This window comes from Rhizobium sp. CB3090, from assembly GCF_029714285.1.
Classification (GTDB): Bacteria; Pseudomonadota; Alphaproteobacteria; order Rhizobiales; family Rhizobiaceae; genus Rhizobium.
Genome location: NZ_CP121662.1, coordinates 2,965,961 through 3,079,790 on the forward strand (window position 1 = coordinate 2,965,961; position 113,830 = coordinate 3,079,790).

Sequence of the window (113,830 nt, forward strand, 5' to 3'; positions counted from 1 at the left end):
CTTTGATGAGACAAACGAAAACAAGATACCGAACATCATCGACCCGCAGCGCGCCCGCGAAATTCTCGATGCGATCCGCGAGCGGCTGAGCAACAACCCATCATTGTCGGAAGAGCGGCGTTATCTCGAGCGCCTGCTCAATTTGGGCCAATAAAGTCACCCGGGGTTCGCCGCTATCGGCGAAGCTCATTCCGATGATCTTGCCGTTCAAGCAGCGAGCGCACGAGCAACCGCCTTGCGGATGTCCGGCAGGGCGAAGGGCTTGGAAACCACATCGACGATCTTTTCCATGAGGTCGTCGGCGCGTTCGCGCTGCTCGGCATAGCCGGTCATCAAGAGTATCTTCATCCCAGGGCAAGTCGAGGCAGCCTGATGCGCCAGTTCGATGCCGTCCATCACCGGCATGCGGATATCGGAGAGCAGCAGGTCGTAAGCGCCCTGTCTCAATTTCTCCAGACCTTCAGCGCCATCGGCCGCCTCTTCGGTCTCGTGGCCGTCCAAGCGCAGGGCGCGGGCGACAAAGGTGCGAAGAGAATCTTCGTCTTCGGTGATCAAAATTTTTGCCATGGTCTATGCTCCGTGGTCCGTCATGTTCCGCGACCGAAATCACCAGAATTCCGTTTGCGATCGGTAAACGGCGACGGTGCGATACGGCTCCGTGGTTAATGAGTCGTCATCGCTGGAGCGTATTGGGACAGATTGCCGGAGGATGGGGTTGTCCCAAAACCGGCAGCCGTTTCTGACCCCGAAATCTCAGGCGTCCCCGGTTACTACGCCGACAAAAGGCAGTTCGCGGAAGGCGTAGGCAACGTCCATGCCGTAGCCGACTACGAAATAGTCGGGGCATTCGAAACCGACATAGTCGGCTTCCAGCTCTTCCTGGCGCTTGACGCTCTTGTCGAGCAGCACCGCGAGCGTGACGTGGCGGGCGCCGCGCTCGTAGAGCAATTCCTTGGCAAATCGCAGCGTACGACCGGATTCCAGAATGTCGTCGATCAGCAGCACATCGCGATCTCGGACATCGCTGTCGATGTCCTTGACAATCCGTACGCCCTGGGAAACCGTGCCTGCACCATAGCTGGAGAGCGTGATGAATTCGACTTCCGGCGCCAACCCCGTGTCATGCAGCGCACGCAGCAGATCGGCGGCAAAGATGAACGAGCCCTTGAGAATGGCGATGACGAGGAGGTCCTTCGTCGGTCCGCTGGCGATTTCCTTCGCCATGGCGCGATTGCGCTCGGCGATCTGCTCGGCGGTGAAAAGCGGCTCGATATTCTTCCCGCGTACGACAGGCATTGAATGGCATGCTCCATAGCTGTTGCGGCACTTGTCCGCCGATCAAGCTCTAGCCCGTAGCACAATCCGGAGGGCCGACACACCCCTACTGCATGAAGGAAAGGCGAACATCCGGCATTTTTCCGCCGGGATGCTGTAATCGCGTGGAAAATCCGCGGCTCTCATGTGGCCGGATGCGGTTGACCGGCGGGTTCACCACCACGCTCGTCAGCAATTGCCCGCCGGAGAAGATATCGGCGCGGACAGGGGGCACGGAGAGCGTCGCGCCGGTCTCGTTCTCGATGATGCCGTTGACGGTGAGCACCCGCATGCCGTTCTCGTCGCGCGGCGTCAGTGTCACATGGGAAAACTGCAACGGCTCAGAGGTGGCCTGTGCCGGTGTGCCCGATAACCCCGCGAAGCCGCCGGCAAGACCGAAGACCAGGATGGCCAGAGCAACGATGAGCGCCACGAAGCTGCGGCGTGAAGCCTGCTGCAGCCAGCCTTCGGCAAGGCGTAGGCCCGTCAATGCGTGAAACAAAGCGCCCTTGGGGGCCGGCCGCGGCGATTGCGTGGGGCGGGAAACCCTGTCGCTTACATTACCGCTCGCAACGGTCCTGATACGGCTGGGGATGACCGTCACGAACTCGGCGTCGACGACATCCGGCTTCGGCCCGAAGCGGCGTGCCAGTCCCGAACCCAATGCGCGTTCGGGCGGCAACAGGTCATAGATCAATCCCGCCTGCGGTTGGCGGTGGCGAAAAGTGCCCATGACGACCTCCTTTTCCGGTGATCCACATGGTTTCACGCCCACCTAAATTCTGGGCATTGAAACGAATCCTGCCCAGTCGTAAATTTTAATGGTTAATGCTTCGCAAAGATCGCCATGAATCGGGCGCCTTTCCAGCAAAATTTACCGGCTGTTAACGCCCTTGGTTAACAAGTCGCCTGATTGAACACTGCGGAAGAGTGGACTGCCCGTTGATTCATTTTGAGAACGTCGGTTTGCGTTATGGTATGGGTCCGGAAATCCTCCGCGACCTGACCTTCGACATTCCGAGAAAATCGTTCCAGTTCTTGACGGGACCTTCCGGCGCCGGCAAGACGACGTTGCTTCGGCTTCTCTTCATGTCGCTGCAGCCGACCCGCGGACTGATCCGCATGTTCGACCGCGAGATTTCCTCGATCCCGCGCAACGAACTGCCGCTCCTGCGCCGCCGTGTCGGCATCGTCTTCCAGGATTTCCGGCTGCTCGAACATCTGACCACCTATGAAAACGTCGCGCTGCCGCTCCGCGTACGTGGCAAGGAGGAAAGCTCCTATCGCACCGACGTGCTGGAACTGTTGAAATGGGTCGGCCTTGGCGAGCGCATCAATGTGTTGCCGCCGGTTCTCTCTGGCGGCGAGAAGCAGCGTGCCGCCATTGCCCGCGCCCTGATCGACCGCCCGGAGATCCTGCTCGCCGATGAGCCGACCGGCAATGTCGATCCACCCATGGCGCGGCGGTTGCTCAATCTCTTCCTCGAACTCAATCGCCTCGGCACGGCGGTCGTCATCGCCACGCACGATCTCACTCTCATGGATCAGATCGAGGCCCGGCGCATGATTCTATCGGGAGGGCATCTCGATATCTATGACTGAGCCCGACCGCCGCAGGAGAGCCTCGAATACCGGGGCTGCCAACAACCAGGAAAGACCCGTCGCATCTCCGCCGGAGAGAAGACGGCCGGAAATGCGCGTGCGTCCGACCGGACCGATCGTGCCGTCCTCCAATATCCAGGGCAATGCGCTGATCGTCGTCATCGCCATCATGGCTTTCCTTGCCTGCCTGACGCTCGGCGCCGTCAGCATGGTGCGCTCGACGGCGGCAAGCTGGGAAAGCCAGATTTCCCGCGAAATCACCATCCAGATCAAGCCGGACGACAATCTCGACATGGACAAGGCGCTCGCCAGCGCCCGCGATATCGCGCTCGGTTTCGTCGGCACCAAAAGCGGCCAGATCGTCGACGAGGCGGCGACGGCTCGCCTGCTCGAACCCTGGCTCGGCGCCGGCCTCGACCTCAAGGAGCTGCCGGTCCCGCGCCTGGTGATCATCACCATCGACGAAACGCATCCCCCCGATTTCGAGGCGATGCGCAACCTCCTCAAGGATCAGATTCCGCAGGCAACGCTGGATGATCACCGCACCTGGGTCGATCGGCTCGTTTCGATGGCGCATACTACCGTCCTCATCGGCACCGGCGTGCTGCTCCTGGTTTTCACCGCCATGGTGCTGACCGTGGTTTTTGCCACACGCGGCGCGCTATCGAGCAACCGCCATATCGTCGAGGTGCTGCACTTCGTCGGCGCCGAGGGCACCTTCGTCGCCACCGAATTCCAGAAGCATTTCCTGAAGATCAGCCTGAAGGGCTCGGCTGCCGGCAGCGCGCTCGCCGCCCTGTTCTTCGCCAGTGCCGGTTTTCTGCAAAGCCGCACGATCGCCACGCCGCAGACCGATCAGGCAACCGCTCTGTTCGGCACATTCTCGGTCGGCGCGCTCGGCTATCTCGGCATTTTCGCCACCATGATCATCATCGCCCTGCTCACCACGGTCACGGCGCGCTTCACCGTCATGCGCACCATTTATGAGATCGATTTGATCCGCTCCGACCCCGGGAGGACCGAAACTGTGCAGAATTGACGCTACGGCGATGATTTTTTACGATTTAACGACCCGTTCCTTGCCGCAATTTGCGCATAATGACGAATCATGAGCATGGACCTGACGACTCGCAAAACCGTGAGTTCGCAGACGTTGCGGGAGCAATCCCGCAGCGACAGGCCTGTGCGGCGCAGCCTCTTCCGTCGGTTTTTGCGCTGGGGCGGCTTCGGCTTCATCATCCTTGTCGCCATAGTTTTCGGCGGCTTCCTGCATTTCGCCGATTCGATCACCACGCTGAAGCCGCCACCCGAGCCGAAGGCGGATGCCATCGTCGTGCTGACCGGCGGCTATCAGCGCATAGGCCAAGCGGTGGAACTGCTGCGCACCGGCGCCGGTAACCGGCTGCTGATCTCCGGCGTCCATCCGACCACCACGCCGTCGCAAATCCGCAGGCTGACCCAAAGCCCCGTCAGTCTCTTCAACTGCTGCGTCGATGTCGGCTATGACGCCCTCGACACCATCGGCAATGCACGCGAGGCCGCGAAATGGATCCACGCCAGAGGCTACAAGAGCATATTGGTGGTGACCAACAACTATCATATGCCGCGCAGCCTGGCCGAGCTGAAATATGTCGATCCGGCCACGGATTTCATCCCATACCCGGTGGTCAATTCCGATCTCAAGACCACGAACTGGTTCACCGATCCCAATGCCTTGCGCACCATGCTCTCCGAATATGTTAAGGTTCTTCTCGCCGGCGCGCGCAATCTCACGGGCCTGGGACGCCCGGTCGGCCTGCGCTCGCGGGAAGCGGACGATGATCGGAGCTAAGATGGTCGGCAACACGCGACTGGCTTTTTATTGACAGCGTAATCGTGTAGGCAAAGCTTCGGATGCTGGCGAAAGCCGGCGTGTTGGGAAAGCCTTGATGATCACTTTGCGTTCGATCCTGTTCAATACGACCTTCTATGCCAACTTGATCATTCGCATGATCGTGCTTTCACCGATCTATTTCCTGATGCCGCGCAAGGCCGGCTATGCCATCCCCAAGGCCTGGGCGAAATCCAGCGTCTGGCTGATGGAGAAGATCGTCGGCACCACTTTCGAAATTGAGGGCCTGGAGAATATTCCAGCCGGCAGCTACATCTTCGCCCCCAAGCATCAATCCTTCTGGGATACTTTCGCGCTGCTGCCCTATCTCGACGATCCCGTCTACATTCTGAAGCGCGAGCTGATGTGGATTCCGCTGTTCGGCTGGTATGCGAAGAAACAGCGCATGATCCCGGTCGACCGCAGCGCCCGCGGCAAGGTGATGTTTGACGTGCTGAAACGCACGCGGGAAGAGCTGTCCACCGGCCGTCAGTTGATCATCTATCCCGAGGGTACCCGCCGTCCGCCGGGGGCCGAGCCGGTCTATAAGTACGGCATCGCCCGCATGTATCGCGATCTCGATATTCCTGTCGTCGCGGTCGCCATGCATCCCGGCCTGTTCTGGCCGCGCCGCACCTTCCGCAAATATCCCGGCCATTTCAAGGTGCGTATCCTGCCGCCGATCCCGCCCAGCCTTGATCCGGACGTCTTCTTTGCGCGATTGGTCGAGGAGACGGAAAAGGCAAGCGACGAATTGCTGGTCGAAACGATCGCCAACAACCCGCATCTGCCGGTCCCGCCCACGGCGGCAAAACGCCTGGATGAGATCGCCAAGGCGAAAATGGCGGCCGCGGTTTAAGCGGAACGCCTTCGGCTCGGCGGGAGAAGGTCGATCAGGATGCTTTCCGCTTCCGCTCGATCTCGCCCACCACCTGTTCCAGCCACTGGTCGCGAATGCCCATCTCGCGCAGATGTGTCAACGTATTGAAGACATAGGCATCGTTCGGTCCGGACTGTCCGACGGCGGAATCGACAATATGGGCAGCCTCTATGGCATCGAGCGTGCCGGCATATTGCTGATGGTTCCGGTCGACAATATAGGCGACGGCAGTCACCCTCCGGCCATCCGCAAGGCGAATAGGCAGCCTCTTTTCCAGATAGACGTTGGTGACCAACTCGCGCTCGCGTAGATAATTCAGTATCTCGTCCCACTCGGCGGCGGCTATGCTGAATGCCATGCCGCGGCAGGAGCCGCCATGGTCTAGGCCGAGCACCAGGCCGGGTTTTGCCTCCGTCCCGCGATGGACCCAGGAATGAACGCAGAGGGAGCGGCGATAGCCGAAAATCAAGGCCTCTGCTTTTTCAACATAGCTAAACCCCGGATTCCACATGAGTGATCCGTAGCCAAACACCCAAAATTCGTCCATATCCCACGCCAAATCACTGTGAACACATCGGTTCAACCATTGGAGAACAACATGGCAGCGTCAAGCCAGAGCGTAGCATCCGGCAGAGGCAAACGCATGTGGCTCATCGGGCTAGGTCTGATCGTGGTCCTCGCCGGGTTTTATACCGGCGGCTGGTTTTACGCGACCACGATCGTAAAAACGACGGTGTTGAAGGCGCTCGGCGAGCAGAACGCCGCCGGCATCTCGGGCGAATGCAGCGACATGGCCTCCAGCGGCTTTCCCTTCTCCATCGGCCTCTCCTGCGCCAAGGTGACCGTCGACGACCATGTGAAGGGTGTTTCCGCCTCCTTCGACAATCTCAATGCCTCGGCACCGGTCTATCAGCCGAACCATGTCGGCTGGAGCCTGAAATCGCCGGCGGAAATCCGCACGGCGCAGGGCCTGACAGTGTCGGCCGAATGGGCTAATCTGCAATCGAACCTCGTCGCCAAGGGGCGCGGTGTCTCGCAGAGCCAGACCGTCATCGATGGCCTGAAGGCCGGCATCGTCTCCTCATTCACCGGCCAGAGCGCTGACGTGACCGCTGCCCACACAGAAATGCACGCCCGCCAGAACGGCGACGACCTCGAGCTGGCAATCGACATCGAAAACGCCACGGCAGTTATCAAGGATTTTCCGCAGACGCTGCCGACGGCATCGACAAGCGCCGATATTACCCTGACCGGCAAGGCCGGGCTGCTCGACGGCAGTGACGGACACGGCCTTTACGGTGCGGCCGGCGTTCTGCGTCAGGTGGTGATCGATATCGGCGACGGCCGCGTGATGACGCTTACCGGCCCTTTCAATTTCGACGATCAGGGCTTTCTGTCCGGCCAGTTCAAACTGCAGATCAATCAGATCGGGCCATGGGGCGACAGCCTGAAAGCAACGATCCCGGCGGCCAAGAACATGATCGATACCGCCACCAAGCTCCTGAAATCGCTCGCAGCCGGCAGTGACAAGGTCTCTGTCGATCTCACCGCCGATCATGGACGCCTGTCCCTGAGCGGCTTCATCCCGCTCGGGAAGGTTCCGCCGATCTGACCTTTACCTTCGCCCGGAAGAAGGTGGACGCGAACGGTTGAGCGTAGCGAAGCCGCGAGTGGCCGGATGAAGGGGGACTCGCAGCGAAGCTGCGAATGCCTTGAGCGGCGAGCGAAAGGCAATCTGACAATGCAACGCCCTCTCAACCTGCGCTTACGCGCATCCTTCTCCCCGCCGGGGACTATTGCAAAATTGGTTGGATATGATTCCCTGTTGTTGAACGGGGACGATTAGCATGGCGATGAAACGGACTGGTCAGTTCAGTTTTGCGGATGCGTTGATGCCGGCGAGTGGTGGCAATCAGCGTCTGGATCGGTTATCGGGACTTGTAAAATGGTACCGGTTCGAGAAGGTGCTGCAGCGGCTGCGCAATGACGCGGCTGCGGGCCGCCCGGCCTATCCGCCGCTGATCATGTTCAAGGCGCTGCTTTTGCAGTCGCTGTACGGCCTATCGGACATGGAGCTGGAGGAAGCACTGTACGATCGGCTGTCGTTCCGCCGCTTTGTTGGCCTAAGCTTGGGAGAAGCTGTTCCCGATCACACGACTTTGTGCCGGTTCCGCAACCATCTGATCGAGGCGCGACTTCTGGAGGTGCTGTTTGCGGAACTCGACAGTCAATTGGACAAAGCCGGGTTGATTCTGCGGCGTGGCACGATGCTGGATGCGACCATCATCGAGACGGGAGCCGCTCGGCCGCCGAGGGAGCGCCTGCCCGGACAGCAGGTTGGCGAACCAGCAGGAGATGACGATGACGTGGACACGGCGCCGCTGGTGAAGCTGAGCGACCCGGATGCCCGTTTCACACGGCGCAAGGGCCGGCAGGGCTCGTCTTACGGCTACAAGGCCCATGTCGGTGTCGATGAGGGCTCGGGCCTGATCCGCCGGCTGATCACCACCCCGGCCAATGTCAACGACACGGTCTGCGCCGATGATCTGATCTGCGGTGACGAACAGGCGGTATTGGCCGATAGCGCCTATCATACCCATGCCCGCGAGAAGAAGCTGAAGGCCAGAGGCATCAAGGCGCGGCTGATGCGCCGGCCCAACAAACATCACCGCACACTGCCGCCGAAGCTGCAACGCTTGAATGATCTGATCGCCCGCCGGCGCGCTGCCGTCGAGACGACTTTTGCCACATGGAAGCGCCGCATGGGTCTTTCGGTCATTCGTTATCGGGGACTAATCAAGGCGCAAGCCCAGGTGCTGATGACGGCAATCGCCTTCAACATGCGTCGCTGGGTGACGCTCAGCGCCTGAGCCAGGGCTCGGACTCCGTCCGCCGCCCACTCAAACCCAAAACAGCCACCCAAAATCAGCCCGCTAACCAACATAGCGGACCCCAAAACACGACCCTATCCCTCAAGCCGTGTCCTTTCACTCTATTATGCAACGGTCCCCTCCGGGGAGAAGATATTGCATACTACTTCTTCCCATCCAGCGCGTGACGGCCAAAGTCCGGGGCGTCGACATCCTGGCCGGCCTCGACGATCGAGCGGCGAATGGCGCGGGTGCGGGTGAAGAGATCGAAGATCTTGTCCCCCTCGCCCCAGCGGATTGCCCGCTGCAGATAGGCGAGATCTTCCGAAAAACGCGCCAGCATTTCCAGAATGGCATCGCGATTGTGCAGGCAGACGTCACGCCACATGGTCGGGTCGGAAGCGGCGAGACGAGTGAAGTCGCGGAAGCCGGAGGCGGAATATTTGATGACTTCCGACTCCGTCACCGCCTCCAGATCATCAGCCGTGCCGACGATGTTATAGGCGATGAGATGCGGCAGATGCGAGACGATCGCCAGCACCTTGTCGTGGTGTGCGGCATCCATTTCATCGACGCGCGAGCCGAGCGTTTCCCAGAAACGGCGAAGCTTTTTGATGGCGGCCTCGTCCGTGCCGGGGACCGGTGTGAAGATACACCAGCGGCCTTCGAACAGCCCGGCAAATCCGGCGTCAGGCCCGGACTTCTCCGTGCCCGCAATAGGATGGCCGGGAATGAAGTGCACATTGCCCGGCATATGCGGTTGCATCTGCGCGATGACCGACGCCTTGGTCGAGCCGACATCGGTGACGATGGCGCCGGGCTTCAGATGCGCGGAGATTTCCGCGGCGACGCTTCCCGAGGCGCCGACCGGCACGGAGATGATGACGAGATCGGCATCCCGAACGGCTTCGGCTGACGACGGCGTATAGCGGTCGCCGAGATTAAGCTCCTCGGCACGCTTCAGCGTCTCGGCGCTGCGGGTCGAAATCACCACGTCCTTGGCGAGGCCGAGCCGCTTGATATCATGGGCGATCGACGAGCCGATCAGGCCGATGCCGATCAGCGCGATACGATCGAACTGGACGCTGCTCATGCCTTGCGTCCCATGAATTCGGTCAGCGCATCGATGACACCCAGATTGGCCTCTTCCGTGCCGATGCTCATGCGCAACGAATTGGGGAAGCCATAGGCGCGCACCGCGCGCAGGATATAGCCGCGGCTGGTCAGGAACGCGTCGGCATCGGCGGCGCGCTTGCCCTCGATGTCGGGGAAATGGACGAGCACGAAGTTGGCGACCGACGGCGTCACTTCGAGGCCGATCGATTCGAAGGCCTTCGTCACCTTCTCGATCCATAGCGTATTGTGCGCCACCGCCTTCTCGGTGAAGGCCTGGTCGCGGATGGCGGCCGCGCCTGCCGCAATGGCGGCCGCGTTCATGTTGAACGGGCCACGCACGCGGTTCAGCGCATCCACCACATCGACAGGCCCATACATCCAGCCGACGCGCAGCGCCGCAAGCCCGTAGATCTTCGAGAAGGTGCGGGTCATGACGACATTGGGATTCGACGAGACGAGCTCGAGGCCGGCCTCATAGTCGTTGCGGCGGACATATTCGGCATAGGCAGCGTCGAGCACGAGGACCACATGCTTCGGCAAACCCGCCTGCAGGCGGCGGATTTCGCTGACCGGAACATAGGTGCCTGTCGGATTGGCCGGATTGGCGATGAAGACGATCTTGGTCCGCTCGGTGACCGCGGCAAGGATCGCGTCGACATCGACGGTGCGATCCTTCTCCTTGACCGTGACCGGCGTCCCGCCCGCAGCCAAGATCTGAATCTTATAGATCAGGAAGCCGTGCTCGGTGATGATGCCCTCATCGCCGGGTCCGAGATAGACATGGCAGAGCAGGCCGAGTAGCTCATCGGAACCATTGCCGCAGAGGATATTGGCGGTGTTCAGGCCATGGATGTCGGCGATCGCCTGGCGCAATTCCGTGGCTTGCCCGTCCGGATAGCGTTCCAGGTGTTCACCGGCTGCGCGGAAGGCTTCGATGGCTTTGGGGCTTGCACCGAACGGCGTCTCGTTCGAGGAGAGCTTGAACACCCGCGCCACACCGGGCGCATGCTCCTTGCCCGGCACATAGGCGGCGATATCGAGAATGCCGGGGCGCGGGACAGGCTTGTTCATTTCCATGCTCATGGGATCGACCTTGGGAAGGGCCGGAAAATTCCGGCTTTAGACACCCCCGTGGCATTAATGCGGATTGACGAATTTGTCGAGTGTTCGCGGTTCACCGCTCCGACTATGCACCGCCGCGCGTCGTCGGGATGCCGCGCGGCGCCAGCACCGGCACAAAGACGCGGCGCGAGGCGCGGACGGCGACCGGCAGGCCCTGATAGAGCCGCTTCTGCGCCTCGACGATGATGACGCCGGAAAAAGCCGGCCAGAGGGTGCGTCCGATCCGCTCGAAAGCGCGTCTGAGACGCAGGACCGTGCGCAGTTTCGAGGGAGGAAAAAACAGCGCCTCGGCCGTCGCTCCCGGCGTGAAATTGGTCTCGCGCAGCAGGGAGGTGAGCTGCCCGCGCGAATAGGGCCGGCCGGAGCCGAAGGGCGTATGCTCCATGCGTGCCCACACACCCGTGCGGTTCGGCACGACGATGACCAGCCGCCCGCCGGGCGCCAGCACCCGCCAAAGCTCCTTCAGCGTCTCGCGCGGGCTCTCGGCGAATTCCAGCGAATGCACCATCAGCACCCGGTCGATGGAACTATCCGGCAGCGGCAATTCCTCATCGAAGATCAATGCTGTCGACGAAGCCGAATCCACCGGCCAGTTCACGGCGCCCTGCCCCGCCGGCATGAAGGCGAAAGTGCGCTCGGTATCGGTGCGGAAACGATCGAGATAGGGAACGGCATAGCCGAGGCCGACAAGACGCTCTTCCGGCAGCCGCGACCAGATCGAGGCAAGCGCCATTGCGATAGACTGCTCGGCCAAGCGCCCGAGCTCGGAATGATAGAATTGACGAAGATCGACGATATCGGCGTGCATCGTCGCAAATGTTATCAGCCGCCCGTTGGACTTCAAGGCCGAACCGCCTACATTCCGATTCAACCGCATCGATGAGGACTATTTCGACCATGAAACCCTTGGAATTAGAGGTATTTATCTGCCGCTCCGACAATTTCGGCGTGCTCGTCCATGATCCCGAAAGCGGTTATACGGCGTCGATCGACGCACCGGAAGCCGGACCGATTCTGGCGGCCGCCAAGCGTCGTGGCTGGACGATTACCCACATCCTTACCACCCATCATCACACCGATCATGTCGAAGGCAATCTGGCGCTGAAGGAGCAATTCGGCTGCGAGATCATCGGCCCGATCAACGAAGCCGTCGCCATTCCCGGCATCGACCGCGCCGTCGGCGACGGTGACACCTTCGAGTTCGGCGATCACACCGTCAATGTCATCGAGACACCGGGCCACACCGCCGGCCATGTCTGTTACCACTTCGAGGATGACAAACTGCTCTTTGCCGCCGACACGCTCTTTGCGCTCGGCTGCGGCCGGCTGTTCGAACGGCCGGCGACCGATATGTGGGCGTCCCTGCAGAAGCTTGCCGTATTGCCGGACGAAACGGCAATCTATTTCGGCCACGAATATACGCTGTCCAACGCCCGCTTTGCCGTGACCATAGATCCCGACAATGAAAGGCTGAAGGCGCGCGCCGCCGATATCGAAGCCATGAGGGCCGAAGGCAAATTCACCATTCCGACGACGCTCGCGCTGGAGAAGGAGACCAATCCCTTCCTGCGCGCCGCCGATCCGTCGATCCGGCGGCATCTGCTGATGGAAAGCCGCAGCAACGAGGAAGTCTTTGCTGAAATCCGCAAGCGCAAGGACAATTTCTGATGCGCCCGGAAGAGATCATCGAGGCACTTTCCATGCAGCCGCATCCGGAAGGCGGCTGGTATGTGCAGACATTCCGTGACGAGCATGGCGGCAGCCGCGGCCATTCGACCGCAATCTACTACCTCCTGCAGGCGGGCCAACGCTCGCATTGGCATCGGGTGCGCGATGCCGCGGAGGTCTGGCACTATTATGCAGGCGCGCCGCTCGCGCTACATCGCTCCGCCGACGGCAAGGCGAGCGAGACGATCGTCCTCGGCATCGATCTGGCAAAAGGCGAGCGTCCGCAGGCGATCATCCCCGCCGATTGGTGGCAGGCCGCCGAAAGCCTCGGAGACTTCACCCTCGTTGGCTGCACTGTTGCGCCGGGCTTCGAATTTTCCAGCTTCGAAATGGCGGCTCCGGATTGGAAGCCTTCGCCGGCCTGAACTTTTCCGTTTATCGATATGAAGCACGACTCAAGGTCGCTGCTTTGTGTTCAGGCACCTTGAAAAGGCGTCGCGCTGCGTCAGCTTTGCACGGAGAGAGAGAAAATTGATTGATGTGGTGGAGGTTATTTCGTGCGTGTGTTGTTTCCCATGTTTGTTCTGGCGGGCTGCATCATGAGCCTTCCCGCCGCTGCCCTTGACGCTCCTGCCGCGCCGCCGGCGGAACGCCCGCTGAAGGAATTCGTCACCTCGGTCGAGAAGGACGGATCGATCACCTTCCGCCTCTACGCCCCTTCGGCAAAAGCCGTGACCGTGGTTCTCGGTTGGCACGATCCGATCGCGCTGCAACGCGGCGATGACGGCTTATGGGCTGCCAAGACCGAGCCGTTGAAGCCCAACCTCTATGAATACTATTTCAACATCGACGGCTTTCGCAGCATCGATCCAGGCACGAATTCGCCCAAGCCGCAGCGACAAGTGAATACCAGCCTCATCCTGGTGCCTGGCAGCATCCTCGATACGCGCAACGTTCCGCACGGCGACCTGCGGCTGGTGACGCTGCATTCCAAGGCGCTCGATTCGGAGCGCCAGATGTACATCTACACGCCGCCCGGCTACGACAACCCGTCGAAGCCCTTTCCCGTGCTTTATCTCTATCACGGCTTCGGCGACACGGTCGCGTCCTGGATTGCGCAGGGCCGAGCACCGCAGATCCTCGACAATCTGCTGGCGGAAAAGAAGATCGAACCGATGATCGTGGTCATTCCGGACACGGAAACCGACGTGCCGAACGCAATTGCGGAGAATTTCCCCGCCGCCGAACGCCGCAAGGACTTCTATCCCGTCAATGCCGAAGCAGCGGATCGAGAGCTCATCGAGGATCTCATCCCCTATATGAAAGACCATTACCAGGTGCGCAGCGATGCCGATGGACGCGCGGTCGCTGGCCTGTCGCAGGGCGGATACCAGGCGCTCGTCTCCGGCCTTACGCATCTCGGCACCTTCGGCTGGGTCGCGACCTTCAGCGGCGTCAGCACGACCACCGTGCCGGACAAAGCGGTGGACGCCGCCTTGAACGATCCGGACAGGATCAACAAGACGCTACGCAACTTCACGGTGACGGTCGGAAGCAAGGATCAAGTCGTCGGCAAGGATGTCGCCGGCCTGAAGGCGACGCTCGAAGAGAAGAAAATCAGGCACGACTACCAAGAATATCCGGACCTCCAGCATGAAATGGATGTCTGGCGGCCATCGCTGATCGCATTCCTGGAGAAGGTCTTCAAGAAGTAGCAGACCGATGGCAGGCTCGGCCGCCGCGTGTATGTCTCGGCGGCCGAGAGCCTATTCCGCTGCCTCCGCCTGCGCCGCTCCGTCACCGTTGCGACGCAGGATCATCCTGTGTGCTGCCAGTACCGCCCCGCCGGTGACCAGAAGGCAGGCAAGTGCGATGTCCCAGCTTGGTTCGGCAAAGCCGAACAATGTCAGGATCAGGGTCGAGAGCAGCGGCGCGGCATAGCTGGCCGCGCCGAGAATCTGGATATCGCCGTTCTTGACGCCGTAATCCCAGGCATAGAAGGCAGCGCCCACCGGAAAGAGGCCGAGCCCAAGCACGGCGACCCACTGCGATGCCGCGTCCGGCCAGATCGTATCCTCCAGGCCAAGATGGCAGACGAAGGAAAGGGCCGATGTCGCCAGGCAAAAGATGGTGACGACATCGGTCGACACCGCCTCGAACCGGCGCGTGATCAGTGAGTAGCCGGACCAGGTGAAGGCGCAAAGAAATGCCGCGCCGTAGCCGATGGCATAAGCGCCCTCGAAGTGAAACCCGTTGCGGCCGACGATCAGCACTGTGCCGGCAAGCCCCATCAGCGCGCCGACGATATGGTACCAGCGCAGCCGTTCGCCCGGCAAAAGCGCCGAGCCGACGACGATCAGCAGCGGCCAAAGATAGGCGATCAAGCCCGCCTCGACGGCCGGCGCATGGCGCAGCGCGGTGAAATAGAGGAAATGATAGCCGAACAGCCCGGCAACGCCGGTGACCCAGACCTTGGCCGGCTGGCGCAGCAGCCGCAGACGCTCCGGCTTCAATGCAAGAACAAGGATACCGGGAATGCTGCCGATGGCGAAACAGACGGCGAGCAACTGAAACGGCGGCATCTTGCCCGATGCCACCGTCAGCAACGCCAGGAACGACCACATCACGATGGCCGCAAATCCCGTCAATGTCGCGCGAAACTTCAACTCCGCCCCCAGTCTGTCGCCGCGGGCGTCTGTTGAAGCCCGTTTAGCTGCCGTATTTCACCGCGGTGATCGTCACTGTCCCATATTGCGTCGGGATACGGACGTAGACAGGCGCATATACATTCATGGCATCCGCCTTGGCAAACCAGATCTCCATGCCGTCGCTCTTGGCGAGATAAAGGTAATCCTTGCGCGTTCCCTTGTAGCCGCTCTTCGGCGTGAAGCGCACACCGCAGGCGATTGTCTTGCCTTTGAAACCTTCCGTCGAAAACGGGTGCGATCCCTTCGGCGAGAGTTTCAGATCCATGCGCATCTCGCCGTCGAAGACAGGCAAGGTCTGATTGCAGAGATTGAGATTGGGGGTAATCGGAAAAATCATCCCGGAAATCGGGTCGAGCACCGAATGCAGATCTCCGTCGCTGAGCGGAATCCAGCTTTGCGGCCGTTTTGGCTCCGGCGTGATCGTATTCGAGGTCACGTTGCCGTTGGTATAGGCGACATCATAGGTGCGTTCCTTTTTGCCGCTCTTGTAATAGAGCGTGTAGTGCGTCGCCTGCAGCCTGTTGTCGCCGACGGTGCCGGACACATCGGTTTTCGCATCGATTGACGTGACAAGATCGGCAAGACCGGCCGACGTGATATCGCCCCGGATGGTAAACTGCTTGTTCTTGACCTCGGTCTTGAAATCCGCCCTCGCGATCGGGAAGCCGGCAAGCGCCACGCGATACTGCGTTTCATGCCGCAGTTCTTCGGCCAATGCCAGCGAGGGCATCGACGCCAGCAGGGCCGAAATGAAAAGCCACCTTCGAAAATGAACCATGACCAAAGCCTTCAACAAAGAGCAGGCAGCATATATAGGCGCTTTATGCACCCGCTGCGACAATGAGAAAACAGCAGCTTTTTGACGGAATTGCGGGAAAGCTCAAGGTTTGGCTTGACGTAGCCGGCCGCGCTGACTATAGAACCGCAACTTTCCAATTATGGCCTGTTGGATTGCGCGCCGGGCTTTGCCCGGGATGACTATCCGATGGCCTAGAAAAACAAAAGTAGGTGTTCCATGTCCCGCATGTGCGAATTGACCGGCAAGGCCGTCCTCGTGGGCAACAATGTCAGCCACGCCAACAACAAGACCAAGCGTCGGTTCCTGCCGAACCTCTGCCAGGTCACGCTGATTTCTGACGTTCTTGGCCAGCGTTATCGTCTGCGCGTTTCCGCTGCAGCACTCCGCTCGGTCGAGCATCGCGGCGGCCTCGACGCTTTCCTTATCAAGGCAAGCGAAAACGAGCTCAGCATGCGCGCCCGCCTGCTGCGTCGCCAGATCGTCAAGAAGACCGCTGAAGCTGCCGTAGCCGCTTAAGCGACACTTCTCGATATCATACGGGCTAAAAGGCTTGCACGGATAACCTCCGGACAGGCCTTTTTCCATGTCCGGTTTTCCTCCAACTGGTGGCATCACCCAGGATAAAAAAATGCTGAAATCACGCTACACGTTTATCTATGTTCTGCTGATGACGCTCGTCGTCGTCGCCTCCAATATCCTCGTGCAGTATCCGCTGCAGGCGACGCTCGCCGGCATCAATCTCGCGGATATCCTCACCTGGGGCGCGTTCACCTATCCCGTCGCCTTCCTGATCACCGACCTGACCAACCGCCAGTTCGGTCCGAAGGCTGCGCGCAAGGTGGTGTTCGCGGGTTTCGTCGTCGGCGTGACGCTCTCCTTCTTCACCGCACAGCCGCGTATCGCGATCGCCTCCGGTTCGGCCTATCTCGCCGGCCAGCTTCTCGATATCTCGGTGTTCAACCGCCTGCGCCGCATGGCCTGGTGGCGTGCGCCGCTGTTCGGGTCACTGATTGGCTCGATGCTGGACACAGCGATGTTCTTCTCCTTTGCCTTCGCGCCTTTCTTCGTCTTCTTCGGCCCCAACGATCCCTTCGCGATCGACTGGGCACCGATCCTCGGCGTTTTCTCGACCTCGGCACCGCGTTGGATTTCCTGGGCGATCGGCGATTTCTCGGTGAAGGTGACCGTCGGTCTCGTCATGTTGCTGCCCTATAGCGCGCTGATGAACGTGCTGAAGCCGATGCAGCAGCAGGTGCGCGCCTGACCGCAAGCACCTGAATTGTGAAGCGGCCGGGAGCGCCCGAAACTCCTCCCGGTTGTTTCATGCAGCCTCGCCCATCGACATTTCTCACCCTGTCTCAAGCCGTTTGCTGGCGGTGCCGCAGATAGGCGCGGACGAGATCGCCAAGTTCTATCCTCAAGACCTCCCACTCAAGTTCATCGCGATTCGCGGCGGCATGGACGACCCCTTCGATGGCGGCGGCAAGCATCCGTCCCGCCACCTCGTCACGAGCACGATTGCGCTTGCCCGAGCTCGCGGCGATCACGGCCCGATAGCGCTTCTGATATTCTCTCTCGAACTCTTCGTAAGCAGAACGCGGCGCCGCCGGCACTTCGTTCAGCAGAACGCGGTGCAGCGCCTGGTCGACCGAATGGGCCGCAATGACGCCATCGATCAATTGCGTCACACGCTCATCGAGCGTCGAGGTCTCGCTCCAGTCGCCCGACGCAGACCAGGCGGCGAGGATATCGTTGAGATGCCGCTGCAGGATCGCTTCGGCAAGCGCCAGCTTGTTCGGGAAATACTGATAAAGCGAACCAATGCTTACGCCCGCGGCTGCGGCGACCTCATTGGTGGTGAAATTCGCCCAGCCACGCTGCGCCAGAATGCGAGCTGCCGCCTCCACGATGGCAGCCACCGTGGCGCGCGATCGCTGTTGCCGCGGCGCCTTGCGCATGCTTCTGCGTTGCGGAGAAAGGCGAGTAGTCAAGCGAAGGGCTCCGTGTAAAATCTGAGCATACGCTCACATTTTGTCCATGAAAAGCGAGCGCATGTCTTAGACCAAAACGCCGCGCAATGGCGGACCTCATCGGGAGAAGTTGAAATGAGTGCGCAGACGCTTTTGACGTCGCTGTTCCAATACAAGGCCTGGGCCGACGAAGGGCTGTTCTCGGGCTTGAACGCCCTTAGTGCCAATATACCTGCGGACGAACGCCGCGTGGCCATCCTGATCCTCAATCATGCCCACATAGTTGACCGGATCTTCGCGTCCAACCTCCAGCGTCGCGAACACGCCTATACGAGAACCGGTGCTGATGAAGCGCCGGCTTTCGAGGAACTGTACAACGCCGTCAGGGAAACGGACCGCTGGTATGTCGACTATGTCGCGGAATTGAGCGCCGAGGACCTGACGGAATCGATAGCGTTCAAATTCTCGGATGGCGGATATGGGCGAATGTCGCGCCAGGAGATGCTGGGTCATGTCATCGCCCATGGCGGTTATCATCGCGGCGAAGTGGGCCAGATCATCACCCAACTAACCGGCTCATCGCCGCCCGACACCTTTACCGGCTATCTTCACACGATCGAGCCCGTACGTCGCGAGCCGGCTTGGGGATGATCAGGCCGGCACCGTCGTCGCTATGTCCTGAGGAGGCCCGGGCCGCTATTTCATGCTAACGGCCGTATCGTCCCTCAGCCGGAATTCCAGCATCAGGCTTCGCTGCAGAATCGAATGGTTGTCATCGGAGACCGTGATCAGGTGGATCGTACCGTCGGCGGCCCGGAAGGCGTCCAGCCCTTCCATATTGTCGATCTGCAGATTGGACCCTGCTTGGAAGATGACATCGCCGTCGACGACGGCGCCCGGCTTGATATCGTCACCGGCAATGCGGCGGATACGCACGCCGATGCCATGCGCGAGATCGAAGCGCCGCTCCAGCAGCAGCAGATCGCCGCCTGGCAGAAAAACGCCGTCGCTGGCGTCGAAATCGTCGGTATGGCGCACTGTAAAGCGGCCTTCCAAAGGTCCATCCAGGATCGCCGCCAGCATGTTGCCCTGATCGTCCAGACTGCGCTCCGCGACGATCACCACTGCTCCCGCCAGCGGGCTTGATTGCGGCGCGATCATCAGCGCTTCCAGGCTGCGATTGGCTCGTAACAGCCTCTTCGGGATCAGGATCGGGATGCTGCCATCCGGCGGCGATGTCTCGAAACCGGGATCGGGATAGGTATCGACGCGATGATTTTGCTCATAGCTGACGAGCACGTGGTTGCCCCGTAACACCAGCCCTTCCGCATCCATCGCGCCCTTGCCGGCATCCGTCGCACCGAAACGGTCGACCATCGGCATGATACGGGCATCGACGATACCCTTCAGCCTGCCTTCCTCATCGCGCTCGATGGTCCCCGTCAGCCAATGGCCCGTATCCAGGACCGAAACGAAATGCCGCTGGTCCGGACGGAAGCGGATGCCGGAGAGGGCGCCGAGGAGCGCGTTGCCGGAGCTGAGTTCGAGACCGCCGAGAAATTCGAGCGCACCGAATCGTGTCTGCTCGGAACCGGGCTTGAACGCCGAAATCGCAGTCGCGTGGATATCCGCAGAGCCACCTTCCGAAGTATCCACAGAGCCACAGCCGGCGAGCAGCATCACAAGCATGGTCGCGCGGCAAAGGCGTTTCATGGGCTCTTACGGGACCTTGCAACTGACGGAGGATCGATGGACGCATCGGCCGCGGGGGACCGATGCGCGTTTGACTATCGGCTATTCAGCTTGCGCGACGCATGCGCGGCAGGCTTGACTGATCCTCGAACAGCGATGCGAGCTGCTCGGTCATGGCGCCGGCCAACTCGTCGGCGTCGACGATCGTCACGGCGCGGCGATAGTAGCGCGTGACGTCGTGGCCAATGCCGATCGCCAGGAGTTCCACGGGAGAACGCGTCTCGATCTGCTCGATCACGGCGCGCAGGTGCCGCTCCAGATAATTGCCCGGATTGACCGACAGCGTTGAATCGTCAACCGGCGCGCCGTCCGAGATCATCATCAGGATGCGGCGCTGCTCACGGCGGCCGAGCAGGCGGTTATGCGCCCAGATCAGCGCCTCGCCATCGATATTTTCCTTGAGCAGGCCTTCGCGCATCATCAGGCCGAGATTGGTGCGCGCCCGCCGGTAGGGCTCGTCTGCCGATTTGTAGATGATGTGGCGGAGATCGTTGAGCCGGCCAGGCGTCTGCGGCTTGCCGCCGGCAAGCCATTTCTCGCGCGCCTGCCCGCCCTTCCAGGCCTTGGTGGTGAAGCCAAGGATTTCGACCTTGACGCCGCAGCGTTCCAGCGTGCGCGCCAGAATATCGGCGCAGGTGGCGGCGACGGTGATCGGCCGGCCGCGCATCGAGCCGGAATTGTCGATCAGCAGCGTCACCACCGTATCGCGGAACTGCGTGTCGCGCTCCATCTTGAAGGAGAGCGCCTGCATCGGATCGATGATCAGGCGCGTCAGCCGTGCCGGGTCGAGATATCCCTCTTCAAGGTCGAAATCCCAGGCGCGGTTCTGCTGCGCCATCAGCCGGCGCTGCAGCCGGTTGGCGAGCCGCCCCACGGCACCCTGCAGATGCGCAAGCTGCTTGTCGAGGAAGGCACGCAGGCGCTCGAGCTCGACCGTGTCGCAGAGTTCCTGCGCCGTGGTCGTCTCATCGAATTCCTCGGTGAAGACGTGGTAATCCACCTTTTCGTTGAAATCGGCAAAGGGCGTGTTCGGACGGCGAGTTTCGCCCGGCGTTTCCGAATCCTCTTCACCCTCTTCGCTCATGTCGTCGTCGGAGATTTCGGCGCCGTCCATCTCGCCATCGTCCATCTGCTCGTCGGAAGCTTCGCTGTCCTCGGCAGGCGCGGAGTCGGAGCCATCATCGCTCTCGACATCCTGATCATCTTGATCCTCGCCGCTCGGCTTGTCCTCCTCGGCAGATTCCTCATCGGAATCCGGCTCCATCTCCTCGTCACCGTATTCCTCGGCCATGTCCATGGCTGACAGCATATTGCGCACGACACGCGCGAAGCTCTGCTGATCGTTGATGGCAGAAAGCAGATGGTCGAGTTCGCCGCGGGTCTTGTCCTCGATGAAGGAACGCCAGAGGTCGAGCACCTTGCCGGCGCTTTCCGGCGGCTGCTGGCCGGTCAGCTTCTCGCGCACGATCATCGCCATCGCCTCGCCGAGCGGCGCGTCTTCCTGTCGCTCGATGCCGGTGAAATTCGCCTTGGCGTATTTTTCCGAATTCATCGAATTGAGGTTGGCGGCCATGCCGCTCATACGCAACGCGCCGATCGATTCCACGCGAGCCTGTTCGACCGCATCGAAGATCGAGCGAGCATCGGCGCCCTGCGGCGCCATGGTGGCATGCACGCGCGCATCGTGGCAGGCGAGCCGCAAGGCCATGGAATCGCCAAGGCCACGCGTCACCGCCAGCTCATGCGCCGTCGGCCGCTTCGAAAGCTCCGGCAGGCGAATACGCTCGCCCGTCATCCCGGGGCGCTCGTTGGCGAAGGCCACCTCAACCTCAGCATCGCCGGCGATCGAGCGCACGCAGCCGGTAATCGCCCGACGCAACGGCTCCATGTCCACCGGAGCGCCCGGCTTCCCTTTGGAATTGTCTCCGCGACCTGCCATGACTTGCTGGCTCTTCTTCTTAGGCTTCGAGCACGATGTTGGCGGCGCTTTCCTTCAGCTCGACGCCGAAAGCGCGCTGATACTGCTCGGCGACCAACGGCCGCTCCAGCTCATCGCACTTGTTGAGGAAGGTCACGCGGAAGGCAAAGGCGACATCGCCGAAGATTTCCGCATTTTCCGCCCAGGTGATGACCGTACGCGGGCTCATGACGGTCGACAGATCGCCATTCATAAAGGCTGCGCGAGTCAGATCGGCGACGCGCACCATCTTGGATACGATGTCTCGGCCCTTATCGTTGCGGAAGGATTTCACCTTCGCGAGCACGATGTCGACTTCGTTGTTGTGCGGCAGGTAATTCAGCGTCGTCACGATCGACCAGCGGTCCATCTGCGCCTGGTTGATCTGCTGCGTGCCATGATAGAGGCCGGTCGTATCGCCAAGGCCGATGGTGTTGGCGGTCGCGAACAGGCGGAAAGCCGGGTGAGGACGGATGACGCGGCTCTGGTCGAGCAGGGTCAGACGACCGGAGGATTCCAGCACGCGCTGAATGACGAACATCACGTCCGGGCGGCCGGCGTCGTATTCGTCGAAGACGAGGGCGACGTTGTGCTGGTAGGCCCAGGGCAGGATGCCGTCCTTGAATTCGGTGACCTGCAGCCCGTCCTTGACGACGATTGCGTCCTTGCCGACGAGGTCGATACGGCTGACATGGCTGTCGAGGTTGATACGCACGCACGGCCAGTTGAGGCGGGCTGCGACCTGCTCGATGTGGGAGGACTTGCCCGTGCCGTGATAACCCGAGATCATCACGCGGCGGTTATGGGCAAAGCCGGCGAGAATGGCGAGCGTCGTCTCGCGATCGAAGAGATAGTCGGTGTCGAGGTCGGGCACATAGGCATCGCCCTTGCTGTATGCCGGGACGCGGATATCGGAATCGATGCCAAAGACTTCACGGACCGAAACGGTCGTGTCAGGAAGCTCGGAAATATCAAGGTCAATCTTGCTCATCATGTCTCCAGGGCGGGTGACTGTCACCCAGCCATATCAATCTCAGCCGTTTTTGATCCGTGACGCCGCAGCTTGTTGTCCGCATCCGTCAGGTCGGAACAACGGCGATACTTCTCCGGGACTGAAGCGAAACCTCGGCGCGACGACATGATCGCTTGCGAGCATTCTTGAACAGAGTCCCGGACAAGAAACGCCGCGTCCGGAAAATTGGCCGAGGTGCAGCCAGCCAAAAGCACACCTTGCCGCAGTCGCCTGCGGCCTCAGCCGATTTGGACCATACCTGATTGAAAGCGGAGAGCAAGGACAGGAATTAACAAAAACCGTTTTGCTTCAACAATTGATAGGCCTGAATGACGGCGCGAAACCGTTCCTCCGACCCGCGGTCGCCGCCGTTCGCATCCGGATGGTGCTTTTTCACCAATTCCTTGTAACGGCTCTTGATCTCGGCGCCGGTGGCATTGGCGCCCAGCCCCATCGTGTCGAAGGCTTTCGCCTCGAGCGTCTTCAGCTTGCGCTCCTGCGGGAAGCGCGGGCCGCGTCCCTGCCCCTGTCCGTCCTTGACGAAACCGAAGGGATCGCGCACCCGAGCATAGGAACCGGAGCGGACGTCGGAATGTAGCGGGCTATTGCGCGCCGCCTTGTTGACGCCGACGGTCCAGGTCGGGCGATGACCGGTGATGGCTTCCTTCTGGTAGCGCGCGATCTCACCGTCCGAGAGGCCGGAGAAATAATTGTAGCCCTTGTTGTAATCTTTGACGTGCTCGAAGCAGAACAAAAAGAACTGCCCTTCCGCATTGCGCCCGACCGGCGCACGATGCGTACCCTTTTTGTCGCAGCCGTCCCACTGGCAGGTCGGCGGAGCCTGTTCGGCCTCCGGCTCGCGCTTGCGGCGGGTTCGAATACGATCGAAGTATTTTGAATCGAGTCTCATGGCGGCCTAATTATGGGGCCTCAGCCACCCCACAACAAGAATTGACAAATGGGAATGTTATAGGCTTTGTGGGAACCTTTTCGCGAACGAGGTGACGGCGGGAATATGGAAACGACGCTTCAATCCCGCATTGAGAAAAAGCTCAACGACGCCTTCGCGCCCGAGCGTCTCGCTGTCATCAACGAAAGCCACTTGCACGCCGGCCATCAGCCTGACATGACCGGAACGGGCGAGACCCATATAAGAATTCGAATCATCTCCGCCAAGTTCACCGGCATGCCGCGCCTTGCCCGCCACAGGGCTATAACCGAGCTTTTGAAGCCGGAACTGGATGCTGGGCTGCATGCGCTTGCCGTGGAACCCGCAGCACCTGGCGAAACGGTGCGGTGGTGACCGGCTACTCCGGCTTCCCCTCTTCCGTTTCCGCCGGCCTGATCCTGAGCTTGGTGATGCGGTTCTTTTCCCGCTTCATGACGATGAAACGCTTGCCGTAGAAGGTGAAGGCCTGGCGCTCTTCCGGAATGGTCATCGATTCGTGGATGACGAGGCCGGCGATCGTCGTGGCCTCTTCGTCGGGCAGATCCCAGTCGAGCGCGCGATTGAGATCGCGAATTGGCACGACGCCGTCGACAACGATCGAGCCGTCGGCCTCCTGCCGCACGCCTTGAATATCAAGATCATGCTCGTCGGCAATATCGCCGACGATCTCCTCCAGAATATCTTCCAGGGTGACGATGCCCTGCACTTCGCCATATTCGTCAACGACGACGGCAAAATGCTGCTTGCGGCGCAGGAAGGCATTGAGCTGGTCTTGGAGATTGGTGCTGTCAGGCACGAACCAGGGCTTTTGCGCTATTTTGACGATGTCCAGATTTTCAGGCTCGACATTGCGCTCCGCCAGCGCCCTCAAGAGATCCTTGGCGTGGACGACGCCGATGATGTTGTCGATCGTGCCGCGCCAGAGCGGCATGCGCGTATAGGGGCTGTCGAGAATGGCGCGCACCACCACCTCGGACGGATCGTCGGCGTTGATGGCGCGCATCGCCGTGCGGTGCACCATGATGTCGGAAAGCTCCAGCTCGCCGAGATCGAGCAGACCGCCCAGCCGGTCGCGGTCGACCTTGACCACCGAACCCTCGCGATGCAGCAGATCGACGGCGCCGCGCAGCTCGTCATAGGCCGACAGCATCGACACTTCCTTGGAGAGATTAATGCCGAAGATACCGAGAATCTGCCGGACGATGGTGTTGACGAAGCTCGACACCGGCCCGACCACAATGACGAAGAGACGTATTGCACCGGCAACATTCAGCGCGAAGCGGTCCGGTGTCGCAATGGCCCAACTCTTCGGCAGAACCTCAGCGAAAATGACGAGGATGACCGTCATGGCGGCTGTGGCGATCGCCACGCCGGAATTACCGAACAGGCCAAGGAACAGGCTGGTCGCAAGCGACGACGACAGGATGTTGGCGAGATTGTTGCCGATCAGCAGCGCGCCGATCAATCGGTCGCGACGCTCGATCAGCAGCCGCACGACGCCGGCGCGGGTGTCGCCATTGGCTTCCAATGTGTGGATGCGGCTGCGCGAAGCTGCCGTGAGCGCCGTCTCCGAGCCGGCGAAAATGGCCGAAATCAGCACGAGTGCGATGATCGAGATGATCTCGGGCCAATATTCCCACAGAACGGCCAACGTGCCTTGAGCGGTCATTGCGGATGTTTTTCCCTTAGGAAACTGAGAACTTCGGAGGCCGGGACGTCATCGGCGACGAAGGATTGCCCGATGCCACGGGTCAGGATGAAGGTGAGCTTACCGCTCTTGACCTTCTTGTCCTGAGCGATCGCGTCCATCAGCACCTCGGCCGGCGGCAGCTCACCCGGAATGTCGCTCATCCGCGTCGGCAGGCCGACCGCCTTCAGATGCGTCTCGACGCGCTTGGCATCATCAGGGCTCGCCAGATTGAGGCGTGAAGAAAATTCGTGCGCCAGCACCATGCCGATCGAAACGCCCTCGCCATGCACCAGCCGCCGGCCGTCATAGGCGGTCGCTGCCTCCAATGCATGGCCAAAGGTATGGCCGAGATTGAGCAGCGCCCGCGGACCGTTTTCGCGCTCGTCGGCGACGACAACGTCGGATTTCGCCTGGCAGCTCGCGGCAATCGCCTCAATACGGGCTGCACCGCCGGAAAACACCTCTTTCCAGTTGGCCTCCAGCCAGGCAAAGAAATCCGGCTTGTCGATCAGGCCGTATTTGGCAACCTCGGCATAGCCGGCGCGGAATTCGCGTTCGCTGAGCGTATTCAGCACATCGGTATCGGCAAGCACGAGATCGGGCTGGTGGAAGACGCCGACCAGGTTCTTGCCGTGATGGGTGTTGATGCCGGTCTTGCCGCCGACAGAAGAATCCACCTGCGACAGCAGCGACGTCGGCACCTGCACGAAACGGACGCCGCGGCGCACGATGCCGGCAGCAAAGCCGGCGAGATCGCCGATCACGCCGCCGCCAAGCGCGATCACGGCATCATTGCGCTCGACACGCGCCGTAAGCACGGCATCGCAGACGGCCATCAAATGCTCGAAGCTCTTGGTCTTCTCGCCGGCCGGCAGGACCAGCTTGGAAGGCTGAATACCAGCCTCCTGAAGGCTCGAAATCAGCGAATCGAGATAGAGCGGCGCGACATTTTCGTCCGTAATGACAGCGGCTCTGCGGCCCTTCAACCTTGCTGCGATTTCCTTGCCGGCGCGCGCGATCAGCCCGGGGCCGATCAGGATGTCATAGGCGCGCTCGCCGAGAGGCACGCGGACGAGACGCTCGGCCGATGTGATCGCATTCATCGTGTCTTGCTTTCTTCTTTCCCCTCGACGATGGCCATAAGGACTTCCTTGACCATGACATCCTTGCCCACATCGCGGGACAAAACCGTGAGATCGGCTTCCGCATAGATCGGATAGCGCGCATTCATCAGCTTTTCGAGGGTCTGCTTCGGATTCTCGGTTTTGAGCAGCGGTCGCGTATCGCGCTTGTTGACCCGCTCCCAGAGCACGTTGAGATCGGCTTTCAGCCAGACCGACAGGCCGCTGCGTTTGATGTGCCGGCGCGTGCGATCGTTGATGAAGGCGCCGCCGCCGGTGGAAACCACGCGAGGGCCGCCCTTGAGCAGCCGCTTGATCACCCGCGTTTCCAGCGCCCGGAACTCCTCTTCGCCATAGGCTTCGAATAGCTCGGTGATCGTCATGCGCGACACGCGCTCGATCTCGATATCGGTATCGACGAAGGGAATGCCGAGCTGATGCGCGACCAGCCGGCCGATCGAGGATTTTCCGGCCCCCATCAACCCGACGAGGACAAGATTGCGCGTACCCAATGCGGCGCGCGCTCTGTCTCTAAGGCTTTCTGCAAGGGTCAGCACTTCTTCGCTCATCGGCCCATTCACAATTTGTTTGCAAACGGTATCGTCAAATGCGCCGGTAGCGTCAAGACGCCGCAACATAAACATGCCTGCAATATCCTTCGGCTAACGCTTGTCGGGTATAATTACAATATATCGCCGGACCAATGATTGGGACGAGGAGAGTTTCTGAATGCCGACCCTGTTTCGCTTCCTTGTCATCTGCGCGGTCATCGCCGGATCGGTTTATGGAGCAATGTGGGCCTTGGTGCTGTTCGTCGACCCGCAGCCGCGCGATGTGACGATCCGCATACCATCCGAACGTGTCAATCCGCCGGCAACCGGCTCGGTGAAACAGTGAGCGCGGACATCGCCGTGAAGGATCTGAGCCGCGTTCATGTGGAAGCCTTCCTCGAAATGATGAGCGCCGAACGCGGCGCAGCGGTCAACACGCTGCAGTCCTACGAACGCGACCTCGACGATCTCCATTCCTTCCTGTCGGAGCGCAAGGTCCGCATGACGGAAGCGGCATCGAACGATCTCGGCGCCTATCTCTCCGGGCTCTCACGACAGGGCTTCAAGCCGTCGTCGCAGGCACGCAGGCTGTCGGCCATGCGCCAGTTCTATAAATTTCTCTATGCCGAGGGTCTGCGCACGGATGACCCTACCGGCATTCTCGACGCGCCGAAGAAGGGCCGCGCCCTACCGAAGACCATGGGTGTCGATGAGGTGACGCGCCTTCTCGCCCAGGCGGAACAGGAGGCGGCCGTCGAAGGACCCGATCAATTGCAGCATCTGCGCATGCTGGTTTTGCTGGAGCTGCTTTATGCCACCGGCATGCGCGTCAGTGAACTCGTTTCCCTGCCGGCCAAGGTGCTGGATCAGGAAGGGCGTTTCCTGATGATCCGCGGCAAAGGCAACAAGGAGCGGCTGGTGCCGCTGTCGCAGTCGGCCATCGCTGCGCTGAAGACCTATGGCCGCCGACAGGCGCTGGAGGCGGCAAACGCCAAGCAGCCCGCCCCGGAAAGCCCGTGGCTCTTTCCCGCAGCCTCCAAGCAGGGCTATCTGCCGCGGCAGGTCTTTGCGCGCGACCTGAAGGATCTAGCCATTCGCGCCGGGCTCACACCCTCAATGATTTCGCCGCATGTCATGCGCCACGCCTTCGCCAGCCACCTGCTTGCCAATGGTGCGGACCTGCGCGTGGTGCAGGAACTTCTCGGCCATTCCGACATTTCGACCACACAAATCTACACACATGTGCTGGAAGAACGGCTTCACCAGCTGGTGCAAACGCATCACCCCCTTGCCAAACAGGCCAAAAAACAGGATTAGGACCGGCACACAGGCTATACGTGCCGTCTCTCGTCACGGGCAAAAGGATCGGAAACGCATCTCATGCACAATTATCTCGACTTCGAAAAACCCATCTCGGATCTCGAAGGCAAGATTCACGAGCTGAAGAAACTGGCAAGCGAAGACGAGAGCATCGATACGTCCGATGAAGTCGGACGGCTCGAAATCCGCGTCCGCGAAGCCATGGCCGACATCTATTCCAAGCTCAATGCCTGGCAGAAGACGCAGGTTGCCCGCCATCCGCAGCGGCCGCATTTCGTCGACTATGCCGGAGCGCTGTTTACGGAATTCACACCGCTCGCCGGCGATCGCAAATTTTCCGAGGATGCCGCCATCCAGGCAGGCTTTGCCCGTTTCCGGGGTCAGCCCGTCGCCGTCATCGGCCAGGAAAAGGGCAACGACACCAAGACGCGCCTGAAGCACAATTTCGGCAGCGCCCGTCCCGAGGGTTACCGCAAGGCGATTCGCATCCTGGAAATGGCCGACCGCTTTCAACTGCCCGTCGTGACCCTGGTCGATACGGCGGGCGCCTACCCAGGCGTCGGCGCCGAAGAGCGCGGCCAGGCGGAAGCGATTGCCCGCTCCACGGAAATGTGCCTGGGCGTCAAGGTGCCGATCATCTCGGTGGTCATCGGCGAAGGCGGTTCTGGCGGCGCGATTGCGATCGCCACCGGCAACCGCGTCTATATGCTCGAACATTCGATCTACAGCGTGATTTCACCCGAAGGTGCCGCCTCGATCCTCTGGCGCGATTCAACCCGTGCCAAGGAAGCCGCCACCAACATGAAAATCACCGCCGAGGATCTGAAGGGGCTCGGTATCATCGACGGCATCATTCCCGAACCGCTCGGCGGCGCGCATCGCGACCCGCAGACGGTGATTAAGGCGACCGGCGATATGATTTCCAACGCGCTCGGCGAACTCTCCAGCCGTTCGGGCGAACAATTGCGCAGCGATCGTCGTCAGAAATTCCTCAATATGGGTCGCAATCTCTAACTTAAGTTCGAGATTCGTGATCTCCCAAGACGGGAATGGGGCCAAATCTTGGCCACATTCTTGTTATCGAAACCTTTATGGCAAAGAAAAGCTTGCGGGTGCGCCGCGAGCACGTCATAGGCTGGTAAGGAATTCTCAAGTATAAGCCGTCTATGATTCTGTTTCATGTTTCGATTTGAGGGCGCCGAAACAGATCGTGCGGCCGCTCTTCGTGTCTGTGGGCTAAGTCAGAATGCGCATCCGTCACCTTGCCTATGTTTCCCTGATGGCGCTGGCCCTCGCCGGCTGCAACGACACGCTCGAATCCGCGTCGATCGATCTGTCGACGGTGAAAAACAAGGTCGAGCAGCCGCTTCCGAGCCATATCCTCGCCGACATGTCGAAAAAGGGCATGGACCGCAATTCGCCGATCATGATCCGCATCTTCAAGGAAGAAGGCGTGATGGAGATCCTCAAGGCGAACCAGAACAATCGCTTCGAGGTGATCGCCGATTATAAGATCTGCGCCTGGTCCGGCCGTCTCGGCCCGAAGGTGAAGGAGGGCGACCGGCAAGCGCCGGAAGGCTTCTACATGCTGACGCCGGCCAATCTCAATCCGAACTCCAAATATTATCTCGCCATCAACACCGGTTTTCCGAACCGCTATGACGCGGCCAATGGCCGCACAGGCGCCAATCTGATGATCCACGGCGCCTGCTCGTCGTCGGGCTGCTATTCGATGACCGATCAGCAGGTGCTGGAAATTTATGCCTTCGCGCGCGACGCCTTCAAGGGCGGCCAGAAGGCGATCCAGCTCGAGGCCTATCCTTTCCGCATGACAGCGGAAAACATGGTCAAGCATCGCCTCAGCCCCAATATCGAATTCTGGAAAATGTTGAAGGTCGGCTACGACAATTTCGAAGTGACGAAGCGTCCGCCGGAAGTCGAGGTCTGCGAGAAGAAATACGTCTTCAACCAGCAGGCTACCGGCCCCTTCAATGCCAGCGGCAAATGCCCGGTCATGACCACGCCGCCCGCACTGCAGATAGCGCTTGCGACCTACGGCAAGCAGTATGACGCTGATTACAGTGCCGCTCTGAAGAAATTTGACGGCATGGCCTGGTACGACCCGACCGAAGCCGAACGCAAGGCTGTTGTCGCCAAGCAGCGCAAGGGCCATGATCTCGCCTATGCCCCGACTGGCACCGCGCTTGCGGCCGGCAAGATGATGAAGGTCGCCGATCTTGAATCGATGATGGCCAACCAGTCCGCGCAGCAGGTTGCCCGCGGCGGCACGGTAGCGAGTCCAACAACCAATCCGTCGACTGCAAGCATTCGCGTCGCGGCCGCAGCTCCCGAAGCGTCCGCGCAGCAGCAGGGCGGTCCCGTCGTAGCGACCAACATTCCGGCGAATGTGCCGATCCCGATGGCGAACCCGATGAACCCGGGCGTCAATCCGCTCGCTTATGCGCCCCAGCCCATGGAAACCGCACAGACCGAGCCGGCCAAAAAGCCGTCCTTCTGGAAGTTTTGGGCCAAGAGTGAATAGCCTGACCGACGAGGTTTACGATCTGCGCGGGCTGAAATGCCCCTATCCAGCGATCAAAACGGAAAAGCGCCTGCGCGGCATGCCGAGCGGCGCGACCTTGACGGTCGAAACGACCGATCCGCTTGCCGTCATCGACATTCCGCATCTCTGCAATGAAAAGGGGTATACGCTTCTCACCAGCGAGAAGACGGAAACGGGCCACCTGTTCGTCATCCGCAAGGGATGATCAGTTGCGGCCGATGGGCCATCCTCGTGGTTCGAGGGTCGCTTCGCTCCCACCTCACCATGAGGATGGGGCGAGTTCGTCTGCCCTTGGACACCTGACATCGTTCTCTCATCACGGGCAACAATGCACAAAGATCAGCCTCACCCTGGGGCCTGCAAGGCCCTCGAAGGGTGAGGCGGGTTGCCTGGTGTAGCCGGATTTCCGCTTCCTAAAACCGCATCCCCGGCACAGCCAACGGATTGTCCTCAAGCGCCGCCCTATCCGGCGTGTCGACGCGCGGCTTGCTCAGGAACGCGTCGAACAGGCCCTTTACGAAGTCTTCGGGCAGATCCTTGGTGATGATCACCATGCGCGTGCGCCGGTCGTCGGGATTGGGCCAGGCGGGCAGGCGCACCGGCGGATGGAAGATATTCTGCACGCCATGCAGCACGACCGGACGTTCCGGCCTGTCGGACATGGCAACGATCGCCTTCATCCGCAGCAGCTTTTCGCCATGCGCGGAGCGCAGGAGGTCGATGAACATTTCGAGCGCGATCGGATCGATCGGTTGGTTCTCGACGATCGAGAAGGAGCGGATCGACTCGCCGTGACGGTTCACGTCATGGGCGTGCTGATGCCGATGGCCGTGATGATGGTGGCCATGGCGGTGGTGGCCGTGTCCACCATGATGATGATTGTGATCGTGCCCATGTTCGTGATCATGGTCACCATCATCCGCCTCAAGCTCGTCGCGCAGCCAGCGGCCGACATCGGCGATCTTGGAGGCCGGATCGTAGAGGCCGTTGACGAGAATGGTGGCGCTGCCGGCCGCTTCGCTGTCGGCATTCATGATCTGCGCCCGCGGATTGAGCGCCCGCAGCCATCCCTCTATCATGCTGAGGGAGGCAGCACCTTCCAAACTGGTTTTGGAGATGATCAGCCGATCGGCGACCGCGACCTGCTTGCGCGCTTCTTCATGATTGTCGAGCGTCTGCAAACAGTTGACCGCATCGACGACGGTAATCACGCCATCCAGGTCGAAATTCGTGGCGATGATCGGATTGCCCATGATCGACTGCATGACTGGCGCCGGATCGGCAAGGCCGGTCGTTTCGATGACGACGCGCTTCAGCGGCCGGATGCGGCCCGTCTGCATGGCGTCCATCAGGTTCGCCAGCGTATCCACCAGCTCGCCGCGCACCGTGCAGCAGAGGCAGCCATCGGAGAGCTCGATGATGGAATCGCCGGAGCTTTCGACCAACAGATGGTCGATGCCGACATCGCCGAATTCGTTGATGATAACAGCCGCATCCCGCATCTCCGCGTCCTTGAGGATGCGATTCAGCAATGTCGATTTGCCGGCTCCGAGAAAGCCTGTCAGGATCGAAACCGGCACCCTCTCCTGCGGAACGCTCATGGTTCAGGTCCGATCAGTAAGTGGGACGCGGCATAGGAATGGGAATGCCGGTGACATCGCCCGTAGCGGCAATTTTGTCGCCCTTCACGGTCTTGTCGCCCTTCGCAGCCACATCGTCCTTGTCGCCCTTGCTTGCGGTGGCAACGTCCTGACCGCCGATCAGGCCGGCATAGACGAAATTCGGCTCGTGATCCATTTCATGGATGTAGGGCGACTGCACCTTGGTGCGGCCGGTGGGGTCACGGGTTTCGCTGCGGTGTTGTGCACCCTTAGCGCTGCAGATGTCGGCGGTAATGTCGGCAACCTCGTCCTGTCCCGGCCCATAGGGCTGCAGGCTCGCCAGCGTGTCCCGCCCGGAGAACTGGTTCTCGAAACCTTTTTCGAGGAAATTGGCGGAATCGTCGGCGCGTGCGGCAAGGCTGTCCGTTCCGAGAACGACGGAGACCAGCGTGCGTCCGTTGCGGGTCGCCGAGGCAATCTGGTTGAAGCCGGAAGCACAAATGAACCCGGTCTTCATGCCATCGGCGCCATCGAAGCGGCCGATGAGCATGTTGATGTTCGGCACCTGCTTGACGCCGTTGGTGAAGCCTTCCAGCGAGAAATAGCCCGCATATTGCGGGAACTCGCGGCGCAGCGCCACGCTGACAACCGCAAGATCGCGTGCCGTCGTGTACTGACCCTTGCCGGGCAGGCCGTTGGGATTGATGTAATGCGTGTCACGCATTCCGAGACGTGCAGCTTCCGCGTTCATGCGCGCGACGAAGCCCTGCTCGGAACCGCCGACCGTCTCGGCGATCGCCATGGCAAGGTCATTGGCGGATTTGACCAGCATCATCTTCAGCGCATTATCGAGCGTCAGCTTCTGGCCGGGCTTGAAATACATCTTCGCCGGCGGCTGCGAAGAGGAAAGCTTGGACATGACAACCGGCGTATCGAGCGTGACCTGGCCGGACTGAAGGGCGCGGAAAGTGACATAGACCGTCATCAGCTTGGTGAGCGAGGCCGGATACCACTTGCGGAAGGCTTCTTCATGGTCGAGCACGCGGCCGGTGCTGACATCGACGAGGATATGCGGATTGGCCTCGGCCACATGCGCGGTCGACAGAAAAAGCATGGATGCGGCGGCGGCCATGGGAACCAGCCGCAAAGCGGCATACAAACGATTCTGCTTCGTCGGCACGGTCAATCCTTCAGGGGTCCGGAATTTTCTCGAAAGCTCCCCCTATTTAACCTATATGGCTAAGAGAAGGCAAAGGCGATTGACGAGTTTATTGCCAACCGATCACAGCCTTGTGATCATACGCACGGCATGAAAAGGTGCGATGTGACATTGAGGGTTGTGCGTCGACTTAAATTGCTAAACCCGAATCCGATACTGAGCAGCAGGAAAAATCAGCATGCCGATTTTGAACAGAGCCGCCGAACTCCAGGACGAAGTGACGGAATGGCGCCGCTATATCCATACAAGGCCTGAACTGATGTATGCGGTGGAAAATACCGCCGCCTTCGTCGCCGAAAAGCTCAGGGCATTCGGCGTCGACGAGGTCGTCCCCGGCATCGGCCGCACCGGCGTCGTCGGCCTGATCCGCGGCAAGGGCGAAGGCCGCACCGTCGGCCTGCGCGCCGATATGGATGCCCTGCCGCTCACCGAAATCACCGGCAAGCCCTGGGCTTCCGAGACACCCGGCAAGATGCATGCCTGCGGCCATGACGGCCACACCGCCATGCTGCTGGGCGCTGCGAAATATCTGGCCGAAACTCGCAATTTCAACGGCAACATCGCCGTCATCTTCCAGCCGGCCGAAGAGGGTGGCGCCGGCGGCGATGCCATGGTCAAGGATGGCATGATGGAGCGCTTCCGCATCGAGGAAGTCTACGGCATGCACAATCTGCCGGGCCTGCCGGTCGGCCAGTTCGCCATCCGCAAGGGCGCGATCATGGCGGCAACCGACGAGTTCACCGTCACCATCAAGGGGCGCGGCGGCCACGCCGCTATGCCGCACACGACCATCGACCCGATCGCCATCGGCGCGCAAATCGTCACAAACCTGCAGCTCATCGCCTCGCGCAGCGCCAATCCTCTGAAATCGGTGGTGGTCTCCGTCACCAAGTTCAATGGCGGCAACGCCTATAATGTCATTCCCAACGATGCCAGCTTCGTCGGCACCGTGCGCACCCTCGACCCGGAGATCCGCGACCTCGCAGAACGCCGCTTCCGGCAGATAGTCAGCGGCATCGCCGCCAGCCATGACGCCGAGGCGGATATCCAGTTCCACCGCAACTATCCGGTCACCGTCAACCACGCCGACGAGACCGACCACGCGATCGCCGCCGCGCGCGACATCGCCGGCAGCGCCAACGTCATCGCCAACATCGATCCCATGATGGGCGGCGAGGATTTCTCCTACATGCTGAACGCCCGCCCCGGCGCCTTCATCTTCGTCGGCAACGGCGACACCGCCGGCCTGCACAACCCGGCCTACGACTTCAACGACGAAGCCATCGCCCACGGCATCTCCTATTGGGTCCGGCTCGCCGAACAGCGTCTGAACGCCTGAGGCGCCACCATCTCTCCGTGCGCCGACCATAGCGTACGGCCCGACAAAAGCAGATTGTCTCCGAGACGGGAAAAGGGCTTGGCTTCGGGCCCTTGCTTTTGTATGGATCAATCTCAGTGGTCCCGTAGCTCAGCAGGATAGAGCATCAGATTCCTAATCTGAGGGTCACGCGTTCGAATCGCGTCGGGATCACCAACATTTTCAAGCACTCAGCATCATTATCAGTACTTTTCGTGCGCCACAAACTTACAAGAATTATCAGCATATTCCGGCGTTTTCTAACGTTAGCGGGATTCCGTGGCGCACGGTTGGCGCATGAAATGCTCATAATCCGCAATTGCGATCAACTTGATGTCGGAAATACCTCAGATTAGTGTTTTCAAAGGGAGAGAACGGTGCAGCTAGATGATCCCCTGATTTTCATCAGCTATGCTTCAGAGGATAGGCCCAGGGTGACGCCTTTCGTGGACTATCTTACGCGAGCGGGACTCGACACGTGGCTGGATGTGCGACGCATTAAAGGCGGTGCGAATTGGGACATTGAAATTCGCCGCGCCTTAGACAAGTGCCAAATCATCGTCGTTTTCATTTCAAACAAGTCTGTAAGCAAACGAGGCTTCGTCCAACGGGAGATGAAGCTCGCCTTGGAAAAGGCGGAGGAAAAGTTGGTCGACGACATATACGTTGTGCCCGTCATCTTGGATAGTGACGCGCCATATCCAGATCAACTCAAGGGGATTCAATATATTAGCGCTGACGATGATGATTGCAATGATAAGCTTCTCGATGCAATCAGACACCAGCTTGACCGATTAGGTGCTTCTGTTCAACAGGCGCAGCAAGATGCTTCCCTAACCTGGACGTTTTCCAAATACAAAGAATCTCAAAACGGCATACCAGGTTATGAGATAGAATTTCGGGCGATAAAGTTCGAATCAGAAAAATATGAACATGTGCATGAAATTGGCGAGGTGATCAAAGGTGATCTCGTGAGATGCGCCATGGATTTCAGATCTACGATTATGAACCCAGTTCCAGAACATTTTAACTACGGCCAGGACCGATACTCTCGAACTAATACATTAGACGTTACTTGTAGCGAGCCTCGCATTGTTGGGCGAATGCTTTCCATATCATATATGTCTGATACGTACTATGCTGGCGCCGCCCACCCAAACCATCATTCCTCTTCCTATGTCTTTGTCCTTGATCCGCTGCATGTAATTCAACGCTTAGAGAGCCTGTTTAACAAAGAAGAAGATGCGTTAGTCGTAATCCGTGATGAAGCTCGACGACAGTTGCTCGCACCGCGCGAAGGAGAAGATCCCGCATACAGTCTTGATGAGGAATGGGTCCATCGTGGCACCGAAAGTTGGGACCATTTTCGGACGTTTGGCTTCAGTGAAGAGGGCCTTGAGCTCACGTTCGACCCGTACCAAGTTGCCGCTTACGCGTACGGCCATCAATTTGTTCGCATTGAATACAGACTTATCGATAATCTCTTGAAAAGGGAAATCCGTTCAACGTTGGACCGTCCGCAATACTTCTGACACACTTATCCTCTCGCTTGGTAAAGGAGAGGCCAAGAGTTCAAATCTCTCAAGCACCTCCCGAATAAAAGGTGAATGAACCTCAGCCAGATATAAAGGCGCTGATGCCTCAGATCACCCCACCAAAATCCGATTCCTCACCAGCCTCACCCCCGGCACAGCCTCGGCCACCGCGGTCGCCCGCTCAACCTCCTGCGGTGTTGCCGCCGTTCCGTCCAATCGGATTTCCTGGCCAACGGCGGTCACCGTGACGTCGGAGGCATCGAGGCCGCCGGCGACGGCGAGGGCGTTGGCGACGGTGGTTTCCAGCGCCGAGCGTTTGGCATTTTCGCTTTCTATTTCGGGCCTTGTGCCGTGAAACGTGGCTGCTTTGAAAACCATTGTCCCTTCTCCTCCGCCGCTGCCGGATGGGAAACGCGGTATCTGTGTATTGGTTCATCGGCAGCCCGAAAATTGCCACTAAAGCCAGAGATTTCAGCAGGAAAGGAGGTGGCGAGGGACTCGCCGGCAGAGCTGCGGACTTGCCGCCTCTCGCGATCCCCTGTAGAGCCATGGGCGATCACAGCAAGATGCGGATACTGGAATGACCACCGGGAGCAAGGCGCCGCGCCGCCTGACGATATTGGGTTCGACCGGCTCGATCGGACAAAACACGCTCGACGTCATCGCCCAATTGGGCGGACGCGAAGCCTTCGATATCGCCGCAATCACCGGGCATGACAATATCGATCTCCTGGCGAACCAGGCAAAAGCCTGCGGCGCCGCTCTCGCCGTCACCGCTAATGAGGACCGCTATCACGATCTCAAGGCGGCACTTGCCGGAACCGGCATTGCCGCGGCCGCAGGCCGGAACGCCCTCATCGAGGCCGCCTCGATTCCTTCCGATTGGGTGATGGCGGCGATCGTCGGCACGGCGGGGCTTGCGCCGACGCTGGAGGCCGCGCGCCGGGGCGCCGATATCGCGCTCGCCAACAAGGAATGCCTGGTTTCCGCCGGCGATCTTTTCGTCCGTGCCGTCAGCGAAGGCGGTGGGCGGCTGATTCCGGTGGACAGCGAACACAGCGCGATTTTCCAGGCGCTCGAGGATGACCAGCAGCATGCGGTCGAGCGGATCATTCTGACCGCCTCGGGCGGCCCCTTTCGCACATGGTCGCGCGAGCAGATGGCGAATGTCACGGCAGCGACGGCGCGTGCGCATCCGAACTGGTCGATGGGCCTGAAAATTTCCATCGGCAGCGCTTCGATGTTCAACAAGGCGCTGGAGATGATCGAGGCCAAACATCTGTTCAATGTCGGTCCGGATCAGATCGAGGTGATCGTCCATCCGCAATCCATCGTTCATTCGATGGTCGGCTATACCGATGGCTCGGTGCTGGCGCAGCTCGGCTGTCCGGACATGCGCACGGCCATCGGCTATGCGCTGAACTATCCGTCCCGACCGAAGCTGGATGTCGAGCGGCTGGATTTTGCCAAACTGGCTCGGCTGGATTTCGAAGCGCCGGACGAGGTCCGCTTTCCGGCACTGCGCCTTGCCCGCACTGCGCTGGAACGCGGCGGGCTGCAGGGCGCCGTCATGAATGCCGCCGAAGAGATTGCCTTCCAGGCCTTTGTCGACGAACGCATCGGCTTCCTCGAAATGGCCGATATCGCCGAAGCGGTCATGGACCAGATGATCGTTATCGGCAGCGCCGAAACGATGGATGCGGTCTTTGCCGCCGACGATGAGGCCCGCAGCCGCGCCAGCGCACTTGTCGCGCAAAAGGAAAAGGCGGCGTAACACGCCCGCGAGAAGGCGTGAAAGCCGGAAGCGGATGACTGCTCTCACAGGCAGATCAGTGAATTTTTTTGTTGGCGAGGGTCTTTCCATGGCACTGCATCTCGAAACTCCGCTGCTCGAATCCCCTTCCCTCAGCGCGGCGACAGGACGATCCATCTGGCTAAAGATGGATGCGCTTCAGCCGCCTGGCTCCTTCAAAATCCGCGGCATCGGGGCAGCGTGCGAGCATCACGCCAGAAGCGGAAAGCGCCGCTTTGTATCCTCCTCCGGAGGCAATGCCGGCATCGCAGTGGCCTATGCCGGACGCCGCCTCTCGATCCCGGTGTCGGTCTTCGTTCCGGAGACGACGACCGAATGGGCAATATCGCTGATCCGCCAGGAGGGCGCCGAGGTCTTCGTCCACGGCGCGTCCTGGCAAGAGGCAAACGAGCGCGCGCTTGAGGCGATTGACGCGGAAACCGCATTCATTCACCCGTTTGACGATCCGCTTGTGTGGACAGGTCATGCGACGATCATCGATGAAGTCGTGAGAGCAGCGGTCCCGTTCGACGCGGTCGTTCTTTCGGTCGGCGGCGGCGGGCTTCTGGCTGGCGTCGCGGAAGGGCTGACACGCAATGGACTTCAGGGAATTCCGATCATAGCTGCCGAAACCGAAGGCGCGGCATCGCTCGCGGCCTCGGTCAAGGCCGGTAAGCTCATCGAACTGCCCGCCATTACCAGCATCGCAACTTCGCTTGGCGCCCGAAAGATCTGCCAGCGCGCCTTCGAAATCGCTGAGACCCAGCCCGTCGATAGCGTTGTCGTGGATGATCGCGCTGCCGTCAACGCATGCATGCGCTTCCTCGACGACCATCGCGTGCTCGTGGAGCCTGCCTGCGGCGCAGCATTGGCGGTCGCATATTCCCATGCCGATCGATTGGCAGATTATGAGCGAATCCTGATCATCGCATGCGGCGGGGCGACGGCTTCGCTCGCGCAATTACAGGCCTGGCAAGCATAGTGATCGGCTGCTGTCGCCTTCCGATGAGCGACAGTTGCCATTCCTGGCAATGATGGTAGAGAGGAATTCCGGCCTCATTTTCAAAGGAATCAAGATGCCGGACTTCTCAACGCTCATTCTATTTGCCGCTGCGGCGCTGGTGCTGACCGCCACGCCCGGCCCCGACATGCTCCTCATCGCCTCGCGCAGCGTCAGCCAAGGCCGATCCGCCGGCTTCCTGACCTATGCGGGCATTGCGCTCGGCACCTATTGCCATGCCATGGCCGCAGCGCTTGGCCTGTCGCGGCTTTTCCTGACTGTGCCGATTGCCTATGAGATCGTGCGCTGGGCGGGCTGCGCCTATCTGCTCTATCTGGCCTTCAAGACTCTGCGTTCGCAAGGATCTGCCTTCGCGCCCTCGGCCGGACTCAAGCGTCTTTCGGGCCGGCGCATCTTCATCGAGGGTCTCGCGACCAATATCTTGAACCCGAAGATGGCCTTGTTCGTGCTCGCCCTGTTTCCGCAATTCGTCGATCCGAATGGTGGCTCGATGGTCATCCAGATGGCGCTACTCGCTACCATCCTGAATGGGATCGGCTTCCTGGTGAACGGTTCCGTCATAATGCTCGGCAGCCACATCCGAGGTCGCCTCTCGGCGATCAAGCGCATTCCGAAGCTGCCGCAATATCTCCTGGCGACGGTCTTTGCCGGCCTTGCATGCCGCCTGGCCTTGGGAAGCCGCGGCTGACCTCTGCAGTATAAAAAATCATTGCGGAAATGGGCTGCGCGCCGACATTTCCGCAATGAGAACCGCTTCAATTGTGCCAGAAGCCGTGCCTGTCAATCCCGGCACGGCATGCTGAGAAAGCCGCCTTTTACGCGACTGCCCTTGCCAGCGCGCAGCGCGACCAGAGCGCATGCAGCGCACCGACCAGATGCTCGATATCGGCTTCCGAATGCAGCGGCGTCGGTGTGATGCGCAGGCGCTCCGTCTTCTTCGGCACGGTCGGATAGTTGATCGGCTGGACGTAGACGCCCATATCGAGCAGCAGATCCGAGATCCACTTGCACTTGGCAGCATCGCCGACCAAAACCGGCACGACATGGCTCGGGTTCGGCATATGCGGAATGCCGGAGGCATCAAGCTGGGTGCGCAGCCTGCGGACCCGGTCCTGATGGCGAGCGCGTTCGAACTGGCTGACCTTCAGATGCCGGATCGAAGCGACGGCGCCCGCCGCCAAGGCCGGCGGCAGCGAGGTCGTGAAGATGAAACCGGAGGCGAACGAACGGATGAAATCGCAAAGTGCGGCCGAGGCGGCGATATAGCCGCCCATGACGCCGAACGCCTTGCCGAGCGTGCCCTCGATCACCGTCAGCCGGTCCATCAGCCCTTCGCGCTCAGCAATGCCGCCGCCGCGCGGACCATACATGCCGACGGCATGCACCTCGTCGAGATAGGTCATCGCACCATACTTATCGGCGAGATCGCAGATCTCCTTGACCGGCGCGATGTCGCCATCCATCGAATAGACGCTTTCGAAAGCGATCAGCTTCGGCGCCTTCGGATCGGCAGCCTTCAGCTTGGCTTCGAGATCATTGAGATCGTTATGTTTCCAGATGACCTTGTCGCACTTGGCGTAGCGGATGCCCTCGATCATCGATGCGTGGTTCAGCGCGTCGGAGAAGATGATCAGGCCGGGGATCTTGGCGCCGAGCGTGCCGAGCGTCGCCCAGTTGGAGATATAGCCGGAGGTGAAGATCAGCGCTGATTCCTTGCCGTGCAGATCGGCGAGCTCCTGCTCGAGCAGAACATGGTAGTGGCTGGTGCCGGAAATATTCCGGGTGCCTCCTGCACCCGCGCCACAGTGATCGATCGCCTCTTTCATGGCTTCGATCACCTTCGGATGCTGGCCCATGCCGAGATAGTCATTCGAGCACCAGACCGTTACATCTTTGGAGCCTTCAGGCGTATGCCAGGTTGCGCGCGGAAAGTTGCCGCGCTGACGCTCCAGATCGGCGAACACGCGGTACCGGCCTTCCTTGTGCAGGCCGTCCAGTTCACCTTTAAAAAATGCTTCGAAATCCATCATCTGCTCCAGAACCATGCGACCGTTTTTCATGTTTGCCGGTCTGCACGTCAACCCCTCCGCATCGCTTTCGCACTCGCTGCGGCAAATGGCCCTTAATTTTGAACAATTCCAGACAAGAATTATCAATCACCGAGAATTGACAATCAAGCCTATGTCCAGACGTACGAAGTCGGAAGAGCGGGCGGACCCGCCCTTCCGGCCTTTCTGTGAGCGATTTATGCCGCGGCCACCGCACGCTTGGCCATGACTTTGATCAAATTGGCGCGATATTCCGCCGTGGCATGCAGATCGGCCAGAAGCGTCGACGAATCGACGGTCGCGTTGGCGAGCGCATCCGGCGACCAGTTTGCCGTAAGCGCCTGCTCCATGCTCCCGTGACGGAACACGCCATCCGCGCCCGCGCCGGTGACTGCGACCCGCACGCCATCCGTTCCCTTGGCGACGAAGACGCCCGTCATGGCGTAGCGGGAAGCCGGATTGCGGAACTTGGCATAGCCGGCCTTTTCCGGCGCCTCGAAGGTTATGGCGGTAATCAGCTCACCCTCTTCCAACGCCGTCTCGAACAGACCGGTGAAGAAATCATCGGCTGCGATCTGACGCCTGTCGGTCACGATGGTAGCGCCCAGGCCCAGCATGGCCGAAGGATAATCCGCCGCCGGATCGTTATTGGCGATCGAGCCGCCGATCGTGCCCATATGGCGGACATGCGGATCGCCGATCATGCCGGCAAGATCGCAGAGCGCTGGACAGACGGCGCGGATCGCCGCCGAGGAGGCGACCTCCGCATGCGTCGTCGCAGCGCCGATCGTTACCCTGCGACCGTCGACGCGGATGCCTTTCAGCGCCGGGATATGCCTGAGATCGACGAGATCGCCCGGTGAAGCCAGACGCTGCTTCATGGTCGCGATCAGCGTCATGCCGCCGGCGACATATTTACCCTCCGTCGCGTCCGACAGAAGCTTGACGGCTTCGTCGACCGAGGAGGCGCGGTGATAGTTGGTTGCGTACATGGTTTTCTCCTCCCCTTATCTCAGGCCACGACCCGGGCCGCTTCCCACACCTTGAGCGGCGTGGCAGGCATGGTCAGGGCATTGTTGCCGATCGCATCGGTGATCGCGTTGATCAACGCCGGCGGAGAGCCGATGGCGCCCGCCTCGCCGCAACCCTTGACCCCCAGCGGATTGTTCGGGCAGGGCGTGTTTTGATGCGACAGATTGAAGGACGGCAGATCGTCGGCACGCGGCATGGCGTAGTCCATGAAGCTCGCCGTCAGCAGCTGGCCGCTGGCATCGTAATGCACGGCCTCGAGCAGCGCCTGTCCGACACCCTGCGCGATGCCGCCATGCACCTGGCCTTCGACGATCATCGGGTTGATGATGTTGCCGAAATCATCGGCAGCAACGAACTGGATAATCTCGGTCTTGCCGGTTTCCGGATCGACCTCGACCTCGCAGATGTAGCAGCCGGCGGGGAAGGTGAAGTTGGCCGGATCGTAGAAAGCGGTTTCCTTCAGCCCCGGCTCTATGCCGGCGGGGAGGTTATGCGCGGTATAGGCGGCCAGCGCCACCTGGAACCAGGGCAGCGACTTGTCGGTACCGGCGACTTTGACCTCGCCGTTTTCGATGACGATATCGCTCTCGTCGGCTTCCATCAGATGCGCAGCGATCTTCTTCGCCTTGGCTTCCACCTTATCGAGCGCCTTCACCACGGCGGACATGCCGACCGCGCCGGAGCGTGAGCCATAGGTGCCCATGCCCATCTGAACCTTGTCGGTGTCGCCGTGTACGATCGATACGCTGTCGATCGGCACGCCGAATCGGTCGGCGACGAGCTGTGCGAAGGTCGTCTCATGACCCTGGCCATGACTGTGCGAACCGGTGAGCACCTCGACGGTGCCAACAGCATTCACCCGCACTTCCGCCGATTCCCACAGCCCCACACCGGCGCCGAGCGAACCGACCGCCTGAGAGGGGGCAAGCCCGCAGGCCTCGATATAGCAGCTCATGCCGATGCCGCGCTTCATGCCGCGCGCCGCCGCCGCTGCTTTGCGAGCGGGGAAACCATTCCAATCAGCCTGCTGCATGGCGGCATCCAGCGATGCCTCGTAGTTGCCGGCGTCGTAATTCATGATGACCGGCGTCTGATGGGGGAAGGAGCGGACGAAGTTGGTTCGCCTGAGTTCCGCGGGTGAGACGCCGAGCTCGCGTGCCGCCGTTTCGACGGTGCGCTCCAGCAGGTAGGTCGCCTCCGGACGACCGGCACCGCGATAGGCGTCGACCGGCACCGTATTGGTATAGACGGTGCGAACATTGGCGTGGATCGCCGGGATCGCGTATTGGCCTGATAGCAGCGTCGCATAGAGATAGGTCGGCACGCACGACGAGAAGAGCGACATGTAAGCGCCGAGATTGGCGATGGTATCGACCTTCAACGCTGTGATGCGGTTCTGGTCATCGAAGGCCATCTTTACTTTGGAGACATGATCGCGACCATGCGCGTCGGTCAGGAATGCTTCGGTACGATCGGCTGTCCATTTGACCGGCACGCCGGTCTTCTTCGACGCCCAGAGACAGACGATTTCCTCTGGATAGATATAGATCTTGGAGCCAAAGCCGCCGCCGACATCAGGCGCGATGACGCGCAGCTTGTTTTCCGGCGCGACATTGTAGAAGGCGCTCATGACCAGCCGTGCCACATGCGGGTTCTGGCTGGTGGTGTAGCATGTATAGTGATCGTCACCGGCATCATAGATGCCGAGGGTCGCGCGCGGCTCCATGGCATTCGGCGATAGCCGGTTGTTGTGGATTTCGAGCTCGGTGACATGCGCCGCTTCGGCGATCGCCTTGTCGGTCGCGGCGGCATCGCCGAGTTCCCAGTCGAAGATCAAATTATCGGCCGCTTCCGCATGAATCTGCGGCGCGCCGGGCTTCAGCGCCTCGACCGCCTCGATAACGGCAGGAAGCTCTTCATAATCCACCACGACGGCTTCAGCCGCATCGCGGGCTTCGCCGAGCGAATCGGCCACCACGATCGCCACGGCATCGCCGACATAGCGCACGGTATCGACCGCCAGCGGCCGCCACGCGCCCATCTTCATCGGCGAGCCGTCCTTGGAGTGGATCATCCAGCCGCAGATGAGATTGCCGATGCCATCGGCCAGCAATTGCTTGCCGTCCAGCACGCCGATCACGCCCGGCATGGCCAATGCAGGCGAGGCGTCGATGCCGGTGATCTTCGCATGCGCATGCGGGCTGCGGACGAAATAGGCATACTTCATGCCCGGCGCCACCATATCGTCGGTATAGCGCCCCTTGCCCGTCAGAAATCGCTTGTCTTCCTTGCGCGCGACGCGCGCGCCAATGCCTTCAACGCCCATGATATCCTCCCATTGGGGTTCCGGGGTCGGCAAGCCGCCAAGATAACGGTCGTTGGCGTTCGCCAGACAATCTCGGTGAAATCTTATTCGGCCGCCTGCCTGGCGGCGTGCATCTCAGCATTGGCAGAAAGGACTGCCTTGACGATATTGTGGTAGCCGGTGCAGCGACAGATATTGCCGTCAAGCTCGGCGCGCACCGTCTCCTCGTCCAGCGTGCCGCCATGGCGATTGATCATGTCGACGGCCGTCATCACCATGCCGGGCGTGCAGAAGCCGCATTGCAAGCCGTGATGCTCCTTGAAGGCGGCCTGAACGGGATGCAGTTCACCATTGGCGGCCAGACCCTCGATGGTTGTAATATCCGAGCCGGAGGCCTGCACGGCCAGGATCGAACAGCTCTTGACCGATTTGCCGTCCATGTGGATCACGCAGGCGCCGCACTGGGTCGTATCGCAGCCGACATGGGTTCCTGTCAGGCCAAGCTTTTCCCTGATGAAATGGACGAGCAGCGTGCGATCCTCGCACTCGCCGCTGACCGTCCGGCCATTCACCGTCAAAGTCACTCTTGACATATTTTCCTCCTCGCCTCTCCTCCAGAGGCAACGGCCATCATTTGACTTTTTTGTAGTCCGATCAACCTCTACTTTAGAAAGACCGTGGTTTTTTCTTCCGCTCGGTCTCTTTTGTTTACCGAATGTAGACGCCGCGAGTTTAGCACCAAAAAAACCGCAAGTGCCCAATGGACAAACATATTTTGCACGATATTTCTTCTTAGCTGCAGGACTGCAAGGACAGCCCATCGTGGTGGAGCTGGAAAAATTGGGGACGGCGTTGGCCGGGGTACCGGCTTAACTAACGTTGGAGAGAGTAAATGAAGAAAGCCCTTATGCTCGCACTGGTCGGCTTGTCTATCGCAAGCTGCACCCCGACTGAACAAGGCGCCGGCATCGGCGCTGCCTCCGGCGCCATCATCGGCGGCGCCGTGACCGGTAACGTCCGCGGTGCAGCCGTCGGCGCCGCGATCGGCGGTGTTTCGGGCGCTGTCATCGGCAGCGTCGCCGAACAGCCCGGTCAGTGCTACTACCGTGACCGCTATGGCCGCCGCTACATCGACGACTGCCCGCGCGGTGGCTATCGTCGCAGCTACTACAATGGCGGCTACTGATCGTATAGCGATCGAGACACCGAAGTCCCGGGCCTGAGGTCCGGGACTTTTTGATTTCGGGCTCCTCGTCTCTTCTTGTTTGAGAGGTGTAAATCTGGCGTCGATCTGGTGGAAATGACACCAATTGCAACGCTGGATCGAAGCAATGAATAGGGAGAGAGACCGTCGTCAGCCCCGTAGAGCGCACTGAAATAGCCCTAAGTCCCGGATGAAAATCCGGGATTTTTTATTTCGCCAGCGGTCTTTTGCAGGTTTTTGAGTCTAAAAAGGTACACGCGAGACGCTTTTGCCTCTATGGTGGCCCGCGCGTTAACCCGGGGGAAACGCCAAACTGAGAAAGTTCTTATATAACCGTAAAGCGGCGCATGCATAAAAGAACTGGTCCGAGGAAGAGTATTGCGTATCGGCGAGCAGGCACCGTAATGGCGGTTGCGGCAACCATTGTGCTCGGCCCGCTTTATGCCGGAAACGCATTTGCCTTCAAACTGTTCGGCATGACGCTCTGGGGCGAGGACGATACTAAAGATGAGGTTTCCGATCCCGTTCATTACACCGTCGATTTCAAGACGGACAATCTCGACAAGGATCTCAAGGAGGCCCTGACCGAAAGTTCCATGCTGATTTCGGACAGGAAGAAGCCCGTTTCCGGCGACCTCGGCGTCGTCATCAAGGCGCGCGACGATCGCGACCGGCTGATCGCCACCCTCTATGAAAAAGCGCGCTATGGCGGCGTGGTCACCATCACCGTCAGCGGCACCAATATCGATGCGCTGCCGCCGAATCCCACCTTCGGCCGTGCGAAGCCGGTTGAGGTCAACATCAGCGTCGATCCGGGCCCCGTCTTCACGCTTGGCAAGATCAGCCTGCTCGGCGATGCGCGCGGCCTCGATCCCGCGAGTTATGGGCTTGTACCCGGCGGCGATGCCGGGTCGCTGACGATCCTGAAAGCCGGCGACAAGATCGTCGCCGACTTCAAGAACGAAGGCCATCCGCTCGCCAAACTCATCAAGCGCGATGTCGTCGCCGATCACGAGACAAACAGGGTCGATGTTGCGCTGAGCGTCGAAAGCGGCCCGGTGGCGCCCATCGGCAATGTCGGCGTCAGCGGCCAGAAATCGGTCGATCCGGATTTCATCAAGCGCTATGCCCGCATCAATGAGGGCAAACCCTATTCGCCGGACGAATTGAAGAAAGCTTCCGACCGCCTGCGCAAGCTCGGCGTCTTTTCCAGTGTCACCATCCGCGAGGCCGACAAGCTCGCGCCGGACGGCAGCATTCCCATGACCATCGAAGTGTCCGAGGGCAAGCAACGCTATTTCGGCGTCGGCGCGCAATATTCCACCATCGACGGTTTCGGCCTGCAGGGCTATTGGGGCCATCGCAATCTGACGGGCCGCGCCGATTCGCTGCGCATCGAGGGATCGGTCTCCCGTATCGGCGAAACGACCGATGTCGGCCAGCTCGACTATAGCGCCGGCATTACCTATGTCCGGCCCGCGACCTTCTACCCTTCCGCAACCTTCACCGCCGCCCTGAAGATGCAAAGCCTGCATCCGGATGCCTATGATGCCGACACCATTACCGCGAGCGGCAGCCTTGCCTACGAGCTGACCGACCGGGACACCATCTCCGGCGGCGGCGAAGTGAGCTATGAGCAAGACAGCACCGCTGCCTATGGCGATCAAAACTATCTGACGCTGGCGATCCCGCTCGAATATGTCAGGGACACGCGCGACAACAAGCTGGATCCGACCGAGGGCTATCGCGCCTCGATCAGCGCCAAGCCGAGCTATGAAGCAATGGGCGGCACGGTGTTCAGCTCCTTCGAGGGGTCGATTTCCGGTTACCAGGGCGTCGGCGCCAACGATGATGTCGTCTTCGCCGGCAAGCTTTCCCTTGGCTCGCTGATCGGTTCCAACGGTATCTCCGACATTCCGGCGACCCGGCGTTTCTATGCCGGCGGCGGCGGCTCGGTACGTGGCTACGCCTACCAGGAAATCACGCCCTATAATTCCAATGGCGATGCGCTCGGCGGCCGCTCCTATGCCACCGCCTCGATTGAAGCCCGCATCAAGATCACCGACAAGATCGGCATCGTACCCTTCGTCGACATGGGCAGCGTCACCGGCAGCACTTTTCCTGACTTTTCCGATGTTCGCATTGGCGCAGGCGTCGGTGTGCGCTACGCTACACCCTTCGGTCCCATCAGGCTCGACGTCGCCGTCCCGCTCAATAAATATGAGAATGGTACGGCATACGGCATCTATGCCGGCATCGGTCAAGCCTTCTGACACGCCGTACAGTTGCAGACGGTTCAGCACGCGGTTACAAAAATTGAGGTTACTGTCGCTCTCATGAGCATGTTGATTCGAATTCTCGGGACATTGGTGCGCCTCATCGTCTATGCGCTTGTGGTAATCCTCGTGCTTGCGATCGCCGCCGTGCTCATCGTCGGCTTTGTGCCGGCCGCAACCGGCTACGCCGTCGACCAGGTGGCAAAGCTCGTCTCTACGCCCGACCAGACCATTACGATTACTGCTCCGTCTGGCCTCTTGACTGGCAACCTTCGCGTCGGCTCGATCACAGTTACCGACACCAAGGGCACCTTCGCGAAGGTCCAGAATCTCGCCCTCGACTGGTCGCCGGTTTCGCTGCTGACCGGCACGTTCCATGCCGATCGCGTTGCCGCCGACACGGTCGATTTTCAGCGCTTGCCGGTTTCAACGGCAAAAGCGGCAGAGCCGCAGGCGGCGGCGACCGAAAACAAGGGCTTCTCACTGCCCATCGCCGTCGATATCAGCGCTATCGCATTGCCGAATCTTCGCATCGGGCAGGCCGTTGCCGGCCAGGATTTCGCCCTTGCCGCCAATGGCAGCGTCAAGGCAAACAGCAGCAGCGTCGACCTCGTCCTCGATGCCAATCGCCAGGATGTCCCCGATGCCAAGCTCTCCACCACCATTGCCTTTGCGCCGGCCGAAAACCGCCTGAACCTGAAGGCCGAAATCGCCGAACCGCGCGACGGCATGCTCGCCGGAATGCTGCATCTGCCGGGCGGGCCGGCGATCAACATCAATCTCTCCGGCGAAGGCCCGCTATCGAACTGGGCCGGCAAGCTGCAGGCCGCGCTCGATGGCAAACCGACGGTGTCGATCAATGGCCATCATGCCATTTCCGCCGATGGGCTTCACCGCATCGACGTCAAGGGCGGCGGCGACGTCGATTCATTGCTGCCGCCGACCTTCCGTCCCCTCTTCGCTGGCCAGACGACGATCGACCTTGCCGCCACCTTCGACGGCAAGGGCAAGATCGACATCCAGACCGGCAATCTCGCCACCGGCAGCGTCATCATCGCCGCCTCGGGCACGCTCGATCCCTCAGGCAATAACAGTCTCAACGCCAATCTGCTCGGCACATCGGGGCCGGTAGATTTCCGCTGGCCGATGGAAGACGGCGAGGCGCGGGCGATGATTTCGCGTGCCGATGTCGCGCTGACGGGCCAGGCGCAGTCGGTGAAGATCGACGCCAAGGCTTCGCTCGAAAGCGCCAGCACGCCGCAAGGCCGGATCGGCCAGGTGAACCTCAGTGCCAAGAGCGATGCTTTCAACCTGACCGACGGGTCCGGCCCGCTGCAGCTTCGCCTCGTGATCGGCCAGACCGCATTCATCAGCCCCGATCTCAACCGCCTGATCCGCGCGCCGGTCGCGCTGACGGCGCCCTTGCAGCTCTCACCTGACACGATCGGCTTCAACAACACGACGCTGGAAAGCGCCAGTATCGGCGGCACCGTCAACGGCAAATATACGCTGTCGTCGAAGTCGCTCACCGGCAATTTCAAGACGTTTGCGCTGCCTGCCGTGCTGCCGGAAGGTGTGTCGGACAAGTTCGAGGGGACCATCTCGCTCGAAGGCCAGGTTGCCGGCACAGTGCCGACGAAGATGAATCTTTCCAATCTGGCCCTGAAATCCAATGTCGGCGAGATCAGCGGCAGCGCCGCGCTCGATGGCCAGATGCTGACATCGGAGATCACCGGTAAACTGCTCGATCTCTCCAAGCTCGTTCCGAATGCCGAAGGACAGGCGGATATCGGCCTCAAGGCCAAGGGTCCGCTGACCGCACTCGGCATCGACGCAACGGTGAAGGCCGTCAACGTCAAGCTGGCAGGCCGCCTGCTGGATACGCTTGATATGGCGCTTACCGGAACCGCCGATCCGAATGCGCCACAGGCGAGCGTAGAGGCGAACGGCGCAATCGACGGCAAACCGATCAGCATTACGGCCAATGCGATCTCGCAGAACGGCCGCACCAGCATTCCGAAGCTTGCCGTCGAAGTCGGCGCCAACAAGCTGCAGGGCAAGCTGGATCTTTCGCCAAGTTTCGAACCGTCAGGCGCGTTGAACTTCGATCTGCCTGACCTTAGCCTGCTCGCGGCCCTGGCCGGGCAAAAGGCTGACGGCGATCTCAAGGGCTCGCTCGATCTCTCCAGCACCAATGGCAAGATCGGGCTGAAGGTCGACGCCAGCGGCAGCGGCATCCGCCGCGACGATCTCTCGATCGACAAGCCGGCCATCGCGCTGACCGTCGATGATCTCAAGGCCTTTTCCGCCAATGGTAGTATCCGCGCCGCCGCCATCGCCTCCGGCGCCAACCGTATTACCGATCTCGGGCTGACCTTCACCCAACAAGGCAGCCGCACCGTTTTCGATCTCAAATCGAACTACGACAACGCGCCGCTGACCGCCAATGGCAATGTCGAAACCGGCGGCGGCCAGACGGTTGTCAGCCTCGATAATTTTGCTGGCGCTCCGCGCACCATACCGGTGAAGCTGGCATCGCCGACCAAGATCGTCGTCAAGGACGGCACGGCAACGCTGGACGGCCTGGCGATCCGGACCGGCAGCGGCTCGGTGACGGTCAGCGGTACGGCCGGACAGATGCTGAATATTACCGCTGAGATCGCCAACCTGCCCGCCAGCCTTGCCAATGTCTTCGCGCCGACGCTTGCGGCCGAAGGCGCGATTTCCGGCAAGGTGACGGTGACCGGCAAGCCGGCCGCACCCGTCGTCGCCTTTCAGACCAATTGGTCGGGTGCGGCGACCAGCCAGACGAAATCGGCCGGCCTCGGCCCGCTCGGCATCAAGGCGAACGGGCAGTTCGCCAACAATATCGTCACTATCGACACAAACCTCACCGGCCAGAATGGCCTGGCGCTCAACGGCGGCGGCACCGTCGCCATCGCGGGCAACAAGGCCTTGGCGATGAAATTCTCCGGTACCCTGCCCTTCGACGCGGTGGCAGGCCAACTTGCCGCGCAGGGCCTCAGCATGACGGGCACGGCGAAGATCGATATTCAGATCGCCGGCACGACCGCAGCACCCGCCGTCACAGGCACGATCTCCACCGACGGCGCCAAGCTCGTCGATGTCCGCCGCAACCTCACCCTCAACGGCCTCGCCGTCACCGTCACACTGGACGGCAGACAGGCTGTGATCTCGCGGCTCAACGGCAATCTCGCCAGCGGCGGCAGCGTATCGGCAAGCGGCACGGTCGGCATTGCTCCGGACAGTGGCTTTCCGGCCGATATCCAGTTGAAATTCAACAATGCCACCTATGTCGACGGCACGTTAGTGACGGCGACCATCAACGGTACGCTCGGCATCAAGGGACCGCTGCTGACCGCTCCTGTGCTCAGCGGAAATCTGAAGCTCAGCAAGGCATCGATCACCGTGCCGGAAAAGCTGCCGGCCTCGCTTTCCGAGATCAATATCAAACACAAGAACGCACCGGCCGCCGTCAGCGCCCAGTTCAGGGATCAGAAGCCCCAGGGCCCTCGCGACAAATCCACCACTCTCGGCATCGACCTGCAGCTCGATGCGCCCTCGCAGATCTTTGTCCGCGGCCGCGGCATCGATGCGGAACTCGGCGGCAGCATCACCGTTCGCGGCACTGCGGCGGATCCGGTCGTCTCAGGTGGCTTCACCATGAGGCGCGGCCGCCTGACCATCCTCAGCCGTCGCCTGGATTTCACCAATTCCAGCAAGATTACCTTCGGTGGCGACCTGACGCCCGCCCTCGACATGGAGGCCACGTCGACCGTGAATTCCACCACCATCACCGTCGACGTCACGGGTCTGGCGACCGACCCGAAGATCAGCTTCTCCTCCTCGCCTGCCCTGCCGCAGGACGAGGTGCTGGCGCAACTGATCTTCGGCCAATCGATGTCGAAGCTTTCAGCCCTGCAGATCGCCCAGCTTGCCGATGCCGCAAGCCAGCTCGCCGGCGGCCGCTCCACATCTTTGTTCGAGGGCCTGCGCAGCCATCTCGGCGTCGACGATCTCGACGTCACCACCGACTCGAAGGGCCAAGCCCAGGTCGGCGCCGGCAAATATCTGAACAAGCGCACCTATATCGAATTGCAGCAGGGCGCCGCCAACAACACCAAGGCGATCATCAACCTCGATGTCGGACGCGGCGTCAAGCTGCGGGGTGCGGCCGGCTCGGACGGCGCGGGCGAAGCCGGGATCGTCTATGAGCATGAGTATTAATTAATAGCTTGAGGCAAAAGACCCCTCCCCAACCCTCCCCACAAGGGGGAGGGAGTTAACTCGTTGAGCGGCCTGACCAAAACAACACTGCCTCATCTTGTTGAGATTTCAGATCTTCTACTTTTGTGGGCACAGATCAGGCACGCAAAGGTTACGGTATATGGCCCCCTCCCCTTGTGGGGAGGTTTGGGGTGGGGTTTTCGCGAGGCTTGAAAGCCTCCCTTAAAACCCCATCTTGCTCGTCTTCAGCAAGATATTGGATTCCGTCGTGTTGATACCGTTGATCAAGCGAATCCGGCGCAGCGTTTCGTCGAAGGAGGCGAGATCGCGGTCTTCCAGTTCAGCGATGAAATCCCATTTGCCGTTGGTGCTGTGCAGCGCCCTCACCTGCGGCAGGCCGCGAAGCTGATCGGCGACCTTGTCCGCCAATTTGCCGAGCACCTCGATCATGACGATCGCGCGCACTCCTGCGGAGCGGGCTTCATGGCCGGTTCTGATCGTAAAGGCGGTGATGGTGCCGTTGTCGACTAGCCGTTCGATGCGCGCCGTCACCGTGGCGCGCGAGGCGCCGGTCGTTGCCGCCAAAGATGAGACGGAAGTGCGGGCGTTGTGGCGCAGCGCGCTCAGGAGGTCGCGATCTAGATCATCCATGGGCTTATCATTCTGCTAAATCATGCTGGTCAATCTGTCGAAGACTACTCGATTTTCGACAATTTTCCATCTTTTTGCTGTCATCTCCCTCATCGATAATCGAGATCGATAACCAACCTGAATCTGGGATAACGCATAAGCCTTTCCGAAAACCGCTTCGCACTTTTCGGGCTTATGCGCTGATTGGAGCGCTGCCGATGAACGTTGAATCCACATCCATCACGCTGATCGGCGTTCCGCTCGAGGAAGGCTCCGGCCGCCGCGGCGCTGGCATGGGACCGACTGCCCTGCGTATCGCCGGCATCGAGACGATGTTGACCGAACTCAACCATCGCGTCACCGACAGCGGCGACTTGCATCCGGCTCCCGCCGCCGATCTGCCGGACCATCCGAAAGCCCATAACCTGAAGGTCGTCGGCGCCTTCACCCGTGCTCTGGAGGCCAAGGTCTACGAAGTTGCCTCATCCGGCGGCTTTCCGCTGATCCTCGGTGGCGATCACAGCCTCTCTATGGGCAGCGTTTCCGGCATGGCCCGCCATGCCGCCGAGGTCGGCCGGCCGCTGTTCGTACTCTGGCTGGATGCGCATTCGGACTTCAACTCCCCGGCCACATCTCCGTCGGGCAATATTCACGGCATGCCGGTCGCCTTCTTCTGCGGCGAAGCCGAGATTGCCGATATCCTGCCGGCCTCCCGTCCGCTGGTCGATCCGAAGAGGGTGTTCCAAGTCGGCATACGCTCCGTCGATCCGCACGAGCGCCAGGAAATCCGCGAGCACGGCGTCAATGTCTTCGACATGCGCTCTCTCGATGAGCAGGGCGTGGCCGCGATCATGCGCCGGGTGCTCGACACGATCAGCGCCGCCAACGGCCTGCTGCATGTCAGCTTCGACGTCGATTTTCTAGATCCGGATATCGCGCCGGGTGTCGGGACGACTGTACCGGGCGGCGCGACCTTCCGAGAAGCCCATCTCATCATGGAAATGCTGTCCGACAGCGGTCTCGTCTCGTCGCTCGATCTGGTCGAGCTCAATCCCTTCCTCGACGATCGCGGCAAGAGCGCCCGCGTCATGGTGGAGATGGCAGCGAGCCTCTTCGGACGGAGGATTTTCGATCGCCCGACAAGGGCAGCATAGGTCTGGGGGGAAATTATCATGAGCGTATCGACCGATCTCATCGCCACCGAACAGCGCCTCGGCGCCCATAATTATAAGCCGCTGGACGTCGTGCTGACGCGCGGCGAAGGCGTCTATGTCTGGGATACCGACGGCAAGCGCTATCTCGACTGTCTCTCCGCCTATTCGGCGGTCAATCAGGGCCATTGCCACCCGAAAATCCGCGAGGCGATGATCGAGCAGGCCGGCAAGCTGACGCTGACCTCCCGCGCCTTCCGCAACGACCAGCTCGCCTATCTCTATGAAGAGCTGGCGGCGCTGACCGGCTCGCATAAGATCCTGCCGATGAACTCCGGCGCCGAAGCCGTCGAGACGGCCATCAAGGCCGTGCGCAAGTGGGGCTATGAGGTGAAGGGCGTTCCGGAGAACCAGGCGGAAATCATCGTCTGCTCCAACAATTTTCACGGCCGGACGCTGAGCATCATCAGCTTCTCGACCGATCCTGATGCCCGTACCGGCTTCGGCCCCTATACGCCGGGCTTCCGCACCATCCCCTTCGGCGATGCCGACGCTCTTGCCGCCGCGATCAACAAAAACACCGTTGCGGCGCTGATCGAGCCGATCCAGGGCGAGGCCGGGGTCATCATTCCTCCGCCAGGCTATTTCACCCGTGTGCGCGAACTCTGCACTATCAACAACGTCACCCTCATCCTCGATGAAATCCAGACGGGCCTCGGCCGCACCGGCAAGTTGCTTGCCGAAGAGCACGAAGGCATCGAGGCCGACGTGACGCTGATCGGCAAAGCCCTGTCAGGCGGCTTCTACCCCGTCTCCGCCGTGCTCTCCAATTCCGAAGTGCTCGGCGTCCTGAAGCCCGGCCAGCATGGTTCCACCTTTGGCGGCAATCCTCTGGCCTGCGCGGTTGCTCGCGCGGCGCTGCGCGTGCTCACCGAGGAGGGCATGATCGAGAATGCCGCCGTCATGGGCGATTATTTCCTCGAAGGCCTGCGCTCGATCCGCTCGAATATCGTCAAGGACGTGCGCGGCCGCGGCCTGATGATGGCGGTGGAGCTGGTGCCGGAAGCCGGCGGGGCACGGCAATATTGCTATCAGCTCAAGGACCTCGGCCTGCTCGCCAAGGATACGCATGACCACACGATCCGCTTTGCGCCTCCATTGGTCATCACCCGCGACCAGGTCGATTGGGCGCTGGAACAGGTCGATAAGGTGCTGGCCCAATAAGCCAGCCTTTAGAGAGACTTCAAGTATATCCTGCCGAAATCTCTTCTGCGGTTTAGGTTTGAGCAACATTCTTCCGCTATCTTCATGATAGCGCGCCAGATTTGGCGCCGTGCTACAACGGGAAGAATGTTCATGGCCACGATCAATTCCACCAGCTTCAGCGGCGACACTTTGGAGATCATTGCTTTCCGGCTTCATGATCAGGAGTTCTGCGTCAAGACCACCACGATCCGCGAAATCCGCGGCTGGGCGCCGTCGACGCCGATCCCCCATTCGCCGGCCGATGTCATCGGCGTCATGAATCTTCGCGGCTCGGTCATTCCGATCATCGATCTCGCCTACAAGCTCGGCATGAAGAGCACGGTCGCGAATGAACGCAGCGCCATCGTCGTTGCCGAAGTCCACAACATGGTCATCGGCATGCTGGTCGACCGCGTCTCCGACATCCTGACGATCTCCTCGAGCCAGGTTCAGCCGGTCCCGGAAGTCACCGCCTCCTTCGACCGCGCCTATTGCGAAGGCATCATCGCCACAGAAAGCGGCATGATCTGCTTCCTCAACCTCGCCAAGATGTTCAAGGAAAACGAAACGGACGAACTCGTCGCCGCCTGAAGCGGTTTCAGGAAACGCGCTCAGCGATTTTCCGCCCGGAATTGGCAAAGAACAAAGATAAAGCCGCCCCGGTTTTCCGAGGCGGCTTTCTTTATGCAATCAATATGTCTGGGGTTCAGCCAAACAGCGCGTAGGTGCTCTTGATCGTCACCCAGACACCCCAAAGCAGCGGGATGCCGACGATCGCCCAGGCGATCAACGCCTTCGCGTCAAGGCCGCCCCTGCCAATGCCGAAGGAGCCCGTCGGGCCGGCATTGGCCGCAGCGCTTTTCGCCTGCAGAGCCGCAACCTCGCCATCCGACATGAACCATTTGTCCGAAAGCGGCTTCACCAGCGCATTGGCGATCAGGCCCAGCGCCAGCATGCCGGCGAGGATGTACATGGTGAAGGTGTAAAGCTGCGCCCCTTCGACGCCAGCCGCCTTTTGCGCCTCGCGGATATAATTGACGACCACCGGGCCAATGATGCCGGCTGTCGCCCAGGCGGTCAGCAACCGGCCATGGATGGCACCGACGAACTGCGTGCCGAAGATATCGGCGAGATAGGCCGGGATGGTGGAGAAACCGCCGCCATACATCGACAGGATGATGCAGAGGGCGCCGACGAACAGCACTTTGCTATGAATACCCGCCGCCCAGGGAGCAAGCATGTAAAGCGCGATGCCGAGGACGAAGAAGCAATAATAGGTGTTCTTGCGGCCGATCTTGTCGGAGAGCGATGCCCAGAAGAAGCGCCCGCCGATATTGAAGAGCGACAGCAGGCCGGCAAAGCCGGCAGCGATCGCAGCCACGGCCGCCACCTGGTCCTTGCTGAGAGCGGCGAACGTCACATCCGGCAGACCGATCAGCGCACCGCCGAAAATTTCCTGCAGCATCGGCGAAGCCATGCCGATGACGCCAATGCCGGCTGAGACGTTGAGGCACAGCACCGCCCAGATCAGCCAAAACTGCTTGGTCTTATGGGCATCGCGCAAATGCACGTGCTTGGTGGTTATCATCGTGCTCTTGGCGACGGGCGGCGTCCAACCTTCCGGACGCCAGCCGGCCGGCGGCAGGCGATAGCCGAAAGCGCCGCCCATCATGAAGACGAAATAGATCGCCGCCATGACGATGAATGTCTGCCAGACTCCGACTGAGCCGTCGCCGCGGAAGCTGGTCATCAAAAGGTTGGCGAGTGGCGCGCCGATCATCGCTCCACCGCCGAAGCCCATGATCGCCATGCCCGTCGCCATGCCGCGCCGATCGGGAAACCATTTGATCAGCGTCGACACCGGCGAGATATAGCCGAGACCGAGACCTACGCCGCCGACGACGCCTGCGCCGATCCACATCAGCCAGAGCTGATGGAAGATGACTCCGATTGCGGCGATCAGAATGCCGCCGCACCAGCAGCAGGCCGAGACGACGCCCGCTTTGCGCGGCCCGACCCGCTCCAGCCAGCCGCCCCAAATGGCAGCCGAAGAACCGAGCAGCACGAAGAACAACGTATAGATCCAGCCAAGATCGCTGACGCGCCAGTCACAAGTGGTGGTGACGAGGGCAGAAAGAAGATTGAGACTGGTGCATTCGGCCGGCGGCGGCGATATGCCCAGCGCTTTCGACAATGGCAGCCAAAAGACGCTGAAGCCGTAAGCCATGCCGATGCAAAGATGGATCGCCAAGGCTGCCGGTGGCACCAGCCATCGGTTGAAGCCGGGCTTGGCGATAATGCGCTCGCGATCGAGCAAACCTGATGTTACAGTTTCTCTTGAAATATCTGTTTCCGCAGTCGTCATGAACAACTCCTCCTTGATTCAGAGACTTGGGACTTATAATTATTCTACTTTAAAGTGTGTAGGTAGGCAGACTCCTCCTCTCCTCTTTCTTATTACCAATTCCTAATACTAAGGCTGCATCAGTTCTGCTTAACTGGCTCCGGCCTGTGGATCAAGGCGGCGGCCTCCAGCACTAGGGGATCCAGCCCGCTGTTTCCACTATCGACTATTTCGAAAAACTGCCGCCGCATACGCGGCTCCCAAAATTTATTGATGTGCGTTGCAACGCCCTGCACCGCCTCATTGGCTGGCTGCGTTTTGAAGAAAGTGGCGATCTGGTTCGCCATATAGACGAGCTTGGCTGACGTTTTGCCGTGGGGTGTTTCGTCAGGCGACATCGGCGATGCTCCCTGGAGTAATGCGCTGCGGATGGGTGAAAATCTCGAAATCGTCGCCACGCACCAGTGCCACCAGCGTCATGCCGGCCGCCTCGGCGGTGCGGATGGCGAGTGCCGTCGGCGCAGAAATGGCAACAAGGACGGAGCTGCCCAGTATTGCAGCCTTTTGCACCATTTCGACGGAAAGACGGCTCGTGACGGCAACGACGCCCTCGGAGCCCTTGTGGCCGGAACGGATGACGGCGCCGCAGAGCTTATCTAACGCGTTATGGCGCCCGACATCCTCACGCACGGCAATCAATCCCTCGCCCGGAATATAAAAGCCCGCCCCATGCACAGCACGGGTCTCGCGGTTCAGCAACTGCGCGTCGCTCAAAAGAGCGACTGCCTTGACGATGTCCGCATGCGAGACCGTCAGCGCGACCGTCGAAACATCCGGTACCTTCCGCACCGCCTGCTCGATCGATTCGATGCCGCAGAGCCCGCAGCCGACCGGCCCGGCCATATGCCGCCGCCGGGCACGCAACGCATCCGCAGCGTCATCGATCAAGGTGATCTGCACATCGATCCCCTGCTCGTCCTCGATCGGCTCGACTGCGGCAATCTGACCGATATTGGTGATGATGCCCTCGGTCAGACTGAATCCAACCGCAAAATCGTTGATGTCGGCAGGCGTCCCCATCATCACCGCATGCGAGGAGCCGCCATAGGAAAAAGCAATCGGCACCTCTTCCGGCACGGTGCGCGATCCGGAGCGGACAATGCCGTTGCGGCGCACGGTCTCAGTGGCGGTGGTGGTAGGGTTGAAACGAGTCACGAGAAACCCCTCCCCAACCCCTCCCCACAGGGGGGAGGGGCTAGATCGTGGCACTCCCCAACACAAAACTCCAGCCTCTCGTAGTGCTGCAGCTCCAGGAATATCGGCCCTTCTGATTCTCGAGATGCATCAAAGGCACTGTGGCTTAGCCCCTCCCCCTTGTGGGGAGGGGTTGGGGAGGGGTTCTGCCAATGAACCTTCACTCAGCCGCCTCCATTTTCCCGGCAATCCGGCGAGATTGCCGCGCCTGTTCGTCATAATCGATCTGCCATTGCGACGGACCGTTGGAGGGCGAGACCTGCACCGCCGTCACCTTGTATTCGGGGCAGTTCGTCGCCCAGTCGGAATAGTCCGTCGTGATGACGTTTGCTTGCGTGTCGGGATGATGGAAGGTCGTATACACGACGCCGGGAGCCACGCGGTCGGTGATCAGCGCGCGCAGCGTCGTATCGCCGGAGCGGCTGCTGAGCTTGATCCAGTCGCCATCGCGGATGCCGCGCTGCTCCGCATCGTGCGGATGGATTTCCAGGCGATCCTCCGCATGCCAGACAACGTTCTCGGTGCGGCGCGTCTGCGCGCCGACATTGTACTGGCTGAGAATGCGCCCAGTGGTGAGCAGGAGCGGGAAGCGCGGGCCGGTGCGCTCGTCGGTCGCGACATATTCGGTGCGGATGAACTTGCCCTTGCCGCGGACGAAGCCGTCGACATGCATGATCGGCGAACCGAGCGGCGTCTTCTCATTGCAGGGCCACTGCACGGAGCCCATCTTTTCCAGATAGTCGTAGGAGACCAGGGCGAAGGTCGGCGTCGTCGCGGCGATCTCGTCCATGATCTCGGACGGATGCGCATAGTTCCAATCAAGACCCATGGCCTGGGCCATCTTCTGCGTCACTTCCCAATCGGCATAACCGTTGAGCGGGCTCATCACCTTGCGCACGCGGTTGATGCGGCGCTCGGCATTGGTGAAGGTGCCGTCCTTTTCCAGGAAGGTCGAGCCCGGCAGGAAGACATGCGCATAGTTGGCAGTCTCGTTCAGGAAGAGATCGTGAACGACCACGCACTCCATCGCGGCAAGACCGGCGGCGACATGCTTGGTATCCGGATCGGACTGGAGGATATCCTCACCCTGGATGTAGAGACCCTTGAAGGTGCCCTCGACGGCCGCATCCAGCATGTTGGGAATGCGCAGGCCAGGCTCGTTGTTGAGCTTCACGCCCCAGAGCTTTTCGAAGACATCGCGCGTCGCGTCGTCTGAGATGTGACGATAGCCAGTCAGTTCGTGCGGGAACGAACCCATATCGCACGAGCCCTGCACATTGTTCTGACCGCGCAGAGGATTCACGCCGACACCCGGACGGCCGATATTGCCCGTTACCATGGCGAGGTTGGCAATCGCCATGACCGTCGTCGAGCCCTGGCTGTGTTCGGTGACGCCGAGACCGTAATAGATTGCGCCATTACCACCCTTGGCATAGAGGCGGGCAGCACCGCGCACGAGATCGGCGGGAACGCCGGTGTATTTTTCCGTTTCCTCCGGACTGTGCTGCGGCTCGGCGACGAAAGCGGCCCAATCCTCGAATTCGGACCAGTCGCAGCGTTCGCGGATGAATTTCTCGTCGAACAGGCCCTCAGTGACGATGACGTGGGCCAGCGCCGTCAGCATGGCGACGTTGGTGCCCGGCTTCAGCGGCAGATGATAGCTCGCCTCGACATGCGGCGTGCGCACCAGATCGATGCGGCGCGGATCGATCACGATGAGCTTGGCGCCCTGGCGCAGCCGCTTCTTCAGCCGCGAGCCGAAGACCGGATGACCATCCGTCGGGTTGGCGCCGATGACGACGACGACATCGGATTGCTCTACGCTGTCGAAATTCTGCGTGCCGGCCGAAGTGCCGAAAGCCTGGCCGAGGCCGTAACCGGTCGGCGAGTGGCAGACGCGGGCGCAGGTATCGACATTGTTGTTGCCGAAGCCGGCGCGCACCAGCTTCTGCACGAGGTAGGTCTCTTCATTGGTGCAGCGCGACGAGGTGATGCCGCCGACGGAGTCGCGGCCATACTGATATTGAAGTCGCTTGAACTCGGTGGCGATGTGAGCGAATGCCTCATCCCAGGTGACCTCGCGCCAGGGGTCGGTGATCTTCTCGCGGACCATCGGATTGAGGATACGGTCCTTGTGGGTCGAATAACCGTAAGCGAAGCGGCCCTTGACGCAGGAATGACCGCGATTGGCCTGGCCATCCTTCCACGGCACCATGCGTACCACTTCCTCGCCGCGCATTTCCGCCTTGAACGAGCAGCCGACGCCGCAATAGGCGCAGGTGGTGACGACAGAATGTTCCGGCTGACCGATCGAAATCACCGATTTCTCGGTCAGCGTCGCAGTCGGGCAGGCCTGCACGCAGGCACCGCAGGAAACGCATTCGCTGTCGATGAAATTCTCATGCATACCGGCCGAGACGCGCGAGTCGAAACCGCGGCCCTCGATGGTCAGCGCAAAGGTGCCCTGCACTTCCTCGCAGGCGCGCACGCAGCGGGAGCAGACGATGCACTTCGCGGGATCAAAGGTGAAATAGGGATTGGACTCGTCCTTCGGCGCCCATTTCAGATTGATTTCGCCGTTGTTGCGCGCCTTGACGTGGTTGTCGCCCTCATAGCCATAGCGCACATCGCGCAGGCCGACAGCACCAGCCATGTCCTGCAATTCGCAATCGCCATTGGCGGCGCAGGTCAGACAGTCCAGCGGGTGATCCGAAATATAGAGTTCCATCACGCCGCGGCGGATGTCCTTCAGTCGGCCCGTCTGCGTATGCACGACGATACCGGGCGCCACCGGCGTCGTGCATGAGGCCGGCGTACCGTTGCGCCCTTCGATCTCGACGAGACAGAGCCGGCAGGAGCCGAAGGCATCCATCATATCGGTGGCGCAGAGCTTCGGCACCTCAATCCCGGCTTCCATCGAGGCGCGCATGATCGACGTGCCTTCCGGCACTGTAATCTGGCGCCCGTCGATGGTGAGCGTCACCAAGGTTTCGGATTGGGAGGCGGGTGTGCCGTAGTCGATTTCGTGAACGAGGGACATGGATATTACTCCGCCGCTTCAATCAAGGGAGCCGGAGAAAAGTCCTCCGGGAAATGGGTCATCGCGCTCACGACAGGATAGGGCGTGAAACCGCCGAGTGCGCAGAGCGAGCCGAACTTCATCGTGTTGCAGAGATCGGCAAGCAAGGCGCGGTTCTTCTCCGGTTCGATGCCGCGTGCAATGTTATCGGCCGTTTCTACGCCGCGGATCGAGCCGATACGGCAGGGCGTGCACTTGCCGCAGCTTTCCACCGCGCAGAATTCCATCGCAAAACGTGCCTGTTTCAGCATATCGGCAGTATCATCGAAAACGACGATGCCGGCGTGGCCGATCAGACCATCCTTGGCCGCAAAGGCCTCGTAGTCGAACGGCGTATCGAACAGGGCACGCGGGAAATAAGCGCCCAGCGGCCCGCCGACCTGCACCGCCTTTACCGGCCGGCCAGTCCTCGTGCCACCGCCGATCCTGTCGACGATATCGCCGAGCGACAGGCCGAACGCGGTCTCATAAAGGCCGGCATATTTGACGTTGCCTGCGATCTGGAGGGGAATCGTGCCGCGCGAGCGGCCCATGCCGAAATCACGATAAAAGGCTGCGCCCTTGTCCATGATGACAGGAACGGAGGCGAGCGAAATGACGTTGTTGATAACGGTCGGGCAGTCGAACAGCCCCTTGTGCGCCGGCAACGGCGGCTTGGCGCGTACGACACCGCGCTTGCCTTCGAGGCTATTGAGCAGCGACGTTTCCTCGCCGCAGACATAGGCGCCGGCGCCGGAACGGATCTCCATATCGAAGGCCTTGCCGGATCCAAGAACAGACGATCCGAGGATGCCGGCCTTGCGCGCCATCTCGACCGCCTCGGTCATCACGGCGATCGCATGCGGATATTCCGAGCGCGTATAGACGAAGCCCTTGGTCGCGCCGGTTGCGAGGCCGGCAATCGCCATGCCCTCGATCAGCACGAAGGGATCGCCTTCCATGATCATACGGTCGGCGAAAGTGCCGCTATCGCCCTCATCGGCATTGCAGACAATGTATTTGCGCTCGCCCGACGCATCGAGCACCGTCTTCCATTTGATGCCGGTCGGGAAACCTGCACCGCCACGACCGCGCAGGCCGGAGTCGGTCACTTCCTTCACGATGTCAGCCGCCACCATGCCGACGGCACGACGCAGCCCCTTCAAACCGCCGTGAGCTTCGTAGTCTTGCAGCGAAAGAGGATCGATGATGCCGCAGCGGGCGAAGGTGAGACGGGTCTGTTCCTTGAGGAATGGGAGGTTTTCGACCTCCCCGAGACAGAGCGGATGAGCGCCGCCGGTGATGAGCCCGGCGTCGAAGATCTCAGCCACGTCCTTGGCCTTCACCGGCCCATAGCCGATACGCTTGCCATCGACCTCGACCTCGACCAGCGGCTCCAGCCAGAACATGCCGCGCGAGCCGTTGCGCACGATCTGCGCATCAAGGCCCCGGCTGGCGATCTCCTGCGCGAGAGCCTTCGCCACCTTCTCCGCTCCGAGGGAAAGAGCGGCGGCATCGCGGGGGATGTAAATCTTCAGCGTCATCGGCGCGCCTCCATCACCAGATCTTCGACGGCCTCATCGTCCAGGCGGCCATGAAGCTCGCCGTCCAGCATCGCCGACGGCGCACAGGCGCAGAGACCGAGACAGTATACCGGCTCCAGCGTCACGCTGCCATCCAGCGTCGTCTGGTGGAAATCGATGCCCAGCAATTGCTTGATCCGCGCTGCCAGCGCATCACCGCCCATCGACTGGCAGGCTTCGGCGCGACAGAGCTTCAGCACATGCCGGCCGGCGGGATGATCGCGATAATCATGGTAGAAGGTCATTACACCATGCACTTCGGCGCGAGACAGGTTCAGCGCCTTTGCGATCAACGGCAGCGTATCCTGCGGCACATAGCCAAACTCCTCCTGGATTCCGTGCAGGATTGGCAGGAGTGGCCCTTCCATCGACTTCATGCGGTCGATGATAACGCCGGCGCGGGCTGCAATCTCGCCCGAACCAAGATGCAAACTCATAAGCAGCCTCCCAGGCTTCTCCTCTGCGAACACGCGAACGCATGGCCGATGGAGCGAAAATCGCAGGGAAGAGCCGATGGATCAATAATGCAGTCTCGTCAATCGATAGAAAATTCCTATCGATCTTTACCCCCTTCAGCAAGCAATCGCGCCTCGTGCAACAAAGCAGAAACGAGTGGCGTAAACGGCTCGCGATGCGTCGCAACCAGACCGACGAGATGTTCTGCATCCGGCTCCGTAATCGGAATTTTGTGAATGTCGGCGGGAAAACCGAAGGAATCAGCGATATTCTTCGGCATGATGCTCGCCCAGCGTCCGGTCTGGACATGGGCAAACAGCACGATCATCGAATTGGATTCCAGCGTCGGCTCCACCGTTGCGCCGGCCTCGGCGAGATGTCGATTGATGATCCGCCGGTTCTGCATGTCGGCCGTCAATAGACAAAGCCGAAGATGGCCTACTTCTTTCCAGGTCACGCTTGCACGCTCGGCCAGCGGACTGCCCGCCGCCGTAATCAGATGATAGCGCTCGGCATAGAGCGGCACGCTGGTGACGCGACCGAGCGGCTCATTTTCCAGATAGGTGATGCCGGCATCGATCTCGAGGTTTTCGAGCAGGCTCAGCACCTGCAGCGAATTGCGCGAGACGATGGAGAAAGTGACGTCGGGATGCCGCTCCTGAAACGGCGCCGTGATTTTCGGCACCATGGCAAGCGCCGTCGGAATGGCGGCGATGCGGATGTGGCCGGCAAGCCCCTTGCGCGCCGCCCGCATTTCCTCGCGCATGGTCCTGGTATCGCCGACAATGCGCCGCGCCCATTCCAGCACCCGCTGGCCCTCCGGCGTCAAACCCTGAAACCGCGAACCGCGACTGACGAGCATGACGCCGAGCTGATCCTCCAACTGCCTGATCGCCGCCGACAATGTCGGCTGCGTCACCCCGCATTCCTCCGCAGCACGGCCGAAATGCTTCTGGTTGGCAAGCGCGATGAAGAATTCCAGCTTGTCGATCATTTAACTCTCCTGAATACGAGAGTTAAACGGGCCAGGGCATCAGCGCAACATTGGAAAGCAAAAGCGTGGCATGGGGCGGATTTCCGCCCAACGGTGGTTATTCGGCTCGCCCTGAGCCTAGAGACCTGCCTCGACACTCGCCGATGGACGCTCCATGAAAACGGGAGGGATGAGCGGCACCACACTCTCTGTTGCAGAAGCCGCATGTCTCGCACGAGCCGTTTTCTTCAAAAGCATCGCAAAGTCGCTCAGCGACACGCGATCGGCTCGGAGCATCTGCCGGATCATCGGATCTCGCAGAACTTCCGACATCGTCATCTCATTATTCTGCATGGGCCTATCCTCCTTTTATGTTTTGAAGGAGTATTAGCATCTCTGCATAACAATGTCGTGTCAGTCAGTTGACGATACGATGATGAATTGGAGGCCAAACCGAGGCTTCAGGAGTTTCCAAACTTCCGGATGATCAGCAACCGCCGCAGAAGGCCTGCTGCAGCGAATTGACCACAGTGCAGATTTCTGAACTGGCGACGGCATAATAGACGAGCCGGCCCTCCCGCCGGGTATCGACCAGCTTTTCCAGGCGCAACCGTGCCAGATGTTGCGACACCACCGCCTGCTGCAGACCGAGGAGTTCCTCGATCTCCGTGACGGTCTTTTCGCGCTTGGCCAGCATGAAGAGTATGCTCAGCCGCGTCTCGTGCGACAGAGCTTTCAACAGGATACTCGCCCTTCGGGCCTTCGCAGTCATTTCCTCGACATTATGCTCGGCAGCACCGACAGGCGGTGGAGACAGCGACATAGGATGGCCTCTAGTGATGAACTCACATAGAGATATGCTTATAATATTATCAGTCTATAAGCTGGTTCAAAAGGTCGCAGAATACCAAAAAAGGTCCGATTTATCAGCAGATAAGCTGTCCGCCATTGATCTCGATCACCTGTCCCGTGATGTAGCCGGAGAGCGTCGGCGCGGCGAGGAAGAGATAGGCAGGCGCGCAATCCTCCGCTGTGCCCAGACGCTGTAGCGGAATAGATCGCCGCGTCTGTTCGAGCTTCTCCTTCGACGAGTAACGTTCGTGGAAATCGGTCGCGATGGTTCCCGGCGATACGCAATTCACCCGGATACCGTCCGGCGCCAGTTCGCGCGCCAAAGCTTTCGAATAGGTGGCGACGAAGGCTTTGGAGGCGGAATAGATCGCCGACCCTGGACTGCCGCCGGTCAAAGCCGAGATCGAAACCGTATTGACGATCGCCGCCTGCCCGGCTGCCCGCAACAGCGGCAGCAGCGCCCTTGTCACCTCGACGACGGAAGTCTGGTTGAGCTGAACGATCCGGTCATACCACTCGTCGGTCAACTCGCCGGCCGGAAAGCGGCCGACCATGGTGCCGGCATTATTGACCAGCACATCGATGCGGTCGAACACGTCAGCAGCGGCAAGAGCAAAGTCCCTCGTGCCGGTCTCGCTCGTGAAATCGGCAGGAACGAGAAAGGCGCGGCGATCGAGTTCGGCTTCCATCAGAAAATCGGGCAGCTCGCGGCCGGCATCGCGGCCGACATGGACGAGGACCCGTGCGCTGCAATCAAGAAACTGCCGCGCCACCTCCAGTCCGATCCCACGGCCGGCGCCGGTGACGACGACATTGCGACTTTCGAATAGCTTCGGATGAAACACCATGACCTCCCCAATTCGCAGATTCCGCGCGTCCGCAATTGCGGAATTTTCACTTTATCATATGATGACGAAAAAACGAAAGAAAGGGAGCGTCGACAATGTTCCTATCGGGACGCCAAACGGAGATTCTGGAAATCGCCAAGGCTGAGGGGCGCGTGCTGGTGGAGGAACTGGCGCTTCGCTTTTCCGTGACGCCACAAACCATCCGCAAGGACCTGAACGACCTTTGCGACGGCCGCGTTCTATCGCGCGTCCACGGCGGCGCGATCTTTCCCGGCGGCACGGAAAACGTCAAATACGAAGCGCGCCGCTCCATCGCCGCCCCCGAAAAGCAGGCGATCGGCCGCGCCGCCGCCGGCCTCATCCCCAACAATACCTCCCTTTTCATCAATATCGGCACCACCACGGAAGCGGTCGGCGAGGCCCTGCTCGGCCACCACGAACTGATGGTTATCACGAATAACATCAACGTTGCCAACAAGTTACGAATTTTCCCCTCGATCGAGGTCGTCATCGCAGGCGGTGTCGTGCGTGGCTCGGACGGCGGCATCGTCGGGGAGGCCGCCGTCGACTTCATCAGGCAATTCAAGGTGGACTACGCCGTCATCGGCACCTCCGCCGTCGATGCTGATGGCGCGCTTCTGGATTTCGATTTCCGCGAAGTGAAAGTGGCGCAGGCGATCATTGCCAATGCCCGCCATGTCATCCTGGTAGCCGACAGCACCAAGTTCGAACGCACCGCTCCGGTGCGCATCGGCCATCTCTCGCAAGTTCATACTTTCGTTACCGACGAATGTCGCGTCGAGTCCGTCCGCGCCGCCGCGGCCGAACACGGCGTTCGCCTGGTGGAAACCTCACGCCGCCAGAATTGATCGTCTCACCGCTTTCGTCACGAAACGTTCGTTTGACATTCGGATTGATTTCGTTTTAGATGAATCAATTTTCGAATTTTCCATTTCCCAAAATGGCAGACCTTTTCGGAGGGGCGGGTGAGCGAGCAGATTTACGACATTTTCGTTATCGGCGGCGGCATCAATGGCTGCGGCATCGCTCGTGACGCAGCCGGGCGCGGCTATAAGGTGGCTCTTGCGGAAATGAATGATTTCGCCTCCGGCACGTCTTCCGGAGCCACCAAGCTCGTCCATGGCGGCCTGCGCTACCTTGAACATTACGAATTCCGCCTTGTGCGCGAGTCGCTGATGGAGCGTGAAGTGCTCTGGGCAATGGCGCCGCACATCATCTGGCCGATGCGTTTCGTTTTGCCCTATCACAAGGGCGGCATCCGCCCGGCCTGGCTCATCCGCCTCGGTCTCTTCCTCTATGATCATCTCGGCGGCCGCAAGCTGCTGCCTCCCACCGCAACGCTTGACATGAAGAGGGATCCTGCGGGAAAACCGCTGAAGGCGCTCTTCACCAAGGCTTTCGAATATTCCGACGGCTGGGTGGACGATGCGCGCATGGTCGTGCTCAACGCCCGCGACGCGGCCGACCGCGGCGCAACGATCATGCCGCGGACCAAGGTCATTTCCGCCCGCCGCGACGGTGCTGCCTGGACGATCGAAACACAGGACACCATCACCGGCGAGAAGCGTACGTTCCAGTCGCGCATGCTGGTCAACGCCGCCGGTCCCTGGGTCGACCATGTTCTGTCCGACGCCTTCGGCAGGAACCAGGTGCACAATGTCCGCCTGGTACAGGGCAGCCATATCATCGTCCGCAAGAAGTTCGACGATCCCCGCGCCTATTTCTTCCAGAATCCGGATAACCGCATCATCTTCGCCATCCCTTACGAACAGGATTTCACCCTGATCGGCACGACGGACCGCGACTACAAGGATGATCCGAAGGATGTGAAGATTTCCGACGAGGAAACCACCTATCTCTGCAACGCCGCCAGTGAATATTTCAAGGAGCCGGTCCGCCGCGAAGACATCGTCTGGACCTATTCCGCCGTACGTCCGCTCTATGACGACGGTGCCTCGAAGGCACAGGAGGCAACGCGCGATTATGTGCTGAAGGTCGAGGGCGCCGAAGGACAGGCACCGTTGCTCAATGTTTTCGGCGGCAAGCTCACCACCTATCGGCGCTTAAGCGAACATGCGCTGGAAAAGATCGGCGAGGTCATCGGCCTCAAAGGTACGCCATGGACCGCCAAGAGCTCCCTGCCGGGCGGCGATTTCCCGGTTCGCGGCTATGAGGCCGAAGTCACCAAGCTGAAGGCGCGCTATCCCTTCCTCGCCGATCCGCATGCCCGCCGGCTGGTGCGCCGGTATGGCACCCGCGCTGCCATGCTCCTTGGAGATGCGAAGAGTGCCGCCGATCTCGGCCGCCACTTCGGCAGCGATCTCTACGAGATGGAAATCCGCTATCTCATGGCGCATGAATGGGCCTATACCGCCGCCGACGTCCTTTGGCGCCGTTCGAAGAAGGGCCTCTATCTCTCGAGGGATGAAGCAGCCGCGCTGGATGATTACATGGCCGGCACGCGCGTTCACGCGTAGGCTTCCACTCTTCCCGTTTCAGCCTTCTGGATCCAGCAGCCGCGGCCCGGGGCCTTCTTTTGCCAACTCATCCCATGGGTTGCGCAGGGGACAGGTCTGCATCGAGAGGCAGCCGCAGCCGATGCAGCCGTCGAGCTTATCGCGCAGGCCTTGGAGCCGCCTGATCCTGTTATCGAGATCATCCTTCCATTGTGCCGAAAGCGCCCGCCAATCGGCGCCTGTCGGCGTCCGGCTTTGCGGCAGCGTGTCAAGAGCCGCCTGAATCTCGGCAAGCGGTATGCCGACACGCTGCGCCACCTTGATGATCGCCACCCGACGCAAGACCTCGCGGGCATAGCGCCGCTGATTGCCGCGACTGCGGTGACTCTCGATCAGCCCTTTCGCCTCGTAGAAATGCAGTGCCGAAACCGCAACGCCGCTGCGCGCCGCCACCTCGCCCACCGTCAATAATTTGGAAAATTGATCGGATTCGATTTTTCCCATGACGAGCCCTTGACCTCAACTTTACTTGAGGTTCTATAGCTCCTGCTCCGAAGCGCGTAAAGCAGGAGCAACGCATGACAGAACCAACCCGGCTGGCAATTCTCTACCGCAGCACCCGCAAGGGGCGACTATGTGACCGTGTGGTCAATTGGGTCGTCCGCGAGCTGGCAAACTATCCGTTGATCGAGCTCGATATTATCGACCCCCTGGAATTCGGCCTGCCGGTCCACCACGACAAGGAGCATCCGGCCGTCGCGGACCTCGCCGAGCGGCTCTCCCAGGCGGACGCCTTCATCGTCGTCACACCGGAATACAATCACAGCTTCACGGGCTCGCTGAAATTCGTGCTCGATCTCGTCTACGAGCCATGGCAGGGCAAGCCGGTCGCCTTCGTCTCCTATGGCGGCATTTCCGGCGGGCTTCGCGCCGTCGAACAGTTGCGGCTGGTCTTTGCCGAACTGCATGCCGTCACAGTGCGCGACACTGTCAGTTTCGCCAATCCATGGGGCCGGTTCGCCGAAGATGGCGCTCTCGAAAACCCGATCGAAGCCCGTCAGGCATTGGTGCAGATGATGGCGCGGCTGAATTGGTGGAGCGCAGCGTTGAAACCGGCTCGGGCAATACGCCCCTATCGCTCCGTCGCCGCTTGATCCCTCAACAATATTCGAATCCGGTCTTTCGTTTCTGGCAGGTGCGAAAGACCGGCTTGACGCCCGGACCTGAAATACCAGGTTCGGGCGTCTGTTGCGCACCCAGAAGTTTACCTTGCCGGAAAGCCGCACTTGCCGAAGTCGCCTCGATGACCTAACCCAGTAGCAAGGCAGTTTCGACGGTACTGGGGGATGGAGAACGAGAAACGTCTGGGAGGAGCGGATTTCATGCGCGCCGTCGCATGTCTGATGGTGCTTGTCCACCATCTTGCGCTTCGAATGAATTTCGACAAAATCCCGCCAGGCTTGGACCTGACCTTTATACTGGCGCGCTTCGGCAATCACGGCGTCTCGGTCTTCTTCGTTCTTAGCGGCTTTCTTCTCTCGCGCCCCTTCTGGCTGGCGCTGGATAGAGCCCAGCCGCTGCCTTCGTTGAAGATCTACACCATGCGCCGCGCAGCGCGCATCCTGCCGGGCTTCTGGTTTGCCCTGACGGTCGGCTTCGTGCTCAGCTTCACGGTCTATGGGTTTCCGCTCGATGGAGAGCTGATCGGCCGCTACATCGCCGGCTTTTTCCTGATGAGCCAATGGCATTGGCGCACCTTTTTTCCGGTGCAGGGTGACGGACCCCTATGGTCGATCCCCTTCGAGACGACCTGCTATGTTCTTCTGCCGATCGGGTTCCTGCTGCTGTTCTATGCGAAGCCGAGATTGCGCTCCGCTCTCGTCAGCCGCCTGTTCTGGATCGGCATTATCGCCGCCTCGCTGATCGGCCACTGGCTGGTGGTGACCTATCTTCCGACGGATAGCGTCGGGAAGGGATGGCAATATGGCTTCGAGGGGGGCGCCAAGGAGTGGATGCCGCGCTACAACCCCATCGGTTTCTTCGCGATATTCGCGATCGGGGCGCTGGCAGGCGGAATCCAGACCATTCTCCCGGCCCGCCACTCGGCAATCTACGATATCGTCGGCGTACTCGCGATCGGCATGGGCGCATGGCAATTGCCGCAGTCCATTGGCGGCGCATCGGAAGGCTATGCCTGGCTTGGCATTCCCTATCAATTCCCATTGCTTCCGCTGGCCGTCGCCATCTCGCTTGCCACGCTTCCGCAATCGCGGCTGCTTCCTAAGCTGCTCGATACCGGTGTCGTCCGTTATATCGCCACCGTCTCCTTCGGCGTTTATATCTGGCAGGATATCGTGCTGACGCTGATGACCACGCTCTTCCCCTGGACCTTCGGCACCGGCTCCGATGATGTGCTCAGCGGATGGATCACATTGAGCCTCGTCGCAATCGTCATCATCTTCGCGATCGGAACTGCCAGCTATTTTCTTCTCGAACGCCCGGTCATTCGCTGGGCCCGCACGCGCGAGCAGACGGCACGCGGCACGACACCCATGTCTGAGAAAAAGGCCGCCCAACGGAAACCATCGGGCGGCAGATAAGGTGGGAAACGAAACTCGACCGGGGAGAGGCCGAGCATCAGACGCGGGTGGCTTTCAAACGCTCTTCATCGAGAACAACGCCGAGGCCGGGAGATAGCCCCAAATCCAGCCAACCCTCATCGTGCTTGAGCGGCATCGCCATCGGATAGTCACGACGGGCCTCGCTCCACTCCGGATTGTCATACGGATATTCGAGCCAGGGCGCATCGCCGACACCCGCGGTCAAATGCGCGTTCGCCAGCACACCGATACCATTCGTCCATGAGTGCGGCGTAAATTGGACGCCCGCCTCGCGCGCCTGGTAGGCCACCCGCCGGCAGCCGGTAATGCCGCCGACCAGCGCCACATCCGGCTGGACGATATCGAAGGCACGTTCTTCGATGATGTCGCGGAATTCATAGAGTTCACGCGTCATCTCGCCGCCAGCGATGCGTACCGACGTCGCCTGCTTCAGCTCCTTCATGCCTTTACGGTCCGAACGGTGCAGCGGCTCCTCCATCCAATAGATGCCAAGCCGCTCCAGCTCCTTCGCGACCGTCAGCGCGTCCTTGAAGGTCCACGGCAATGTCGTGTCCCAGGGCATACGCCAACCCTGGTTGCAGTCGACCATCAGCTCCAGCTTGGTGCCGACACGGGCACGTATCGCCTCTAGCGCCTTCACATCATCTAGCCAGCTGCCACGCCCGCCTGCGGATGAGGAGAAGCGCACCTTCATCGCCGGAAAACCTTCGTCGAGATAACGTTCCGCCTGCTCCGCCATCGCGGCCGGCTCGCGTAGCACGCCGGAGGAAGCATAGAGCCGTACGCGGCTGGCCCGCCCACCGAGCATCCGCCAGACCGGTTCGCCGGTGATCTTGCCGGAAAGATCCCACAACGCCAGGTCCATTGGCCAGCAGCGGCCATAGTGAAAATTGATATGCGACAGGACCTCGTAATGACGCTCCAGATGCCGCGGGTCCTGGCCGATGAACAGGTCCTCATGCCCTTCGAAACCCTTCATGAGGTCGCCGGAACCGATACCCTCGCGACCCTCATCGTCTCGAACACGGACGATCGTCGCATCGAAATGCCGGCGTGGCCGCCCATCCCAGCTCGCCTTGAACGGCGGATCGAGCGGCAGCCGGTGATGGGTGATCTCGATGGAAACGATCTTGCTCATGGTCGTGCCTCCCGCAACCTCAGCCGAACTGCTGCCAGATGGTCTTGTAATCGCAATATTTGTCGATCGCATGCACTGAACGATCACGGCCGAAACCGGATTGCTTGAAGCCTCCGAAAGGCGTTGAGAAATTCGACATATCATATGTGTTGATCCATACGGTGCCCCCATGGATCGCCTCGGAAAAGCGGTGGGCGCGGTCCATGTCTTTGGTGAAGACGGCACCGGCAAGGCCATAGATCGTATCGTTGGCGATGTTGAGCGCCTCCTCCTCGGTATCGAAGGGAATGGCGGCGAGCACCGGCCCAAAAATCTCCTGCCGCGCCAGGCTCATATCATTGGTCATATCGACGAAGACGCCAGGCGAGACATAATAGCCGCCGGTCTCGCTCAGCACCCGCTCAGCACCGAAAGCGCGGCGAGCCCCTTCCTTCTCACCGGCCGCAATCATGGAAAGCACCTTGTTCATATGTTCCTCCTCGATCAGCGCACCGATCTGGGCGAACGGATCGAGTGGATGCCTGAGCACGATATCGGACTGTGTCACCGCCTCGATCTTCGCAATCAGCGCCTCCTGCACCGAGCGCTGCACGATGAGCCGCGTCGAGGCGTGGCAAGTCTCGCCGGAATTGTAGAAGCAGCCCCAGGCAGCCGCGCTCGCCGCCGCATCGAGATCGGCGTCTTCGAAAACGACCAACGGCGACTTGCCGCCGAGTTCCAACGCCACGCGCTTGACGTTCGACTGCGCCGCGTAACCCATGATCAGCTTTCCGACCTCGGTCGAGCCGGTGAAGGCGATCATGTCGACATCCACGTGCAGCGCCAGCGGCTTGCCGGCCTCTTCGCCATAGCCGGTCACGACATTGAAAACGCCGGCGGGCAGGCCCGCTTCGAAAGCAAGTTCGGCGAGGCGAATGGCCGAGAGCGACGATTGTTCCGCCGGCTTCAGCACCACGGAATTGCCGGCAGCAATCGCCGGCCCGAGCTTCCAGGCATCGATGATCATCGGATAGTTCCAGGGCGTAATCGCGCCCACAACGCCGATCGGCACCTTGCGTACCAAAGCGCGGGCATTCGGCCCGGTCGGCGCGATCTCGTCATACATTTTGTCGATCATCTCGCCGTAAAACTGGATGCCATCGGCGCAAAGGCGGACATCGACTGTCAGCGACGCCGTGATAGGCTTGCCGACATCCAGCGTCTCCAGCATGGCGAGTTCTTCGCCATGGGCGCGGATGAGCTCGGCCCAGCGAAGCATGATCTTCTTCTTTTCCAGCGGCTCCTTCTTCCGCCAGACGCCGCTTTCGAAGGCAGTGCGTGCAGCCGTCACAGCCGCGTCAACATCGGCGGCATTGCCGCGCGCCAATTCCGGCCCCCGCCTGCCATCCATCGGCCGGATACGGGTAAAAGTCGTGCCGGATGAAGATGGATGATAAGCGCCATCGATGAAATGCCGTCCTTCGAACTTGAGGCCGGACAAGACGGCTTCCCAATAGTCACGTGTGTAAGTCTTGCTCATCTCAGATTCCTTTCGGCAGCGCCATGACCGTGGCGGCAAAGCGGTCGATATCGGCATCCGTCACATCGCGGATGGTCGAACGCCGCATCGGCTGATTTTCCGGAGCACGCATTTCCCGCGCCAGATCGGTGGCGGCGAAGGGCATGAATGCCGGCGGCAAGGCGCGGATGATACCGCAACGATCCATCCAATCGGAGACGAAGGCGGGCAGAGCCGCAGCACTTTCGAGGCCGCAGGCTCTCGCGGCGGCATTGAGTTCGTCGGTATCCGCTGCGACCAGCCAGGGCAGCGTCGCTTCAAAGCCGAGGGCGGTTGCGAGCCCGTGGTGAACCGGCGCAAGACCCGCCAGCGCATGGCTGATATTGTGGGCAATCGCGGTGCCGCAATTGTCGATGGCAATGCCGGCGAAGCAGGAGCCGAGCAGCACGTCGCCCCGCGCCCCGATATTGCCGGGCTCCTTCACCGCCGTTTCCAGAGCGCCGATGATCAGCCGCAGCGCCTGATGGGCGTAGAGCTGGCCACCGCGATGCGTGTTGCGATTCGTCGCCGCCTCGAAAGCATGGATGAAGGCGTCGAGGCCGCACCAGGCGGTGAGATTGGCCGGCAGCGTGGTCGTCAACGCCGGATCGAGGATGACGAGATCGGCCTTTGTCTCCGGCCCCCAGATCCAGAGCTTCTTGCCTTGCGGGCCGGTGAAGATATTGGTGGCCGAGGTCTCCGAGCCAGTGCCGGCCGTCGTCGGCACCATGATCTTCTTCAGCGGGTTCTTCGGGAGGGGGTTAGCTGCCAGCGCATAAAACATCGGGTCTTCGCCCGATGTCGCGCAACAGGCGACAATCTTGGCGATATCCAGTGCCGAGCCGCCGCCGACGCCGATCACCATGTCGACGCCCTGCCCCAGCTTGATCGCCGCACGCAGATGCGCAAGCTTCGGCTCTCCGGCAAAATCGGAAAAAACCTGCGTCTTCACGCCCGCTTCGGCAAGCTCGCCGCTGATCTCGGTGGCAAGGCCCGATTGCGCCAGGAAGGCATCGATCACAAGCAGAACGGCACCAGCGCAATCGAAGGATTTGATCGCAGCAGCAAGGCCAGAGAGGGCGCCCTCGCCGAAACGAATGTCCGGAATGGCGGATATGGAGAAGGACACGAAGAATCCCCTTTGGGCTAACGGCTGAAAACGATACCGCAATCCTGCATCACAATTTCAGCTCTTCAAATCCGGCCATTTTTCGGGAATATTGATGATCTGAAGTTATGGAGGACCGATGCTCGGGAAAATACCGCTGGAGGCGTTTCGCGTGTTCGACGCCGCAGCTCGCGCGATGAACTTTTCCCGCGCCGGCCGCGAGTTGAACATCACCCAGGCCGCCGTCAGCCGCCGCATCAAGGGACTGGAAGATCATCTGGGCGCCGCGCTCTTTACCCGGCGCGGCCGCAACCTGGCGCTGACGCCGGATGGCGAGCGGCTGTTCCAGCGAGTACGGGCGACACTCGAATATCTTGAAGAGAGCCTCGAGCCTTTCCGCTCCGGCACGGGCGAAATCATCTCGATCGCCGCCAGCGGCTCGGTCTCGCATCTCTGGCTCGGACAGCGGCTCAAGGATTTCGGCAAGGAGAGCCCCGGCATCTCCGTCCGTTTGCTGACGACGGACTCGCCCTCGGAACTCGCGTCGGAAACCAACGATCTCGTCATTCTCTATTCCACCGGCGAGCATCCGCGCTGGAACCTGACACTGCTGATGAAGGAAGTGCTGGTGCCGATCGCCTCGCCGGATTATCTGACCAATCGCAGTCTGGAGCCGCAGGCATTGACGTCGGCCGACATTGCCGGGCTGGATCTGATCGATTACGAGCGCTTCAACGCCCACTGGATCAGCTTCCGCCAATGGTTCAGCCGTATCGGCAATCCGCACAAGGGCAAACTGCCGCGGCCGCGGCTTTCCTTCTCCACCTATATCATGGCAGTCGAGGCGGCCTTACGCGGCGAGGGCATCGCGCTCGGCAGCCTCGGCCTTATCGAAGAACACCTGCGCTCTGGTGCACTGGTCACAGTCGGCAACGACCGGGTCGAAACCGGCTTCGGATACTATCTCGGCGCGCCGCGCTTCCGCGCCCTTTCGCCGGAAGCAGGCCAGTTGCACCGGCATCTTCTCCTTGCGCAGCAGGTCTAGGTGGCAAACATCACGAAGGATAAGTCGTCGATACCTTCGCCCCAGCGGGGAGAAGGTCGTGCGGAACGCACGGGTTGAGGGGGCGTTACTAGCGAAATCATTGTGTTTTTAAACAAAAAGTGAGGCGATCGCCGGCAGCGCCCCCTCACCCGGCGCGTATCGCGCCACCCTCTCCCCGTCGGGACGAGGGAAGGACAAATCAATCTTGCTTGATTGCGCCGCGCAGATGCGTCAGTTCCATGATGAAGTGCTCCAGGCGCGACTTATGCTCGTGATGCTCGGCATCCTCAAGCTCGGCCTTGGCGGCGTTGATGCGGCGCTCCAGCTCGTCGCGGCTCATATCCTCCACCGGAATTGCGGATTCGGCAAGCAGCGTGCAACCGGTCGGCAGAATATCGGCGAAGCCGCCGAATACGATGTAATCCTGCTTCTTGCCCGATGCCGAATGCACCTTGACGATGCCCGGCTTGATCGTTGTCATCGTCGGAGCATGATGGGCCATGACGGTCATTTCGCCTTCACTGGCGGGAATGACGACATCGACAACCTGCTCCGACAGAAGCAGACGCTCCGGAGACACCAGTTCGAAATTGAAATTGTCAGGCATGACCGGTCACTTCTCGATTGTCTTTATTTCAAGGCAACGGCGCACGAAACTTCGCGCGCCGTTCGATCGGCTTTATCAGGCAGCCAGCTTCTTGGCCTTTTCGATCGCTTCTTCAATCGAGCCGACCATGTAGAAAGCGGCTTCCGGCAGGTGGTCGTATTCGCCGTTGACCAAGCCCTTGAAGCCCTTGATCGTGTCTTCGAGAGCAACGAGCTTGCCCGGCGAACCGGTGAAGACTTCTGCGACGAAGAACGGCTGCGACAGGAAGCGCTCGATCTTGCGGGCGCGGGCAACAGCCAGCTTGTCTTCTTCCGAAAGTTCGTCCATGCCGAGGATGGCGATGATGTCCTGGAGAGCCTTGTAGCGCTGCAGGGTCGACTGAACCTTACGGGCGACTTCATAGTGCTCTTCGCCGACGACCATCGGGTCGAGCATGCGCGAGGTGGAGTCGAGCGGGTCGACGGCCGGGTAGATACCCTTTTCAGCGATCGAGCGCGACAGAACCGTCGTTGCGTCCAAGTGGGCGAACGAGGTGGCCGGCGCCGGGTCGGTCAAGTCGTCGGCCGGAACGTAAATGGCCTGGACCGAGGTGATCGAGCCCGTTGTCGTCGTGGTGATGCGTTCCTGCATCTGACCCATGTCGGTGGCGAGCGTCGGCTGATAGCCCACGGCCGAAGGAATACGGCCGAGCAGAGCGGACACTTCCGAGCCTGCCTGGGTGAAGCGGAAGATGTTGTCGACGAAGAACAGAACGTCCTGGCCTTCATCGCGGAAATTTTCAGCAACCGTCAGACCGGTCAGAGCGACGCGAGCGCGGGCGCCCGGCGGTTCGTTCATCTGGCCGTAAACCAGTGCTGCCTTGGAACCTTCGCCGCCGCCATGCTTGTTGACGCCCGATTCGATCATTTCGTGGTAGAGATCGTTGCCTTCGCGGGTACGTTCACCCACGCCTGCAAAGACCGAGTAACCACCGTGCGCCTTGGCGACGTTGTTGATCAGTTCCATGATGAGAACGGTCTTGCCGACGCCGGCGCCGCCAAACAGGCCGATCTTGCCGCCCTTTGCGTAAGGAGCGAGCAGGTCGACGACCTTGATGCCGGTGACGAGGATCTGGCCTTCCGTGGACTGCTCAACGTAAGACGGAGCGTCCTGGTGAATGGCGCGCTTCTTGGAAGTGTTGAGCGGACCCGCTTCGTCGACCGGCTCGCCGATGACGTTCATGATACGGCCGAGCGTTTCGTGACCGACCGGAACGGAGATCGGCGCGCCCGTGTCCGAAACGGACTGACCACGAACCAGACCTTCGGTGGAGTCCATGGCGATCGTGCGGACCGAGTTCTCGCCCAGATGCTGTGCGACTTCCAGAACAAGGCGGTTGCCGTTGTTGTCGGTTTCGAGAGCATTCAGGATCTTCGGCAGATCGCCATCGAAAGAAACGTCCACGACGGCGCCGATAACCTGCGTAACCTTGCCGACCGAAACTGCGGCCATAGCTGCGTCAGCCATATTCTTACCCTCTTTCCCTAACCTCAGAGCGCTTCCGCGCCCGAAATGATTTCAATCAATTCCTTGGTGATCTGTGCCTGGCGCTGACGGTTGTAGTTCAGCGTCAGCTTGTTGATCATCTCACCAGCATTGCGCGTCGCATTGTCCATCGCGCTCATCTTGGCGCCCATCTCGCCGGCGACGTTTTCAAGCAACGCGCGGAAGATCTGGACGGAGATGTTGCGCGGGATCAGGTCCGCGAGGATCGAAGCCGCATCCGGCTCGTATTCGTAAATGGCGCCTTTGTGAGCGGCATCTTCCTCGACAGCGGCCGGAGCCGAAGCCGGAACGAGCTGCAACGCGGTCGGCACCTGGCTGATCACCGACTTGAATTCGGAATAGAACAACGTGCAGACGTCGAACTCGCCGCCTTCGAACATTTCGATGACACGCCTGCCGATGGCATCGGCATTGTCGAACCCGATACGCTTGACGTCGCGCAGTTCCTTGCGCTCGATGATCAGCGAAGCGTACTCGCGGCGCAGGATGTCATAACCCTTTTTGCCAACCGTGAAGATCTTCACGGTCTTGCCTTCGGCCAGCAGCTTGCGCACGTGATCGCGGGCAAAACGCGCGATCTGCGAGTTGAAACCGCCGCAAAGGCCGCGTTCGGCCGTGCAGACGATGAGCAAATGCACATCGCTCTTGCCGGTGCCGGTCATCAGCGGCGGTGCACTGTCGGCATCGCTGACGGCAGCCGCAATATTGGCAAGAACGGCGCTCATGCGCTGCGAATAGGGCCGTGCGGCCTCCGCCGCCTCCTGGGCACGCCGAAGCTTCGCCGCGGCGACCATTTTCATCGCCTTGGTGATCTTCTGCGTCGCCTTGACGGAGGCGATCCGGTTTTTCAGATCCTTAAGTGAAGGCATCCGGTATCCGTCCTAGAAGTGAGGCCCGATCAGGCGAAAGACTTGGCGTAGCTGTCGAGAGCAGTGATGAGCTTGCCCTTGGTCGCGTCGCTGATGGCCTTTTCGGTGCGGATCGCATCGAGGATGTCCTTGCCTTCCGACCGCAGGTAGGAAAGCAGGCCCTGCTCGAACTTGCCGATCTGCGGAACGGCGATCTTGTCGAGATAGCCGTTGACGCCGGCGAAGATCACCGCAACCTGCTCTTCCGTCTTCAGCGGCGAGAACTGCGGCTGCTTCAGGAGCTCGGTCAGGCGGGCACCGCGGTTCAGCAGGCGCTGCGTTGCTGCATCGAGGTCCGAACCGAACTGAGCGAAGGCGGCCATTTCGCGATACTGGGCGAGTTCGCCCTTGATCGAGCCGGCAACCTGCTTCATTGCCTTGATCTGCGCGGACGAACCGACGCGCGAAACCGACAGACCGACGTTAACGGCCGGACGGATACCCTGGTAGAACAGGTCGGTTTCAAGGAAGATCTGGCCGTCGGTGATCGAGATCACGTTGGTCGGAATGAAGGCCGAAACGTCGTTGCCCTGCGTTTCGATGACCGGCAGAGCCGTCAGCGAACCGGCACCCTTTTCGTCGTTCATCTTGGCGGCGCGCTCAAGGAGGCGCGAGTGCAGGTAGAAAACGTCGCCCGGATAGGCTTCGCGGCCCGGCGGGCGGCGCAGCAGCAGCGACATCTGACGATAGGAAACAGCCTGTTTCGACAGGTCGTCATAGCCGATCAGGGCATGCATGCCGTTGTCACGGAAATATTCGCCCATAGCGCAGCCGGCGAACGGCGCCAGGAACTGCATCGGAGCCGGGTCGGAAGCCGTTGCGGCGATGATGATCGAGTACTTCAGTGCGCCACGCTCTTCGAGCACCTTGACGAACTGGGCAACGGTCGAACGCTTCTGGCCGACGGCGACGTAGACGCAGTACAGCTTTTCGCTGTCCGGACCGGCATCGTGGATGGCCTTCTGGTTCAGGATCGTGTCGAGAATGATGGCGGTCTTGCCGGTCTGGCGGTCGCCGATGACGAGCTCGCGCTGACCGCGGCCGACCGGGATCAGAGCATCGATGGCCTTGAGACCGGTCGACATCGGCTCATGAACCGACTTGCGCGGAATGATGCCCGGAGCCTTGACGTCGACGCGTGCGCGGCGGGTCGCATTGATCGGGCCCTTGCCGTCGATCGGGTTGCCGAGCGCGTCGACAACGCGGCCGAGAAGTTCCGGACCAACCGGAACGTCCACGATCGCGCCGGTGCGCTTGACGGTGTCGCCTTCCTTGATGTCACGGTCGGAACCGAAGATAACCACGCCGACGTTGTCGGATTCGAGGTTCAGCGCCATGCCGCGGATGCCGCCGGGGAATTCGACCATTTCGCCGGCCTGAACATTGTCCAGACCGTAGACGCGGGCGATACCGTCACCGACGGAGAGAACCTGGCCGACTTCGGAGACTTCAGCTTCCTTGCCGAAGTTTTTGATCTGATCTTTCAGAATTGCGGAAATTTCCGCGGCGCGGATATCCATCAGCCGACCTCTTTCAATGCAAGCTTAAGGGTGGAGAGTTTGGTGCGAAGGGACGTATCGATCTGGCGGGAGCCGACCTTGACGATCAGGCCGCCAAGAATCGACGGATCGACGGTGACGGCGATCGCCACGTCCTTGCCGGTGACGCCCTTCAGCGCCGCCTTCAATTCATCTTCCTGCGCCGGGGTCAGCGCATGCGCCGAGGTGATCTCGGCGGAAACTTCACCGCGATGCTGTGCGGCAATAATACGGAAAGCCTTGATCATGCCCGGCAGCGCAAAAAGGCGCCGGTTGCCTGCCACGACCTTGAGGAAATTGGTAACGTAATTGCCGAAGCCAGCCTTGGTCGCCAGCGCCTCGACGGCACCGACCTGCTCTTCGGCCGAAAAGACCGGGCTCAAGACGAAACGCTTCAGATCATCGCTGTCGTCCAGCATGGCCTGGAACCGATCGAGATCGGCAGTCACTGCCGGAACGGCACCTTCCTCAAGGGCCAGCTCGAACAATGACGAGGCATATCGTTCTGCAACACCAGAAATATGCTGGGATGTGTCTGCCACGGGCACAAAATTCCCTGATTTCAACCCAAGAATCCTGCTTCCGGGAGACGGAAGTCATATGTTCTTGAATTCGTTTTGATTTCCCCCAGAAATCAGCAGGGGCTTCCCCCTACCTCATCCGAAATTCGGGGTTCGTCTAACATAGGATATTGAGACTCGCAACACGCGTAATCGCCGAATACGCTATTCGGGCGAATTTATGATGGCAAAAATTCAAAACTATGGGGATAGTGAGGGCAATCACAGCCGAAGCGAGAGCATTTTCGCTCAAATATAGCCCAATCCGTACAGAAGTGGTAGAGCCGCCAAAACCGCCTGGACAACCAGAAGTAACAGATTCACAAGAACACTTCCGCGATCCGACATGATCGAGAGGATGCGGCCAAAGGCGGCAACGGCAAAGGACGCGCCGAGCGCCAGGTAAACCATCGGCTGGGCGAGCAGAATCGCAACCAAGCCGAAGCCCAGATAGAAGCCGCCGGTCGAACGCCCCTCGGCATAGGCTTCCGGCCGCCCTTCGCGCACCTGCAATTTGAGGAAGCGATAGGTGTAGCCGGGCGCGAACATCGCGAGGAAGCCGATGAGCGCCGTAAACGCCGCCGAGCAATAGGCAAGCTGCTCGCCGAGATCAGTCGGAAAATAAAGCTCCATCGGTCGTCCCCAAATCACTTATAATATTATTGGCGTCTTATGGCACGAAGTCCGAAAAAAGGGAAAGCACTACAAAGGTTGCTTCGTCGCCGCCGGAGACAATTGCTGCCGACACTAATCGCCACAGCCGGCGGAAGCCGCAAATATGCTCGCGTATCAATCGCGCCCCAAATCCTCCTCTGTCGCATCATGAACCTTCATCAACTTTGAGCATCCGCCAAGCTCCTTAACATTCATTGCAGCCCGCTTCCTCACTTCTTTAGGTGACAAGTGGGAATTCGGCCTTCCCTCGGTTACAAGCTGTTTCAGATCGAAGCTCTCACCTTTTGCTATCCATTCCTCCACATCGGAATAGATTTCCGTATCCGGGCCGCATCCGTTCTTCTGAATATATTGAAGAATTTTGTTTCGCATCGACTTGTGCGCTGCACCGCAATATTTTTCGGCATAGGCGTGCATCATGATCACATAGGAAACGCCCATAAAGCGCCCATCGATCGGTTCACCTGGATTGTAGTTAGGACTCCTTTTGCAAAAGTTCGGCATTTCGGCTCCTGCCGACGACGCAATCAAGCAAGCGAGCAAAAAAACAAAAAGAAATTTCGACAAGGAAGCCTCTACAAACAGGTTGCTATCGACCGATTACAGTCACAAGCGATGCGATAGAAAATCACAAAAAGCTCTGCGGATCGATGTCCAGTTGCACCTGCACGGAGCCGCGCTCCTTCGGCGCCTGCGCCAGCATGGCCCTTAGAAAACCCTGCATGTCCGAGTTGCGCCGACCGTGCACGAGCAGGCGGAAGCGGTGGCGGCCGCGCACCAGGGCGAGCGGCGCTTCGGCTGGCCCGAGCACCGATATGCCTTGCACCTGCGGCGCCGCATTGCGCATGCCGCGAGCGTGCGTCTCCGCATCCTGCCGGGTATCGGCGGACACGATGATCGAGGCGAGCCGGCCGAAGGGCGGCAATATGGCTCTTTCGCGCTCCGAAATCTCGCGCTCGTAGAAAGCGCTGGCATCACCGGAAACGATCGCCTGCATGACGGGATGCTGCGGCTGATAGGTCTGCAACAAGCCATGGCTCTTGAGGCCGGTCCGCCCCGCGCGTCCCGTCACCTGCGACAGCAACTGGAATGTCCGCTCGGCGGCGCGCGGATCGCCGTTGGCAAGGCCAAGATCGGCATCGACGATGCCGACCAGCGTCATCAGCGGGAAATTATGGCCCTTGGCGACGAGCTGTGTGCCGATGACGATATCCGCCTCGCCCTTGGCAATAGCCTCCAGTTCCAGCCGCAGCCGCTTGACCCCGCCCATGATGTCGGAGGAGAGCACGATCGTCCGTGCTTCCGGAAAATGCCGCTCGACCTCCTCGGCGATGCGTTCGACGCCCGGCCCGCAGGCGACGAGATGGTCGAGCGTGCCGCATTCCGGGCAGGCTTCGGGCGTCCGTTCGGCATAGCCGCATTGATGGCATTGGATCTGGCCGCGGAATCGATGTTCCACCAGCCAGCTTGAACATTGCGGGCATTGGAACCGGTGCCCGCAGACGCGGCAGAGCGTCAGCGGCGCATAGCCGCGCCTGTTGAGGAACAGCAGCGACTGCTGGCCTTTCTCCACCGTCTTGCCGATCGCCCGGATCAGCAGCGGCGAGAGGAAGCCGCCACGCTCCGGCGCATGCCGGCGCATGTCGATCAGATGCAGGTCCGGAAGAGCCGCATCCCCGAAGCGGGTCGGCAGATGGATGGTGCTGTAGCGCCCACTCTGGCCGTTGACCTGGCTCTCGACGGAAGGCGTCGCCGAGACCAGCACCACCGGAAAATCGCCGATCCTGCCGCGCACGACCGCCATGTCGCGGGCATTATAATAGACGCGATCCTCCTGCTTGTAGGCAGGATCATGCTCCTCGTCGACGATGATCAAGCCCAGCTCTTCGAAGGGCAGGAACAGCGCCGAGCGTGCGCCCGCAACGACGCGCACCTCGCCGGTCACGGCTTGTCGCCAGACCTTTTCGCGCATGCGCGGCGCCAGATCCGAGTGCCACTCGGCCGGCTTGGCACCGAAACGATCCTGGAAGCGCTCGAGGAAACTGGCGGTCAGCGCGATTTCCGGCAGCAGGATCAACACCTGCTTGCCACGCTTCAGCGTCTCGGCGATTGCCTCGAAATAGACCTCGGTCTTGCCGGAACCGGTAACGCCGTCGATCAGCGACACGGAAAACTCGCCCTTGCGCACCTCGGCAAGGATTTCATCGGCCGCTTCGCGCTGCGGACCTTCGAGTCGCGAGACGATATAGTCCGGATCGGGCCTCGCGACGACGGGCGGCGGTGGCAGGAATATGGTTTCGAAAATACCTTGCGTGATCAATCCGTCGATGACGCTGGTCGAAACGCCGGCGGCATGCGCCAGCCCGCTGCGCGTCCACGACAGACCGTCCTTTGCCGTCTCAATGACCCGGGCGCGGGCCGGTGTCAGCCGTTCCGGCGCGCCGCCGATGAAGCGCAGACCTTCGACCATCGGTTCTGGATCGAAGGCTGCGGGCGCGCGCAGCGCCATGCGCGCCACCAGCCCGGGAGGCGATAGCGTATAGGCAGCCACCCAGTCGATGAAATCGCGCATCTCCTTGGTGAGCGGCGGGCAATCGAAGACGTGGCTGATCGGCCGCAGCTTCTTCGGATCGATGCCGCCCTCGTCGTTGCCGTCCCAGACGACGCCGATCACCTGCCTCGGCCCGAGCGGCACCTGCACGACCGAGCCGGGCTCGACCGCCATGCCTTCCGGCACCGCATAGGAATAAGGCTTCGGCGCCGGCATCGGCACCAGAACCGGAACCGTGCGGCTCATGGTCGGGTTTTCGGGTGCGGCTTCGAACAGCACTCCGAACAGATCGGACGAATCTTTGGTCATCGCGCCAGACCATGCCCCGAGCGGCGGCAAAAGGAAACCCGGGAGTGTTCCACGGCTTCTAACTAAGATGTGGAGCATTGATCGAATGTCTGTCGCATAAATTCGCGCAAAATTCAGACCTCCCGTCGAACTTTGCGACAACCCCATCTTGCCGTTGAACGCGATATTTATGGGTTCTGAGAACCAATCGGCGGCAGGCGATAGACGACTGCGCGATATTTCGAATTGGTCCGATACCCCATTATTCGGCCGCAATGTGCTTCAGCAATCCGCCTGCTGGCGATGTTCTCTTCCGCGACCGGATACTCAAAATACTCAACAGGAACATTTGCGCTGACCCATGCTGCAACTGCGCCTATCAACTCGCGCCCAAGCCCATGTCCATGAACATCGTATCGAAGCCATATGCCAAGTTCCGGTCTACCGGATTGCAGCGCATGTATGCCGACGATGCCGAGGCAACGACCGCTTCCTCTGTCACGAACGACCAGATGAATATCAGTTCGTGCTTCTATCGATGGAAGCCAAGTCTGCCAGACTTCAGCGAAAGCGACCATCGATGGTGGCGGCTCCCAAGCCATGAACCGCGTGATTTCTGGAGAAATGCAAGCGAAAACCTCGCTGGCATCCTCCGGCGTGAAAGGTCTGGCGACTGTTCGGGGCGACAAGATTTCAACGGTTGACATTCTTTATACCATCACGCGTCCTTTGGTTCAGCGTTCGCAATGTACCGACGACAGGACAAAAATCGATCTCAAAAGCCAGGGCTGTCCACGCAACAACCAACGCCGTCAAGCGGAATGTTCCGCGACCGCCGCCGCCGTATCCTGGACGGTGATCGCAGGAGCAATCGGCGTGAAAGTCGCATTTCCGTCCGCCGCCAGATCGAAGACGGTGTGCTTCTCCAGCGCCTTCGTCACTTCGTTGACCTCGCCGTCCAGTTGCTCGACCGGAATGAGATTGCCGATCATGAAATCGAAGCGGTCGCCGCGCTTGTTGAGGAGTTCGTGGAACACCGTCATGTCACGCAGTTCCGTCGACCATTTGGCAAACCAATAGAACAGCCCGGAATTGCGCGCCGTCAGATGCACCGGCAGGATCGGCAGATTATACTTGCGCGCCAGCCCCACCGCCGAGGTCTTCCATGGCCGCTCGTTCAGCCTGCCGTTGGCCCAATAGGCAATGCGGCCGGAGGGAAAGAGCACAGTGACCTTGCCCTCGGCAACGGCGCGATTGGTGAGCTGCAGCGTTTCGCGCGTCTTCAGCTTGCTTTTATATTCCTCACGCCATTCGACGGGGATGATCATCTCGGCGAATCGCGGATTGACGCGGACAGCGTCGCGATTGGCGAAAACCATCATATCGGGCCGGCGCGTCTTCAGAAGATCGAAAACGGCGACGCCGTCGGCAATGCCGGTCGGGTGGTTGCTGACGAGAATGAAGCCGCCGGAAGCCGGGATGCGCTCGGCATGGGTCACCCCAATATCCAGTTTGAGCAGATCGCTCATATATTCGAAGCACTGGAAACCCGGCAGATTGGCGACATCGTCGGCAAATTCGATCGCCTTGTTATAGCGCAGCAGCGTGTAGAGAAAGGGCCGCATCAACGGCCAAAGCGGGTTGCGAACGATCTTCTGGCCACGCTCGGCGATCAGCGTATCGACGATATGTCCGGGCTGGCCCTGAGACACCAAAGCGATCGCTTCTGCAAGTTGTCCCAATGCAGTTATCGAACCGCGACGTGCCATGAAATGCCCTGGATGGTTGGGTTATACTCTATCGCAATCGAATATGATCGAAGCATGACGAACGCCTCGCGTATACCCGCTTAAATCGATATTGACTTAAGGACCAGCCTATACGCAGTTGAAAAGGACTACTGCGATCTTTCCGTACGCAAAAGAGAGGCACGGCACAGTAGGAATGTTAGCGATTCCATAACCTTCCCTCCTTCAAAGTGGCAGAATGAATTTGCATTTCAAGGGGTTTTCCACTGAACGAGTTGCTGATTATCGCCGCTCCCGAGTTGATGGCCGAGCGCAGCCGATGGCTGGAGACGCTCGGTGAGGAACGGCGGCTTTCCGCTCATACGCTGGATGCCTACGAGCGCGACACGCGGCAATTCCTGACGTTTCTGACCGGCCATCTCGGCGGCCCGGCGACGATCAAGGACATCCACGCGTTGCGTCCCGCCGACTTCCGCGGTTTTCTGGCTGCGCGCCGCAAGGATGGCGCGGGAGCACGTTCGCTCGGGCGCAACCTCGCCGGCCTTCGTTCGTTGCTGCGCTATCTCGAAAAGAAGGGGCTGGTGAATGCGGCCGGCGCTGGCGCGGTGCGGTCGCCGAAACAGCCGAAATCGCTGCCGAAACCGCTTTCCGATACCCAGGCAATCACCGTCGTTAGCGACCAGGCGCAGATGCATGACGAGCCGTGGATCGCCGCGCGCGATACGGCGGTGCTGACCCTGCTCTATGGCTGCGGCCTGCGTATCTCCGAAGCATTGGACTTGACGCCGGAAGACGTGCGCCCCGGCGCGACAGCGCTGCGCATCACCGGCAAGGGAAACAAGACTCGGCTGGTGCCGCTGCTGCCCATCGTCGTCGAAGCGGTCGAAAGATACCGCGCGCTCTGCCCCTATCATCTCGACGAAGGCACACCGCTCTTTCGCGGCGCACGCGGCGGCAAGTTGCAGCCCGGCATCATCCAGCGCGGCATGCAGAAGCTGCGCAGCGCCTTCGGGCTACCGGACACGGCGACGCCGCACGCGCTGCGCCATTCTTTCGCCACGCATCTGCTCGCAGGTGGCGGCGACCTGCGCACGATCCAGGAATTGCTCGGCCATGCCAGCCTTTCGACGACACAGGTCTATACCGGCGTCGATTCGTCACGGCTGCTGGAGGTTTATGATCGGGCTCATCCGCGGGCATAAGAAAGCATTAACCTCTCGCGTTAAGGGAATATGCGTCTCAGGCGGATAGAGCAGAAGCATGTATCGGCATGTCTCGCGAAAGCCATGTTAGCGCTTTAGGAGTCGTGCCCTCTGCCAGCGGAAGGTTTAGATGATTTCTGCCCTCGAACCTAAGACGATGCGGTCGATGAAACCGGCAATCGGCGACCTCCTCCTTTGGCTCGCCGCAGCCTTTCCGTTGATGCTGTCAGCTCTGTTGATATCAACCATACTGAGCTTGCAGCCGGCGCATGCCGCCGAGACGGCATCCGGTGGCGGTAGTGCCAAAGATCCGTTTGGAAAGCTGCAGAAAGACGATTTCGCCAAAATCGGAGCCTTACTCAAAGAGGCAACGTCCGATAGCTGCGGCGGCAAGGATCTGATGGCTGAACTGCAGAAAAGCGACCCCGCGAAATATGCCTCGATCCTCGCCGAGGGTGACAAGGTGGCGAACGGCAAAAGTATTTTCTGGAAGATCGAAAAGCCTGGCCTGAAACCCTCCTGGCTGCTCGGCACCATGCATGTCAGCGACGCACGCGTGCTGACCATGCCGAAGGGTGCTGCCGAAGCAAGTGCTGCGGCCGATACGATCGTCGTCGAATCCGACGAAATCCTTGACGATAAGAAAGCGGCGGCGGCGCTCTTCGTCAATCCGTCTTTGACCATGCTGACCGACGGCTCGACCATCAGCCAGCATCTGTCGCCCGAAGAGAATGCCAAGCTGGAAGCCGGCCTCAAACAGCGCGGCGTGCCGCTCGCCGCTGTCGCCCATATGCAACCCTGGTTGATTTCGAGTTCCTTCGAAATGACGAGCTGTGAAGTCCGCCGCAAAGCGGCCGGCATGAAGTTCCTCGATCAGAAGCTTGCGAGCGACTCGGCCGCTAGCGGCAGGCAGGTCAAGGGCCTTGAGACACTGGCCGAACAGGCCAAGGCGATGAGCGATCTGCCGGTCAAGCTTCACCTGAAATCACTGATCCAGACGCTGGAACTCGGCGACAAGATCAACGACGTCAACGAAACCATGACCGATCTCTATCTCGCCGGCAATATCGGCGCGATGATACCGATGCTGAAGACTATCGAACCAGACGAGACGCTATCCGACGAAGACACCGCCACCTTCGAACAGCGCATCATTCTTGACCGCAACAAGGTGATGGCGGAGCGCGCCGCACCCATCCTCGCCAAAGGCAACGCCTTCATCGCCGTCGGCGCATTGCATCTTGTGGGCGATCAAGGTCTCGTGGAACTGCTGCGCAAGCAGGGTTTCACCGTGACGGCTCTAAATTAATCGACACTTCGAAAGACCCCTCCCAGCCCTCCCACAAGGGGAGGGAGTTAACGCGTTGCGCAACCGCGCCAAACGGTGGCGTTCAGTTTGCACGGCAGGCCAATTTCGCATAGCCACCGGTGGCAAGGTTTGAGCCGGAAGGTATGGCATGTGAAGCCCCTCCCACTTGTGGGGAGGGGCTTCACATATTACATATGGATCGGCTTGAAGAAGGTCGCGAGTGCGGCTTCCTTCACGGCTTCCGACATGGTCGGATGCGCATGGCAGGTGCGGCCGAGATCTTCCGACGAACCGCCGAATTCCATCAATACGGCAATCTCGTGGATCATCTCGCCAGCGCCGAAGCCGACGATGTGGCCGCCGAGAACGCGGTCGGTGTCCTTGTCCGCCAGAATCTTGACGAAGCCGTCGGTCGCCAGCATCGCACGGGCGCGGCCGTTGGCGGTGAAGGGGAATTTGCCGACCTTGTAGGCGATACCCGCAGCCTTCAGCTCTTCCTCGGTCTTGCCGACAGAAGCAATTTCCGGCTGCGTGTAGACCACATTCGGAATGACATCGTAGTTCACATGGCCTGCCTGGCCGGCGAGGATTTCGGCAAGCGCCACACCCTCGTCTTCCGCCTTGTGCGCCAGCATCGGGCCTTTCACCACATCGCCAATGGCATAGATGCCGGCGACATTGGTCCTGAAATGGCCATCGATCTCGACCCGGCCGCGATTGTCGAGGGCTACGCCGGCCTCTTCAAGGCCAAGACCCGCCGTGTAAGGCTTGCGTCCGGTGGACACCAGCACGACATCGGCATCGAGCACCACCTTGTCGCCGCCCTTGACCGGCTCGAAGGTGACCTTGGCGCCATTGCCGACCTTCTCGACGCCGGTGACTTTGGCACTGAGGTGGAAGTCGATGCCCTGTTTGGCGAGCATGCGCTGGAACTGCTTGGAAACTTCGCCGTCCATGCCGCCGAGAATGGTGTCGAGATATTCGACGACGGTGACCTTGGCGCCGAGGCGCGACCAGACCGAGCCGAGTTCGAGGCCGATGACGCCGCCGCCGACGACGATCATGTTGGCCGGCACCTTGTCGAGCGCGATGCCGCCGGTGGAGGAGATGATCACCTTCTCATCGATTTCGAGAGGCACGCCGGGAATGCCGGCAACGTCGGAACCGGTGGCGATGACGATGTTCTTGCCTTCGATCTCGGTCACCTTGCCGTCGTCAGCAGTGACTGAAACCTTGCCGGCAGCAACGATCTTGCCGGTACCCTGGAAGGCATCGATCTTGTTCTTCTTGAAGAGGAAGGCGACGCCGTCGACATTCGCTTTCACCGTCGCATCCTTATGCGCCATCATCTTCGAGAGATTGAGCGTCGGTGCCGTGACTTCGATGCCGAGCGCGTCCATGCCATGGCCGGCATGATGGAACATTTCGGAAGCGTGCAGCAGTGCCTTGGACGGGATGCAGCCGACGTTGAGGCAGGTGCCGCCGAAGGTGGTGCGCTTTTCGACGACTGCCACCTTGAGACCGAGCTGCGCCGCCTTGATGGCGCAGACATAGCCGCCTGGGCCGGTTCCGATAATGATCACATCGTAGGACATATCTTAATTTCCTTGTTTGCTATCTCTGTTAGTCAGTCGCGCGCGCCAATGCGAGGCGGATGCCGAAGCCGACGAGCGCCGTTCCGGTGATGCGGTTGAACCATTTGCCGCTGGCGATGAAACGATCGCGGACCGGCTTGACGGTGAAGAAGACGGAGACGCCGGCAAACCAGGCGACGAGAGCCGCCGCCATGCCGATGCCATAGGAAAACTGGATCAGCGCCGGCGTGTCGTGATGCACGAGCGTCGAAAACAGCGACAGGAAGAACAGCACCGGCTTCGGATTGAGCGCATTGGTGATGAAACCCGTCGCCAGGCAGCGCCAGATGGAAACCGGCTTGCGGTCCTCCTCGCCGATCTCGATCTCCTTCACCTTGAAGCCCGGCTGGCGGAAGGACTTGATGCCGAGATAGACCAGATAAAGGACGCCGGCCCATTTGATCAGGCTGAAGAGCATCAGCGATTTCGAGACGATGAGGCCGAGGCCGAGAATGGTGTAGCTGACGTGAAAGAGCAGAGAGAAGCCCATGCCGAGCCCGGTCATGACGGCCGCACGGCGGCCATGCACGATGCTCTGGCGCAGGATGACGGCAAAATCAGCGCCCGGTGCAACGATGAAAATCGAAAACACCGCCATCAGGCCGAGGAATTCCAAAACATACTGCATGATCACTGCCCTTTCCGATCAACGGCCGCCGCTCACATCGAGGATGGCGCCCGTTATATAGGATGCCTGGGGGCTCAAGAGGTAGAGGATGGCGTCAGCCACCTCGTCCGCCGTCCCCGCCCTCTTCATCGGCAGTTGCGGGGCAATCTCGCGCGGCCGGTCGGGCAGGCCGGCGGCAGCGTGGATTTCCGTATCGATGATGCCCGGCCGTACGGCGTTGACCCTAATGCCCTCGGCCGCCACCTCTCGCGCCAGCCCAACCGTGAACGTGTCGATCGCACCCTTGGACGCAGCATAATCGACATACTGTCCGCCGCCGCCCAACGTGGCCGCCACGGAGGAGAGATTGACGATCGCGCCACCCTTGCCGCCATGGCGGGTGGACATGCGGCGGATGGCTTCTGCGGCTGCGAGCAACGAGCCGGTAATATTGATGCGAAACATCCGGTCGAGTCGCTCCGGCGTCATCTCGTCCAGACGCTGCACACGATCGACGATGCCGGCATTGTTGACGAGGCCGTCCAGCCCGCCGAAATGCCCGTCGACGGTTGCGAAAATGGTGCGGATGTCCTCGGGCGAGCCGACGTCGCCGGCGACCGCAATCGCCTCCCCACCGGCATCGCGGATCGTGGTAACGACTGCGTCCGCCGCCGCTTTGTTCGAGGCGTAATTGACGGCTACGGACCAGCCTTGCCGGGCAGCGGCAACCGAAACCGCCGCCCCGATGCCGCGGCTGCCGCCGGTGACGAGAAGAACAGGGGATTTGCCAGTCATTCGCCGCATCCTTTCAAGGTCAAGACATCCCAGGGGGCGACGGTCGCTTTGCCTTTGCCCCAGATAGAGGATTCACGGATCGAAGGTCCGAGCGCCGGCAGGACCAGCCGCGCCGCAGCGCCCACGCCCTCCGCCGGCAAGGCGCTGATATTGCCCGTCCGATCGGAGGCATAGATCATGCCCTGCCATATGGTGCAGGCGCGGAGATCCGCGCCCGTCACATCGCCTTCCGGGCAGTCGAACATGATCAGGCCGTTGGCGCGCAGTTGATCATCCGAGCGCATCACCACGCCATCCGCTACAATCGGCGTGTTGCGCACCGAGAATTTGAACTTGTTACTGGCGGCCGCCGCCTCGGAACCGACAGGTTCGAAACGCAGTTCGTAGGCATTTTCCACGTCGCCGTAGATAGCTTTTTCCTGCACGCATTCATCCGCCAGCACAGGCGCGGGAATGGCTGCAAACGCCATTATCGCCCAATGTATGGGGGCCAATCGTGCCATCGTGTGGTTCGCCGACAAGGTCATTCTCCCTCCGGCGCGGCCAGCGGATCGCTAGCGACGATGCGGACGGACGTCCGTTCGACATCGCCCATATGGAAGGCGGTGATCGACCGGCCGGCGAGATCGGCGTCGCTCCACGACGCCAGATCGAGATTGCTGCAGAGCTTTCCGGCGTCGAAATCATCCGCAACAGCGGAGAATGGCATCCACGCGGCGACGGCGCACAAGAGTCCGCGCATCGTCCGCATGGGCCATTTCGACATGAGCCGGCGCTCCCTTAGAGATCGAGAACCAGACGTTCCGGATCTTCCAGGCTTTCCTTGACGCGCACGAGGAACGTCACTGCTTCCTTGCCGTCGACGATGCGGTGATCGTAGGAGAGCGCCAGATACATCATCGGGCGGATAACGACCTGGCCGCCGATGGCGACCGGACGTTCCTGGATCTTGTGCATGCCGAGAATGCCCGACTGTGGCGCATTCAGGATCGGCGAGGACATCAGCGAGCCGTAGACACCGCCGTTGGAGATGGTGAAGGTGCCGCCCTGCATGTCGGCCATGGAGAGCTGGCCGTCACGAGCTGCCTTGCCGAGGCGGCCGATTTCCTTCTCGATCTCGGCGATCGACATCTGGTCGGCATCGCGCACGATCGGAACGACGAGACCCTTGTCCGTGCCGACAGCAACGCCGACGTGGCAGTAGTTCTTGTAGATGATGTCGGTGCCGTCGATTTCGGCGTTGACGGCCGGGAGTTCCTTCAACGCATGCGTGACGGCCTTGGTGAAGAAGCCCATGAAGCCGAGCTTAACGCCATGCTTCTTCTCGAAGATGTCCTTGTACTTGTTGCGCAGGTCCATGACGGCCTTCATGTCCACCTCGTTGTAGGTGGTGAGCATGGCAGCGGTGTTCTGCGCATCCTTGAGGCGCTTGGCGATCGTCTGACGCAGGCGGGTCATCTTCACCCGCTCTTCGCGGCCGGCATCTTCGACGGTGGTCGGTGCACGGGCGGCAACCGGAGCAGCAGGCGCGGCGGTGGGAGCCGAGGCAGCCTTGGCGACAGCCGTAATGACATCACCCTTCAGGACCTGGCCGCGCTTGCCGCTGCCATCGACCTGATCGGCGGAGAGGTTGTTTTCGGCAAGCAGCTTGGCGGCGGCGGGCGCCGGCGGCATGGCGGAAGCCGGTGCGGCAACCGGAGCAGCGGCTGCCGGTGCGGGTGCGGCGGCAGCAGCCGGTGCGGCAGCCTGGGCCGGAGCAGCCGCGGCGCCATTACCAGCGCTGATCTGGCCGAGCAGCGCGCCGAGGCCGACGGTTTCACCGGCCTGGACGACGATTTCGGACAGCGTGCCGGCTGCGGGTGCGGGAACTTCGATCGTCACCTTGTCGGTTTCCAGCTCGAGAATCGGCTCATCGGCCTTGATGGCATCGCCGACCTTCTTGAACCAGGTGCCGACGGTCGCCTCGCTGACGGATTCGCCGAGGGTAGGAACGCGGATTTCAGTGGCCATTGTTCAGATCCTGATTTTTCGTCGTTATAAAATTTAGATGGAACTTCCGGCGGCAGGCGGCCGGAGAATGATCGAGGGCATCGGCGAGATTTCGATATGGAAACCGAGCCCGGCGAGAACGACGGGATCGGCATCACCAAGCGCCTTGGCGGCAGCGGCGTCTTCCACATCGACGACAGCCATGCCGAAAGCACCGTCGGCCGCGAAGACCGGACCGACGACAATTGCCGTTCCGACACTCGCATGTTCGCGCCAGTAGGCGGCGTGTTGCTGCATGGCGGCCATCTCCTCCCCTGTGGCGTCATGCGGGAAGCTGGGGCGCGGCGGCACAAGTTTCAGATGAAAATAGGCCATCGCGCACCCCCTATTCGCCTTTAACCGCCGAGCGCGTCCTCAAGGAATGCAGCGAGCTGCGCCAGATGCTTGGACATCAAGCCCGTCGCCGGAGAGGCGGCGGCCGGACGGCCGGTGTAGCGAACCCGCTGGTACTTGGCATCGATATGGGCAAGCACCCATTCCAGATAGGGATCGATGAAGGACCATGCGCCCATGTTCTTCGGCTCTTCCTGGCACCAGACCATCTCCGCATTGCGGAAGCGGCTGAGCTCGTTGATGAGCGCCTTGGCCGGAAACGGATAGAGCTGTTCGATACGCAGCAGGTAGATATCGTCGATGCCGCGCTTCTCGCGCTCTTCCAGCAGGTCGTAATAGACCTTGCCAGAGCAGATGACGACGCGACGGATCTTGTTGTCCTTCTGCAGCTTGATCGGGCCGTCCTTGATCACTTCCGCATCGTCCCAGAGCAGGCGATGGAACGAGGTTTCCCCGGCCATCTCCGCAAGAGCGGACACCGCACGCTTGTGACGTAGCAGCGACTTCGGCGTCATCAGGATCAGCGGCTTGCGGAAATCGCGCTTCAACTGACGGCGCAGAATGTGGAAATAGTTCGCCGGCGTGGTGACATTGGCGACCTGCATGTTGTCTTCGGCACAGAGCTGCAGATAGCGCTCGAGGCGGGCCGAGGAGTGTTCCGGACCCTGGCCTTCATAGCCGTGCGGCAGCAGGCAGACGAGGCCGGACATGCGCAGCCACTTGCGTTCGCCCGATGAGATGAACTGGTCGAAGACGACTTGTGCACCGTTGGCGAAATCGCCGAACTGCGCTTCCCAAAGCGTCAGCGCATTCGGACGAGCCAGCGAATAGCCGTATTCGAAGCCAAGCACGGCCTCTTCCGACAGCATCGAGTTGATGACTTCATAGCGGGCCTGGGTCGGCGACAGATTGGCGAGCGGGATGTAGCGCTCTTCGGTTTCCTGATCGTAGAGAACCGAATGACGCTGCGAGAAGGTGCCGCGCTCGCAGTCTTGGCCGGACAGACGGATCTTGTGGCCTTCGACCACCAGCGAGCCGAAAGCCAGCGCTTCCGCCATCGCCCAGTCGATGCCTTCGCCTGTCTGGACCATGCCGGCGCGGTTTTCCATGAAGCGCTGGATCGTGCGATGCGCATGGAAACCTGCCGGAATTTCCGACAGCTTGCGGCCGATATCCTTCAGCATCTTCATCGGCACGGCAGTCTTGCCGCGACGCTGCTCGTCGGCATTGTCGGCCGCATGCAGGCCCGACCACTCGCCGTCCAGCCAGTCGGCCTTGTTCGGCTTATAGGACTGGCCGGCCTCGAACTCCTGCTCGAGATGAGCACGCCAGTCGGCCTTCATCTTCTCGACTTCGCCTTCGGTCAACACACCTTCGCCGACCAGCCGCTCGGAATAGAGCTGCAACACTGTCTTATGGGCACGAATGACCTTGTACATCTTCGGCTGCGTGAAGGACGGCTCGTCGCCTTCATTGTGGCCGTAGCGGCGGTAACAGAACATGTCGATCACGACCGGCTTGTGGAACTTCATGCGGAATTCGGTCGCGATCTTCGCCGCATAGACGACCGCTTCCGGATCATCGCCGTTGACATGGAAGATCGGCGCCTCGATCATCTTGGCAACGTCCGACGGATAGGGCGACGAACGCGAGAAGGCCGGATTGGTGGTGAAACCGATCTGGTTGTTGATGATGACGTGCATCGTGCCGGCGACACGGTGGCCGCGCAGACCGGAAAGGCCGAGGATTTCAGCCACGACGCCCTGACCGGCGAAAGCCGCGTCGCCGTGGATCAGCAACGGTACGACCTTAGAGCGTTCGGAGAGCGGAATGATGTCGCCGTCCCAAAGGGTGGCGCTCATATCCTGCTTGGCGCGGGCCTTCCCCATGACGACGGGATTGACGATTTCCAGATGCGACGGATTGGCCGTCAGCGAAACGTGCACCTTGGTGCCGTCGAAATCGCGATCCGAGGAAGCGCCGAGATGGTACTTGACGTCGCCCGAGCCTTCGACCTCGTCCGGCGCGTAGGAGCCGCCCTTGAACTCATGGAAGATCGCGCGGTGCGGCTTGCCCATGACCTGGGAAAGCACGTTGAGGCGGCCGCGATGGGCCATGCCGAACACGGCTTCCTTGAGGCCGAGCTGGCTGCCGCTCTTCAGAATCTGCTCCAGCGCCGGGATCAGCGATTCGCCGCCATCGAGGCCGAAACGCTTCGTGCCCTTGAACTTGACATCGAGGAACTGCTCGTAGCCCTCGGATTCGATCACCTTCTGCAGGATCGCCTTTTTGCGGTCCGCGCTGAAGTTGATCCCCTTATTGACGCCCTCGATACGTTCCTGGATCCACGCCTTCTCTTCCGGATTGGAGATATGCATGAATTCGACGCCGAGCGTCGAGCAATAGGTGCGCTCGAGGATTTCCATCATCTCGCGCACGCTCGCAAATTCAAGGCCGAGCACGTTATCAATGAAAATCTTGCGGTCGAGGTCGGCCTCGGTGAAGCCGTAGGCTTCCGGCGACAGTTCCTTGTAATCTTCCACGGGGGCGGCGATGCCGAGCGGGTCGAGCTTGGCGTGCAGGTGGCCGCGCATGCGATAGGCGCGGATCATCATGATGGCACGGACGGAATCGCGCGTCGCCTGCAGGACGTCGGCGGTATCGGTCGGCTTGCCGGCGGCTTCGGCCTTGGCCTTCACCTTGGTTTCGATGACCTTCTCGACGATGCCCCAGTTGCCGTCGAGTGCGGAGACGAGCTCGCCATTTGCCTGGATCGGCCAGTTCTTGCGCTGCCAGGAGGCGCCCTTGGCGGCCTTCTTCACATCGTCAGGACTGTCTTCCAGTGCCTTGAAGAATGACCGCCACTCGTCGGCGACCGACGATGGGTCTTCCTCGTAACGCGCATAAAGCTGCTCGATATAGGCAGCATTGGCGCCGTCCAGGAACGAGGTGATCTGAAATTGCTCGTTGGCTTCTTGCCTTGCCATGGTGATATGCGGACACTCTCGTCCGCCTCCCGACTTGTTTGCTTTGCCGGCTTATGGAACCCGGCGACCATATTTATTTCGTCTGCGATCCTTGGACCGCACATCTGCTCTTACAAATTCGAAAGCCGGACGGGATGTGCGGATGCCGCCGCCCGTCCGGGTCTTGCTACAGGTAGGATCAGCCCTTCAGGACTTCCACCAGCGTCTTGCCGAGACGTGCCGGCGAAGGCGACACGCGGATGCCTGCCGATTCCATCGCTGCGATCTTGTCTTCCGCGCCGCCCTTGCCGCCGGAAATCACGGCGCCGGCATGGCCCATGGTGCGGCCGGGAGGTGCCGTGCGGCCGGCGATGAAGCCGACCATCGGCTTCTTGCGGCCCTTCTTGGCTTCGTCCTTGAGGAATTGCGCGGCGTCTTCTTCCGCCGAGCCGCCGATTTCGCCGATCATGATGATCGACTTGGTTTCGTCGTCGGCGAGGAACATTTCCAGGACATCGATGAATTCGGTGCCCTTGACCGGGTCGCCGCCGATGCCGACAGCCGTCGTCTGGCCGAGGCCTTCGTTGGTGGTCTGGAACACGGCTTCATAGGTCAGCGTGCCGGAACGCGAGAGAACGCCGACCGAGCCCTTCTTGAAGATGGAGCCCGGCATGATGCCGATCTTGCATTCGTTCGGGGTCAGAACGCCCGGGCAGTTCGGTCCGATCAGGCGGGATTTGGACTTCTGCAGGCGATCCTTGACCTTGACCATATCGGCGACCGGAATGCCTTCCGTGATGCAGACGATCAGCGGGATCTCGGCTTCGATCGCTTCGAGAATTGCAGCAGCAGCACCTGCCGGCGGCACGTAGATGACCGAGGCGTTGGCGCCGGTCGCATCCTTGCCTTCAGCAACCGACTTGAAGATCGGCAGCTTTTCGCCGTCCTTGCCGGTCCAGGTTTCGCCACCCTTGGAGGGGTGGATACCGCCGACCATCTTCGTGCCGTGATAGGCAAGCGCCTGTTCGGTATGGAAAGTGCCGGTCTTGCCGGTCAGGCCCTGAACGAGAACCTTGGTGTCTTTGTTGATGAGGATCGACATCTTGCCTCAGGCTCCCTTGACTGCCTTGACGATCTTCTGGGCGGCATCGTCCAGGTCATCGGCCGAGATGACATTGAGACCGGATTCATTGATGATCTTCTTGCCGAGCTCGACATTGGTGCCTTCGAGGCGCACGACGAGCGGAACCTTCAGACCGACTTCCTTGACGGCTGCGAGCACGCCTTCGGCGATGACATCGCACTTCATGATGCCGCCGAAGATGTTGACCAGGATGCCTTCGACAGCCGGGTCTGCGGTGATGATCTTGAAGGCCGCGGTGACCTTTTCCTTGGTGGCGCCGCCGCCGACATCGAGGAAGTTCGCCGGCTCGGCGCCGTAGAGCTTGATGATGTCCATGGTGGCCATGGCAAGGCCGGCGCCGTTGACCATGCAGCCGATGTTGCCGTCGAGGGCGACATAGGCGAGGTCATACTTGTGCGCTTCGATTTCCTTGGCGTCTTCTTCGGTCGTGTCGCGCAGCGCAACGATGTCCTCGTGACGGAACAGCGCGTTGCCGTCGAAGGAAACCTTGGCGTCGAGGACACGCAGGCGGCCATTGGTCATGACGATCAGCGGGTTGACTTCGAGCAGGGCCATGTCCTTTTCGACAAAGGCCTTGTAGAGGATCGGGAAGAGCTTGGCAGCGTCTTCGCGGGCAGCGCCTTCGAGCTTCAGCGCGTCGGAAAGGGCGGCCGCGTTGGCAGCCGTAACGCCGGTCGCAGGGTCGATGGCGACGGTGATGATCTTTTCCGGTGTGTCGTGCGCAACGGTCTCGATGTCCATGCCGCCTTCGGTCGAAACGACGAAGGCAACCTTGCCGACCGCGCGGTCGACCAGGATCGAGAGGTAGAGTTCGCGGTCGATATCGGCGCCGTCTTCGATGTAGAGGCGGTTGACCTGCTTGCCGGCCGGGCCGGTCTGCTTGGTCACCAGCGTATGGCCGAGCATTTCCTTGGCATTGGCAACGACATCCTCGATCGACTTGGCGAGGCGAACGCCGCCCTTGGCGTCGGGGCCGAGTTCCTTGAACTTGCCCTTGCCGCGACCGCCGGCATGAATCTGGCTCTTGACGACGTAAAGCGGGCCAGGAAGCTGCTTTGCTGCGGCTTCAGCTTCGTCGGCGGAGAAGATGGCAACGCCGTCCGCGACGGGTGCGCCATAGGTCTTCAGCAGAGCCTTGGCCTGGTATTCATGAATGTTCATGGATTTATCCTTATTGGAACGCGGAAATTACTTCAGCGACGGCGCGATGGTGGCGCAGGCTTCGCAGAGGCCGGCAACGGCCGCGACCGACTTGTCGAAGGCTTCCTTCTCGGCCTTGTTCAGGTCGATCTCGATGACGCGCTCGATGCCGCCGGCGCCGATGACGGTGGGAACGCCGACATACATGTCCTTCACGCCGTACTGGCCGGAGAGGTATGCGGCGCAAGGCAGAACGCGCTTCTTGTCCTTGAGATAGGATTCAGCCATCGCGATGGCGGAAGCGGCCGGAGCATAGTAGGCCGAGCCGGTCTTCAGCAGACCGACGATCTCGGCGCCGCCGTCACGGGTGCGCTGGATGATTTCTTCGAGGCGCTCCTTGGTGACCCAGCCCATGGTGACGAGGTCGGTCAGCGGAATGCCGGCAACGGTCGAGTAACGGGCGAGCGGCACCATCGAGTCGCCGTGGCCGCCGAGAACGAAAGCGGAGACGTCTTCGACCGATACGTTGAATTCCTTGGCGAGGAATAGGCGGAAGCGCGACGAGTCGAGCACGCCGGCCATGCCGACGACCTTGTTGGTCGGCAGGCCCGAAAACTTCTGCAGAGCCCAGACCATGGCGTCGAGCGGATTGGTGATGCAGATCACGAACGCGTCCGGGGCATACTTCTTGATGCCGGCGCCGACCTGTTCCATGACCTTGAGGTTGATGCCGAGAAGATCGTCGCGGCTCATGCCCGGCTTGCGGGGAACGCCGGCGGTGACGATGCAGACATCAGCGCCCTCGATCGCGGAATAGTCGCTGGCGCCGGTGAGATTGGCGTCGAAGCCTTCGACCGGCGAAGACTGGGCGATGTCTAGGCCCTTGCCCTGGGGAATGCCGTCCGCGATGTCGAACAGGACGATGTCGCCCAGTTCTTTCAGGCCGGCGAGATGCGCCAGCGTGCCACCAATCATGCCAGAACCAATAAGTGCGATCTTGTTGCGCGCCATTTCGGTGTATCCTTTGCGATCAAAATCCGTGGCGGGACACCTTGCAAGGCATCCACCGTTGCCGCCAATCGCATAGACCCAAAGGCCGAAATTGGCAATTGATTATTTTTGGATCAGGTATTTCAATCGGTTAGATCAAAAATGTCTTACGTAAACGTAAGACATTCTGTCACTAAATCGTTACTCGGCAGCGCGCTTGCCGTGAGTCTGGGTGAGATATTCCGCGCTGCGCATTTCGAAAAGCCGCGACGCGGTGCGGTCGAATTCAAAGCCTTCCGTGCCCCGTCTTTCGATCAGAAGATCCTCCGGCATCGCCTCGGCCGAAACGAAAAGCCGGACCCCATGATCGTAAAGCGTGTCGATGAGAATGATGAAACGCTTGGTCTGATTGCGCTTTTCCGGCCCGAGCTTCGGAACGCGGTCGAGAAAAATCGTATCGAACCGTTTGGCGATCGCCAGAAAATCGGCCGCACCCAAGGGCTGTTCACAGAGATCCGCGAAGGAGAAGCGAGCCATGCTATCGGCGGCGAGCGGCACATGGATGGAACGTCCCTTCATCGGGATCTCCAGCGGCTGCGCCTTGCGTCCGTGCAGCACCTGCACCCATGACGCATCCATCGCCATGTCGGTGCGCTCATTGATGGGGATCAGATAAACCGGCTGGCTGTTCAACTTCTCCATGCGGTAATCGGTCGGCGAGTCCAGCGTAACGACATCGACATGGCGTTTCAAAAGATCGATGAAGGGCAGGAACAGGCCACGATTGAGACCGTCGCGATAGAGATTGTCCGGCTCGACATTCGATGTGGCAACCAACACACAGCCGAGCGAAAACAGCTCGGAAAACAGCCGCGACAGGATCATCGCATCGGCGATGTCTGTCACGGAGAATTCGTCGAAGCAAAGCAGCTCCGCCTGACCATAAAGCTCGGCTGCGACCGGCGGCACCGGATCGGCCTGCTTGGTTTCGCCGTTCTTGAACTTCAGCCGATGGGCGGCGATGCGGTTGTGCACGTCTGCCATGAACTCATGGAAATGAGCCCGGCGTTTTTTGCTGCAGGGTGCCATGCCGAAGAACATATCCATCAGCATGGTCTTGCCGCGCCCGACACTGCCATGGATATAGAGGCCGCGAACGATCTGGGCCGGCTTCTTGCGCGCGGCAAACATCCAGCCGAGCGCGCTCGATTTGGTTGCCGGCCGCTTCCGCTTGAGATCGGCAAGCACGAGATCGAGGGATTTCGCCACATCCATCTGCTCCGAATCCACCTGGAGCGATCCGGAAGCCGTCAGCGCCTTCAAATGTTCGACGACGCTGATGGAATAGTCGGGCATGGGCTGCATGGGGTGATACCCGCCTGTGCAAGGAGGAAGCGGCGGGATGGCCCAACCGCTTCAAAAGAGCTTTATCGGCTGAGGCTGAGCGGCTGACCGGAGGCCGTGGAGCCGTTGAAGCGCGAATCGGCCGTCTTGTAGAGCGTGCCGATCTGGCTGCCATCGCGGTTCTTCAGGATAACCTGCTTGCCGGAAACTTCCCAGGACCCCATCGTCGTCAGCTCGCCCGCACAACCGCGCGTGCCGCCGCGCGAGCCGCTGCCGAGATTGGTGAGCGTCAGGAACATGTCGCAACTCGAACCGCCATTGCTGACCTTCCAGCTACCGACCATGGATTCCTTGGTCACGTCCTGCGCAGAAGCGGCCATCGCCTGCTGTTGCTGCTGGTTGGCAGCATTCGGCGTATTCGTCGGCGCTGCCGGAAACTGTGAGGCGCCGGTCGTTGGCGGAAGCTGGCTGGATTGGACGGAAGGAACGGGCTGAGCCTGCAGTGGCGCGGGAGAATATTCGTCGTTGTTGTATGCTGTGCGCTGGCAACCGGCAAGCGACAGACCTATCGCCGCAGCCGTCGCTGCATATCTCAATTGCATCATCATACTCCTAATTGTCCACCATCGATGTTTGCAAACTGGCGCTTAGTTAGGTTGGGATTATCGTATTTCACTTTGGTTAATCAAGTCGCTACACGGCATAAATCGCTGGAGGCCATAGCTCCGCAAGAATCCGGTCATTTCAAGGCTTAACCCGACGAACCTCATCCAGATAGAAATGATTGGCGAGTTGCTGCATCTTTTTATCGCGTTCGGCGTCCTGACGAAGTTTGCTGGAGAAATCGGAATAACGTGCAAGCGAGCTCGATAAAAATTCCGTGAGCTGCGCCGGCGGCGCGCCTTCGCCCATCTCGCGGGTCTCTTTCTTGAGAGCCACCAATTGCAGAATTGTTGCTCGCATGCTCTCGGCAATGTCGATGTCTTCGAGGCATTCGAGCATGTTCATCGGCGGCAGTTTGGCGAAATCAGTCTGCCGCATCCACTCCAGCGCTATGGCAGGCCGAATGCCGTAAAGTAACTTTTTTAACCGTATTGGTTCGGCTTCATCGCCCGGCCGGTTCTGCTTCATCAGGCCAATATAGTGATGAGCAACCTTTTCCGGCACCATGATCGTTTCCAGCAAAGCGCTAAGACGCTTACGGAAGCCGGGCTCTTCTTCATAGACAAGCGGTGATTTCAACCATTCAACAAGAACGGCATTGCCTTTCAGCGCTAGGAGTAGCGCCTTCCGCAATTCCCAACCGCCGGTGTCGATGTCTCCAACAATGGGAAACTCAATGACATCGCGATGCGGAAACAGGGAAAAATGATCCCGCTCCGGCCTGATATAGACAAAGCGGCAATCATAGTCGCTATCGGGTGACGGGAACCCCCAGGCTCGGCTTCCGCTTTCGATGGCAAGGCCGATGCGAATCCCCTCGGATTTGACCGAGGCAAGCCGCAAGCGAATTTCAGCTACCGCCTCCGGTGCAAAGCTTTCCAGCGTCATGCGACTGCGATCCCCATCACCTCGCGATATTGAGCAGGCGGTCAGATCCGCCGCTCGACCATCATCTTCTTGATTTCGGCGATCGCCTTGGCCGGGTTCAGACCCTTGGGGCAGGTCTGGGCGCAGTTCATGATCGTGTGGCAGCGATAGAGGCGGAACGGATCTTCCAGATTGTCGAGACGCTCGCCCTTTGCCTCGTCGCGGCTGTCGATCAGCCAGCGATAGGCCTGCAGAAGAACAGCCGGACCGAGATAACGGTCGCCGTTCCACCAATAGCTCGGACAGGAGGTCGAGCAGCAGGCGCAGAGGATGCATTCATAGAGGCCGTCGAGCTTCTGACGATCCTCATGGCTCTGCTTCCATTCCTTCGCCGGCGGCGGCGAAACCGTCTTCAGCCAGGGCTCGATCGAGCGGTGCTGGGCATAAAAATTCGTCAGGTCCGGCACGAGGTCCTTGACGACGGGCATATGCGGCAGCGGATAGATCTTCACCGTACCCTTGATCTCGTCCAAGCCCTTGGTGCAGGCGAGCGTGTTGGTGCCGTCGATATTCATCGCGCAGGAGCCGCAAATGCCTTCGCGGCAGGAACGGCGTAGCGTCAGCGTCGGGTCGATCTTGTTCTTGATGTAGAGCAGACCGTCAAGCACCATCGGGCCGCAATCGTCGACGTCGACGTAATAGGTGTCGATGCTTGGGTTCAGGCCGTCATCCGGGCTCCAGCGGTAGACGCGGAATTCCCGCGTGTTCGTCGCGCCTGCCGGCTTCGGCCAGACCTTGCCTTCGCGCATCTGAGAGTTTTTGGGGAGAGCGAGTTCAACCATGGTCAGTTCCTCTCAGATCAGTACACGCGTGCCTTCGGCTCGATCTTATGCGGATCGATGCCTTCGGCGATCAGTTCGGTATGAACGGGACGATAGTCGAGCTTCACATCGCCTGCGTCGTTGACCCAGGCGAGCGTATGCTTGCGCCAGTTTTCGTCGTCGCGGCCGGCGAACTTGCCTTCGGTGTAGTCCTCGCGGGCATGCGAGCCGCGGCTTTCCTTGCGGGCTTCGGCGCCGTAGATCGTCGTGATGGCGTTGGCCATCAGGTTGTGCAGTTCCAGCGTCTCGACGAGATCGGAATTCCAGATCAGCGAACGGTCGGTGACCTTGACGTCGGGCAACTCTTTCCAGATTGCCGAGAGGCGGCGGCAGCCGGATTCCAGCGATTCCTGCGTGCGGAACACGGCGGCGTCTTCCTGCATGGCGCGCTGCATCTTTTCGCGCAGCACCGCCGTCGGCGTCGAGCCGCTGGCATGGCGCAAACGGTCGAAGCGCTCCATGATCTTGTCGCAGGCGGCAACATTGACCGGCGGCACCGGGCTTGCCCGGTCGATGACCTGACCGGCGCGGATGGCGGCGGCGCGACCGAAGACCACGAGGTCGATCAGCGAGTTGGAACCGAGTCGATTGGCGCCGTGCACCGAGGCGCAACCGGCTTCGCCGACGGCCATCAGGCCCGGCAAGACACGCTCCGGATTATTGCGGTCGGCATTCAACACCTCACCCCAATAATTCGTCGGAATGCCACCCATATTATAGTGGACGGTCGGCAAAACCGGGATCGGATCGTGAGTGACATCGACGCCGGCGAAGATGCGCGCGCTCTCGGAAATACCCGGCAGGCGCTCGTGCAGCACGGCCGGATCGAGATGGTCGAGATGCAGGAAAATGTGATCCTTGTTCTTGCCGACGCCGCGGCCTTCGCGAATTTCCAGCGTCATACAGCGCGAAACGACATCGCGCGAGGCAAGGTCCTTGGCTGACGGCGCATAGCGTTCCATGAAACGTTCGCCTTCGGAGTTGACGAGATACCCGCCTTCGCCGCGCGCGCCTTCGGTGATCAGGCAGCCGGAACCGTAGATGCCGGTCGGATGGAACTGCACGAACTCCATGTCCTGCAGCGGCAGCCCGGCGCGGGCAACCATGCCGCCGCCGTCGCCGGTGCAGGTGTGAGCCGAGGTCGCCGAGAAATAGGCGCGGCCGTAGCCGCCGGTCGCCAACACCACCATCTTGGCGGCGAAGCGATGGATCGTTCCGTCGTCCAGGCACCAGGCGACGACGCCGGTGCAACGGCTGCCATCGTCGGACATGATCAGATCGAGCGCGAAATATTCGACGAAGAATTCCGCGTTGTTGCGCAGCGACTGGCCATAAAGCGTGTGCAGGATGGCGTGGCCGGTACGGTCGGCCGCTGCGCAGGTACGTTGCACCGGCGGGCCTTCGCCGTAATTCTGCATATGGCCGCCGAACGGGCGCTGATAGATCTTGCCTTCTTCATTACGCGAGAACGGCACGCCGTAATGCTCGAGCTCATAGACCGCCTTCGGCGCCTCCATGGCGAGATACTGCATGGCGTCGACGTCGCCGAGCCAGTCGGAACCCTTGACGGTGTCGTAGAGATGCCACTGCCAGCTATCCGGCGTCATGTTCTGCAGCGAGGCGGCGATACCGCCCTGGGCTGCGACCGTATGCGAGCGGGTCGGGAATACCTTGGTGATGCAGGCGGTACGGAAGCCCTGCTCGGCCATGCCGAGCGTGGCGCGCAGGCCTGCGCCGCCGGCGCCGACGACGATCACGTCATAGGAGTGATCGACATATTTGTAGGCTTTCCCGTTTTGAGCAGGCCCATTCTGAGGAGATGAGTTCGGTGCCATCGCTAATTATCCTACGAACGCGATCTTCAGAATGGCGAAGAGACAGAGCCCGGCCACGATGATCGCGAAAAATGTGTTGAGCATGAGAAGGGCGATCTTGCTGATCTCGCTTTGGACATAGTCCTCGATGATAACCTGCATGCCGATCCTCATGTGAATGACGCCGGAGACCACCATCAGGCCGAAAATAACGGCAACGATCGGGTTCGACAGCGCATGCACGACTTCCGCGTAGGGCGCGCCGGCATAGATCATCAGGAAGATGACGAAGAAGATGATGAGGGGAACGTTGGCAACGGCAGTCAGGCGCTGGCGCCAGAAATGCTCCGTACCTTCCTTGGCGGAGCCAAGACCGCGGACTTTGCCCAGAGGAGTGCGCATATCCATGAGAAATATCCTTTAAAGCATGATCCCGAAAGGCGCCAAGGCGCCTTCGAGAACAATCCTGCCAATCAAAGCCGGATGGCGATGCCGATGATCCAGACCAGTGCGGTAAGACAGAGCGAACCGACGAGCGTCGCCTTGGCCATCCTGGTCGAGACAGCCGGATCATGACCGTATCCGAGATCCCAAATGAAATGGCGGAAGCCACCGAGCATATGGTGCAGCAGCGCCCAGGTATAGCCGAGCAGGACCAACCGGCCGATGATCGACCCCATGATCCAGTTGACCAGCTCGAAATAGGCCTGGCCGGTCGCCGCCGCGATCAGCCACCAAGCGACCAGCAGCGTGCCGAAATAAAGCGCGCCGCCGGTGATGCGGTGGACGATGGACATGACCATGGTGGGAATGAGTTTGTAAACTTGCAGATGCGGCGACAGGGGCCGGTTTTGTGTGACGTTCGCCATCAGAACCTCGCGGCGTTACGGTACGCTTCTATTCCGGACATTTCCGGGGCAACACACCCTTGGGAAAGTCCTGTGTGCGTTGCATCAATTGCGACCATTAATCACCGAAATGCGTATCGACAAGCACAATTGCTGTCTGCATTGAATTTAATCGATTCGGACCAGCCGACAGCTTTAGCGAGTACGCAGAAACGGCACTCTCCGATTGGCGGCCCGATACGATTTTCCCGCCAGCCGAGTAGACTTCATGTCGCTCTTGAGGCACTCTGTTCTTCATATTTTATTAAGGATTTAGTGCGCGAGGCGAACCCATGGGACAACATCTTTTCAAGGCAGCAACGCTCGTTTTGGCGGCCGCCGCCCTTCTGTCCACGTCGGCCTCGGCGGGCGATTATCACCAGGGATACCGGCCGTTCCGCCATGATGGGCCGTTTCCGCTGCATGAAGCCTCCTGGCCGCAGCGCCACGCGCAGCCGCGCCCGGCCGGAATTGTCCTTATGGATCGGCGATATCCCACCCGCCTCGGTGCCTATGCCGCGGCGACCGCCGTTTCGGCCGACTATCGCCATGGATATCGGCCGTTCCACCATCGCGGCCCGGTTCGGTTGCAGCAAATCTCCTGGCCTCAGCGCTACTCGCAGCCACAACCGGCCAGAATCATCCTCATGGATCGGCAATATGCGGCTAATATCGGCACATATGCCGGCACGGCCGATATGTATCAGGCCGATGGCGGGACTTATATCGTCGGCTATGGCGGCGGCTACGACCCATATCAAAACGAATCCGCTGCGCTGAAGCCGAGGGCCAAGGTCATCGACGTCAAACGGGCTGGCAATGCCTGCTCGTACGAAGCCGGCGTCTGCGTGATCCGTCCGTGACGGTCATTAGCCGGCAATGAATCGCCAGACCGTCGTCTTCTTGACCTCGCTATCCTCCAGCGCCCGCGTCACCGGCACCTGATAGCTGGCCTCAGTCTCCAGACGATCCTTGGGCAAATAAGCCCTGCCCGGATCGCCCACCAACACGAGACGGCCCTCGCCTGCCAATTGCCGGAACCAGGGGATCAGGCGATCGGCAAAATTGCGATCGTAGAAGACATCGCCAGCAAGAATGACATCGGCATCCGTCATCCGGTCAATGAGATCGTCGCCGGTGAAGTCGAGCGCGACGCTGTTTTCCGCCGCATTCAGCCGTATCGCCGTTTCCGCCCAGGGATCGATATCCGCGGCGAGCACATGGCTGGCACCTGCAAGCTTCGCCGCAATCGCGACGAGGCCGGAGCCGCTGGCGAAATCCAACACCCGTTTTCCGGCGACCATACCGGGATGATCGAGCACGTAGCGCGCAAGCCCCTGCCCGCCCGCCCAGGCGAAAGCCCAGAAGGGCGGCGGCAGACCGATCTCTTCGAGTTCTTCCTCCGTCTTCAGCCAGAGATCATGAGCCTCGCTCGCCAGATGCAGCCGGATTTCCGGCACATGCGGCGGCGTCATGAGACTGGTGTTCGAAAGGATGAAACTTTCCGGATCGGTCTTCAAATCATCCTCGAACTAAAGCAATTCCAGGAAAAGTGCGAAGCGGTTTTCCGTCCGGAATGCGTAAAAACAAAAGGTTAGAGCGGGAAAGCGATCCCATAAAGCGCTGAACCGCTCTAAGTGTCAGACGGGCGGATTGTCGAGTTCGCCCATGCGGCAGACTTCCAGATATTCCTCATCGGTCACCGGCTGCACGGAAAGCCGCATCGAGGTGACGAGCGACATCTGGGCAAGTTTCGGATTGGCCTTGATATCCTTCAGCGACACCGGTTTCGGCATGTCGCACACGGCGCGGATATCGACGCAATCCCAGCGCGGGTCTTCCTTGGCGGTCGAATCGGGATGAGACAGCGCGCAGACCTCGACAATGCCGACGATCTCCAGCCCCTCGTTAGAATGATAGAAGAAACCCTTGTCGCCGATCTGCATCGCCCGCATGTTGTTGCGGGCGAGATAGTTGCGGACGCCGGTCCATTCCGTGCCCTTTTCCCCAGCCTTCTTCTGGGCCTCCCAGGACCACGAGGACGGCTCGGATTTATACAGCCAATGCGCCATGCTCACGCCTCCGGATTGTTGAAGACCCAGTTGAAAGGCTTGATCTCGACGGTCTCGAACAGACCGGCCTTGGTATAGGGATCGGCATCGGCGATCGCCTTCGCTGCATCGATCGTTTCGGCACTGACGATGGCGAGAGTGCCATTCGACTTACCATCCGCATCGAGGAATGGACCCGCCATCTTCAGCGTACCCTCGGCATTGAGCTTGTTCAGATACTCGAGATGGGCGGGGCGCGTGTCCATGCGGACATTCAGGTGACCGGGCTTGTCCTTGCAGACAAAGGCAAACAGCATAGTTTCATTCTCCTATGGGAATCATGTTTGAGATATGATTGGCATTCGGCGCAATTATCCAGTCCTCCTCCGAAGAGGATTGACAATATCCAGACCCCAAAAGTCTTTTTCGTTGTCGGTCACCAAAATGCAATCATTTACGATCGCCACCGAAGCGATAATCATATCAAAGGAATTACGTGGCCGACCAGCGGCTCTCCCTTCAGCCATAAGCTGTGCCCAAACCAGCCCAGCATGCTCGTCAAAGGGAAGAATCCGGCCGGCAAACACTGCCTGCGGCCCTGCGCTACTTGAAAACCACGCCTCCAGCAAATTGCGTTTGCACCCCGCCGGCAAAATCAAAATACCGCGTTGAATCTCGGCAATTGCAAGCGATGGAACAAACAGATCGCTATCTAGCTGCTCGGCATACCATGCCAAAAGAGCCAGAGAGGGTTCAGGCTTGATCGCATTGCTGACGATATTGGTGTCAAGCAAATAGCGCTTCACAGATCAATCTCACGCGGCTGAGTTCGCAGCCGTTCGAGATCAAGTTCCGCATCCTCAAGAGGAAAACTCCGCAGCGCGGCAATGACGCCACCCTTCTTCGGTGGCTCCCCTGAGATCGTCTTGGCGACAACATCGCGAATACGGGCTGATTCGGGACTGTCTTCCGCCAAACGCCGCGCCAGCGAGCGAATGAGAGCACGATCGCCATCAAGCCCAAGCACCTCGAAACGGGCCAGACCACGTTCGCTAAGCCTGGAACGATAATTCTGAATCGCGCGTTTTTGTGAACTGCTCATCACGGCCTCCCGCTATATCCAGTAATATATCCAGAGCACCGTCGATATTCAAGTCATTCCGTCGTAATCGGCCGCGTCATCAGTTGCTCGATTGCCGTCGGGATATCCAGCTTGCCGTCGATGATGGCCGAGACCGCTTCGGTGATCGGCATATCGACGCCGAGCCCGCGCGCCAAGCGCGCCGCGATAGAGGCGGCGTAGGCGCCTTCGACGAGATCGCCATGCGATGGATCGACCGTTTCGCCGCGGCCGAGTGCGATGCCGAAACGCAGGTTGCGGGACTGGTGGCTGGTCGCAGTCAGCACGAGATCGCCGAGGCCGGAGAGCCCCCGCACCGTTTCCGCCTTACCGCCCTTGGCGACGATAAAGCGCGACATTTCCGCCAGGCCGCGGCTGATCAGCGCCGCGCGCGCCGAATCGCCGATGCCCCGCCCTTCGACAATGCCGCAAGCAATGGCCAAAACATTCTTCAGTGCGCCGCCAAGCTGCACGCCGATACGATCGTCGGAGGCATAGAGACGGAATGTCGGCCCTGAAATCGCCTGCGCCAGCCGTTCCGCCACCGCCATATCACTGGCGGCGATCGCCATTGCCGTCGGCAGGCCCTTGGCAATATCGGTCGCAAAGCCCGGACCGGAGAGAACCGCGATGGCGTGATGCGGCAATTCCCGCTCCAGCATGTCGGTCAAGAGATCGCCGGAAACCTTGTCGATGCCCTTGGCGCAGGTAACGACAACGGCATCCTCTGCGAGATAAGGCCCGTAATGACGTGCAGCATCCGCCTGCGCCTGCGACGGCATGGCAAAGAGCACGATGCCGGCATCCGAAATTGCGTCAGGCTCGGCAGAAAATTGCAGCGAATCCGGCAAATCGATGCCCGGCAATGCTGCGTCGTGCATCCGGTCGGTGCTGAGATCGGCCATGACCCCCGCGTTGCGCCCGACCAGTGTCACCTGGCTCTTTCCGGTCAAGGCGATGACGGCGGCGAGCGCCGTACCGAATGCGCCGGCGCCGATCACTGCAATGCGTTCATTGCCGCTCATGCCTTCGCTCCTCGTTTGCCATGCCCCAAAAGAGTTTCTGCCTTCTGATCGAGCGGCCAGCGCGAGCGCGGCTGCACATCGAGACCATCGGGCGTTGCACCTGTCGCCATGCGCTCCAGCCCCGCCCAGGCAATCATCACCGCATTGTCGGTGCAGAGCCTGAGTGGCGGCGCGATGAAGCGGAAGCCATTGAGGTCGCAAAGCTCCTGCAGCGTGCGCCGCAGTTCGAGATTGGCCGCGACACCGCCCGCAACCACCAGCGCCGGCTTGTCCGCCGTCTTCGGAAATTCCTTTTTGAAGCGCTGCAAGCCGCGCCCGATCCGGTCCTTCAAGGTGCGCGAAATCGCTTTCTGGAAGGAGGCGCAGATATCGGCGATGTCCTGCTCGCTCACCGGCGCGATCGCCGTTGCCGCCTGCCGCACCGCGGTCTTGAGGCCGGAAAAGGAAAAATCGAGACGGGTCTCACCGACCAGCGGTCGCGGAAAATCGAATCGATCCGGATCGCCGTTCTTGGCGGCCTCTTCGACCGCCGGGCCGCCGGGATAGGGAAGACCGAGCAGCTTCGCCGTCTTGTCGAAGGCTTCGCCCAGCGCATCGTCGATCGTCGTGCCCCAGCGCTCATATTCGCCGACGCCGCGCACCAGGATCAGTTGCGTATGGCCGCCGGAGACGAGCAGCATGAGATAGGGAAAAGTAAGACCATCCGTCAGCCTTGCCGTCAGCGCGTGGCCCTCTAAATGGTTGATAGCATAGAGCGGCTTGCCGGTCGCCCTCGAAATAGCCTTGCCGGTCATCAGCCCGACAAGCAGGCCGCCGATCAGACCGGGGCCGGATGTGGCCGCAATGGCATCGACGTCGGCCAGCGACACGTTGGCGCGCTTCAGGGCCTCGTCGATCAACGTATCCAGCGCCTCGACATGGGCCCGCGCGGCTATTTCGGGCACAACGCCGCCATAGGCGCTATGCTCGTCCAACTGGCTCAAAACCACGTCGGAAGCAATCGTGGCGGTGCCGTCATCCCGGCGCTCGACAATGGCCGCAGCGGTTTCGTCGCAGCTTGTTTCGATGCCGAGAATGCGAAGAAGGGACGCCATGGAAGCTGTTCGTTGCCTGTTGATCGATTGCGATGAAGCGGAAATATGGTTACGGAAACTGTCGGTAACAACGGATCAAAGCGGATGCAAACAAAACCTTTCCGGATCGGCACGCGCGGCAGCCCGCTGGCGCTGGCGCAGGCGCACGAGACCCGCGACCGCCTGATGGCGGCGCATGGCTTGCCGGAGGAGATGTTCGAGATCGTCGTTCTGAGCACCAAGGGCGACCGCATTACCGACCGTTCGCTGGCAGCGATCGGCGGCAAAGGTCTGTTCACGGAGGAGCTGGAACAGAAACTGACCACAGGCGAGCTCGATTTTGCCGTACACTCGGCCAAGGACATGGCGACGAAGCTGCCGGAGGGGCTGGCGCTGTCAGCCTATCTGCCGCGCGAGGATATCCGTGATTCCTTTATCGGCCGCACTGCGCCAAAGCTGATCGAGCTGCCGCATGGCGCGACCGTCGGCTCCGCGTCGCTGCGCCGCCAGGCGCTGATCCGGCGCCTGCGTCCCGATATCAACGTCATTATCTTCCGCGGCTCGGTCGAAACGCGGCTACGTAAGCTGGAGGAGGGTCAGGCCGACGCGACCTTGTTGGCGCTTGCCGGTCTGAAGCGGCTCGGGAAGGTGGATGTGATCACCGACATTCTGGATCCGGACGAATTCCCGCCGGCGCCGGCGCAAGGTGCGATCTGCATCGAAA

113 protein-coding genes and 1 tRNA gene (2 of these 114 cut by a window edge) are annotated in these 113,830 nt (G+C 60.5%); 40 read left to right on the top strand and 74 right to left on the bottom strand.

Going from position 1 to position 113,830, the window contains the following annotated elements; genetic code table 11:
• A protein-coding gene (locus QA646_RS14245; protein ID WP_283056073.1) for a TIGR02302 family protein crosses the window boundary here: on the top strand, positions 1-154 show its 3' portion. 2,606 nt of this gene lie to the left of the window's left edge; only the last 154 of its 2,760 coding nucleotides appear in the window; its start codon lies off the left edge, out of view; it ends in the stop codon at positions 152-154.
• A gap of 53 nt (positions 155-207) precedes the next feature.
• Here QA646_RS14245 and QA646_RS14250 read toward each other — a convergent pair whose 3' ends face one another.
• The 3 genes from QA646_RS14250 to QA646_RS14260 form a co-directional block, all read right to left on the bottom strand.
• The gene (locus tag QA646_RS14250) at positions 208-567 is read right to left on the bottom strand and encodes a response regulator (RefSeq protein WP_283056074.1); all 360 of its coding nucleotides are present in this window, start codon (positions 565-567) and stop codon (positions 208-210) included.
• Between the two features lie 186 nt (positions 568-753).
• On the bottom strand, positions 754-1,296 hold the full coding sequence (hpt, locus tag QA646_RS14255; protein ID WP_283056075.1) for a hypoxanthine phosphoribosyltransferase: 543 nt from the start codon (positions 1,294-1,296) through the stop codon (positions 754-756).
• An 85-nt stretch (positions 1,297-1,381) separates the two neighbouring features.
• On the bottom strand, positions 1,382-2,047 hold the full coding sequence (locus QA646_RS14260; protein WP_283056076.1) for a hypothetical protein: 666 nt from the start codon (positions 2,045-2,047) through the stop codon (positions 1,382-1,384).
• A 209-nt stretch (positions 2,048-2,256) separates the two neighbouring features.
• Here QA646_RS14260 and ftsE point away from each other — a divergent pair, with 209 nt between their 5' ends.
• The 4 genes from ftsE (at position 2,257) to QA646_RS14280 (ending at position 5,645) form a co-directional block, all read left to right on the top strand.
• Positions 2,257-2,916 carry a cell division ATP-binding protein FtsE gene (ftsE, locus tag QA646_RS14265; protein WP_199773495.1) on the top strand — a complete coding sequence of 220 codons (660 nt, stop codon included), beginning with the start codon at positions 2,257-2,259 and terminating at the stop codon, positions 2,914-2,916.
• 91 nt (positions 2,917-3,007) lie between these two features.
• Positions 3,008-3,955 (top strand): ABC transporter permease, encoded by a 948-nt coding sequence (locus QA646_RS14270; protein WP_283056077.1) that lies wholly within the window; start codon positions 3,008-3,010, stop codon positions 3,953-3,955.
• 69 nt (positions 3,956-4,024) lie between these two features.
• Positions 4,025-4,747: a YdcF family protein gene (locus tag QA646_RS14275; protein WP_283056078.1), complete on the top strand. Its 723-nt coding sequence runs from the start codon at positions 4,025-4,027 to the stop codon at positions 4,745-4,747.
• A gap of 97 nt (positions 4,748-4,844) precedes the next feature.
• The gene (locus QA646_RS14280; RefSeq protein WP_283056079.1) at positions 4,845-5,645 is read left to right on the top strand and encodes a 1-acyl-sn-glycerol-3-phosphate acyltransferase; all 801 of its coding nucleotides are present in this window, start codon (positions 4,845-4,847) and stop codon (positions 5,643-5,645) included.
• Between the two features lie 34 nt (positions 5,646-5,679).
• On the opposite strand, the gene QA646_RS14285 is transcribed toward QA646_RS14280, so the two are convergent.
• Positions 5,680-6,213 carry a gamma-glutamylcyclotransferase gene (locus QA646_RS14285; RefSeq protein ID WP_283056080.1) on the bottom strand — a complete coding sequence of 178 codons (534 nt, stop codon included), beginning with the start codon at positions 6,211-6,213 and terminating at the stop codon, positions 5,680-5,682.
• 51 nt (positions 6,214-6,264) lie between these two features.
• Between QA646_RS14285 and QA646_RS14290 the strand changes: the two genes are divergently transcribed.
• Both QA646_RS14290 and QA646_RS14295 read left to right on the top strand, forming a co-directional pair.
• A complete protein-coding gene (locus tag QA646_RS14290) occupies positions 6,265-7,278 on the top strand; it encodes a DUF2125 domain-containing protein (protein WP_283056081.1) in 1,014 nt (337 codons plus the stop codon).
• A 235-nt stretch (positions 7,279-7,513) separates the two neighbouring features.
• Positions 7,514-8,536 carry an IS5 family transposase gene (locus QA646_RS14295; protein ID WP_283055989.1) on the top strand — a complete coding sequence of 341 codons (1,023 nt, stop codon included), beginning with the start codon at positions 7,514-7,516 and terminating at the stop codon, positions 8,534-8,536.
• Positions 8,537-8,699: 163 nt separating this feature from the next.
• On the opposite strand, the gene QA646_RS14300 is transcribed toward QA646_RS14295, so the two are convergent.
• The 3 genes from QA646_RS14300 to QA646_RS14310 form a co-directional block, all read right to left on the bottom strand.
• A complete protein-coding gene (locus QA646_RS14300; protein WP_283056082.1) occupies positions 8,700-9,629 on the bottom strand; it encodes a prephenate/arogenate dehydrogenase family protein in 930 nt (309 codons plus the stop codon).
• Complete coding sequence (gene hisC / locus QA646_RS14305) at positions 9,626-10,735, bottom strand: histidinol-phosphate transaminase (RefSeq protein WP_283056083.1); 1,110 nt, start codon at positions 10,733-10,735, stop codon at positions 9,626-9,628. The genes QA646_RS14300 and hisC overlap by 4 nt, the downstream gene beginning before the upstream one ends.
• A gap of 103 nt (positions 10,736-10,838) precedes the next feature.
• Positions 10,839-11,618 carry a class I SAM-dependent methyltransferase gene (locus tag QA646_RS14310; RefSeq protein ID WP_283056084.1) on the bottom strand — a complete coding sequence of 260 codons (780 nt, stop codon included), beginning with the start codon at positions 11,616-11,618 and terminating at the stop codon, positions 10,839-10,841.
• A gap of 53 nt (positions 11,619-11,671) precedes the next feature.
• On the opposite strand from QA646_RS14310, the gene gloB reads away from it, so the two are divergent.
• The 3 genes from gloB (at position 11,672) to QA646_RS14325 (ending at position 14,157) form a co-directional block, all read left to right on the top strand.
• Complete coding sequence (gene gloB, locus QA646_RS14315) at positions 11,672-12,442, top strand: hydroxyacylglutathione hydrolase (RefSeq protein ID WP_283056085.1); 771 nt, start codon at positions 11,672-11,674, stop codon at positions 12,440-12,442.
• Positions 12,442-12,867: a cupin domain-containing protein gene (locus QA646_RS14320; protein ID WP_283056086.1), complete on the top strand. Its 426-nt coding sequence runs from the start codon at positions 12,442-12,444 to the stop codon at positions 12,865-12,867. The genes gloB and QA646_RS14320 overlap by 1 nt, the downstream gene beginning before the upstream one ends.
• Positions 12,868-12,999: 132 nt before the next feature.
• Positions 13,000-14,157, top strand: a complete 1,158-nt coding sequence (locus QA646_RS14325) for an esterase (RefSeq protein WP_283056087.1) — start codon at positions 13,000-13,002, stop codon at positions 14,155-14,157.
• A 51-nt stretch (positions 14,158-14,208) separates the two neighbouring features.
• Here QA646_RS14325 and QA646_RS14330 read toward each other — a convergent pair whose 3' ends face one another.
• Positions 14,209-15,108 (bottom strand): EamA family transporter, encoded by a 900-nt coding sequence (locus QA646_RS14330; RefSeq protein ID WP_283056088.1) that lies wholly within the window; start codon positions 15,106-15,108, stop codon positions 14,209-14,211.
• A gap of 43 nt (positions 15,109-15,151) precedes the next feature.
• Entirely contained in the window at positions 15,152-15,928 is a 777-nt protein-coding gene (locus QA646_RS14335; RefSeq protein ID WP_283056089.1) for a DUF3108 domain-containing protein, read from the bottom strand.
• 237 nt (positions 15,929-16,165) lie between these two features.
• On the opposite strand from QA646_RS14335, the gene rpmB reads away from it, so the two are divergent.
• Both rpmB and QA646_RS14345 read left to right on the top strand, forming a co-directional pair.
• A complete protein-coding gene (gene rpmB / locus QA646_RS14340; RefSeq protein ID WP_283056090.1) occupies positions 16,166-16,465 on the top strand; it encodes a 50S ribosomal protein L28 in 300 nt (99 codons plus the stop codon).
• Positions 16,466-16,577: 112 nt separating this feature from the next.
• Positions 16,578-17,213, top strand: a complete 636-nt coding sequence (locus QA646_RS14345; RefSeq protein WP_283056091.1) for a queuosine precursor transporter — start codon at positions 16,578-16,580, stop codon at positions 17,211-17,213.
• Positions 17,214-17,307: 94 nt separating this feature from the next.
• On the opposite strand, the gene QA646_RS14350 is transcribed toward QA646_RS14345, so the two are convergent.
• A complete protein-coding gene (locus QA646_RS14350) occupies positions 17,308-17,940 on the bottom strand; it encodes a TetR/AcrR family transcriptional regulator (RefSeq protein WP_283056092.1) in 633 nt (210 codons plus the stop codon).
• A 114-nt stretch (positions 17,941-18,054) separates the two neighbouring features.
• Here QA646_RS14350 and QA646_RS14355 point away from each other — a divergent pair, with 114 nt between their 5' ends.
• Positions 18,055-18,570: a DinB family protein gene (locus QA646_RS14355; protein WP_283056093.1), complete on the top strand. Its 516-nt coding sequence runs from the start codon at positions 18,055-18,057 to the stop codon at positions 18,568-18,570.
• 45 nt (positions 18,571-18,615) lie between these two features.
• Here QA646_RS14355 and QA646_RS14360 read toward each other — a convergent pair whose 3' ends face one another.
• The 4 genes from QA646_RS14360 to QA646_RS14375 form a co-directional block, all read right to left on the bottom strand.
• Positions 18,616-19,632, bottom strand: coding sequence for an esterase-like activity of phytase family protein (locus tag QA646_RS14360; RefSeq protein ID WP_283056094.1), 1,017 nt, complete (start codon positions 19,630-19,632; stop codon positions 18,616-18,618).
• An 85-nt stretch (positions 19,633-19,717) separates the two neighbouring features.
• Positions 19,718-21,610 carry a cobaltochelatase subunit CobT gene (cobT, locus tag QA646_RS14365; RefSeq protein ID WP_283056095.1) on the bottom strand — a complete coding sequence of 631 codons (1,893 nt, stop codon included), beginning with the start codon at positions 21,608-21,610 and terminating at the stop codon, positions 19,718-19,720.
• 19 nt (positions 21,611-21,629) lie between these two features.
• Positions 21,630-22,619, bottom strand: a complete 990-nt coding sequence (cobS, locus tag QA646_RS14370) for a cobaltochelatase subunit CobS (protein WP_283056096.1) — start codon at positions 22,617-22,619, stop codon at positions 21,630-21,632.
• A gap of 310 nt (positions 22,620-22,929) precedes the next feature.
• Entirely contained in the window at positions 22,930-23,550 is a 621-nt protein-coding gene (locus QA646_RS14375) for a J domain-containing protein (protein WP_283056097.1), read from the bottom strand.
• Positions 23,551-23,655: 105 nt separating this feature from the next.
• Between QA646_RS14375 and QA646_RS14380 the strand changes: the two genes are divergently transcribed.
• Entirely contained in the window at positions 23,656-23,943 is a 288-nt protein-coding gene (locus QA646_RS14380) for a BolA family protein (protein ID WP_283056098.1), read from the top strand.
• Between the two features lie 4 nt (positions 23,944-23,947).
• On the opposite strand, the gene QA646_RS14385 is transcribed toward QA646_RS14380, so the two are convergent.
• The 3 genes from QA646_RS14385 to QA646_RS14395 are packed head-to-tail and all read right to left on the bottom strand — an operon-like array spanning position 23,948 to position 26,969.
• Positions 23,948-25,258: an HlyC/CorC family transporter gene (locus QA646_RS14385; RefSeq protein WP_283056099.1), complete on the bottom strand. Its 1,311-nt coding sequence runs from the start codon at positions 25,256-25,258 to the stop codon at positions 23,948-23,950.
• Complete coding sequence (aroB, locus tag QA646_RS14390) at positions 25,255-26,382, bottom strand: 3-dehydroquinate synthase (RefSeq protein WP_283056100.1); 1,128 nt, start codon at positions 26,380-26,382, stop codon at positions 25,255-25,257. Before aroB ends, QA646_RS14385 begins: the two co-directional genes overlap by 4 nt.
• Positions 26,379-26,969 (bottom strand): shikimate kinase, encoded by a 591-nt coding sequence (locus tag QA646_RS14395; protein ID WP_283056101.1) that lies wholly within the window; start codon positions 26,967-26,969, stop codon positions 26,379-26,381. Before QA646_RS14395 ends, aroB begins: the two co-directional genes overlap by 4 nt.
• 160 nt (positions 26,970-27,129) lie before the next feature.
• On the opposite strand from QA646_RS14395, the gene QA646_RS14400 reads away from it, so the two are divergent.
• The 5 genes from QA646_RS14400 (at position 27,130) to QA646_RS14420 (ending at position 31,039) form a co-directional block, all read left to right on the top strand.
• Positions 27,130-27,297, top strand: coding sequence for a hypothetical protein (locus tag QA646_RS14400; protein ID WP_283056102.1), 168 nt, complete (start codon positions 27,130-27,132; stop codon positions 27,295-27,297).
• Between the two features lie 14 nt (positions 27,298-27,311).
• The gene (gene xerD, locus QA646_RS14405; protein WP_283058876.1) at positions 27,312-28,268 is read left to right on the top strand and encodes a site-specific tyrosine recombinase XerD; all 957 of its coding nucleotides are present in this window, start codon (positions 27,312-27,314) and stop codon (positions 28,266-28,268) included.
• A 63-nt stretch (positions 28,269-28,331) separates the two neighbouring features.
• A complete protein-coding gene (locus QA646_RS14410) occupies positions 28,332-29,285 on the top strand; it encodes an acetyl-CoA carboxylase carboxyltransferase subunit alpha (RefSeq protein WP_283056103.1) in 954 nt (317 codons plus the stop codon).
• A gap of 232 nt (positions 29,286-29,517) precedes the next feature.
• Positions 29,518-30,813: a murein L,D-transpeptidase family protein gene (locus QA646_RS14415; protein WP_283056104.1), complete on the top strand. Its 1,296-nt coding sequence runs from the start codon at positions 29,518-29,520 to the stop codon at positions 30,811-30,813.
• Positions 30,806-31,039: a sulfurtransferase TusA family protein gene (locus tag QA646_RS14420; protein WP_283056105.1), complete on the top strand. Its 234-nt coding sequence runs from the start codon at positions 30,806-30,808 to the stop codon at positions 31,037-31,039. Before QA646_RS14415 ends, QA646_RS14420 begins: the two co-directional genes overlap by 8 nt.
• Positions 31,040-31,247: 208 nt before the next feature.
• Here the strand turns inward: QA646_RS14420 and QA646_RS14425 are convergent, their stop codons facing one another.
• Both QA646_RS14425 and QA646_RS14430 read right to left on the bottom strand, forming a co-directional pair.
• A complete protein-coding gene (locus QA646_RS14425; RefSeq protein ID WP_283056106.1) occupies positions 31,248-32,435 on the bottom strand; it encodes a GTP-binding protein in 1,188 nt (395 codons plus the stop codon).
• 13 nt (positions 32,436-32,448) lie between these two features.
• On the bottom strand, positions 32,449-33,567 hold the full coding sequence (locus QA646_RS14430; protein ID WP_283058877.1) for a D-alanyl-D-alanine carboxypeptidase family protein: 1,119 nt from the start codon (positions 33,565-33,567) through the stop codon (positions 32,449-32,451).
• Between the two features lie 265 nt (positions 33,568-33,832).
• Between QA646_RS14430 and QA646_RS14435 the strand changes: the two genes are divergently transcribed.
• The 3 genes from QA646_RS14435 to QA646_RS14445 all read left to right on the top strand — a co-directional run bounded on the left by QA646_RS14435 (position 33,833) and on the right by QA646_RS14445 (position 36,543).
• Positions 33,833-34,993 carry a M20 aminoacylase family protein gene (locus QA646_RS14435; protein WP_283056107.1) on the top strand — a complete coding sequence of 387 codons (1,161 nt, stop codon included), beginning with the start codon at positions 33,833-33,835 and terminating at the stop codon, positions 34,991-34,993.
• Between the two features lie 118 nt (positions 34,994-35,111).
• Positions 35,112-35,188 (top strand) — tRNA-Arg (locus tag QA646_RS14440).
• Between the two features lie 200 nt (positions 35,189-35,388).
• On the top strand, positions 35,389-36,543 hold the full coding sequence (locus QA646_RS14445; protein WP_283056108.1) for a TIR domain-containing protein: 1,155 nt from the start codon (positions 35,389-35,391) through the stop codon (positions 36,541-36,543).
• Between the two features lie 114 nt (positions 36,544-36,657).
• Here QA646_RS14445 and QA646_RS14450 read toward each other — a convergent pair whose 3' ends face one another.
• Positions 36,658-36,924, bottom strand: a complete 267-nt coding sequence (locus tag QA646_RS14450; protein WP_283056109.1) for a BON domain-containing protein — start codon at positions 36,922-36,924, stop codon at positions 36,658-36,660.
• 202 nt (positions 36,925-37,126) lie between these two features.
• Here QA646_RS14450 and dxr point away from each other — a divergent pair, with 202 nt between their 5' ends.
• From dxr to QA646_RS14465, 3 genes are all read left to right on the top strand, one after another.
• Positions 37,127-38,320, top strand: a complete 1,194-nt coding sequence (gene dxr, locus QA646_RS14455; protein WP_283056110.1) for a 1-deoxy-D-xylulose-5-phosphate reductoisomerase — start codon at positions 37,127-37,129, stop codon at positions 38,318-38,320.
• A gap of 88 nt (positions 38,321-38,408) precedes the next feature.
• Positions 38,409-39,320, top strand: a complete 912-nt coding sequence (locus tag QA646_RS14460; RefSeq protein WP_283056111.1) for a pyridoxal-phosphate dependent enzyme — start codon at positions 38,409-38,411, stop codon at positions 39,318-39,320.
• A gap of 94 nt (positions 39,321-39,414) precedes the next feature.
• The gene (locus QA646_RS14465; protein WP_283056112.1) at positions 39,415-40,047 is read left to right on the top strand and encodes a LysE family translocator; all 633 of its coding nucleotides are present in this window, start codon (positions 39,415-39,417) and stop codon (positions 40,045-40,047) included.
• A 127-nt stretch (positions 40,048-40,174) separates the two neighbouring features.
• Here QA646_RS14465 and hemA read toward each other — a convergent pair whose 3' ends face one another.
• From hemA to QA646_RS14485, 4 genes are all read right to left on the bottom strand, one after another.
• On the bottom strand, positions 40,175-41,386 hold the full coding sequence (hemA, locus tag QA646_RS14470; protein ID WP_283058878.1) for a 5-aminolevulinate synthase: 1,212 nt from the start codon (positions 41,384-41,386) through the stop codon (positions 40,175-40,177).
• A 218-nt stretch (positions 41,387-41,604) separates the two neighbouring features.
• Positions 41,605-42,399 (bottom strand): xanthine dehydrogenase family protein subunit M, encoded by a 795-nt coding sequence (locus QA646_RS14475; protein ID WP_283056113.1) that lies wholly within the window; start codon positions 42,397-42,399, stop codon positions 41,605-41,607.
• Positions 42,400-42,419: 20 nt separating this feature from the next.
• Complete coding sequence (locus tag QA646_RS14480; RefSeq protein ID WP_283056114.1) at positions 42,420-44,765, bottom strand: xanthine dehydrogenase family protein molybdopterin-binding subunit; 2,346 nt, start codon at positions 44,763-44,765, stop codon at positions 42,420-42,422.
• Between the two features lie 83 nt (positions 44,766-44,848).
• Positions 44,849-45,337, bottom strand: coding sequence for a (2Fe-2S)-binding protein (locus QA646_RS14485; protein ID WP_283056115.1), 489 nt, complete (start codon positions 45,335-45,337; stop codon positions 44,849-44,851).
• 299 nt (positions 45,338-45,636) lie between these two features.
• Between QA646_RS14485 and QA646_RS14490 the strand changes: the two genes are divergently transcribed.
• The 3 genes from QA646_RS14490 to QA646_RS14500 all read left to right on the top strand — a co-directional run bounded on the left by QA646_RS14490 (position 45,637) and on the right by QA646_RS14500 (position 52,472).
• Positions 45,637-45,930, top strand: coding sequence for a glycine zipper domain-containing protein (locus QA646_RS14490; protein WP_283056116.1), 294 nt, complete (start codon positions 45,637-45,639; stop codon positions 45,928-45,930).
• Between the two features lie 365 nt (positions 45,931-46,295).
• On the top strand, positions 46,296-48,221 hold the full coding sequence (locus QA646_RS14495; RefSeq protein ID WP_283056117.1) for an autotransporter assembly complex family protein: 1,926 nt from the start codon (positions 46,296-46,298) through the stop codon (positions 48,219-48,221).
• 63 nt (positions 48,222-48,284) lie between these two features.
• On the top strand, positions 48,285-52,472 hold the full coding sequence (locus QA646_RS14500; protein ID WP_283056118.1) for a translocation/assembly module TamB domain-containing protein: 4,188 nt from the start codon (positions 48,285-48,287) through the stop codon (positions 52,470-52,472).
• 222 nt (positions 52,473-52,694) lie between these two features.
• Here the strand turns inward: QA646_RS14500 and QA646_RS14505 are convergent, their stop codons facing one another.
• Positions 52,695-53,123 carry an Lrp/AsnC family transcriptional regulator gene (locus QA646_RS14505; RefSeq protein ID WP_283056119.1) on the bottom strand — a complete coding sequence of 143 codons (429 nt, stop codon included), beginning with the start codon at positions 53,121-53,123 and terminating at the stop codon, positions 52,695-52,697.
• 197 nt (positions 53,124-53,320) lie between these two features.
• Between QA646_RS14505 and rocF the strand changes: the two genes are divergently transcribed.
• From rocF to QA646_RS14520, 3 genes are all read left to right on the top strand, one after another.
• A complete protein-coding gene (gene rocF / locus QA646_RS14510; protein WP_283056120.1) occupies positions 53,321-54,256 on the top strand; it encodes an arginase in 936 nt (311 codons plus the stop codon).
• 18 nt (positions 54,257-54,274) lie between these two features.
• Positions 54,275-55,477 carry an ornithine--oxo-acid transaminase gene (gene rocD, locus QA646_RS14515; RefSeq protein WP_283056121.1) on the top strand — a complete coding sequence of 401 codons (1,203 nt, stop codon included), beginning with the start codon at positions 54,275-54,277 and terminating at the stop codon, positions 55,475-55,477.
• Between the two features lie 132 nt (positions 55,478-55,609).
• A complete protein-coding gene (locus QA646_RS14520) occupies positions 55,610-56,089 on the top strand; it encodes a chemotaxis protein CheW (protein WP_028751249.1) in 480 nt (159 codons plus the stop codon).
• A 115-nt stretch (positions 56,090-56,204) separates the two neighbouring features.
• Here the strand turns inward: QA646_RS14520 and QA646_RS14525 are convergent, their stop codons facing one another.
• The 10 genes from QA646_RS14525 to QA646_RS14570 all read right to left on the bottom strand — a co-directional run bounded on the left by QA646_RS14525 (position 56,205) and on the right by QA646_RS14570 (position 66,863).
• Positions 56,205-57,863 carry an OFA family MFS transporter gene (locus QA646_RS14525; protein WP_283056122.1) on the bottom strand — a complete coding sequence of 553 codons (1,659 nt, stop codon included), beginning with the start codon at positions 57,861-57,863 and terminating at the stop codon, positions 56,205-56,207.
• A 119-nt stretch (positions 57,864-57,982) separates the two neighbouring features.
• The gene (locus QA646_RS14530) at positions 57,983-58,240 is read right to left on the bottom strand and encodes a formate dehydrogenase subunit delta (protein ID WP_283056123.1); all 258 of its coding nucleotides are present in this window, start codon (positions 58,238-58,240) and stop codon (positions 57,983-57,985) included.
• Positions 58,230-59,057, bottom strand: coding sequence for a formate dehydrogenase accessory sulfurtransferase FdhD (fdhD, locus tag QA646_RS14535; protein WP_283056124.1), 828 nt, complete (start codon positions 59,055-59,057; stop codon positions 58,230-58,232). Before fdhD ends, QA646_RS14530 begins: the two co-directional genes overlap by 11 nt.
• Before the next feature lie 199 nt (positions 59,058-59,256).
• Positions 59,257-62,136, bottom strand: coding sequence for a formate dehydrogenase subunit alpha (gene fdhF, locus QA646_RS14540; protein ID WP_283056125.1), 2,880 nt, complete (start codon positions 62,134-62,136; stop codon positions 59,257-59,259).
• A 5-nt stretch (positions 62,137-62,141) separates the two neighbouring features.
• Positions 62,142-63,698, bottom strand: coding sequence for an NADH-quinone oxidoreductase subunit NuoF (locus QA646_RS14545; protein WP_283056126.1), 1,557 nt, complete (start codon positions 63,696-63,698; stop codon positions 62,142-62,144).
• Entirely contained in the window at positions 63,695-64,174 is a 480-nt protein-coding gene (locus tag QA646_RS14550) for a formate dehydrogenase subunit gamma (protein ID WP_283056127.1), read from the bottom strand. The genes QA646_RS14545 and QA646_RS14550 overlap by 4 nt, the downstream gene beginning before the upstream one ends.
• Before the next feature lie 116 nt (positions 64,175-64,290).
• Complete coding sequence (locus QA646_RS14555) at positions 64,291-65,187, bottom strand: LysR family transcriptional regulator (protein ID WP_283056128.1); 897 nt, start codon at positions 65,185-65,187, stop codon at positions 64,291-64,293.
• 117 nt (positions 65,188-65,304) lie between these two features.
• Complete coding sequence (locus QA646_RS14560; RefSeq protein ID WP_283056129.1) at positions 65,305-65,520, bottom strand: hypothetical protein; 216 nt, start codon at positions 65,518-65,520, stop codon at positions 65,305-65,307.
• 133 nt (positions 65,521-65,653) lie between these two features.
• Entirely contained in the window at positions 65,654-65,989 is a 336-nt protein-coding gene (locus QA646_RS14565) for a metalloregulator ArsR/SmtB family transcription factor (protein ID WP_283056130.1), read from the bottom strand.
• Between the two features lie 103 nt (positions 65,990-66,092).
• On the bottom strand, positions 66,093-66,863 hold the full coding sequence (locus QA646_RS14570; protein ID WP_283056131.1) for an SDR family oxidoreductase: 771 nt from the start codon (positions 66,861-66,863) through the stop codon (positions 66,093-66,095).
• 98 nt (positions 66,864-66,961) lie between these two features.
• On the opposite strand from QA646_RS14570, the gene QA646_RS14575 reads away from it, so the two are divergent.
• Positions 66,962-67,735: a DeoR/GlpR family DNA-binding transcription regulator gene (locus QA646_RS14575; RefSeq protein WP_133709140.1), complete on the top strand. Its 774-nt coding sequence runs from the start codon at positions 66,962-66,964 to the stop codon at positions 67,733-67,735.
• Positions 67,736-67,852: 117 nt separating this feature from the next.
• On the top strand, positions 67,853-69,364 hold the full coding sequence (gene glpD / locus QA646_RS14580; protein WP_283056132.1) for a glycerol-3-phosphate dehydrogenase: 1,512 nt from the start codon (positions 67,853-67,855) through the stop codon (positions 69,362-69,364).
• Positions 69,365-69,382: 18 nt separating this feature from the next.
• Here the strand turns inward: glpD and soxR are convergent, their stop codons facing one another.
• Positions 69,383-69,847: a redox-sensitive transcriptional activator SoxR gene (soxR, locus tag QA646_RS14585; RefSeq protein ID WP_283056133.1), complete on the bottom strand. Its 465-nt coding sequence runs from the start codon at positions 69,845-69,847 to the stop codon at positions 69,383-69,385.
• A gap of 74 nt (positions 69,848-69,921) precedes the next feature.
• On the opposite strand from soxR, the gene QA646_RS14590 reads away from it, so the two are divergent.
• Positions 69,922-70,497, top strand: coding sequence for an NAD(P)H-dependent oxidoreductase (locus QA646_RS14590; RefSeq protein WP_283056134.1), 576 nt, complete (start codon positions 69,922-69,924; stop codon positions 70,495-70,497).
• Positions 70,498-70,689: 192 nt separating this feature from the next.
• A complete protein-coding gene (locus QA646_RS14595; RefSeq protein ID WP_283056135.1) occupies positions 70,690-71,943 on the top strand; it encodes an acyltransferase in 1,254 nt (417 codons plus the stop codon).
• Between the two features lie 37 nt (positions 71,944-71,980).
• On the opposite strand, the gene QA646_RS14600 is transcribed toward QA646_RS14595, so the two are convergent.
• Genes QA646_RS14600 through QA646_RS14610 form a run of 3 tightly spaced genes read right to left on the bottom strand, consistent with a single transcriptional unit; the run spans position 71,981 to position 75,768 of the window.
• The gene (locus QA646_RS14600) at positions 71,981-73,102 is read right to left on the bottom strand and encodes a mandelate racemase/muconate lactonizing enzyme family protein (protein WP_283056136.1); all 1,122 of its coding nucleotides are present in this window, start codon (positions 73,100-73,102) and stop codon (positions 71,981-71,983) included.
• 19 nt (positions 73,103-73,121) lie between these two features.
• Entirely contained in the window at positions 73,122-74,621 is a 1,500-nt protein-coding gene (locus QA646_RS14605) for an aldehyde dehydrogenase (protein ID WP_283056137.1), read from the bottom strand.
• 1 nt (position 74,622) lies between these two features.
• Positions 74,623-75,768 carry an iron-containing alcohol dehydrogenase gene (locus QA646_RS14610; RefSeq protein WP_283056138.1) on the bottom strand — a complete coding sequence of 382 codons (1,146 nt, stop codon included), beginning with the start codon at positions 75,766-75,768 and terminating at the stop codon, positions 74,623-74,625.
• A 118-nt stretch (positions 75,769-75,886) separates the two neighbouring features.
• Here QA646_RS14610 and QA646_RS14615 point away from each other — a divergent pair, with 118 nt between their 5' ends.
• On the top strand, positions 75,887-76,792 hold the full coding sequence (locus tag QA646_RS14615; RefSeq protein WP_283056139.1) for a LysR substrate-binding domain-containing protein: 906 nt from the start codon (positions 75,887-75,889) through the stop codon (positions 76,790-76,792).
• 199 nt (positions 76,793-76,991) lie between these two features.
• Here the strand turns inward: QA646_RS14615 and QA646_RS14620 are convergent, their stop codons facing one another.
• The 10 genes from QA646_RS14620 to QA646_RS14665 form a co-directional block, all read right to left on the bottom strand.
• Positions 76,992-77,399 (bottom strand): F0F1 ATP synthase subunit epsilon, encoded by a 408-nt coding sequence (locus QA646_RS14620; RefSeq protein ID WP_283056140.1) that lies wholly within the window; start codon positions 77,397-77,399, stop codon positions 76,992-76,994.
• Positions 77,400-77,474: 75 nt separating this feature from the next.
• Positions 77,475-78,905 (bottom strand): F0F1 ATP synthase subunit beta, encoded by a 1,431-nt coding sequence (atpD, locus tag QA646_RS14625; RefSeq protein ID WP_283056141.1) that lies wholly within the window; start codon positions 78,903-78,905, stop codon positions 77,475-77,477.
• A 23-nt stretch (positions 78,906-78,928) separates the two neighbouring features.
• Positions 78,929-79,813: a F0F1 ATP synthase subunit gamma gene (locus QA646_RS14630; protein ID WP_283056142.1), complete on the bottom strand. Its 885-nt coding sequence runs from the start codon at positions 79,811-79,813 to the stop codon at positions 78,929-78,931.
• 29 nt (positions 79,814-79,842) lie between these two features.
• Positions 79,843-81,372 (bottom strand): F0F1 ATP synthase subunit alpha, encoded by a 1,530-nt coding sequence (gene atpA / locus QA646_RS14635; protein ID WP_283056143.1) that lies wholly within the window; start codon positions 81,370-81,372, stop codon positions 79,843-79,845.
• Complete coding sequence (locus QA646_RS14640) at positions 81,372-81,938, bottom strand: F0F1 ATP synthase subunit delta (RefSeq protein WP_283056145.1); 567 nt, start codon at positions 81,936-81,938, stop codon at positions 81,372-81,374. Before QA646_RS14640 ends, atpA begins: the two co-directional genes overlap by 1 nt.
• A 261-nt stretch (positions 81,939-82,199) precedes the next feature.
• Positions 82,200-82,583, bottom strand: coding sequence for a DUF4345 family protein (locus QA646_RS14645; RefSeq protein ID WP_283056146.1), 384 nt, complete (start codon positions 82,581-82,583; stop codon positions 82,200-82,202).
• 156 nt (positions 82,584-82,739) lie between these two features.
• On the bottom strand, positions 82,740-83,192 hold the full coding sequence (locus QA646_RS14650) for a hypothetical protein (RefSeq protein WP_283056147.1): 453 nt from the start codon (positions 83,190-83,192) through the stop codon (positions 82,740-82,742).
• A 61-nt stretch (positions 83,193-83,253) separates the two neighbouring features.
• Complete coding sequence (locus tag QA646_RS14655; RefSeq protein ID WP_283056148.1) at positions 83,254-85,485, bottom strand: primosomal protein N'; 2,232 nt, start codon at positions 85,483-85,485, stop codon at positions 83,254-83,256.
• A 167-nt stretch (positions 85,486-85,652) separates the two neighbouring features.
• Positions 85,653-86,171: a GNAT family N-acetyltransferase gene (locus QA646_RS14660; RefSeq protein ID WP_283056149.1), complete on the bottom strand. Its 519-nt coding sequence runs from the start codon at positions 86,169-86,171 to the stop codon at positions 85,653-85,655.
• 105 nt (positions 86,172-86,276) lie between these two features.
• Positions 86,277-87,233 (bottom strand): GNAT family N-acetyltransferase, encoded by a 957-nt coding sequence (locus QA646_RS14665; protein ID WP_283056150.1) that lies wholly within the window; start codon positions 87,231-87,233, stop codon positions 86,277-86,279.
• A gap of 245 nt (positions 87,234-87,478) precedes the next feature.
• Here QA646_RS14665 and QA646_RS14670 point away from each other — a divergent pair, with 245 nt between their 5' ends.
• Positions 87,479-88,414, top strand: a complete 936-nt coding sequence (locus QA646_RS14670; protein WP_283058879.1) for a tyrosine recombinase XerC — start codon at positions 87,479-87,481, stop codon at positions 88,412-88,414.
• A 130-nt stretch (positions 88,415-88,544) separates the two neighbouring features.
• Positions 88,545-89,723, top strand: a complete 1,179-nt coding sequence (locus tag QA646_RS14675; protein WP_283056151.1) for a TraB/GumN family protein — start codon at positions 88,545-88,547, stop codon at positions 89,721-89,723.
• 188 nt (positions 89,724-89,911) lie between these two features.
• Here the strand turns inward: QA646_RS14675 and lpdA are convergent, their stop codons facing one another.
• The 18 genes from lpdA to sdhC form a co-directional block, all read right to left on the bottom strand.
• On the bottom strand, positions 89,912-91,318 hold the full coding sequence (lpdA, locus tag QA646_RS14680) for a dihydrolipoyl dehydrogenase (protein WP_283056152.1): 1,407 nt from the start codon (positions 91,316-91,318) through the stop codon (positions 89,912-89,914).
• A 28-nt stretch (positions 91,319-91,346) separates the two neighbouring features.
• A complete protein-coding gene (locus QA646_RS14685; protein ID WP_283056153.1) occupies positions 91,347-91,985 on the bottom strand; it encodes a LysE family transporter in 639 nt (212 codons plus the stop codon).
• A gap of 18 nt (positions 91,986-92,003) precedes the next feature.
• Positions 92,004-92,759: an SDR family oxidoreductase gene (locus QA646_RS14690; protein WP_283056154.1), complete on the bottom strand. Its 756-nt coding sequence runs from the start codon at positions 92,757-92,759 to the stop codon at positions 92,004-92,006.
• The gene (locus tag QA646_RS14695) at positions 92,756-93,229 is read right to left on the bottom strand and encodes a hypothetical protein (protein WP_283058880.1); all 474 of its coding nucleotides are present in this window, start codon (positions 93,227-93,229) and stop codon (positions 92,756-92,758) included. The genes QA646_RS14690 and QA646_RS14695 overlap by 4 nt, the downstream gene beginning before the upstream one ends.
• A gap of 53 nt (positions 93,230-93,282) precedes the next feature.
• The gene (locus QA646_RS14700) at positions 93,283-93,525 is read right to left on the bottom strand and encodes a hypothetical protein (RefSeq protein WP_283056155.1); all 243 of its coding nucleotides are present in this window, start codon (positions 93,523-93,525) and stop codon (positions 93,283-93,285) included.
• Positions 93,526-93,539: 14 nt separating this feature from the next.
• Positions 93,540-94,769, bottom strand: a complete 1,230-nt coding sequence (odhB, locus tag QA646_RS14705; protein ID WP_283056156.1) for a 2-oxoglutarate dehydrogenase complex dihydrolipoyllysine-residue succinyltransferase — start codon at positions 94,767-94,769, stop codon at positions 93,540-93,542.
• A 33-nt stretch (positions 94,770-94,802) separates the two neighbouring features.
• Complete coding sequence (locus tag QA646_RS14710) at positions 94,803-95,123, bottom strand: YciI family protein (protein WP_283056157.1); 321 nt, start codon at positions 95,121-95,123, stop codon at positions 94,803-94,805.
• A 20-nt stretch (positions 95,124-95,143) separates the two neighbouring features.
• On the bottom strand, positions 95,144-98,128 hold the full coding sequence (locus QA646_RS14715) for a 2-oxoglutarate dehydrogenase E1 component (protein WP_283056158.1): 2,985 nt from the start codon (positions 98,126-98,128) through the stop codon (positions 95,144-95,146).
• Between the two features lie 178 nt (positions 98,129-98,306).
• Positions 98,307-99,209 carry a succinate--CoA ligase subunit alpha gene (gene sucD, locus QA646_RS14720; protein ID WP_028751285.1) on the bottom strand — a complete coding sequence of 301 codons (903 nt, stop codon included), beginning with the start codon at positions 99,207-99,209 and terminating at the stop codon, positions 98,307-98,309.
• Positions 99,210-99,215: 6 nt separating this feature from the next.
• Complete coding sequence (gene sucC, locus QA646_RS14725) at positions 99,216-100,412, bottom strand: ADP-forming succinate--CoA ligase subunit beta (protein WP_283056159.1); 1,197 nt, start codon at positions 100,410-100,412, stop codon at positions 99,216-99,218.
• Between the two features lie 27 nt (positions 100,413-100,439).
• Positions 100,440-101,402: a malate dehydrogenase gene (gene mdh / locus QA646_RS14730; RefSeq protein WP_028751288.1), complete on the bottom strand. Its 963-nt coding sequence runs from the start codon at positions 101,400-101,402 to the stop codon at positions 100,440-100,442.
• Positions 101,403-101,582: 180 nt separating this feature from the next.
• On the bottom strand, positions 101,583-102,746 hold the full coding sequence (gene zapE / locus QA646_RS14735; protein WP_283056160.1) for a cell division protein ZapE: 1,164 nt from the start codon (positions 102,744-102,746) through the stop codon (positions 101,583-101,585).
• Between the two features lie 62 nt (positions 102,747-102,808).
• Positions 102,809-103,327, bottom strand: coding sequence for a protease inhibitor Inh/omp19 family protein (locus QA646_RS14740; protein WP_283056161.1), 519 nt, complete (start codon positions 103,325-103,327; stop codon positions 102,809-102,811).
• Positions 103,328-103,469: 142 nt separating this feature from the next.
• The gene (locus QA646_RS14745; protein ID WP_283056162.1) at positions 103,470-104,276 is read right to left on the bottom strand and encodes a nucleotidyltransferase domain-containing protein; all 807 of its coding nucleotides are present in this window, start codon (positions 104,274-104,276) and stop codon (positions 103,470-103,472) included.
• 41 nt (positions 104,277-104,317) lie between these two features.
• A complete protein-coding gene (locus QA646_RS14750) occupies positions 104,318-105,097 on the bottom strand; it encodes a succinate dehydrogenase iron-sulfur subunit (RefSeq protein ID WP_283056163.1) in 780 nt (259 codons plus the stop codon).
• 17 nt (positions 105,098-105,114) lie between these two features.
• Positions 105,115-106,971 (bottom strand): succinate dehydrogenase flavoprotein subunit, encoded by a 1,857-nt coding sequence (sdhA, locus tag QA646_RS14755; RefSeq protein WP_283056164.1) that lies wholly within the window; start codon positions 106,969-106,971, stop codon positions 105,115-105,117.
• A gap of 6 nt (positions 106,972-106,977) precedes the next feature.
• On the bottom strand, positions 106,978-107,358 hold the full coding sequence (sdhD, locus tag QA646_RS14760; protein ID WP_283056165.1) for a succinate dehydrogenase, hydrophobic membrane anchor protein: 381 nt from the start codon (positions 107,356-107,358) through the stop codon (positions 106,978-106,980).
• A gap of 65 nt (positions 107,359-107,423) precedes the next feature.
• Positions 107,424-107,819: a succinate dehydrogenase, cytochrome b556 subunit gene (gene sdhC / locus QA646_RS14765; protein ID WP_283056166.1), complete on the bottom strand. Its 396-nt coding sequence runs from the start codon at positions 107,817-107,819 to the stop codon at positions 107,424-107,426.
• A 311-nt stretch (positions 107,820-108,130) separates the two neighbouring features.
• Between sdhC and QA646_RS14770 the strand changes: the two genes are divergently transcribed.
• Entirely contained in the window at positions 108,131-108,700 is a 570-nt protein-coding gene (locus QA646_RS14770) for a hypothetical protein (protein ID WP_283056167.1), read from the top strand.
• Between the two features lie 6 nt (positions 108,701-108,706).
• Here QA646_RS14770 and QA646_RS14775 read toward each other — a convergent pair whose 3' ends face one another.
• The 7 genes from QA646_RS14775 to tsaD form a co-directional block, all read right to left on the bottom strand.
• Positions 108,707-109,357 (bottom strand): methyltransferase, encoded by a 651-nt coding sequence (locus QA646_RS14775; protein WP_283056168.1) that lies wholly within the window; start codon positions 109,355-109,357, stop codon positions 108,707-108,709.
• 120 nt (positions 109,358-109,477) lie between these two features.
• Positions 109,478-109,909 (bottom strand): EVE domain-containing protein, encoded by a 432-nt coding sequence (locus QA646_RS14780; RefSeq protein WP_283056169.1) that lies wholly within the window; start codon positions 109,907-109,909, stop codon positions 109,478-109,480.
• Positions 109,910-109,911: 2 nt separating this feature from the next.
• Entirely contained in the window at positions 109,912-110,205 is a 294-nt protein-coding gene (locus QA646_RS14785) for a YciI-like protein (protein ID WP_283056170.1), read from the bottom strand.
• Between the two features lie 54 nt (positions 110,206-110,259).
• Positions 110,260-110,694: a PIN domain-containing protein gene (locus QA646_RS14790; protein WP_283056171.1), complete on the bottom strand. Its 435-nt coding sequence runs from the start codon at positions 110,692-110,694 to the stop codon at positions 110,260-110,262.
• Entirely contained in the window at positions 110,691-110,990 is a 300-nt protein-coding gene (locus QA646_RS14795; RefSeq protein WP_283056172.1) for a hypothetical protein, read from the bottom strand. Before QA646_RS14795 ends, QA646_RS14790 begins: the two co-directional genes overlap by 4 nt.
• Positions 110,991-111,043: 53 nt before the next feature.
• The gene (locus tag QA646_RS14800) at positions 111,044-112,033 is read right to left on the bottom strand and encodes an NAD(P)H-dependent glycerol-3-phosphate dehydrogenase (RefSeq protein ID WP_283056173.1); all 990 of its coding nucleotides are present in this window, start codon (positions 112,031-112,033) and stop codon (positions 111,044-111,046) included.
• The gene (gene tsaD, locus QA646_RS14805) at positions 112,030-113,127 is read right to left on the bottom strand and encodes a tRNA (adenosine(37)-N6)-threonylcarbamoyltransferase complex transferase subunit TsaD (RefSeq protein WP_283056174.1); all 1,098 of its coding nucleotides are present in this window, start codon (positions 113,125-113,127) and stop codon (positions 112,030-112,032) included. Before tsaD ends, QA646_RS14800 begins: the two co-directional genes overlap by 4 nt.
• 84 nt (positions 113,128-113,211) lie before the next feature.
• On the opposite strand from tsaD, the gene hemC reads away from it, so the two are divergent.
• Positions 113,212-113,830: the 5' portion of a hydroxymethylbilane synthase gene (gene hemC / locus QA646_RS14810; RefSeq protein WP_283056175.1), read on the top strand. Its footprint extends 311 nt past the window's final position; the window shows 619 of its 930 coding nt (coding positions 1-619); it begins with the start codon at positions 113,212-113,214; its stop codon lies off the right edge, out of view.

Bases quoted from the DNA above. Each gene is read 5' to 3' on its own strand.
- QA646_RS14375 (WP_283056097.1), bottom strand. From the start codon at position 23,550: ATGAGACTCGATTCAAAATACTTCGATCGTATTCGAACCCGCCGCAAG.
- QA646_RS14280 (WP_283056079.1), top strand. From the start codon at position 4,845: ATGATCACTTTGCGTTCGATCCTGTTCAATACGACCTTCTATGCCAAC.
- QA646_RS14380 (WP_283056098.1), top strand. From the start codon at position 23,656: ATGGAAACGACGCTTCAATCCCGCATTGAGAAAAAGCTCAACGACGCC.
- odhB (WP_283056156.1), bottom strand. From the start codon at position 94,769: ATGGCCACTGAAATCCGCGTTCCTACCCTCGGCGAATCCGTCAGCGAG.
- tsaD (WP_283056174.1), bottom strand. From the start codon at position 113,127: ATGGCGTCCCTTCTTCGCATTCTCGGCATCGAAACAAGCTGCGACGAA.
- QA646_RS14285 (WP_283056080.1), bottom strand. From the start codon at position 6,213: ATGGACGAATTTTGGGTGTTTGGCTACGGATCACTCATGTGGAATCCG.
- QA646_RS14715 (WP_283056158.1), bottom strand. From the start codon at position 98,128: ATGGCAAGGCAAGAAGCCAACGAGCAATTTCAGATCACCTCGTTCCTG.
- sdhD (WP_283056165.1), bottom strand. From the start codon at position 107,358: ATGGATATGCGCACTCCTCTGGGCAAAGTCCGCGGTCTTGGCTCCGCC.
- QA646_RS14750 (WP_283056163.1), bottom strand. From the start codon at position 105,097: ATGGTTGAACTCGCTCTCCCCAAAAACTCTCAGATGCGCGAAGGCAAG.
- QA646_RS14295 (WP_283055989.1), top strand. From the start codon at position 7,514: ATGGCGATGAAACGGACTGGTCAGTTCAGTTTTGCGGATGCGTTGATG.
- QA646_RS14495 (WP_283056117.1), top strand. From the start codon at position 46,296: ATGCATAAAAGAACTGGTCCGAGGAAGAGTATTGCGTATCGGCGAGCA.
- QA646_RS14800 (WP_283056173.1), bottom strand. From the start codon at position 112,033: ATGAGCGGCAATGAACGCATTGCAGTGATCGGCGCCGGCGCATTCGGT.
- dxr (WP_283056110.1), top strand. From the start codon at position 37,127: ATGACCACCGGGAGCAAGGCGCCGCGCCGCCTGACGATATTGGGTTCG.
- QA646_RS14460 (WP_283056111.1), top strand. From the start codon at position 38,409: ATGGCACTGCATCTCGAAACTCCGCTGCTCGAATCCCCTTCCCTCAGC.
- QA646_RS14250 (WP_283056074.1), bottom strand. From the start codon at position 567: ATGGCAAAAATTTTGATCACCGAAGACGAAGATTCTCTTCGCACCTTT.
- QA646_RS14360 (WP_283056094.1), bottom strand. From the start codon at position 19,632: ATGAAACGCCTTTGCCGCGCGACCATGCTTGTGATGCTGCTCGCCGGC.
- rocF (WP_283056120.1), top strand. From the start codon at position 53,321: ATGAACGTTGAATCCACATCCATCACGCTGATCGGCGTTCCGCTCGAG.
- QA646_RS14395 (WP_283056101.1), bottom strand. From the start codon at position 26,969: ATGAGCGAAGAAGTGCTGACCCTTGCAGAAAGCCTTAGAGACAGAGCG.
- rocD (WP_283056121.1), top strand. From the start codon at position 54,275: ATGAGCGTATCGACCGATCTCATCGCCACCGAACAGCGCCTCGGCGCC.
- QA646_RS14780 (WP_283056169.1), bottom strand. From the start codon at position 109,909: ATGGCGCATTGGCTGTATAAATCCGAGCCGTCCTCGTGGTCCTGGGAG.
- aroB (WP_283056100.1), bottom strand. From the start codon at position 26,382: ATGAATGCGATCACATCGGCCGAGCGTCTCGTCCGCGTGCCTCTCGGC.
- cobS (WP_283056096.1), bottom strand. From the start codon at position 22,619: ATGAGCAAGATTGACCTTGATATTTCCGAGCTTCCTGACACGACCGTT.
- QA646_RS14485 (WP_283056115.1), bottom strand. From the start codon at position 45,337: ATGTCAAGAGTGACTTTGACGGTGAATGGCCGGACGGTCAGCGGCGAG.
- QA646_RS14565 (WP_283056130.1), bottom strand. From the start codon at position 65,989: ATGTCGCTGTCTCCACCGCCTGTCGGTGCTGCCGAGCATAATGTCGAG.
- QA646_RS14675 (WP_283056151.1), top strand. From the start codon at position 88,545: ATGATTTCTGCCCTCGAACCTAAGACGATGCGGTCGATGAAACCGGCA.
- QA646_RS14260 (WP_283056076.1), bottom strand. From the start codon at position 2,047: ATGGGCACTTTTCGCCACCGCCAACCGCAGGCGGGATTGATCTATGAC.
- QA646_RS14575 (WP_133709140.1), top strand. From the start codon at position 66,962: ATGTTCCTATCGGGACGCCAAACGGAGATTCTGGAAATCGCCAAGGCT.
- QA646_RS14605 (WP_283056137.1), bottom strand. From the start codon at position 74,621: ATGAGCAAGACTTACACACGTGACTATTGGGAAGCCGTCTTGTCCGGC.
- QA646_RS14745 (WP_283056162.1), bottom strand. From the start codon at position 104,276: ATGACGCTGGAAAGCTTTGCACCGGAGGCGGTAGCTGAAATTCGCTTG.
- QA646_RS14525 (WP_283056122.1), bottom strand. From the start codon at position 57,863: ATGACGACTGCGGAAACAGATATTTCAAGAGAAACTGTAACATCAGGT.
- mdh (WP_028751288.1), bottom strand. From the start codon at position 101,402: ATGGCGCGCAACAAGATCGCACTTATTGGTTCTGGCATGATTGGTGGC.
- gloB (WP_283056085.1), top strand. From the start codon at position 11,672: ATGAAACCCTTGGAATTAGAGGTATTTATCTGCCGCTCCGACAATTTC.
- QA646_RS14290 (WP_283056081.1), top strand. From the start codon at position 6,265: ATGGCAGCGTCAAGCCAGAGCGTAGCATCCGGCAGAGGCAAACGCATG.
- QA646_RS14300 (WP_283056082.1), bottom strand. From the start codon at position 9,629: ATGAGCAGCGTCCAGTTCGATCGTATCGCGCTGATCGGCATCGGCCTG.
- QA646_RS14555 (WP_283056128.1), bottom strand. From the start codon at position 65,187: ATGATCGACAAGCTGGAATTCTTCATCGCGCTTGCCAACCAGAAGCAT.
- QA646_RS14430 (WP_283058877.1), bottom strand. From the start codon at position 33,567: ATGGCCGCCGCCGCATCCATGCTTTTTCTGTCGACCGCGCATGTGGCC.
- QA646_RS14320 (WP_283056086.1), top strand. From the start codon at position 12,442: ATGCGCCCGGAAGAGATCATCGAGGCACTTTCCATGCAGCCGCATCCG.
- QA646_RS14530 (WP_283056123.1), bottom strand. From the start codon at position 58,240: ATGTCGCCTGACGAAACACCCCACGGCAAAACGTCAGCCAAGCTCGTC.
- QA646_RS14560 (WP_283056129.1), bottom strand. From the start codon at position 65,520: ATGCAGAATAATGAGATGACGATGTCGGAAGTTCTGCGAGATCCGATG.
- sdhC (WP_283056166.1), bottom strand. From the start codon at position 107,819: ATGGCGAACGTCACACAAAACCGGCCCCTGTCGCCGCATCTGCAAGTT.
- lpdA (WP_283056152.1), bottom strand. From the start codon at position 91,318: ATGTCCTACGATGTGATCATTATCGGAACCGGCCCAGGCGGCTATGTC.
- zapE (WP_283056160.1), bottom strand. From the start codon at position 102,746: ATGCAGCCCATGCCCGACTATTCCATCAGCGTCGTCGAACATTTGAAG.
- QA646_RS14355 (WP_283056093.1), top strand. From the start codon at position 18,055: ATGAGTGCGCAGACGCTTTTGACGTCGCTGTTCCAATACAAGGCCTGG.
- QA646_RS14450 (WP_283056109.1), bottom strand. From the start codon at position 36,924: ATGGTTTTCAAAGCAGCCACGTTTCACGGCACAAGGCCCGAAATAGAA.
- QA646_RS14590 (WP_283056134.1), top strand. From the start codon at position 69,922: ATGACAGAACCAACCCGGCTGGCAATTCTCTACCGCAGCACCCGCAAG.
- sdhA (WP_283056164.1), bottom strand. From the start codon at position 106,971: ATGGCACCGAACTCATCTCCTCAGAATGGGCCTGCTCAAAACGGGAAA.
- QA646_RS14490 (WP_283056116.1), top strand. From the start codon at position 45,637: ATGAAGAAAGCCCTTATGCTCGCACTGGTCGGCTTGTCTATCGCAAGC.
- QA646_RS14475 (WP_283056113.1), bottom strand. From the start codon at position 42,399: ATGTACGCAACCAACTATCACCGCGCCTCCTCGGTCGACGAAGCCGTC.
- QA646_RS14795 (WP_283056172.1), bottom strand. From the start codon at position 110,990: ATGAGCAGTTCACAAAAACGCGCGATTCAGAATTATCGTTCCAGGCTT.
- soxR (WP_283056133.1), bottom strand. From the start codon at position 69,847: ATGGGAAAAATCGAATCCGATCAATTTTCCAAATTATTGACGGTGGGC.
- hisC (WP_283056083.1), bottom strand. From the start codon at position 10,735: ATGAGCATGGAAATGAACAAGCCTGTCCCGCGCCCCGGCATTCTCGAT.
- QA646_RS14465 (WP_283056112.1), top strand. From the start codon at position 39,415: ATGCCGGACTTCTCAACGCTCATTCTATTTGCCGCTGCGGCGCTGGTG.
- QA646_RS14275 (WP_283056078.1), top strand. From the start codon at position 4,025: ATGAGCATGGACCTGACGACTCGCAAAACCGTGAGTTCGCAGACGTTG.
- QA646_RS14415 (WP_283056104.1), top strand. From the start codon at position 29,518: ATGCGCATCCGTCACCTTGCCTATGTTTCCCTGATGGCGCTGGCCCTC.
- QA646_RS14425 (WP_283056106.1), bottom strand. From the start codon at position 32,435: ATGAGCGTTCCGCAGGAGAGGGTGCCGGTTTCGATCCTGACAGGCTTT.
- fdhF (WP_283056125.1), bottom strand. From the start codon at position 62,136: ATGTCCCTCGTTCACGAAATCGACTACGGCACACCCGCCTCCCAATCC.
- QA646_RS14270 (WP_283056077.1), top strand. From the start codon at position 3,008: ATGCGCGTGCGTCCGACCGGACCGATCGTGCCGTCCTCCAATATCCAG.
- QA646_RS14710 (WP_283056157.1), bottom strand. From the start codon at position 95,123: ATGGCCTATTTTCATCTGAAACTTGTGCCGCCGCGCCCCAGCTTCCCG.
- QA646_RS14520 (WP_028751249.1), top strand. From the start codon at position 55,610: ATGGCCACGATCAATTCCACCAGCTTCAGCGGCGACACTTTGGAGATC.
- QA646_RS14480 (WP_283056114.1), bottom strand. From the start codon at position 44,765: ATGGGCGTTGAAGGCATTGGCGCGCGCGTCGCGCGCAAGGAAGACAAG.
- QA646_RS14770 (WP_283056167.1), top strand. From the start codon at position 108,131: ATGGGACAACATCTTTTCAAGGCAGCAACGCTCGTTTTGGCGGCCGCC.
- hemA (WP_283058878.1), bottom strand. From the start codon at position 41,386: ATGGATTTCGAAGCATTTTTTAAAGGTGAACTGGACGGCCTGCACAAG.
- rpmB (WP_283056090.1), top strand. From the start codon at position 16,166: ATGTCCCGCATGTGCGAATTGACCGGCAAGGCCGTCCTCGTGGGCAAC.
- hpt (WP_283056075.1), bottom strand. From the start codon at position 1,296: ATGCCTGTCGTACGCGGGAAGAATATCGAGCCGCTTTTCACCGCCGAG.
- QA646_RS14435 (WP_283056107.1), top strand. From the start codon at position 33,833: ATGCCGATTTTGAACAGAGCCGCCGAACTCCAGGACGAAGTGACGGAA.
- QA646_RS14400 (WP_283056102.1), top strand. From the start codon at position 27,130: ATGCCGACCCTGTTTCGCTTCCTTGTCATCTGCGCGGTCATCGCCGGA.
- QA646_RS14335 (WP_283056089.1), bottom strand. From the start codon at position 15,928: ATGGTTCATTTTCGAAGGTGGCTTTTCATTTCGGCCCTGCTGGCGTCG.
- QA646_RS14785 (WP_283056170.1), bottom strand. From the start codon at position 110,205: ATGCTGTTTGCCTTTGTCTGCAAGGACAAGCCCGGTCACCTGAATGTC.
- cobT (WP_283056095.1), bottom strand. From the start codon at position 21,610: ATGGCAGGTCGCGGAGACAATTCCAAAGGGAAGCCGGGCGCTCCGGTG.
- QA646_RS14645 (WP_283056146.1), bottom strand. From the start codon at position 82,583: ATGGAGCTTTATTTTCCGACTGATCTCGGCGAGCAGCTTGCCTATTGC.
- QA646_RS14740 (WP_283056161.1), bottom strand. From the start codon at position 103,327: ATGCAATTGAGATATGCAGCGACGGCTGCGGCGATAGGTCTGTCGCTT.
- QA646_RS14545 (WP_283056126.1), bottom strand. From the start codon at position 63,698: ATGACGCTGAAGATTTACATCCCCCGCGATGCCGCCGCTCTTTCCCTC.
- atpA (WP_283056143.1), bottom strand. From the start codon at position 81,372: ATGGATATCCGCGCCGCGGAAATTTCCGCAATTCTGAAAGATCAGATC.
- QA646_RS14550 (WP_283056127.1), bottom strand. From the start codon at position 64,174: ATGAGTTTGCATCTTGGTTCGGGCGAGATTGCAGCCCGCGCCGGCGTT.
- QA646_RS14700 (WP_283056155.1), bottom strand. From the start codon at position 93,525: ATGTCGAAATGGCCCATGCGGACGATGCGCGGACTCTTGTGCGCCGTC.
- QA646_RS14595 (WP_283056135.1), top strand. From the start codon at position 70,690: ATGGAGAACGAGAAACGTCTGGGAGGAGCGGATTTCATGCGCGCCGTC.
- QA646_RS14655 (WP_283056148.1), bottom strand. From the start codon at position 85,485: ATGACCAAAGATTCGTCCGATCTGTTCGGAGTGCTGTTCGAAGCCGCA.
- sucD (WP_028751285.1), bottom strand. From the start codon at position 99,209: ATGTCGATCCTCATCAACAAAGACACCAAGGTTCTCGTTCAGGGCCTG.
- QA646_RS14345 (WP_283056091.1), top strand. From the start codon at position 16,578: ATGCTGAAATCACGCTACACGTTTATCTATGTTCTGCTGATGACGCTC.
- QA646_RS14660 (WP_283056149.1), bottom strand. From the start codon at position 86,171: ATGTCAACCGTTGAAATCTTGTCGCCCCGAACAGTCGCCAGACCTTTC.
- QA646_RS14620 (WP_283056140.1), bottom strand. From the start codon at position 77,399: ATGCCTGACAATTTCAATTTCGAACTGGTGTCTCCGGAGCGTCTGCTT.
- QA646_RS14690 (WP_283056154.1), bottom strand. From the start codon at position 92,759: ATGACTGGCAAATCCCCTGTTCTTCTCGTCACCGGCGGCAGCCGCGGC.
- QA646_RS14500 (WP_283056118.1), top strand. From the start codon at position 48,285: ATGAGCATGTTGATTCGAATTCTCGGGACATTGGTGCGCCTCATCGTC.
- sucC (WP_283056159.1), bottom strand. From the start codon at position 100,412: ATGAACATTCATGAATACCAGGCCAAGGCTCTGCTGAAGACCTATGGC.
- QA646_RS14695 (WP_283058880.1), bottom strand. From the start codon at position 93,229: ATGGCGTTTGCAGCCATTCCCGCGCCTGTGCTGGCGGATGAATGCGTG.
- QA646_RS14665 (WP_283056150.1), bottom strand. From the start codon at position 87,233: ATGGCACGTCGCGGTTCGATAACTGCATTGGGACAACTTGCAGAAGCG.
- QA646_RS14630 (WP_283056142.1), bottom strand. From the start codon at position 79,813: ATGCCTTCACTTAAGGATCTGAAAAACCGGATCGCCTCCGTCAAGGCG.
- QA646_RS14385 (WP_283056099.1), bottom strand. From the start codon at position 25,258: ATGACCGCTCAAGGCACGTTGGCCGTTCTGTGGGAATATTGGCCCGAG.
- atpD (WP_283056141.1), bottom strand. From the start codon at position 78,905: ATGGCTGACGCAGCTATGGCCGCAGTTTCGGTCGGCAAGGTTACGCAG.
- QA646_RS14685 (WP_283056153.1), bottom strand. From the start codon at position 91,985: ATGCAGTATGTTTTGGAATTCCTCGGCCTGATGGCGGTGTTTTCGATT.
- QA646_RS14410 (WP_283056103.1), top strand. From the start codon at position 28,332: ATGCACAATTATCTCGACTTCGAAAAACCCATCTCGGATCTCGAAGGC.
- QA646_RS14600 (WP_283056136.1), bottom strand. From the start codon at position 73,102: ATGAGCAAGATCGTTTCCATCGAGATCACCCATCACCGGCTGCCGCTC.
- QA646_RS14505 (WP_283056119.1), bottom strand. From the start codon at position 53,123: ATGGATGATCTAGATCGCGACCTCCTGAGCGCGCTGCGCCACAACGCC.
- QA646_RS14615 (WP_283056139.1), top strand. From the start codon at position 75,887: ATGCTCGGGAAAATACCGCTGGAGGCGTTTCGCGTGTTCGACGCCGCA.